The sequence below is a fragment of the Streptomyces sp. NPDC004732 genome (genome assembly GCF_040609235.1).
Lineage (GTDB): Bacteria > Actinomycetota > Actinomycetes > Streptomycetales > Streptomycetaceae > Streptomyces.
This window is the reverse complement of the sequence record NZ_JBEXJR010000008.1, coordinates 109,664-220,793: the sequence shown is the minus strand read 5'-3', so window position 1 is coordinate 220,793 and position 111,130 is coordinate 109,664. Positions and strand designations below refer to the sequence as shown.

At 70.7% G+C, this 111,130-nt stretch carries 107 protein-coding genes, 1 tRNA gene and 2 pseudogenes (1 of these 110 only partly in view); 56 read left to right on the top strand and 54 right to left on the bottom strand.

Annotation, left to right across the window (positions count from 1 at the left end; all coding sequences use genetic code 11):
• From ABZV77_RS24845 to ABZV77_RS24825, 5 genes are all read right to left on the bottom strand, one after another.
• On the bottom strand, nt 1-499 hold the start of the coding sequence (locus tag ABZV77_RS24845; RefSeq protein WP_356260797.1) for an FUSC family protein. The gene continues 1,508 nt to the left of window position 1, outside the view; 499 of the gene's 2,007 nt are visible here — the first part of the coding sequence; it begins with the start codon at nt 497-499; the stop codon falls past the left edge of the window.
• A 44-nt stretch (nt 500-543) separates the two neighbouring features.
• The gene (locus ABZV77_RS24840) at nt 544-1,611 is read right to left on the bottom strand and encodes an endonuclease/exonuclease/phosphatase family protein (protein ID WP_356260795.1); all 1,068 of its coding nucleotides are present in this window, start codon (nt 1,609-1,611) and stop codon (nt 544-546) included.
• Nucleotides 1,612-1,681: 70 nt separating this feature from the next.
• Nucleotides 1,682-2,539, bottom strand: coding sequence for a hypothetical protein (locus ABZV77_RS24835; protein WP_356260793.1), 858 nt, complete (start codon nt 2,537-2,539; stop codon nt 1,682-1,684).
• Between the two features lie 92 nt (nt 2,540-2,631).
• Complete coding sequence (locus ABZV77_RS24830) at nt 2,632-3,480, bottom strand: ABC transporter permease (RefSeq protein WP_356260790.1); 849 nt, start codon at nt 3,478-3,480, stop codon at nt 2,632-2,634.
• A complete protein-coding gene (locus ABZV77_RS24825; protein WP_356260788.1) occupies nt 3,477-4,529 on the bottom strand; it encodes an ATP-binding cassette domain-containing protein in 1,053 nt (350 codons plus the stop codon). Before ABZV77_RS24825 ends, ABZV77_RS24830 begins: the two co-directional genes overlap by 4 nt.
• 178 nt (nt 4,530-4,707) lie before the next feature.
• Between ABZV77_RS24825 and ABZV77_RS24820 the strand changes: the two genes are divergently transcribed.
• Together ABZV77_RS24820 and ABZV77_RS24815 are read left to right on the top strand one after the other, a co-directional pair.
• Nucleotides 4,708-5,115 carry an SH3 domain-containing protein gene (locus ABZV77_RS24820; RefSeq protein WP_356260786.1) on the top strand — a complete coding sequence of 136 codons (408 nt, stop codon included), beginning with the start codon at nt 4,708-4,710 and terminating at the stop codon, nt 5,113-5,115.
• Nucleotides 5,116-5,145: 30 nt separating this feature from the next.
• Complete coding sequence (locus ABZV77_RS24815; protein ID WP_356260783.1) at nt 5,146-5,559, top strand: hypothetical protein; 414 nt, start codon at nt 5,146-5,148, stop codon at nt 5,557-5,559.
• Here the strand turns inward: ABZV77_RS24815 and ABZV77_RS24810 are convergent.
• Both ABZV77_RS24810 and ABZV77_RS24805 read right to left on the bottom strand, forming a co-directional pair.
• The gene (locus ABZV77_RS24810) at nt 5,544-6,968 is read right to left on the bottom strand and encodes an MFS transporter (protein ID WP_356261593.1); all 1,425 of its coding nucleotides are present in this window, start codon (nt 6,966-6,968) and stop codon (nt 5,544-5,546) included. The two genes, ABZV77_RS24815 and ABZV77_RS24810, sit on opposite strands and share 16 nt — an antisense overlap.
• 17 nt (nt 6,969-6,985) lie before the next feature.
• Nucleotides 6,986-8,281 (bottom strand): SGNH/GDSL hydrolase family protein, encoded by a 1,296-nt coding sequence (locus tag ABZV77_RS24805; protein WP_356260781.1) that lies wholly within the window; start codon nt 8,279-8,281, stop codon nt 6,986-6,988.
• Between the two features lie 153 nt (nt 8,282-8,434).
• Between ABZV77_RS24805 and ABZV77_RS24800 the strand changes: the two genes are divergently transcribed.
• Nucleotides 8,435-9,343, top strand: coding sequence for a LysR substrate-binding domain-containing protein (locus ABZV77_RS24800; RefSeq protein ID WP_356260778.1), 909 nt, complete (start codon nt 8,435-8,437; stop codon nt 9,341-9,343).
• A gap of 33 nt (nt 9,344-9,376) precedes the next feature.
• Nucleotides 9,377-10,006 (top strand): MarC family protein, encoded by a 630-nt coding sequence (locus tag ABZV77_RS24795; RefSeq protein WP_356260776.1) that lies wholly within the window; start codon nt 9,377-9,379, stop codon nt 10,004-10,006.
• Here ABZV77_RS24795 and ABZV77_RS24790 read toward each other — a convergent pair.
• From ABZV77_RS24790 to ABZV77_RS24775, 4 genes are all read right to left on the bottom strand, one after another.
• Entirely contained in the window at nt 9,971-10,987 is a 1,017-nt protein-coding gene (locus ABZV77_RS24790; protein ID WP_356260773.1) for a hypothetical protein, read from the bottom strand. The two genes, ABZV77_RS24795 and ABZV77_RS24790, sit on opposite strands and share 36 nt — an antisense overlap.
• A complete protein-coding gene (locus ABZV77_RS24785; RefSeq protein ID WP_356260771.1) occupies nt 10,984-12,108 on the bottom strand; it encodes a hypothetical protein in 1,125 nt (374 codons plus the stop codon). Before ABZV77_RS24785 ends, ABZV77_RS24790 begins: the two co-directional genes overlap by 4 nt.
• Before the next feature lie 291 nt (nt 12,109-12,399).
• The gene (locus ABZV77_RS24780) at nt 12,400-13,662 is read right to left on the bottom strand and encodes an ion channel protein (protein ID WP_356260769.1); all 1,263 of its coding nucleotides are present in this window, start codon (nt 13,660-13,662) and stop codon (nt 12,400-12,402) included.
• A gap of 17 nt (nt 13,663-13,679) precedes the next feature.
• Nucleotides 13,680-14,120 (bottom strand): hypothetical protein, encoded by a 441-nt coding sequence (locus ABZV77_RS24775; RefSeq protein WP_356260766.1) that lies wholly within the window; start codon nt 14,118-14,120, stop codon nt 13,680-13,682.
• Nucleotides 14,121-14,264: 144 nt separating this feature from the next.
• Between ABZV77_RS24775 and ABZV77_RS24770 the strand changes: the two genes are divergently transcribed.
• Both ABZV77_RS24770 and ABZV77_RS24765 read left to right on the top strand, forming a co-directional pair.
• Nucleotides 14,265-15,113, top strand: a complete 849-nt coding sequence (locus tag ABZV77_RS24770; protein ID WP_356260765.1) for a helix-turn-helix transcriptional regulator — start codon at nt 14,265-14,267, stop codon at nt 15,111-15,113.
• The gene (locus tag ABZV77_RS24765) at nt 15,073-15,354 is read left to right on the top strand and encodes a DUF397 domain-containing protein (protein ID WP_356260763.1); all 282 of its coding nucleotides are present in this window, start codon (nt 15,073-15,075) and stop codon (nt 15,352-15,354) included. The genes ABZV77_RS24770 and ABZV77_RS24765 overlap by 41 nt, the downstream gene beginning before the upstream one ends.
• On the opposite strand, the gene ABZV77_RS24760 is transcribed toward ABZV77_RS24765, so the two are convergent.
• The 4 genes from ABZV77_RS24760 to ABZV77_RS24745 all read right to left on the bottom strand — a co-directional run bounded on the left by ABZV77_RS24760 (nt 15,338) and on the right by ABZV77_RS24745 (nt 21,515).
• A complete protein-coding gene (locus ABZV77_RS24760) occupies nt 15,338-16,270 on the bottom strand; it encodes an SGNH/GDSL hydrolase family protein (protein ID WP_356260760.1) in 933 nt (310 codons plus the stop codon). The two genes, ABZV77_RS24765 and ABZV77_RS24760, sit on opposite strands and share 17 nt — an antisense overlap.
• A gap of 88 nt (nt 16,271-16,358) precedes the next feature.
• Nucleotides 16,359-17,570, bottom strand: a complete 1,212-nt coding sequence (locus tag ABZV77_RS24755) for an abortive phage infection protein (RefSeq protein ID WP_356260757.1) — start codon at nt 17,568-17,570, stop codon at nt 16,359-16,361.
• Nucleotides 17,571-17,698: 128 nt separating this feature from the next.
• Nucleotides 17,699-18,064 (bottom strand): PH domain-containing protein, encoded by a 366-nt coding sequence (locus ABZV77_RS24750; RefSeq protein WP_283145703.1) that lies wholly within the window; start codon nt 18,062-18,064, stop codon nt 17,699-17,701.
• An 85-nt stretch (nt 18,065-18,149) separates the two neighbouring features.
• Nucleotides 18,150-21,515, bottom strand: coding sequence for a BTAD domain-containing putative transcriptional regulator (locus tag ABZV77_RS24745; RefSeq protein ID WP_356260753.1), 3,366 nt, complete (start codon nt 21,513-21,515; stop codon nt 18,150-18,152).
• Between the two features lie 139 nt (nt 21,516-21,654).
• Between ABZV77_RS24745 and ABZV77_RS24740 the strand changes: the two genes are divergently transcribed.
• Genes ABZV77_RS24740 through ABZV77_RS24730 form a run of 3 tightly spaced genes read left to right on the top strand, consistent with a single transcriptional unit; the run spans nt 21,655 to nt 23,708 of the window.
• Nucleotides 21,655-22,197: an SDR family NAD(P)-dependent oxidoreductase gene (locus ABZV77_RS24740; RefSeq protein ID WP_356260751.1), complete on the top strand. Its 543-nt coding sequence runs from the start codon at nt 21,655-21,657 to the stop codon at nt 22,195-22,197.
• Nucleotides 22,198-22,219: 22 nt separating this feature from the next.
• Nucleotides 22,220-23,467 (top strand): MFS transporter, encoded by a 1,248-nt coding sequence (locus tag ABZV77_RS24735; protein ID WP_356260748.1) that lies wholly within the window; start codon nt 22,220-22,222, stop codon nt 23,465-23,467.
• Between the two features lie 43 nt (nt 23,468-23,510).
• Entirely contained in the window at nt 23,511-23,708 is a 198-nt protein-coding gene (locus tag ABZV77_RS24730; RefSeq protein ID WP_356260745.1) for a hypothetical protein, read from the top strand.
• A gap of 180 nt (nt 23,709-23,888) precedes the next feature.
• On the opposite strand, the gene ABZV77_RS24725 is transcribed toward ABZV77_RS24730, so the two are convergent.
• The 6 genes from ABZV77_RS24725 to ABZV77_RS24700 all read right to left on the bottom strand — a co-directional run bounded on the left by ABZV77_RS24725 (nt 23,889) and on the right by ABZV77_RS24700 (nt 30,795).
• Nucleotides 23,889-24,572: a DUF4232 domain-containing protein gene (locus ABZV77_RS24725; RefSeq protein WP_356260742.1), complete on the bottom strand. Its 684-nt coding sequence runs from the start codon at nt 24,570-24,572 to the stop codon at nt 23,889-23,891.
• Between the two features lie 137 nt (nt 24,573-24,709).
• A complete protein-coding gene (locus ABZV77_RS24720; protein ID WP_356260739.1) occupies nt 24,710-25,447 on the bottom strand; it encodes an ANTAR domain-containing protein in 738 nt (245 codons plus the stop codon).
• Between the two features lie 18 nt (nt 25,448-25,465).
• A complete protein-coding gene (locus tag ABZV77_RS24715) occupies nt 25,466-26,320 on the bottom strand; it encodes a GAF domain-containing protein (RefSeq protein WP_356260736.1) in 855 nt (284 codons plus the stop codon).
• Between the two features lie 23 nt (nt 26,321-26,343).
• A complete protein-coding gene (locus ABZV77_RS24710; protein WP_356260734.1) occupies nt 26,344-28,245 on the bottom strand; it encodes a CheR family methyltransferase in 1,902 nt (633 codons plus the stop codon).
• Entirely contained in the window at nt 28,245-28,844 is a 600-nt protein-coding gene (locus ABZV77_RS24705) for a chemotaxis protein CheB (protein WP_356260731.1), read from the bottom strand. The genes ABZV77_RS24710 and ABZV77_RS24705 overlap by 1 nt, the downstream gene beginning before the upstream one ends.
• A gap of 148 nt (nt 28,845-28,992) precedes the next feature.
• On the bottom strand, nt 28,993-30,795 hold the full coding sequence (locus ABZV77_RS24700; RefSeq protein WP_356260728.1) for a bifunctional metallophosphatase/5'-nucleotidase: 1,803 nt from the start codon (nt 30,793-30,795) through the stop codon (nt 28,993-28,995).
• 257 nt (nt 30,796-31,052) lie between these two features.
• Between ABZV77_RS24700 and ABZV77_RS24695 the strand changes: the two genes are divergently transcribed.
• On the top strand, nt 31,053-33,233 hold the full coding sequence (locus ABZV77_RS24695) for a TerD family protein (RefSeq protein ID WP_356260725.1): 2,181 nt from the start codon (nt 31,053-31,055) through the stop codon (nt 33,231-33,233).
• An 85-nt stretch (nt 33,234-33,318) separates the two neighbouring features.
• On the opposite strand, the gene ABZV77_RS24690 is transcribed toward ABZV77_RS24695, so the two are convergent.
• The gene (locus tag ABZV77_RS24690) at nt 33,319-33,696 is read right to left on the bottom strand and encodes a hypothetical protein (RefSeq protein ID WP_356260723.1); all 378 of its coding nucleotides are present in this window, start codon (nt 33,694-33,696) and stop codon (nt 33,319-33,321) included.
• Nucleotides 33,697-33,767: 71 nt separating this feature from the next.
• Between ABZV77_RS24690 and ABZV77_RS24685 the strand changes: the two genes are divergently transcribed.
• The 3 genes from ABZV77_RS24685 to ABZV77_RS24675 are packed head-to-tail and all read left to right on the top strand — an operon-like array spanning nt 33,768 to nt 34,653.
• Nucleotides 33,768-34,112 (top strand): DUF6247 family protein, encoded by a 345-nt coding sequence (locus ABZV77_RS24685; RefSeq protein WP_356260720.1) that lies wholly within the window; start codon nt 33,768-33,770, stop codon nt 34,110-34,112.
• Nucleotides 34,109-34,435: a hypothetical protein gene (locus ABZV77_RS24680; RefSeq protein ID WP_356260718.1), complete on the top strand. Its 327-nt coding sequence runs from the start codon at nt 34,109-34,111 to the stop codon at nt 34,433-34,435. The genes ABZV77_RS24685 and ABZV77_RS24680 overlap by 4 nt, the downstream gene beginning before the upstream one ends.
• A complete protein-coding gene (locus ABZV77_RS24675) occupies nt 34,432-34,653 on the top strand; it encodes a hypothetical protein (protein ID WP_356260715.1) in 222 nt (73 codons plus the stop codon). Before ABZV77_RS24680 ends, ABZV77_RS24675 begins: the two co-directional genes overlap by 4 nt.
• Here the strand turns inward: ABZV77_RS24675 and ABZV77_RS24670 are convergent.
• On the bottom strand, nt 34,599-35,057 hold the full coding sequence (locus tag ABZV77_RS24670; RefSeq protein WP_356260712.1) for a hypothetical protein: 459 nt from the start codon (nt 35,055-35,057) through the stop codon (nt 34,599-34,601). The genes ABZV77_RS24675 and ABZV77_RS24670 overlap by 55 nt on opposite strands.
• A gap of 210 nt (nt 35,058-35,267) precedes the next feature.
• On the opposite strand from ABZV77_RS24670, the gene ABZV77_RS24665 reads away from it, so the two are divergent.
• Nucleotides 35,268-35,645, top strand: a complete 378-nt coding sequence (locus tag ABZV77_RS24665; protein ID WP_210928798.1) for a nuclear transport factor 2 family protein — start codon at nt 35,268-35,270, stop codon at nt 35,643-35,645.
• A 49-nt stretch (nt 35,646-35,694) separates the two neighbouring features.
• Here the strand turns inward: ABZV77_RS24665 and ABZV77_RS24660 are convergent, their stop codons facing one another.
• A complete protein-coding gene (locus ABZV77_RS24660) occupies nt 35,695-36,126 on the bottom strand; it encodes an NUDIX hydrolase (protein ID WP_356260709.1) in 432 nt (143 codons plus the stop codon).
• 387 nt (nt 36,127-36,513) lie between these two features.
• On the opposite strand from ABZV77_RS24660, the gene ABZV77_RS24655 reads away from it, so the two are divergent.
• The gene (locus tag ABZV77_RS24655) at nt 36,514-36,924 is read left to right on the top strand and encodes a hypothetical protein (RefSeq protein WP_356260706.1); all 411 of its coding nucleotides are present in this window, start codon (nt 36,514-36,516) and stop codon (nt 36,922-36,924) included.
• Nucleotides 36,925-37,556: 632 nt separating this feature from the next.
• On the opposite strand, the gene ABZV77_RS24650 is transcribed toward ABZV77_RS24655, so the two are convergent.
• A complete protein-coding gene (locus ABZV77_RS24650; RefSeq protein WP_356260703.1) occupies nt 37,557-37,748 on the bottom strand; it encodes a hypothetical protein in 192 nt (63 codons plus the stop codon).
• A 238-nt stretch (nt 37,749-37,986) separates the two neighbouring features.
• On the opposite strand from ABZV77_RS24650, the pseudogene ABZV77_RS24645 reads away from it, so the two are divergent.
• A pseudogene (locus tag ABZV77_RS24645) lies at nt 37,987-38,163 on the top strand (helix-turn-helix transcriptional regulator); the annotation flags it as partial.
• Nucleotides 38,164-38,556: 393 nt separating this feature from the next.
• Nucleotides 38,557-38,796: pseudogene (locus tag ABZV77_RS24640) on the top strand (helix-turn-helix transcriptional regulator); the annotation flags it as partial.
• 590 nt (nt 38,797-39,386) lie between these two features.
• On the opposite strand, the gene ABZV77_RS24635 reads toward ABZV77_RS24640, so the two are convergent.
• From ABZV77_RS24635 to ABZV77_RS24620, 4 genes are all read right to left on the bottom strand, one after another.
• Entirely contained in the window at nt 39,387-39,947 is a 561-nt protein-coding gene (locus ABZV77_RS24635) for an NUDIX domain-containing protein (protein WP_356260700.1), read from the bottom strand.
• Between the two features lie 5 nt (nt 39,948-39,952).
• The gene (locus ABZV77_RS24630; protein ID WP_356260697.1) at nt 39,953-41,074 is read right to left on the bottom strand and encodes an adenosylhomocysteinase; all 1,122 of its coding nucleotides are present in this window, start codon (nt 41,072-41,074) and stop codon (nt 39,953-39,955) included.
• Between the two features lie 142 nt (nt 41,075-41,216).
• On the bottom strand, nt 41,217-41,621 hold the full coding sequence (locus ABZV77_RS24625) for an ATP-binding protein (RefSeq protein WP_356260694.1): 405 nt from the start codon (nt 41,619-41,621) through the stop codon (nt 41,217-41,219).
• Nucleotides 41,618-42,058, bottom strand: coding sequence for a hypothetical protein (locus ABZV77_RS24620; protein WP_356260692.1), 441 nt, complete (start codon nt 42,056-42,058; stop codon nt 41,618-41,620). Before ABZV77_RS24620 ends, ABZV77_RS24625 begins: the two co-directional genes overlap by 4 nt.
• 154 nt (nt 42,059-42,212) lie before the next feature.
• Between ABZV77_RS24620 and ABZV77_RS24615 the strand changes: the two genes are divergently transcribed.
• The 3 genes from ABZV77_RS24615 to ABZV77_RS24605 are packed head-to-tail and all read left to right on the top strand — an operon-like array spanning nt 42,213 to nt 44,785.
• A complete protein-coding gene (locus ABZV77_RS24615) occupies nt 42,213-43,316 on the top strand; it encodes a hypothetical protein (RefSeq protein WP_356260689.1) in 1,104 nt (367 codons plus the stop codon).
• 16 nt (nt 43,317-43,332) lie between these two features.
• The gene (locus ABZV77_RS24610; protein WP_356260686.1) at nt 43,333-44,001 is read left to right on the top strand and encodes a YdcF family protein; all 669 of its coding nucleotides are present in this window, start codon (nt 43,333-43,335) and stop codon (nt 43,999-44,001) included.
• Entirely contained in the window at nt 43,943-44,785 is an 843-nt protein-coding gene (locus ABZV77_RS24605; protein WP_356260683.1) for a WbqC family protein, read from the top strand. Before ABZV77_RS24610 ends, ABZV77_RS24605 begins: the two co-directional genes overlap by 59 nt.
• 61 nt (nt 44,786-44,846) lie before the next feature.
• On the opposite strand, the gene ABZV77_RS24600 is transcribed toward ABZV77_RS24605, so the two are convergent.
• Nucleotides 44,847-44,920: transfer RNA gene (locus tag ABZV77_RS24600), tRNA-Gly, on the bottom strand.
• Between the two features lie 522 nt (nt 44,921-45,442).
• Between ABZV77_RS24600 and dcd the strand changes: the two genes are divergently transcribed.
• Both dcd and ABZV77_RS24590 read left to right on the top strand, forming a co-directional pair.
• Nucleotides 45,443-46,018, top strand: a complete 576-nt coding sequence (dcd, locus tag ABZV77_RS24595; protein ID WP_055565996.1) for a dCTP deaminase — start codon at nt 45,443-45,445, stop codon at nt 46,016-46,018.
• Nucleotides 46,019-46,026: 8 nt separating this feature from the next.
• A complete protein-coding gene (locus ABZV77_RS24590) occupies nt 46,027-46,524 on the top strand; it encodes a phosphoribosyltransferase (RefSeq protein WP_356260681.1) in 498 nt (165 codons plus the stop codon).
• Nucleotides 46,525-46,611: 87 nt separating this feature from the next.
• Here the strand turns inward: ABZV77_RS24590 and ABZV77_RS24585 are convergent, their stop codons facing one another.
• The 6 genes from ABZV77_RS24585 to ABZV77_RS24560 all read right to left on the bottom strand — a co-directional run bounded on the left by ABZV77_RS24585 (nt 46,612) and on the right by ABZV77_RS24560 (nt 55,587).
• The gene (locus tag ABZV77_RS24585; RefSeq protein WP_356260678.1) at nt 46,612-47,604 is read right to left on the bottom strand and encodes a Yip1 family protein; all 993 of its coding nucleotides are present in this window, start codon (nt 47,602-47,604) and stop codon (nt 46,612-46,614) included.
• A gap of 159 nt (nt 47,605-47,763) precedes the next feature.
• Nucleotides 47,764-49,230 carry an FG-GAP and VCBS repeat-containing protein gene (locus ABZV77_RS24580; protein WP_356260677.1) on the bottom strand — a complete coding sequence of 489 codons (1,467 nt, stop codon included), beginning with the start codon at nt 49,228-49,230 and terminating at the stop codon, nt 47,764-47,766.
• Nucleotides 49,231-49,332: 102 nt separating this feature from the next.
• A complete protein-coding gene (locus ABZV77_RS24575; protein ID WP_356260674.1) occupies nt 49,333-50,820 on the bottom strand; it encodes an FG-GAP repeat protein in 1,488 nt (495 codons plus the stop codon).
• Between the two features lie 286 nt (nt 50,821-51,106).
• Nucleotides 51,107-52,573 (bottom strand): FG-GAP repeat protein, encoded by a 1,467-nt coding sequence (locus ABZV77_RS24570; protein WP_356260672.1) that lies wholly within the window; start codon nt 52,571-52,573, stop codon nt 51,107-51,109.
• Between the two features lie 91 nt (nt 52,574-52,664).
• Nucleotides 52,665-54,059 carry a hypothetical protein gene (locus ABZV77_RS24565; RefSeq protein ID WP_356260670.1) on the bottom strand — a complete coding sequence of 465 codons (1,395 nt, stop codon included), beginning with the start codon at nt 54,057-54,059 and terminating at the stop codon, nt 52,665-52,667.
• A 139-nt stretch (nt 54,060-54,198) separates the two neighbouring features.
• Nucleotides 54,199-55,587, bottom strand: coding sequence for a VCBS repeat-containing protein (locus ABZV77_RS24560; protein ID WP_356260667.1), 1,389 nt, complete (start codon nt 55,585-55,587; stop codon nt 54,199-54,201).
• Between the two features lie 731 nt (nt 55,588-56,318).
• Between ABZV77_RS24560 and ABZV77_RS24555 the strand changes: the two genes are divergently transcribed.
• Entirely contained in the window at nt 56,319-56,762 is a 444-nt protein-coding gene (locus tag ABZV77_RS24555) for a hypothetical protein (protein ID WP_356260665.1), read from the top strand.
• A 102-nt stretch (nt 56,763-56,864) separates the two neighbouring features.
• Nucleotides 56,865-57,722, top strand: a complete 858-nt coding sequence (locus ABZV77_RS24550; protein ID WP_356260662.1) for a hypothetical protein — start codon at nt 56,865-56,867, stop codon at nt 57,720-57,722.
• Nucleotides 57,723-57,745: 23 nt separating this feature from the next.
• On the opposite strand, the gene ABZV77_RS24545 is transcribed toward ABZV77_RS24550, so the two are convergent.
• Genes ABZV77_RS24545 through ABZV77_RS24535 form a run of 3 tightly spaced genes read right to left on the bottom strand, consistent with a single transcriptional unit; the run spans nt 57,746 to nt 58,948 of the window.
• Nucleotides 57,746-57,919, bottom strand: a complete 174-nt coding sequence (locus ABZV77_RS24545; protein WP_356260659.1) for a DUF397 domain-containing protein — start codon at nt 57,917-57,919, stop codon at nt 57,746-57,748.
• Between the two features lie 3 nt (nt 57,920-57,922).
• Nucleotides 57,923-58,096: a DUF397 domain-containing protein gene (locus tag ABZV77_RS24540; RefSeq protein WP_356260656.1), complete on the bottom strand. Its 174-nt coding sequence runs from the start codon at nt 58,094-58,096 to the stop codon at nt 57,923-57,925.
• Nucleotides 58,097-58,099: 3 nt separating this feature from the next.
• On the bottom strand, nt 58,100-58,948 hold the full coding sequence (locus ABZV77_RS24535) for a helix-turn-helix transcriptional regulator (protein ID WP_356260653.1): 849 nt from the start codon (nt 58,946-58,948) through the stop codon (nt 58,100-58,102).
• Nucleotides 58,949-59,197: 249 nt separating this feature from the next.
• On the opposite strand from ABZV77_RS24535, the gene ABZV77_RS24530 reads away from it, so the two are divergent.
• A complete protein-coding gene (locus tag ABZV77_RS24530) occupies nt 59,198-59,614 on the top strand; it encodes an ATP-binding protein (protein WP_356260650.1) in 417 nt (138 codons plus the stop codon).
• Between the two features lie 57 nt (nt 59,615-59,671).
• Here ABZV77_RS24530 and ABZV77_RS24525 read toward each other — a convergent pair whose 3' ends face one another.
• Nucleotides 59,672-61,939: a (Fe-S)-binding protein gene (locus tag ABZV77_RS24525; RefSeq protein WP_356260647.1), complete on the bottom strand. Its 2,268-nt coding sequence runs from the start codon at nt 61,937-61,939 to the stop codon at nt 59,672-59,674.
• A 344-nt stretch (nt 61,940-62,283) separates the two neighbouring features.
• On the opposite strand from ABZV77_RS24525, the gene dnaK reads away from it, so the two are divergent.
• The 5 genes from dnaK to ABZV77_RS24500 all read left to right on the top strand — a co-directional run bounded on the left by dnaK (nt 62,284) and on the right by ABZV77_RS24500 (nt 67,197).
• A complete protein-coding gene (gene dnaK / locus ABZV77_RS24520) occupies nt 62,284-64,149 on the top strand; it encodes a molecular chaperone DnaK (RefSeq protein ID WP_356260644.1) in 1,866 nt (621 codons plus the stop codon).
• Nucleotides 64,149-64,859, top strand: coding sequence for a nucleotide exchange factor GrpE (gene grpE / locus ABZV77_RS24515; protein WP_356260642.1), 711 nt, complete (start codon nt 64,149-64,151; stop codon nt 64,857-64,859). Before dnaK ends, grpE begins: the two co-directional genes overlap by 1 nt.
• A gap of 33 nt (nt 64,860-64,892) precedes the next feature.
• On the top strand, nt 64,893-66,083 hold the full coding sequence (gene dnaJ / locus ABZV77_RS24510) for a molecular chaperone DnaJ (protein WP_356260639.1): 1,191 nt from the start codon (nt 64,893-64,895) through the stop codon (nt 66,081-66,083).
• Nucleotides 66,084-66,087: 4 nt separating this feature from the next.
• The gene (locus ABZV77_RS24505) at nt 66,088-66,543 is read left to right on the top strand and encodes a helix-turn-helix domain-containing protein (protein WP_268772458.1); all 456 of its coding nucleotides are present in this window, start codon (nt 66,088-66,090) and stop codon (nt 66,541-66,543) included.
• Nucleotides 66,544-66,621: 78 nt separating this feature from the next.
• The gene (locus ABZV77_RS24500) at nt 66,622-67,197 is read left to right on the top strand and encodes a hypothetical protein (protein WP_356260636.1); all 576 of its coding nucleotides are present in this window, start codon (nt 66,622-66,624) and stop codon (nt 67,195-67,197) included.
• Here ABZV77_RS24500 and ABZV77_RS24495 read toward each other — a convergent pair.
• From ABZV77_RS24495 to ABZV77_RS24480, 4 genes are all read right to left on the bottom strand, one after another.
• The gene (locus ABZV77_RS24495) at nt 67,163-68,137 is read right to left on the bottom strand and encodes a helix-turn-helix transcriptional regulator (protein ID WP_356260633.1); all 975 of its coding nucleotides are present in this window, start codon (nt 68,135-68,137) and stop codon (nt 67,163-67,165) included. The two genes, ABZV77_RS24500 and ABZV77_RS24495, sit on opposite strands and share 35 nt — an antisense overlap.
• Before the next feature lie 101 nt (nt 68,138-68,238).
• On the bottom strand, nt 68,239-69,213 hold the full coding sequence (locus ABZV77_RS24490) for a helix-turn-helix transcriptional regulator (protein WP_356260630.1): 975 nt from the start codon (nt 69,211-69,213) through the stop codon (nt 68,239-68,241).
• Between the two features lie 39 nt (nt 69,214-69,252).
• Nucleotides 69,253-70,233: a helix-turn-helix transcriptional regulator gene (locus ABZV77_RS24485; RefSeq protein ID WP_356260627.1), complete on the bottom strand. Its 981-nt coding sequence runs from the start codon at nt 70,231-70,233 to the stop codon at nt 69,253-69,255.
• Nucleotides 70,230-71,219 (bottom strand): helix-turn-helix transcriptional regulator, encoded by a 990-nt coding sequence (locus ABZV77_RS24480; RefSeq protein WP_356260624.1) that lies wholly within the window; start codon nt 71,217-71,219, stop codon nt 70,230-70,232. Before ABZV77_RS24480 ends, ABZV77_RS24485 begins: the two co-directional genes overlap by 4 nt.
• A 373-nt stretch (nt 71,220-71,592) precedes the next feature.
• Between ABZV77_RS24480 and ABZV77_RS24475 the strand changes: the two genes are divergently transcribed.
• A complete protein-coding gene (locus ABZV77_RS24475) occupies nt 71,593-71,949 on the top strand; it encodes a hypothetical protein (RefSeq protein WP_356260621.1) in 357 nt (118 codons plus the stop codon).
• 122 nt (nt 71,950-72,071) lie between these two features.
• On the opposite strand, the gene ABZV77_RS24470 is transcribed toward ABZV77_RS24475, so the two are convergent.
• The gene (locus tag ABZV77_RS24470; protein ID WP_356260618.1) at nt 72,072-72,518 is read right to left on the bottom strand and encodes a pyridoxamine 5'-phosphate oxidase family protein; all 447 of its coding nucleotides are present in this window, start codon (nt 72,516-72,518) and stop codon (nt 72,072-72,074) included.
• A 178-nt stretch (nt 72,519-72,696) separates the two neighbouring features.
• Between ABZV77_RS24470 and clpB the strand changes: the two genes are divergently transcribed.
• Complete coding sequence (clpB, locus tag ABZV77_RS24465) at nt 72,697-75,300, top strand: ATP-dependent chaperone ClpB (RefSeq protein WP_356260616.1); 2,604 nt, start codon at nt 72,697-72,699, stop codon at nt 75,298-75,300.
• 94 nt (nt 75,301-75,394) lie between these two features.
• On the top strand, nt 75,395-75,949 hold the full coding sequence (locus ABZV77_RS24460; RefSeq protein WP_356260613.1) for a YbjN domain-containing protein: 555 nt from the start codon (nt 75,395-75,397) through the stop codon (nt 75,947-75,949).
• A gap of 139 nt (nt 75,950-76,088) precedes the next feature.
• On the opposite strand, the gene ABZV77_RS24455 is transcribed toward ABZV77_RS24460, so the two are convergent.
• Nucleotides 76,089-77,288, bottom strand: a complete 1,200-nt coding sequence (locus tag ABZV77_RS24455) for a pyridoxal phosphate-dependent aminotransferase (RefSeq protein ID WP_356260610.1) — start codon at nt 77,286-77,288, stop codon at nt 76,089-76,091.
• 128 nt (nt 77,289-77,416) lie between these two features.
• Between ABZV77_RS24455 and ABZV77_RS24450 the strand changes: the two genes are divergently transcribed.
• The 8 genes from ABZV77_RS24450 (at nt 77,417) to ABZV77_RS24415 (ending at nt 84,358) form a co-directional block, all read left to right on the top strand.
• Nucleotides 77,417-77,686, top strand: a complete 270-nt coding sequence (locus ABZV77_RS24450; protein WP_356260608.1) for a hypothetical protein — start codon at nt 77,417-77,419, stop codon at nt 77,684-77,686.
• 345 nt (nt 77,687-78,031) lie between these two features.
• Complete coding sequence (locus ABZV77_RS24445; RefSeq protein ID WP_356260605.1) at nt 78,032-78,556, top strand: DUF2617 family protein; 525 nt, start codon at nt 78,032-78,034, stop codon at nt 78,554-78,556.
• A gap of 81 nt (nt 78,557-78,637) precedes the next feature.
• Nucleotides 78,638-80,206 (top strand): polyamine aminopropyltransferase, encoded by a 1,569-nt coding sequence (locus ABZV77_RS24440; RefSeq protein WP_356260603.1) that lies wholly within the window; start codon nt 78,638-78,640, stop codon nt 80,204-80,206.
• Between the two features lie 60 nt (nt 80,207-80,266).
• A complete protein-coding gene (locus ABZV77_RS24435) occupies nt 80,267-81,121 on the top strand; it encodes an SRPBCC family protein (protein ID WP_356260600.1) in 855 nt (284 codons plus the stop codon).
• A 25-nt stretch (nt 81,122-81,146) separates the two neighbouring features.
• Complete coding sequence (locus ABZV77_RS24430; protein ID WP_356260598.1) at nt 81,147-81,941, top strand: aldose 1-epimerase; 795 nt, start codon at nt 81,147-81,149, stop codon at nt 81,939-81,941.
• A gap of 199 nt (nt 81,942-82,140) precedes the next feature.
• The gene (gene pyrE, locus ABZV77_RS24425) at nt 82,141-82,692 is read left to right on the top strand and encodes an orotate phosphoribosyltransferase (protein WP_150185239.1); all 552 of its coding nucleotides are present in this window, start codon (nt 82,141-82,143) and stop codon (nt 82,690-82,692) included.
• Between the two features lie 115 nt (nt 82,693-82,807).
• Nucleotides 82,808-83,839 carry a class II fructose-bisphosphate aldolase gene (fbaA, locus tag ABZV77_RS24420; protein ID WP_356260596.1) on the top strand — a complete coding sequence of 344 codons (1,032 nt, stop codon included), beginning with the start codon at nt 82,808-82,810 and terminating at the stop codon, nt 83,837-83,839.
• A 105-nt stretch (nt 83,840-83,944) separates the two neighbouring features.
• Complete coding sequence (locus tag ABZV77_RS24415) at nt 83,945-84,358, top strand: DUF3151 domain-containing protein (RefSeq protein ID WP_356260594.1); 414 nt, start codon at nt 83,945-83,947, stop codon at nt 84,356-84,358.
• 108 nt (nt 84,359-84,466) lie between these two features.
• Here ABZV77_RS24415 and ABZV77_RS24410 read toward each other — a convergent pair whose 3' ends face one another.
• Nucleotides 84,467-85,597 carry an NADH:flavin oxidoreductase gene (locus ABZV77_RS24410; protein ID WP_356260591.1) on the bottom strand — a complete coding sequence of 377 codons (1,131 nt, stop codon included), beginning with the start codon at nt 85,595-85,597 and terminating at the stop codon, nt 84,467-84,469.
• Between the two features lie 75 nt (nt 85,598-85,672).
• Between ABZV77_RS24410 and ABZV77_RS24405 the strand changes: the two genes are divergently transcribed.
• The 11 genes from ABZV77_RS24405 to ABZV77_RS24355 all read left to right on the top strand — a co-directional run bounded on the left by ABZV77_RS24405 (nt 85,673) and on the right by ABZV77_RS24355 (nt 97,270).
• Nucleotides 85,673-86,287: a CGNR zinc finger domain-containing protein gene (locus ABZV77_RS24405; protein WP_356260589.1), complete on the top strand. Its 615-nt coding sequence runs from the start codon at nt 85,673-85,675 to the stop codon at nt 86,285-86,287.
• A 130-nt stretch (nt 86,288-86,417) separates the two neighbouring features.
• Nucleotides 86,418-87,290, top strand: a complete 873-nt coding sequence (locus ABZV77_RS24400; protein WP_356260586.1) for a tryptophan 2,3-dioxygenase family protein — start codon at nt 86,418-86,420, stop codon at nt 87,288-87,290.
• The gene (kynU, locus tag ABZV77_RS24395) at nt 87,283-88,527 is read left to right on the top strand and encodes a kynureninase (protein WP_356260583.1); all 1,245 of its coding nucleotides are present in this window, start codon (nt 87,283-87,285) and stop codon (nt 88,525-88,527) included. Before ABZV77_RS24400 ends, kynU begins: the two co-directional genes overlap by 8 nt.
• A 90-nt stretch (nt 88,528-88,617) precedes the next feature.
• Nucleotides 88,618-89,502: an alpha/beta hydrolase gene (locus ABZV77_RS24390; protein WP_356260580.1), complete on the top strand. Its 885-nt coding sequence runs from the start codon at nt 88,618-88,620 to the stop codon at nt 89,500-89,502.
• Between the two features lie 184 nt (nt 89,503-89,686).
• On the top strand, nt 89,687-90,658 hold the full coding sequence (locus ABZV77_RS24385) for an alpha/beta hydrolase (protein WP_356260577.1): 972 nt from the start codon (nt 89,687-89,689) through the stop codon (nt 90,656-90,658).
• Nucleotides 90,651-91,853, top strand: coding sequence for an acyltransferase (locus ABZV77_RS24380; protein WP_356260574.1), 1,203 nt, complete (start codon nt 90,651-90,653; stop codon nt 91,851-91,853). Before ABZV77_RS24385 ends, ABZV77_RS24380 begins: the two co-directional genes overlap by 8 nt.
• A 10-nt stretch (nt 91,854-91,863) precedes the next feature.
• Nucleotides 91,864-93,228, top strand: coding sequence for a sensor histidine kinase (locus ABZV77_RS24375; RefSeq protein ID WP_356260571.1), 1,365 nt, complete (start codon nt 91,864-91,866; stop codon nt 93,226-93,228).
• On the top strand, nt 93,225-93,902 hold the full coding sequence (locus ABZV77_RS24370; RefSeq protein WP_356260568.1) for a response regulator transcription factor: 678 nt from the start codon (nt 93,225-93,227) through the stop codon (nt 93,900-93,902). Before ABZV77_RS24375 ends, ABZV77_RS24370 begins: the two co-directional genes overlap by 4 nt.
• Nucleotides 93,903-94,006: 104 nt before the next feature.
• Nucleotides 94,007-95,350, top strand: coding sequence for a histidine kinase (locus ABZV77_RS24365; protein WP_356260565.1), 1,344 nt, complete (start codon nt 94,007-94,009; stop codon nt 95,348-95,350).
• Complete coding sequence (locus tag ABZV77_RS24360; protein WP_356260562.1) at nt 95,347-96,024, top strand: response regulator transcription factor; 678 nt, start codon at nt 95,347-95,349, stop codon at nt 96,022-96,024. Before ABZV77_RS24365 ends, ABZV77_RS24360 begins: the two co-directional genes overlap by 4 nt.
• A gap of 19 nt (nt 96,025-96,043) precedes the next feature.
• Nucleotides 96,044-97,270: a cytochrome P450 gene (locus ABZV77_RS24355; protein WP_356260559.1), complete on the top strand. Its 1,227-nt coding sequence runs from the start codon at nt 96,044-96,046 to the stop codon at nt 97,268-97,270.
• A 25-nt stretch (nt 97,271-97,295) separates the two neighbouring features.
• Here the strand turns inward: ABZV77_RS24355 and ABZV77_RS24350 are convergent, their stop codons facing one another.
• Both ABZV77_RS24350 and ABZV77_RS24345 read right to left on the bottom strand, forming a co-directional pair.
• The gene (locus ABZV77_RS24350) at nt 97,296-98,927 is read right to left on the bottom strand and encodes an ABC transporter permease (protein WP_356260556.1); all 1,632 of its coding nucleotides are present in this window, start codon (nt 98,925-98,927) and stop codon (nt 97,296-97,298) included.
• On the bottom strand, nt 98,924-99,838 hold the full coding sequence (locus tag ABZV77_RS24345) for an ABC transporter ATP-binding protein (RefSeq protein ID WP_356260554.1): 915 nt from the start codon (nt 99,836-99,838) through the stop codon (nt 98,924-98,926). The genes ABZV77_RS24350 and ABZV77_RS24345 overlap by 4 nt, the downstream gene beginning before the upstream one ends.
• Nucleotides 99,839-99,931: 93 nt before the next feature.
• Between ABZV77_RS24345 and ABZV77_RS24340 the strand changes: the two genes are divergently transcribed.
• Complete coding sequence (locus ABZV77_RS24340; RefSeq protein ID WP_356260551.1) at nt 99,932-100,456, top strand: helix-turn-helix domain-containing protein; 525 nt, start codon at nt 99,932-99,934, stop codon at nt 100,454-100,456.
• Between the two features lie 684 nt (nt 100,457-101,140).
• On the opposite strand, the gene ABZV77_RS24335 is transcribed toward ABZV77_RS24340, so the two are convergent.
• The gene (locus ABZV77_RS24335) at nt 101,141-102,064 is read right to left on the bottom strand and encodes a diacylglycerol kinase family protein (RefSeq protein WP_356260548.1); all 924 of its coding nucleotides are present in this window, start codon (nt 102,062-102,064) and stop codon (nt 101,141-101,143) included.
• 175 nt (nt 102,065-102,239) lie between these two features.
• On the opposite strand from ABZV77_RS24335, the gene ABZV77_RS24330 reads away from it, so the two are divergent.
• Nucleotides 102,240-103,523, top strand: a complete 1,284-nt coding sequence (locus ABZV77_RS24330) for an adenylosuccinate synthase (protein ID WP_356260545.1) — start codon at nt 102,240-102,242, stop codon at nt 103,521-103,523.
• Here the strand turns inward: ABZV77_RS24330 and ABZV77_RS24325 are convergent.
• The 3 genes from ABZV77_RS24325 to ABZV77_RS24315 form a co-directional block, all read right to left on the bottom strand.
• Nucleotides 103,507-105,132 (bottom strand): substrate-binding domain-containing protein, encoded by a 1,626-nt coding sequence (locus ABZV77_RS24325; protein WP_356260542.1) that lies wholly within the window; start codon nt 105,130-105,132, stop codon nt 103,507-103,509. The two genes, ABZV77_RS24330 and ABZV77_RS24325, sit on opposite strands and share 17 nt — an antisense overlap.
• 97 nt (nt 105,133-105,229) lie before the next feature.
• Entirely contained in the window at nt 105,230-107,098 is a 1,869-nt protein-coding gene (locus tag ABZV77_RS24320; protein WP_356260539.1) for a serine/threonine-protein kinase, read from the bottom strand.
• Nucleotides 107,099-107,238: 140 nt separating this feature from the next.
• Entirely contained in the window at nt 107,239-107,967 is a 729-nt protein-coding gene (locus ABZV77_RS24315; protein WP_356260537.1) for a DUF2625 domain-containing protein, read from the bottom strand.
• A 102-nt stretch (nt 107,968-108,069) separates the two neighbouring features.
• On the opposite strand from ABZV77_RS24315, the gene ABZV77_RS24310 reads away from it, so the two are divergent.
• Nucleotides 108,070-108,615 carry a dihydrofolate reductase family protein gene (locus tag ABZV77_RS24310; RefSeq protein WP_356260534.1) on the top strand — a complete coding sequence of 182 codons (546 nt, stop codon included), beginning with the start codon at nt 108,070-108,072 and terminating at the stop codon, nt 108,613-108,615.
• On the opposite strand, the gene ABZV77_RS24305 is transcribed toward ABZV77_RS24310, so the two are convergent.
• Nucleotides 108,606-110,045, bottom strand: coding sequence for a helix-turn-helix domain-containing protein (locus ABZV77_RS24305; protein WP_356260531.1), 1,440 nt, complete (start codon nt 110,043-110,045; stop codon nt 108,606-108,608). The two genes, ABZV77_RS24310 and ABZV77_RS24305, sit on opposite strands and share 10 nt — an antisense overlap.
• Before the next feature lie 234 nt (nt 110,046-110,279).
• Here ABZV77_RS24305 and ABZV77_RS24300 point away from each other — a divergent pair, with 234 nt between their 5' ends.
• Nucleotides 110,280-110,903 (top strand): hypothetical protein, encoded by a 624-nt coding sequence (locus tag ABZV77_RS24300; RefSeq protein ID WP_356260529.1) that lies wholly within the window; start codon nt 110,280-110,282, stop codon nt 110,901-110,903.
• Nucleotides 110,904-111,130: the final 227 nt, after the last annotated feature.

Sequence of the window (111,130 nt, the reverse complement as noted above, 5' to 3'; positions counted from 1 at the left end):
GCCCGCCGCCGGTCATCAGGACGGGCGCGAGCCACCACTCCCCGGGCATGGGGAGCCCGGCGCCGACCACGCAGTTGAGCAGCAGGAGGAGGCCCGACACCGAGGCGACGGCACCGATCGTCGACATCATCCCGGAGACGAGCGCGACGAAGGTGACGGCGCCGACCGCGACCCAGCCGTGCCCGAAGACGAGCGAGCCGAGGGTGACGCCGAGGGCGCCGAAGAGCTGCGGGACGGCGATGTTGAAGATCCGCATGCGGTAGGCGTCGGCGGTGTCGCCGATGACTCCGGAGAGGGCGCCCATGGAGGCGAGCGCGCCGTACGAGGGCTGTCCCGCGAGGATGCCGAGGGCGAGGGGGAGCGCCATTGCCACGGAGGCGCGGGCCACGGCCGCCCAGGGGATGGGCGCGGACTGCGGCTTGAGGGACCTGACCAGCCAGTCGGGTGGGGTGAGCGGGCTCGGTGAGACCGGACGGGCGGGGCGGGACTCTCGGGGCATGCGCCCATTATCGGCGCTTTACGTGACTTGCCCTGGCCGGAGGATCAACGCTCTGTTTCGGCTTTGTGCAGGGTCAGTGTGACGACGAGCGCCCGGTGGTCGGTGTGTCCGATGTCCAGGAAGCGGGCGTCGCGGGCCGAGAAGTCGGGCGTGGCGAGGACGTGGTCGATCTGGGCGCCGAGCGGGGCGGGCGCGGCGGCGGGCCAGCTCGGGGCGCGGGAGGACCCGGCGAGGCGGGCGGCGTCGCGCAGTTTCCCCTTGTCCAGGACCGAACGGAACGCCGCGTGGTCCTGCGTGGCGTTGAAGTCCCCGGCGATGATGGTGGGCTTGCCGTCCCCGGCGGCCGCGTACTCCCGGATCCTGCCGAGCTCGGACTGCCACAGGCCGACCCCGCGGGGCACCGGGGGCATGGGATGCGCGAGCTGCACCCGTACGGGATGTCCCTCCACGTCGGCGACGGCGCCGGGCATGCCGAGGGTGCCGTCGATGCCGTCCGCGCCCTTCAGCGGGACCTTGGCGAGGATGACGGAGCCCTCGGCGCCGGACGCCTCGACGGACTCGCGGTAGGGGTAGTCGGCGTGCGGCAGCTCCTTGCGCAGCAGCGCGGAGCAGGAGAAGTCGCACTCCTCGACGAAGAGCAGGTCGGGCCGCTCCTCGCGGACGGCGTCGACGAGCCCTTCCGTACCGCCCCCGAACTCGACGTTCGAGGTCAGCACGCGCAGCTCGGCGACGGCCGGTCCGCTCGGCGCGTCGGTGTTCCCGTAGGGCTCCATGTACCAGGCGACGACACCGAGCACCACGACGCCCCACAGCATGCCGACGCGCCACCGCGCGAGCACGGTCATCAGCAGTCCGGCGACGGCGGGCACGAGCAGCCAGGGCAGGAAGGCGAGGATCTGCGGCACGGGCGTGAACCCGTCGGAGTCGGCCACCCGGAACCCGAGGACGACGCTGACCCCGGCCAGCAGCACCCCGGCCCCCCACGCCGCGACCCGCCCCACCCGCCGCCGGGGCTCCCGCGCGTCGAACTCCTCCTCGACGCCGGGTCCTACGGTCACCCGGTCCGCGCTGTCCAAGAATCCGGCCCTCTCGTCGTCGCTGAACTGCCACATCCCGCCTGCTCGAATCCTCCCTCAAGGACGAGGCGGGGCGGACGGCGGTTGCCCGACGGCCACCGGAGGGTCAGGTACGGCGGCGCAGCCGCGGCAGGAGCCACACCGCAAGAGCGACGAGCAGCATCACCGCGATGATCACCCACGCCGTCACCCGGAGCGTCTCCGTCAGGGCGTCGAACACCGCGCCCGCGGCGTCGCCGGAGATGCCGGAGGGGAGGTCGTCGAGGGTGAGGGCGCGGCCGATGGCGACGGCGAGGACCAGGACCGCCGCGGCGAGTGCCATGCCGAGTGCCGTGCGGACGGCCGCCCTGCGGCGGCGGACGGCGAGCAGGATGCCCGCGGCGGCCAGGACGGCCGCCGCCACCGCGGGCCAGACGCCCGCCGCCTGCAGCGCGTGGAAGCTCTGCCAGAGCCAGCCGAGGTCCTTGGACTGGAGCACCGTGATCTCCGTGTGCTTCACCGGGATCTTCGACGCGAACGGCACGCCTTCGTCGACCAGTTGCCGTTTGACCTGCTCGGTGATGGGCGCGAGGTCGATGGTGACCTCGCCGTTCGAGTCGTCGTTGAGGGCCGACTGCAGGGCGTCGTGCGCCGCCCGGTTCGCCGCGTTCCAGGCCGTCTTGTAGGACCCCGTCTCGGTGAACGACCCCACCGCGTCACGTACGAACGACTCGACCGTGCCCTGCAGCGGGCCCACGTCGATCTCCTTCATCACGGAGCGGGTGACCTCGTCCGCGACCGCCGCGCGTACCGAGGGGTCGGCGGAGAGCGGTGCCATCGTGGCGACGTAACTGTCCCGGTCGCCGATCTCGTACTTCGCCCAGACGGAGAGCACGCCCAGCGGGACCAGCACGCAGGCGAGGACCAGGAGGACGGCGGAGAGGGCGGCTCTGCCCCGGGCGGTGCTGCGGACGAGTTTCGGCACGCCTCCAAGGCAAGGCCCCGGTCACGCGGGGCGCGACCGGGGCGACTGCATATGGGGCAACGGCGTCCGCCGCCGCAGGCGGGCAACAGCCTCTACTTCCGGTTGTACAGACGCATCGTCACCGGCCCGAACACCGCCACCAGGAGCAGCGCCCAGCCGAGCGTCCACGCCAGCTCCGTCGTCGGCGACGTGCCGTCCATCAGGGCGCGGACCGCCGACGAGCAGTGGGTGATGGGGTTGTTGTTGACGAAGGCCTGCAGCCAGCCCGGCATCGTCTCCGGCTTCACGAAGATGTCGCTGAGGAAGGTCAGCGGGAAGATCACCATCATGCTGACGCCCATCACCGACTTCTCGGTGCGCAGCAGCAGCCCGAACATCGTCCAGATCCACGAGAAGGCGAAGGAGAAGACGAGCAGCACCGCGATGCCGCCCACGACGCCGACGAAGCCGCCGTCCGGGCGGTAGCCCATGATGAGGCCGACGGTGAGGATGACGACCGACGCGATGGCGTAGCGCAGGGCGTCGCCGAGGAGGTAGCCGACCATCGTCGAGGGGCGCCAGATCGGCAGCGTACGGAAGCGGTCGAAGACGCCCTTCTCGATGTCGGTGTTGACCGAGACGCCCGTGTACATCGTGATCATCACGACGGACATCACGAGGATGCCGGGCAGCAGGTACTGGATGTACTCGCGCGGAGATCCCGCCAGCGCCCCTCCGAAGAGGTACGTGTACATCAGCACCATCATGATCGGGAACGCCGTGACGTCGAAGAGCTGCTCCGGCACGTGCTTGATCTTGAGGATGGCGCGCCAGCCGAACGTCAGACAGGCGGACAGCGCGGTGGGCCTGGGCGGCCGCTCGGTGGCGATGAGGAGCTCGGCGAGGGACTCGGTCCTGACGGGCGCGAGATCCTGGGCCTCGATGGGGGCTGCGGTGCTCATGCCGTGGCCTCTTCCTTGACGTCGTCCGTGCCGGTCGCGGGGGTTGCGGGGGGCTGGTGGGCGGCGTCCGTGCCGGTCAGGGCGAGGAAGACCTCGTCGAGGCTCGGCTGGCCCAGCGAGAAGTTGTCGACGGTGATCCCGGCGCGGGCCAGCTCGGCCAGCGCTCGCGAGGCCTGCTCGGCGGCTCCGCTGCCGTCCGCCCCGGTCGCCCCGCCCGTCCCGTCTGCTCCGTCCGCCCCGACCCGGGCCGTCAGCGCGACCGGGTCCGGCTCCAGCTGCACCTGGGCGTCGAGCACCGCGCCGAGCAGCCGCGCGGCTTCCTCGCGCTGCGCGGCCTCCCGCAGCCGCACATGCACCGAGCCCGCGCCGACCGACGCCTTGAGCTCGCCCTTGGTGCCCTCGGCGATGACCTTGCCCCGGTCGATGACGGCGATGCGCGCCGCCAACTGGTCGGCCTCGTCGAGGTACTGGGTGGTGAGGAGGACCGTCGTGCCGTGGCCGACGACCGCGCGCACGATGTCCCAGACCTGGTTGCGGCTGCGCGGGTCGAGGCCCGTCGTCGGCTCGTCCAGGAAGAGCAGGTCGGGTGTGTTCAGGATGGACGCGGCGATGTCGATGCGGCGCCGCATGCCGCCCGAGTAGTTCTTCACCTGCCGCGCCGCCGCCTCCGTCAGCCCGAAGGCCTCCAGGAGCTGCCCGGCACGGCCGCGCGCCGCCTGCTTGGAGTGGCCGGTGAGACGGCCGAGCAGGATCAGGTTCTCCAGGCCCGTCAGGTCCTCGTCGACCGACGCGTACTGCCCGGTGAGGCTCACCCTGCTGCGTACGGCATCCGCCTCGCGCACGACGTCGTGACCAAAGACGTGCGCCTCGCCCCCGTCGGGCCGCAGCAGGGTGGCGAGCATCTTGACCGCCGTGGTCTTGCCCGCCCCGTTCGGTCCGAGCACGCCGTAGACCGTGCCTGCCGGGACGGAGAGGTCGATGCCGTCGACCGCGCGGTTGTCGCCGAAGGTCTTCACCAGACCCGCGGTCTCGATGGCCATGCTGCTCATGTCCGCCCGCCTTCTCACAGGAGCAAGGAGTCAGGGATTCGTCTTCGTGTTCGTCGAATCCGTCATGAGGGCAGACCGGGGCCGCCCCGGAAACTCATCGATTTCAGCGTAGGGAAGCTTCCGGTGGAGCGCTCGGCCGAACGGGTGTTTCCTGGATGAGGGGGCGAGGAGGCCGATCATGCGAATCGCTCTGAGGGTGGGGGCGGTCTGCGCGGTGACCGTACTGAGTGCGGGAACCGCCGCCACAGCCGTCGCCCACAACGACGACAGCGTCATCTGGGGCACCGTCGTCTCGGGCCCTGACCTGAAGGTGCGGGACGAGCCCAGCACCCACGGCTCGATCCTGGCGAAGCTGCCGTACGGCAGCCAGGACCGCGTCAAATGCGCGGTACAGGGGACCACCATCCACGGCAACCCGCACTGGTACTGGCTGGAGGGCGTCCGCGGCTGGGTGAGCGCGGCGTACGTCGACACCGGCGGCCGCCACGTGCCGGCCTGCGCCTCGTCCGGGGACCCGTGCCCGCAGTGGCGCGACCGGGACCACCGGGACTGCGACCACGACCCGTGCGCGTACCGCGATCACTGATGTACGCCCGGAGCTGAGAAGGGAACCGTCATGGCACACGCCGCACCCGTCCGCTACGCGCCCGGCGCACGGACGACCCCGACCCCGACCTCCACCTCCACCTCCGCGTCCCGCTGGGCCGGGCTCGCCCTGCTCATGGGCGTCGTCTACGGCCTGTGGGCCTGCGCGATCCGACGCGACGGCGGGCCGATCACCACCGGGAACGTCATGTTCGGAGTGGTGACCGGCCTCGTCTTCGCCGCCCTGATGTTCGCCCTGCACCGGATCGCGCCGGCGCTTCCGCGCGAGCTGCGCGCGCTGTCCTGGACGGCGTTCGCGGGCGTCGCGTTCGGCTATCTCTACAGCCTGGCCGGGGCGAGCGTGCTGCGGTCCGTCGGGATGGCGCTGGTGGTCGCGGCGGGAGTCTTCGCGGTGACGTTCTACCGCTACTACACGACCGAGTGAGCGGGCGCCTCGTCCGTGGGCTTCGCTGCTGCCCCGCGCCCCAGCCGGTGCGCCACGAGCAGTGCGGCCCCGAGCACCAGGGCCGAGTTGACGGCCACCGCCACGCCCACCCCGGACAGGACCGCCTGCGGATCGGCCCCCGATCCCGCACCCGGCCCCGTCCGGGCCGCGACGATCGCGCTCATCACCGGGATGCCGAGGGTGATGCCGACCTGCTGGGTCATGGTCGCCAGACCGGTCGCCAGGCCCTGCTCGGAGTCGGCGACACCCGACGTGGCGGTCACCATGAAGCCCACGATGACCAGCATGTTGCCGACACCGCCGACGAACGTGGCGGCCAGCAGCAGATACAGCCAGCCGCCCGACGTCCCGAGCGCGACCAGTGACAGCGTGGCGGCGGCCTGCACCACGCCCCCGCCGAGGATCGCCGCCCGGCCGCCGAACCGGCTCACCGCCCGCCCGCCGAGCATCCCCCCGGCCACCGTGCCCGCACCGAGGACACCGAACGCGAGCCCCGTGGCGAGCGCCGAGTACCCGAGCACTTCCTGGAGATAGAGCGTCATGAGGAAGACCAGCGAGGTCTCGGTGGCGAAGGCGATCAGGCCCGCCGTGTTGCCCCAGACGACCGAGCGGCGCCGCATGATGCGGACGGGCACGAGCGGCGCGGGCGAGCGCTGTTCCACGAACCAGAAGGCGACGAGCAGTCCCGCTCCCGCGAGCAGCGCGCCGACCGCGACGGGCTCGGTCCAGCCGCTCTCACCCGCCCGCGTGAGCCCGTAGACGAGGGCCAGCAGCCCGCCCGTGACGGTGACCGCGCCCGGCAGGTCCAGACGGTGTCTGCAGACGATCCGCGAGTCGGTGAGGAGGGACGGCGCGAGGGCGACGACGGCGGCCGCGACGGGCACGTTGATGAAGAACGCCCAGCGCCAGGAGAGCAGTTCGGTGAGGAGCCCGCCGAGGATCGCGCCGGTGGTGAAGCCCGCCGACATCAGGGCGCCGTTGAGACCGAGCGCCCGGTCCCGCAGCGGCCCCTCGCGGAACGCGGTGGTGAGCAGGGCGAGCCCCGCCGGGGTGACGGCCGCCGTGGCAAGACCCTGCAGCACGCGCGCCGTGAGGAGCACCTCCGGCGAGGTGGCGAGGCCGCCGAGGGCCGAGGAGAGGCCGAGCAGTGCCATGCCGCCGATGAAGAGCCGCTTGCGCCCGAAGAGGTCGGCGATCCGGCCGAAGAGGAGCGTGAAACCGGCGGCGGCGAGCGCGAACGAGGTGGCGATCCACTGGAGGTCGGCGAGGGAGAAGCCGAGCCCTTCGCCGACCACGGGCAGGGCGACGTTCAGGATGGAGAAGTCCACGGCGATCATGAACTGGGAGCCGAGGAGCAGGGTCAGGACGAGCTTCTGACGCCCGGTCATGGGGGTGGTCCCGGTCATCACAGGGTCTCCAGGTCCACCGCGTGGGCCATGGCCCGGTAACCGGCGTCGTTCGGGTGCAGGTGGTCGCCGCTGTCGTACGCGGGGGCCAGCCGCTCCGGGTCCTTCGGGTCGGCGAGTGCCTTGTCGAAGTCGACGTACGCGTCGTACTCGCCGGAGGTCCGCACCCACCGGTTGAACGCGTCGCTCACGGCGGCCGCGCGCTTGCCGTAGTGGTCGGACCCGCCGAGGGGGAGCAGCGTGGCGCCGACGGCCCGCACGCCCTTCGCCCGCGCCTCGCGGATCAACTTACGGTGGCCGTTGATGAGTTCGCGGGCGGAGACGACGGGGGCGGGCTTGTAGGTGGGCTTGTCGGTCTCGCTGAAGCCGATGTCGTTCAGGCCTTCGAGGATGACGACGGTGCCGACGCCGGGCAGGTCGAGGGCGTCCCGCGAGAGGCGGTTGATGCCCTTCTCGCCGTACCAGGCCGAGTCGTTGAGGACGAGGTTGCCGCCGATTCCGGCGTTCAGGACCGGGCGCTGCTTCCCCGTCCTGTCGAGGCGTTCGGCGAGGGCGTCGGACCAGCGGCGGTTGCGGTCGGTGGAGGAGGCGAAGCCGTCGGTGGTGGAGTCGCCGAAGAGGACGACGCCGTCGCGCTTCGGGGCGCTACCGGAGCCGCTGACGTCCACGCCGGAGAGGTAGTACCAGGACTCCGTCGACTCGCCGAAGGCCCCGGCACCCGCGTCGGCGGTGTGGTCGCCCTGGGCGCGGTAGCTGGTCGCGAAGGACTGGGCGTGGAAGGTGGCGGGGCCCGTCGTGCCCGAGAGGTGCAGGGTGACGGTGACGGACTCGAAGGGGTCGAGGTCCAGGCCCGCGGCGTCGCTGGAGAGTTGGCCGTACGCGGGAACGGTGACCGCGGACTTCCCCCGGAAGGTGAGCCGCCGCACGGACCCCTCCTCGACCGCGGCCGAGGCCGGAGCCCCCTTCTTCGTCCGGGCGATCGTGGCGCTCTCGATCCGCAGCGGCGAGCTGCCGTACGCGTTGGAGAGCCGGATGCGGGCTCTGTCGCCGCCCTCGGTGACGCGGACGACCTGGCGCAGGGTCTGGCCGTCGAAGCCTGCCTCCGACCAGTTGGGCTTGAAGCCGGTGCTCGGCCGCTGCGGGGCGCTCGCCCAGGCGGCGCTCCACGAAGCCTCCTTCCCCTTGTCGTGGTGCCCGGAGGAGGCTTGGGCGCCGGTCACGGCGAGCCCCGCGGTCAGGGCGAGGGCGGTGGCGGTGGCGGTGACGGCGAGGGACGTGCGGGCACGCGAAATCATCGTGAGCTCCTGGTGGTTGAAGAGAGGGTGTCCGTCCGGCGGGCCGCCGTCCTGACTCCTCAAAGATCCGCCGAGCGCGTTCCCCCATCAATGGCGATCTGTGGAACGATCGACACGCTCAGGCTTATCGATGCAGGTCACAGGGGGTATGCGGTGGAGCGGCAAGAGCTGGAGACCTTCTTGACCCTGGCCGAGGAGCTGCATTTCGGCCGTACCGCGGAGCGTCTCCTGCTCTCGCAGGCCCGGGTCAGCCAGACGCTGAAGAAGCTGGAGCGCAAGATCGGCGCCCCGCTCTTCGAGCGCACCAGCCGCGTGGTGCGGATGTCTCCGCTGGGCCGTCAGCTGTACGAGGATCTGGCGCCGCTCCACAAGGAGATGGAGGCGGCGGTCGCCCGCGCCAAGGACTCCGCGCGGGGCGTCGGCGGCGAGCTGAACGTCGGCTTCCTCGGCGCGGGCGCGGGCACGCTGACGGGCCCCGTCCTGGCCCTCTTCCGGGAGCGCCGCCCGGGTGTCGAGGTGCGGATGCGGGAGACGCAGTTCCAGGATCCGCTGGGCGCGCTGCGCGGCGGCGAGGTCGACGTGCTCTTCACGTGTCTCCCCGTCGAGGAGCCGGACCTGACCGTCGGCCCGGTCGTCATCAACGAGCCGCGCCTGCTCGCGATGCCGCTGGGCCACCCGCTCGCCGGGCGCACCTCCGTGTCCCTGGAGGAGCTGGCGGGCGAGACCTTCTTCGGCGTGGTGAACGGCGCGCCCGCGTACTGGTGGGACTTCCACGTCCCGCCGCGCACGCCCAGCGGCCGCGAGATCCACCGGGGGCAGGCCGTCGCGTCCTTCCAGGAGCTGATGACCCTCGTCGCGGCGGGCCAGGGCATCTCCCCGGTCGTCGCGTCCGTGGAGAAGTACTACGCGCGCCCCGGCGTCACCTTCGTCCCCCTGGACGACGTGCCCCGCGCCGAGGTGGCGCTGATCCACCGCACGGAGGGGACGGACGCGCGCGTGGAGGCGTTCGTCCGGGCGGTCGGGGACACGGTCGAGGCGAACGGCGGCCCGGCGGCGTTCTAAGGCGTACGCGACTCAGGCGTGCAGGATGCCCCCATGACCGCTCTGAGCTATTCCGCCGCATTCATCACGTTCTTCTCCGTGGTCGGGCCGCCCAAGGTGCTGCTCGCCTTCGCCGGGCTCGCGCAGCACCACCCCACGGCCGAGCTGCGGCGGATCGCGCTGATCTCGTCGGCGGCCGCGGTCTTCGTCGGCCTGGTGACCGGCATCGCCTCCCCCTGGCTCCTCGACCTCTTCCACATCTCGACGCCCGCGCTGCAGCTCGCGGGCGGGGTCATCTTCTTCATCTACGCCGTCGGACTCGTCCTCGGCATCCACCTCGGCTCGGACGGCTCGGGCACCGATGCGCCCGACCTGGTGAGCGGGGTGCGGCAGTTGCTCATGCCGTACGTCGTGAGCCCGCTGGCGATGACGGCCGTACTCATCGAGGGGGCGGCGCGCGACTCCTGGACGTGGCGGTCCACGGTGGTCGGCGCGTACGTCACCGTGATCGCCATCGACCTGCTCTGCGTCATCGTCCTGGGCCGCGTCCTGCAGCGCACGCACCACGCCACCATCGAACTCCTGGGCCGCCTCCTCGGGTTGCTGCTCGCCGCGGTCGGCGTGGACCTGGTCCTGGACGGCCTGACGTCACTGGGGGTCGCGGTGGCCCGCGACGGCCACTGAGAGCAGCGCGTCGCGCTCAGGCTGCTCGAAGTGCTGCTCGATGGCTTCGCGGACCGCCTCCGGAGCGGCCTCGGCCATCTCCGCGAGAACCTTCCCTCTGAGCACGGCAGGGGCCCACGCCGAGGCGTAGACGAGTGTGTCGACCCACTCCGGGTTCGCGGCGGTCAGGGCACCGGCATGGGCCCAGAGCCAGCCCGGGTCGTAGTCGCGGAACGTCAGCGGGGTGTCGCCGGGGCCGGTACCGGCGAGCGCGAGCTCCTTGGTCAGGGTGAGAGCCGCCCCGTCCACAGGGGCGCCTGCGCCGTCCACCACCAGCAGCCTCTCGTGCAGCAGCAGGGCCGCGCCGTCGAGGAGGGAGGACGAGGAGCGGCGCGGGTCCGGGGTCGTGCCCAGCCACTCCCGGCGCTCGGCCACCGAGCCCGCAAGGAGTTCGGCTCCCGCGGCGTGCCGCTCGTTGGTGAAGAAGTCGTAGGCCGCCCGCACCAGGAGCGGGTCCTCGGAGCTCAGCAGACGGGCCACCGACCGGCTCAGCACCGTCTGTTCGGCGCCGAGCAGGCGGTACAGCCGGGTGAGCCACCGGACGTGCAGTTCGACACCGGGCGGATCGAACGGCGGGCGCAGGGCCGCCTCGACGACCAGAGCGTCCCAGTCGGTGGCCCCGTCCAGCCGCACCCCGTCGAGTACGGAGGGGAGCTCGAAGTCGGGATGCCCGCCGCACACCCAGTCCGTGAACGCCGGGTGCAGGTCGTCCGATTCGGACCCGATCCGGTAGCTCCAGACCGTGTCCCGCCGGTGGCATCCGCAGGCGTAGCGCCGACGCTCCCCATCGGGCAGCACCTCCGACAGCACCGGTTCACCACAGCTCGTGCAACGCAGCGCGTTGCAGCCCACGAGGGACGCCCAGCCGAACTCGAACGGCTCCGTCGGCAGCCAGAAGCGCGCGCCCACCAACTCGGGGTAGGGACCGCAGAATTTCGTCATGCCCTGGATCCCGTTCCCGTTCCTGTTCCCGCAGGCGCCGCTTCCCCGGGGAACCTGCCGTCCTTGCCGCAGGCCCGCAGCTCGTCCTCGGTGAGGGGCTTGATGTTCCGGTACAGCCCCTGCGTCGGATCGTACTCACAGCCGAACGGCTCGGCCGCGGCCATGATCTCGACGAGGGTGTGGTGACTGGCCCCGACGAGGAACGCGATGGACGCGAGCCGGGCGCCGTACTTGTCCGCCTGGAGCGCCTTGGCGGCGCTCATCATCGTGTTGGTCGTGCCGGACGGTCCGCCGCCGAGCGGCAGGCTGAGCTTGCGCTGTGCCTCCACCCAGGTGTTCTTCTCGTTGATCATCCAGACCTTCGCGCCCGCGAGCCACTTCAGGGCATCCTGCTGCACGTCCCAGCTCGGGTCGTCCTTCGTGTGCATGGCCTTCTGCCGGTCACTGAAATCAAGACCGGTATCCGCGACCGTGTGCCCGGTGCGCCCGGTATCGCCGGGGTCCTGGTCGGGGTGCTGGGCCTTCAGTACGTCGTTGCGCCGGACCCGCGCGTCTCCCTGGTGTTCCACCGCCGAGCCCTGCGGAACGGGCGCGATGTCACGGGTGACGACGCTCGCCGGAGTGCCACCGGCCTTCATCATCGCGCGACGACGGTCCTGCAAGAAGGGCATGTTCAGCTTGGCCTCCTTCATGCGCTGGTCGATCTCCTCCCGCTTCGCGGAACTGGCCAGGTCCCGGGCCAGTACCTCGGTGAAGAAGCGCACGATGTGGGTGTACTGCTCGCTCAGCGTGCCCGAGTCGAAGACGGCCATCACATCGGCGACCGCGGTACCGACGAAGCCCGACTTCTCGACGCCTTCCTGACCGACGGTGCTGAAGATCTCGGCCAGCTGCTGATCGGCGTGGTCCCAGGCGCCGCCCACCCCGCTCCGGATGTACGCCTTGGCCTTCGTCGCCATGTCGGCCATGGCGCCCTTGGCGGCGGCGTGCGAGGAGGCCTTGGCCGCGAGCTTGCGCTCGAAGGCCATCGCGTCCACTTCGAACGCCGGGTCGGCGGCCTTCGACTGCCCGCTGGTGTTGGCGCCGAGCGTCAGGCCGTCGTCCGTGCGCTGCACCGACAAGGAGGCCACCCCGCCTCCGCCCCGCTCCTGGCTCCCTAAGTGCCCGGAACCCTGGAGCATCCCCACCACGGCCCTGTTGCCCAAGCTGCGCTGCAGGGCCATCAGCCCCGGTTCGGGCCGACCGGCACGCTGCGCGTGTTCGTGAACCGATGGATGCCCTGCCCCGGCGCGGCCCGATCTCCCACTGTCCCGCTTGTAGCCCATGGTCCCTCTTCTCGCAGGCCTGCACCCGGTCACAGGGAGTCCATTCCCCCAACCAACCTATGTCCGGGCCATGGTTCGGGCTACGTATCAAAGGGCAGACTCGGGGGCTCCATCGGGCAGTTCCTCGATCAGCATCTCCGGGCGCCCGGTGACCAGGAGCCACGCGGGCAGCGCCGCCACGCACAGCACGGGCAGCAGGGCCATGTCCATCACGACCACGGCGGCCGTGAAGAGGCTGAGCCAGCCCTGGCGGGTGGTGGCGAGCAGGATGCCGAGAACGGCACAGGTGATGGCAAGGGAGACCGGCACGGCGGCCACGAGGGCGTGCGCGAGCATGCCGAGGGCGACGCCCACGAAGACCGCGGGGAAGATCCGCCCGCCCCGGAACCCGCAGGTCCCCGCGACGACCAGCGCCGCGAGCTTCACGAGGGCGAGGAGCAGCAGGTTCCCGGCGCCGTGCGCGTCGGCGTGCGCGGTCAGCTCCTTCATCTCGTCGAGGCCCTTGAAGAGCGTGAGGTGCCCGCCGAGAGCGCCGAGCGCCCCGAGGACGAGCCCGCCGACGGTCAGCATGACCACGGGGTGCCCGAGCTGCCGGAAGGCCCGGTGGAAGAGCGGGAACGCATACACGGCGGCGAGCCCGACGGCCGCGGCGGCCGAGCTGATCACCATCGCGGAGACCACGTCGACGAGCCGCGCCCCGGGGTAGGCCGGTACGTCGATACGGAACGTCGGATGCGCGACGAGCACGGTGGTCAGCGCCCCGGCCCCCGCCGCCACCAGCGGCGCGAACAGCCGGTCCCACAGCGGCCGCGGGTCGTCCCCCACGACGGTCTCGGAGAGGATCAGCGCCGCGGCGACGGGCGTGCCGAAGAGCGCGCCGACGGTGCCCGCCGCCGCGAGCCCGACCCAGTCCGCGGCGCGCGAGCGGGGCATGGCCCGCATCCCGAGCGCGTACGCGAGGGCGATGTTGATGGCCGTGATCGGGTTCTCCGGACCGAGGCTCACCCCGCCCGCGAGCCCGATGACCACGGCGAGCGCGATGCCCGGCAGCAGCCGCACCGGCAGCGGCGGATCGACGAGCCCCGTCGTCGCCGGATCGGGCCCCGCGTGCCCCGGCACCTTCCACACCACGAGCCCCACGACCACGCCCACCACGGTGAGCGTGCCGAAGATCCACCCTGCTGATGCCCCGTCGATCCCGAACGCGTCGGGCAGCCGCTCCCACAGCACGTCCTGCAGCCGTTCGGCGACCCAGCTGAGCCCGAGCAGCAGCAGACTCGCCCCCACCCCGACGAGCAGGGCGGGGACGATCAGCGGAACGAGCGCGCGGGCCGCGGGCGGCAGACCCACGGCCCGTACGGGCACGGTCAGGGCCCGGCGACGTCGTCGCGGTCGTTGCAGAGCGCCCAGATCACGAAGACGCCGATCGCGATCGAGATGAGCGCCCAGACGGGCGTGTACGGCAGCCACAGGAACTGCGCCACGATCGCCAGCGCCGCGAGGGCGACGCCGCTCGCCTTCGCCCAGCTCGCGCCCTTGAGGATCCCCCAGCCGACGACGGCCACGAGGATGCCGAGGACCAGGTGGATCCAGCCCCACGTGGTGAGGCTGAACTTGTAGACGTAGTCGCCGATCCGTTCGTAGACGTCGTCCTTGGCGATGCCTGCGATGCCCTCGAAGATGCCGAGGATGCCGTTCACCATCATCAGGACACCGGCGAACATCGTGCCGCCGGACGCCCAGAGAGCGGTGCTCTTCTCGTGGTCGTGGTCCGGCTTGTTGCTGTGGGGTGCAGTCGCGCTGCTCATGTGCGCCGCCCCTTCTCTTCGGTCGGGGACTCACAGCGTCGAACGGTGGGTGGGGCGGGGCGACCGGGCGTGGGCCGAACGGGTGACACGACGAGTTACGTGATTTCGGTCACCTCAGCGCAATCGGCTGATTACTCTGAGCACATGGTCAAACTGCGCGACCTCGATCCCAGTGCGTCCCCCCTTGACTACTACGGCTCGGAATTGCGCCGCCTGCGCGAGGCGGCGGGCCTCAGCCAGCCGCAGTTGGGCTCCTGCGTCTTCGTCACGGCCTCGCTGATCGGCCAGGTCGAGACGACGAGGAGGGTCCCGACGAGGGACTTCTCGGAGCGGGTGGACGCGGCGCTGGGGACGGATGGGTTGTTCTCGCGGTTGGTGGGCTTGGTGTTGCGGAGCCAGTTGCCCTCCTGGTTCCAGCCCTTCGCTGAGATGGAGGCGCAGGCGACCTTCATCTCCACGTATCAATGCCAGTTGGTGTACGGCTTGTTGCAGACGGAGGCGTACGCGCGGGCGGTGCTTGGAGTTGAGCACAAGGAACGGCTCGACGAGCTCGTGGCGGCACGGATGGACCGACAACGGATTCTGAGCCGAGGCAATCCACCCGCGCTCCTCGTCGTGTTGGACGAAGCGGCGCTGCATCGGGAGATTGGCGGCCCGGACGTCATGCGCGAACAACTTTCCCGATTGCTGGACCTCCACGACAACCCTTGGCTGAACCTTCAGGTGCTGCCGTTCTCAGTGGGCCAACACGCTGCCGTGATGGGGTCGTTTACCCTGCTTCGCTTCGGTGACGACCCCGACTTGTTCTACGCGGAGAGCTACGACACCCCGCACATGACTGCCAACCCGCAAGTGATCAGGGAGCGTTCGCTCGGCTACGCTCGACTGCAAGGCTCGGCCCTCTCGCGGGAGGACTCGGCCACGCTGATCGCTCGCGTGATGGAGGAACGGTATGGGGAGCAGCCAGAGCCTGACGGTCGTGCCGTGGCGTAAGTCGTCCTACAGCGGCAGCAGCGGCGGTGAGTGCATCGAGTGCGCCCCCCTCAGCGGCGCAACGTGGCGTAAGTCGACGTACAGCGGCAACACCGGCGGCGAATGCATAGAGCTAGCCCAAGCCCAGTGCAACGGCTCCGTTGGGATGCGGGACAGCAAGAACCCCAACGGCCCCACCTTCACCGTCACCCGAACCGCCTTCACCCACTTCGTGACCGCCGCCGCTAGCGGAGATCTGTAGCAACCCTCTCGGCGACCACCGAGGTCATCCGCCGGATGCCCGGCGAACGCACCGGGCACGGCCGGGACTTGGCCGTGGTCGGCGCCAGACAGAAGTGCAGGAAGTCGTCGTCGAGGTGGAGAGCCGTGCGACCGGCGCCCTGCTCCGTGCAGTACGCGGGATGCTGACGCTCGTACGCCGTGCAGGGCAGCTTCTCCACCCACGTGTAGCGATCCGCGCCCGGCGCCACCGCCTTGCCCGCGTCGGCGACGAGGCCGCCCGAGGCGCGGGCCTGCGCCTCGTAGATCGCGTTCACGCGCCGCACGCGGTCGGGCGTGATCGCGTCGGGCCCCTGGAGGACCCACACGACACGGGTCCGCTCACCGCCCGCGCCCCGGATCTGCGCGGCGAGCCGCCGCGCGTCGGCCGCGTACCGGTCGAAGTACTTGTCGCGCTGCTTGTCGTACGTGATCCCCTTCATGCAGGGCGTGTAGCCCCACGCGTTGCCCCAGAACTGGAGGACGACGTAGTCGGGCCGCTGCGCCCGCACCAGGGCGGCGGCCTTGTCCTTGTCGGGGACGAGGGAGTCCTCGCCCGTGCCGTCGAGGTAGTCGCAGAGGGTCGTGCCCGAGTACGGCGCGCTGCGGTACCGCGCGCCGAGGCGGTCCTTCAGCTGTGCGCCCAGGACGTCCTGGTTCTCCATGGCGAGGGAGTCGCCGAGGTAGAGAACCTTGGGGGCGGGCTTGTCCGGGGCGTTCCGGGCGGCGCGCTGCCGCGTCGTGGCGGACGACGACGCGGACGGCTCGGGAGGCGCCGCGCGATCCGTGGCGCCGGGGAGGTCGGCCGGTGCCGCGTCCCCGGAGCCGGGGTCCCCGCAGGCGCCCAGTAAGAGCAGCCCGGCCAGTACCCCCGCGCTCCAAAGATTCCGCTTCCGCATGCGGCAACTCCCGCCCCAGACAGCCGAAATGGCCACCAGGCAAACACACGAGCGACGGGGAGGGAAGTGCTCCGCGTGCCAAGTCCGCTCAGTGGGCGGCAGCCGCGCGTTCGGCCCGCTCGAAGCGGCGGGCCAGCGCGCGGAAGGACTCCTTCGGCTCCCAGTGCCAGGGGGATTCCGGGTCTTCGGGGTGCTTGCGGAGCGTCTTGACGAGGCTGTAGCTGGCGATGTCGAGGTCGTGGCGGGGGGAGTCGGGCCGGTGCGGAAGCTCGGGGCTGACGAACTGGTAGACCAGCGCGGCGTGCAGGTTCATGGACTCGAAGACGTCGAAGACGTCCGAGAGGTACCCGGCCTGGGTGCCTTCGCTGCGCTTGAGCCCGCCGTTGATCTCCGGGGGCTCCTTCGTGTAGTCGACGGCGTCGTGCCAGCCCATGCCGCCGTCCTGCGGGGCGCCTTCGTAGGTGCAGGATCCGCATTCGGTGATGGCCACGGGCTTGCCCCACCGCGTGTGCGGGTTCAGGTCCTTCACGTAGCCGTCCGCGCTCCCGTGGTACCCGTAATAGTTCACGCTGACGACGTCGAAGAGCGACCAGTCGACCTCGTCGTCGTGCGCGGCGCCGTAGGTCAGCGGCCCCCGGAAGACGGCACGGCCGGTTTTCGCGGCAAGACCGATGAAGCGCCGCAGCTTCCGGACCATCTGCTGCGGGTCGTAGTTCCCCTTGAGGATGTTCTCGACCCGCTCCACGGCATTGGCGCCGGGCACGATCCCGGGCACGAACAGCACGAACTCGCAGCCGACGCTGAGGTACACGCGGGCGCCCTGCCGTCGCATCCGCTCGGCGTGCCGCCCGGTCTCGGCGAGGTGGTCGAGGATGTCCCGCTCCGGCACGTCCGCGAGGCGCGGCTGCAGCCAGACGTGCAGGCCGCGCCCGGCGGCCTCGGAGGCGGTGGCGGCGAGCCGCTCGACCCCGGTCCCGTAGACGGAGACGGAGTTCGCGTGCAGCTCGTGGCGGATGCGGCGCAGGTCGCGGCGCATGCGCCCCGCGCTCCACGCGGTGGCGGGGCCTTCCCCGTCCCCGACCTCGTAACAGACCCCGCGGTAGGCCGGTCCCCGCCGTACCCCCGTCCCGGCGGGGACCGGCACGGGAGCGCCACGACGTTCCGTACCGACGGCGGCCCCGGCCTGCCCGGCCCCCGCCAGCGCTCCGGCGGCGACCGCGGCCCCCACCGTGGCGGCCCCCGCCAGGAACCGGACCCTGCTGATACCGGTGTCGTTCCGTACAGCATCGTCGTCCCGCACAGCGCCTCCCGTGATCCCGATCCGGCGGCGGCCCTGCCGCCGCCGTCCGGTGACCCCGAGCATGCCGATCGGCGCACGGCGCGCTCATCGCACTTTGGTCTATGCGTGAACGACGAAGGTCTCGACCGTCAGCGGGCCACGAACTGCGTGAGTATCGCCTGGACTTCGTAGATGTCGACGCCCTTCGTGAACGTCTTCTGCAGCGGCGTCGGGTTGCTGGAGATCCAGATCTTCAGCTCGGCGTCGAGGTCGAAGTGCCCGGCCGTCTCCACGGCGAAGTGGGTGATGCTGCGGTACGGGACCGAGTGGTACTCGACCTTCTTGCCGGTGATCCCCTGCTTGTCGACCATGATCAGCCGACGGTCGGTGAACAGCATGGTGTCGCGTATCAGCGTGTACGCGGCGTGCACCTGCTCGCCGTGCCCGAGCAGCCGCCCGTACTCGCTCTGCGCCTTCGCCGGGTCGACGGTGTGCGCGTTTCCGAACAGTGCCATGTCAGGCCCCCCACTCGATGGTTCCGTAGCCCCCGCACCCCGGGTGAAGTGGGAAATGCGGGAGCTTGCCACTGTATACGGGGCCTCAGACGTCGTACGGGAGTCGCTCCGGGTCCAGCTCGCCGCCCCGCGCGAACGCCTCCGCGTAGGCGCTCTCGCCGAGGGCCGTCCGCGCCGCCGCCGCGATCCGGTCGACGTCGCCGCGTTCGGCGGGCGGCAGCGGGGCGCCCACGCTCCTGCGGGCCGCGTCCGCCGCGCCGAGGAGCTCGGCGGCCCGCTCCGCCCCCGCCCCTGCCTCCGCCGTCCCGGACACGGCCGCCGCGCCCGCGAGGCCCTCCAGGGAGAGGGCGACGGCGCGCGGCTCGGCGAGGGCGCGGGCGGTCTTGAGGCCGAGGAGGTGGTGGGCCTCGGCGCCGGGCCCGTCCCCTCGGAGCTCCGCGATGAAGCCGAGCTCGGCGTGGTGCAGGTGGTCGCCCGCCGGGGAGGACACGTCGGCGTGGCGGTCCCGGATGCGCATCAGGTGCGCTTCGGCCGCGTCGAGGTCGCCGGAGCGGCGGGCGCCGAGCGCGAGGCCCATCTCCGCGTGGATCTGGCCGTAGCGGTATCCGTACCGCTCCGCCAACTGCCGTGCCTCCTCGTGCAGTTCACGCGCCCGCTCCCAGTCGTGCGTGAGCAGCGCGAGACGGCCGAGTCCGGAGAGGCGTGCCGCGACCTCCGCCTGAAGGCCGAGCTCGCGCGCGATGGCAAGCCCCTCCTCCTGCCGCCTCACGGCCTCCGCGTACTCGCCCCGGATCTCGGCGAGCACGGCGAGCGGCGTGACGGTCTGCAACTCGCCCCACCGGTCGCCCAGTTCGGCGAAGAGCACGGCCGCGCGCCGCCCGTCGCGGCCGATCGTGTCGAGGTCGCCGCGGATCAGCGCGTGCATCGCGCGCAGGGCGAGGGCGGCGGCGGTCGTCCACTGGTCGTCGGTGCGGGTGGCGAGGGCGAGGGCCTGTGCGTTGGCGTCCTCGCTGGCGGCCGGGTCGCCCGCGCTGAAGAGGGCGTAGGCGTGGAGCCAGAGGGTGCGGGGGTTCCGCGGGGTGGTGGTGGCGGTGGTGCTGGTGGGGGCGGGTGTGGGTTGCGGGTCACCCGTGAGCAGTCGGAACGCGGTGTGCAGGAGGGCGAGTTGGCTGTCACCGGGTGGGGTGGCGAGGGCGGCGGTGGGTGTGGTGCCGGGTGCGGTGTCGTGTGTGGCGCCGGGGGTGGCGCCGGGGGTGGTGTCGCCCGCTGCGCCGGGGGCCGTGGTGGGGGCGCTGCGGGGAGCGGCGCCGCGTACCGCCGCGAGGGCGTGCCGTGCCTCCGTGAGGCGGCCCCGCAGCAGCCACCACCACGTGAGCGCCGTGGCGAGCCGGGCCGCCTCGTCCCCCGAGGAGTGCCGGACCGTCTCGTCCAGCGCCGAGCGGAGGTTGGCCGCTTCCGCGTCCAGGCGGGCCAGCCAGACCCGCTGGCCGCCGTCGCGCAGCCGGGGCTCGGCGCGTTCGGCGAGGTCCAGGTAGTGGTGGAGATGGCGTTCGCGTACGCCGGTCAGGTCCTCCATCGCGTGCAGCCGCTCCATGGCGTACGCGGCCACGGACTCCAGGAGGCGGTAGCGCGGCGCCGTCCCGGCGGGCCCGGGTGCCATGACGACCAGGGAGCGGTCGACGAGGCGGGTCACGAGGTCGAGCACCTCGTCGCGGGTCACGCCGTCGCCTGCGCAGACGTCCTCCGCCGCGTCGAGCGTGCAGCCGTCGCGGTGCACGGCGAGGCGGCGCAGCACGATCCGCTCGGGCGCGGTGAGCAGCTCCCAGCTCCAGTCGATCATCGCCCGCAGCGTCTGCTGACGGGCCGGCGCGCCGCGCTGCCCCGAGGAGAGCAGCCGGAACCGGTCGCCGAGCCGGTCGGCCAACTCCCGCACGCCCAGGGCCCGTACGCGCGTGGCGGCGAGTTCGAGCGCGAGGGGGATGCCGTCGAGGCGGCGGCAGATCTCCGCCACGGCAGCCTCGTCGTCCCCGCCCTCGGCGAGCGAGAAGCCGGGGGCGGCGGCGGTCGCACGGGCCACGAACAGCCGGACGGCGTCCACTGCCGGTAGCGGCTCCACGAGGAACACGGTCTCGCCGGTCAGGCCCAGCGGTTCCTGGCTGGTGGCCAGGACGCGCAGGCCGGGGGCGGCGCGCAGCAGGGCGTCCGCGAGCGCGGCGGCCTCCTCGACGACCTGCTCGCAGTTGTCGAGGACGAGGAGCGTGCGGCGGTCGCGGAGGGCGGCGGTCAGGCGGTCGAGGGGAGTGGTGGGGCGTGCGGTGGTGGATGAGGCCGAGGGCATGTCGTCGCGGAGGCCGAGGGCCGTGGAGACGGATACGGCGAGGTCGGCGAGGGTGCTGTCGCCGCGCAGGGCGGCGAGCTCGACGAGCCGGACGTCGTCGGGGGAGGACGCGGCGGAACGGGCTGCGGCTTCCAGCGCGAGCCGCGTCTTGCCGACACCACCGGGGCCGGTGAGGGTCACGAGGCGTCCGGCGGCGAGGAGTTCGCCGACTTCCGCGACGGCTTGGGTGCGGCCTACGAGGGGGGTGAGGGGGGTGGGGAGTGCCTGGCGGCCCCCTTGTTCCACGGTGGGACCGGGGCCTGCGGCTGGACGAGTGCTCAGGTCCGGAGCCGGGCTCAGGTTCGGCTCGACGTTCGGCTCCGGAACCCGCCGCCCCAGCGACGGATCCTGGCGGAGGATCGCCTCGTGCAGGGCCGCAAGCTCCGGCCCGGGATCGAGCCCCAGCTCCTCCGACAACTGTCTCCGCAGCGCCGCGTACGAGGCGAGCGCCTCGCTCTGCCGCCCCGCCAGGTACAGCGCACGCAGCTGCGCCGCCCGCAACCGCTCCCGCAGGGGGTGCCGGGCCACCAGGTCCGCCAACTCCCCCGTGAGCAACGTATGGTCGCCCGCCGCGAGACGCGCCTCCGCCTGCTCCTCCACCACGGCGAGGCGCTGCTCCGCGAGCCGGTCCGCGGCCGCGCGTACGAACTCCTCGTCGGCCAGATCGGCGTACGCGGGCCCCCGCCACAACGCGAGCGCCTGCCCGAGCGCATGGGCCCGGGACCGCGGGTCCGGCGCCCGCCGCGCCTCCTCGACCAGGGCGCGGAAGCGGTCGGCGTCCACCTCGTCGCCCGCCGCCGGGTCGAGGCGCAGCCGGTAGCCGGGCGGCTGGTGCACCACGCGGTCGCGGCCGAGGGCGCGGCGCAGCTGGGAGACCTTGGACTGCAGGGCGTTGGCCGGATTGCCGGGCGGCGCGTCGCCCCACAGGTCGTCGATGAGCCGGTCCGCGGAGACGGGCCGCCCCTCGTGCACCAGAAGGTCGGCGAGGAGCGCCCTGACCTTCGCCTCGGGAACCTTGACCGGTTCCCCCTTGCCGTCCCGCACCGCCAGTGGACCGAGCACCCCGAAATGCATGCGGATCACCGTACACAGCGAGCCCCTGACCAGGCCCCGCCGGACCATCAGCGAACCGTCAGCGAACCGTCAGCGACCCCGATGCGCCCCCGAGCAGAGTCGTCCCCGTCAGCAGCCGACGGAGGACGGAGCAGGGCGGATGCCCAAGTACGCAGGCAGGAAAGCGGTGGTGGTCGGCGGGGCGACCGGGCTCGGCCTCGCCATCGCCAAGCGGCTCGTCGAGGGCGGCGCCGAGGTCCTGGTGACCGGCGGCCCCGGGGCGGACCTCGACGAGGCCGCCGTGGAGGTGGGCTCCTGCGCCCACGTCGTCCGCTGCGACCCGGCGGACCCCGCGGCCGTCGAGGCGCTGGCCCCCGCGGTCGGGGCGCGGCTCGGCCACGTCGACCTCCTCTTCGTCCACGGTAACGACGGCCTGCCCGCGCCGCCCGCGCCCGGCCTGCTCCGGCTCCTGGCGGACGACGGCTCGCTCGTCCTCACCGGCCCGTCGCCCGACGACCCGGCGGCGAACTCCCTCTCCCCGGTGATCTGTTGCCGGGGCCCCGCCGACGAGACGGCCGGGACCGCGCTCCGCCTGGCGGCGCTGACTCCTCGTACCCCGCAGACCTCTCGTACCCCGCGTACCCCACAGACCTCTCGTACCCCGCAGACCCCCAGCACCCCCGACCCCCTCGTACACCCGTGACGCACCGATAGGACGGCTCGCGATGCCCACCCTGCGCACCACCCCCACCACCACCAAAGAAGCCCCCCTCACCCAAAACCGTCAGCGACCCGAAGAGTCCCCCCAGAAACTCCCCCTCCTCGCCCTACTCGCCCTGGCCACCGCCGTCTTCATCACCAGCCTCACCGAGACCCTCCCCGCGGGCCTGCTCCCTGCGATGAGCGCCGACCTCGGCGTCGGCGAGTCGGCGACCGGGCAGACGATCACCGTCTACGCACTCGGCACCGCCCTCACCGCGATACCGCTGACCGCGGCCACCGCGGGCTGGCGCCGCAAGCGGCTGCTCCTCATGGCGATGGCGGGCTTCGCCGCCGCCAACACCGTGACCGCCCTCTCGCACGACTACACCCTGACGATGGCCGCCCGCTTCGTCGCCGGTGTCGCCGCGGGACTCGCGTGGGCCCTGCTCGCCGGGTACGCCCGCCGCATGGCGCCCGCCCACCTCCAGGGCAAGGCGATCGCCATCGCCATGGCGGGCATCCCGGTCGCCCTGTCGCTGGGCGTGCCCGCCGGGACGTTCCTCGGCAAGGTGCTCAGCTGGCAGGTGGCGTTCCTGGTCATGACCGGGCTCACCGTCGGCCTGCTGGCCTGGATCGCCGCGCTCGTCCCCGACTACCCCGGGCAGGAGCCCGGCGGCGCGCGGACCCCGATGCTGCGCACCCTGCGCGTGCCCGGCGTGACCCCGGTCCTCTTCGTCACCCTGGTCTTCGTCCTGGCCCACACCGTCCTCTACACCTACATCGCCACGTTCCTCGACGAGCTCGGCATGGGCGGCTCGACCGACCTCGTCCTCCTCGTCTTCGGCGCCGCGTCCCTGGCCAGCATCTGGATCGTGGGCGCGCTGATCCACCGCAAGCTGCGCGCGCTGACGCTCGCGAGCGTGCTCCTGGTCGGCGTGGCGGCGGCCGTGCTTGCCGTCTTCTCGGACACCCCGGCGCTCGTGTACGTCGCCGTGACGCTGTGGGGCCTCGGCTGGGGCGGCGCTCCCACGCTCCTGCAGACCGCCGCGGGCGACGCGGGCGACGCTGCCGGTGCGGCGGACGCCGCCCAGGCCATGCTCGTCACCCTGTGGAACGCCGCGATGGCGGGCGGCGGTGTCTTCGGCGGCATCCTGCTCGGCCTGGTCGGCACCTCGTCCTTCCCCTGGACGATCCTGCTGCTCCTGATCCCGGTCCTGCTGGTGGTGACCGCGGCCCGGAGGCACGCGTTCCCGTTGCGGAACCGGGTCTGAGAAACTCACGTCTTCGAACAGAGACGGAGAAAGGGGGAGGCCGATGATGATCGTGCTGCTCTACATCGTGATGGTGGTCGTGGCCCTGGGGCTCGCAGCGATGGTCTGGGCGTCGCGCGGCGGCCCCCGCTGGGTCCAGGGCGTGGCCAAGGCGACGCAGGTCTCCGCGGACCTGTTCTTCTCGGCGGCCAGGAGAAGCGGCCGGAGCAACAACAACTCGGGCAATTCCGGCGACTCATGAGGCCGACGCGGGGACACGGCAACTTCGGCCGGGTCCCCGCGCGGCACCGACTCCCAACGCGACGCCGAAGCCCGCTGGCTCGCGACCCAACGCCCGTCCCGCATCCGTGAGGTGCAGGCCGGGCGTCTCGCATGGACCCGGGTCGACCTGCTCGACGTCGAGGAGGTCGGCGCCAGGCTCTCAGAACTCGTCGGCGCCGTTGCGCAGTTCGTACGTCCAGTAGCCGGTCAGCGCCTTCGCCGGGTCGACGGCGATGCCGCCGCTGCCCGGGGCCCTGACGGCGGCCATGCCGCCGCCGCCCTGCAGCGTCACCGAGAAGGCGGAGACGGGCTCGTTGCTCTCGTCGACACCGCCGTCCGACACCTTGACCAGCGCGTAGGCGGGGGCACCGGCCTTCAGGACGACGGGGGCCGCGGGCTTGCTCTTGGCGACGGCGGGCACGTTCTGCTTGTGGCTCTCCAGGAACTGGATCTCCGGGAAGCCGGTCATCCTGCAGCTGTGGCCCGACGTGTTCTTCGCGGTCAGGACGATGTGGGTGGAGGGCGGCCCGCCGTGGCGCGCGGCGCTGATGGCGACGTCCTTGGTGGTGCAGACGGGAGCGGCCGAGGCGGCCTGCTTCCCACCGGGGGCGGAGGCCTTGGTGGCGTCGGACGAGCCGGACGAGCCGGACGAGCCCGCGGTCTTCGCGGCGTCGGTGTTGGCGTCGGTGCCGTGGGACGCGCCCACCGAGACCGTCGTCTCGGGCGTGTCCGCCCCGGCGGACTTCGTGTCGGAGCCGCCCCCGCCGCAGGCGGTGAGGGAGAGGGCGAACACGGCGGCGCCGGTGGCGGCGAGGACGGTGGAGCGGCTGCGGAACGTACGCATGGGAATTCCCCCGGGAGTGCTTGAGCGGTGACGCGCCCTGCTGACCTGCGGACTTGCTGACACGCATCACTCTGGGCGACACCGCTCACGTTCCGCTGCCGTGCCGCTCACGTCCCGCTGCCGTGCTGGGCCCGAGGTCAGTCCGAGGGATCCGTGAGCGTGGGATCGGCGGTCCCGTCGACCACCTCGCGTGCCACGTCGTGCAGCAGCCGCCGGTGGGACCGCGCGTACGAGCGCAGGGCCTCGAAGGCGCCCTCCATGGTCAGCGACCTGCGCGTGGCGATCACCCCCTTGGCCTGCTCGATGATCACGCGGCTGGTCAGGGCCCGCTCCAGCTGGCCCGCGAGCGCCCGGCCGTCCTCGGCCTCGCGCGCCCGCTGCAGCGTGACGGCCGTGAAGTCCGCGAGGGACCGGCCGAGCGCAAGGTCGGCCGGAGCGGGGACGTCCTCCTGGCCGGAGAACAGGACGAGCGCGCCGAGGGTGCGGCTGGGCACGCGGAGCGGGAGGGCGGCGACGTGGGTGTGGCCCAGCGCCAGGGCCCCCGGGGTGTAGCGCGGCCAGCGCTGCCGCGCCGCGGGGCTGTCGAGGGACGTGGGGGCCGCGAGGTGCGCGTCGGTGCGGTGCGGGCCGTGGCCGGGGCCCTCGTGCCAGGAGAGTGCCTCGCGCTCCAGGCGGGTCACGTCGGGGTCGGATCCGTTCGCCTGCGGGGCCTCGCCGCTGCCGGGGTCGTACACGACGGAAGCGGCGGACACACCCAGGAGTGACGGGCTGCGGCCGACGAGGACCGCGAGCGTCTGGGGTACGTCCAGTGAGCCTTCCGTCGAGCTGCCGGCCAGGGCGACGAACGTGTCGGCCAGCTGCTGTTGGGGGGTCATGCCGAGCTCCTCAAGGAGTCAGAGATAAGGGTCCCCGTCCAGGATCCGCCGGGCGATCGCCTCGGTCGTCGTCTCTTCGGCGAACGCGCGTGCCTTGATCAGTGCCAGTGCGTCGCTGATGCTGCAGTCGACCCGCACGGAGAGGACGCCCGACGCCTGCTGGACGGCTTCCCTGTGGTCCGTTCCGCCATAGAGCTCCGGGTCGGCGTCCGGGCCGAGCAGCACGATGCGGGTGAGGGCGTCGGTGACCTCGGCGAGACCCGCGGATCCCACGAGGCCGGGGCGCGGGTCGAACACCGCGAGCGCCCCGAAGCAGCCGGTCTGTGTCTCCAGCGGGACGGCGAGCACTGACGTGATGCCCAGGGAGGTGAGGCCGGGTCCGTAACCGGGCCAGCGCCGCTCGATCTCGTCGCCCGCCGAATGGACGGGGCGGCGCCGGTACGACGCTTCGCGGCACGGCCCCTCACCGAGCACGTACTCCAAGTCCTGGGCGGCCAGGGCCGGTTCGCCGGAGACCGCGACCGCCAGCTGGTTCTGCGTGGAGTCGACCAGGGTGATCGCGGCGCTCTCCGTGCCCAGCGCGTCCGCGACGCCCGTCATGAACCGGGGTCGGCTCCCTTTGCCCCGGGCCCACGCCACCGTACGGTCGGCGAAGGCGGCGTGGAGGGCGGCCGACGAGCGGTGGCAGGCGGCCGACCGCCGATGTGTCTCGGCGATGTGCGCGTGGAACTCGCCGCCCTCGGGGTCGGCCGCCAGCCGTTCGTGGCGCTCGGCCGCGGCCGCGGCCCGCTCCGCCCGTTCCAGCGCACGGGCGGCACGTCCTCGTGCGGTCGCCACCACGCCGAGGGCTTCGTCGTACCCCTGCGGCTCCATAGCGGAAGCGTACGCCCGCCCGGTCATTCGGCGGGAGGGATTCGGCTCTCTTCCATCATGAGGACGACACCGCCGTTGTGTCCGTCGAAGGGGGAGCAGAAGACGTCGCACGTGATCGGCCGCCCGATGCGGCTCAGGGCGTCCACGGGGATCGGGCCGGTGCGCTTGCGGGTCTTCAGGCACTCCTGCACCAGAGGCTTCAGCTCATCCGTCGGGAGCCCGAAGTCCAGGTCGAAGAAGCTCTCGCTGACGACTTCGTCGCTGCGCAGGCCCCACAGGTCGACGGCGCCCCGGTTCCAGCTCTTGACCTTCATCTTGTTGTCCAGCACGACGACGCCCGCCGCGATGCTGGTCAGTACGGCCTCCAGGAAGGCCCGGGCCTCGTCCAGCTCCTCCGTCCGGATGCGCATCTCGTCGTTCATGGTCTCCAGTTCCTCGTTGCCGGACTGGAGCTCTTCGTTGGTGGTCTCCAACTCCTCGTTCGTGGACTGGAGTTCTTCGTTCGTCGTCTCCAGCTCCTCGATGCTGGACTGGAGTTCCTCGTTGGTCGTCTCCAACTCTTCGTTGGTCGACTGGAGTTCCTCGTATGCCGTCTCCAAGTCCTCCCGTACGCGCTTGACCTCGGCCTTCAGCTGCGTGGCCACGGTGACGTCGGTGAAGGAGATCGTGGTCGCGACGTGCAGGCCGTTGGGCCCGGAGAGCGGCTGGATGAGGATGTCGAGGTACTGGGTCTCCTCGCCGACCCGCCGCTCCACCCTGTTGACCCGCAGCGTCCGGCGCTCGTGCGTGGCCTGGTCGATCAGGGAGCGCAGCTCGACCGGCCGGTAGGAGATCTCCAGGTCCTGGAAGGGGCGGCCCACGTCGCCGGCGCTCAGCCCGAACTGGATCCGCGCCTGACTGTTGATCACCACGACGGCGCCGTCGCCGTCGAGCGCGACCCATGGGATCGGCCCCGCGTCGAGGACCAGCTCGCGCAGCTGCCGGGTGCGGGCCACGGAGTGCAGTTCGAGCCCCGAACTGCTCCTGACCTTCAGGGGCGCGGGCTGGTAGGGCAGCCCGGCCTCGCCGGTGCGGCGGCGGAAGACCCGCTGCCGCATGTCGGCCACCTCGAACCGCTCGGCGTCGTTCAGCAGCATCTCGGCCTTGCCGAGGAAGAGGAAACCGCCCTGGCGCAGGGCGAAGTGGAAGCGGTCGACGATCTGCGTCTGGGCCTCGACGTTGAAGTACATCAGCGTGTTCCGGCAGATCAGCAGGTCGAGCCGGGAGATCGGGGCGTCCCGGGTGATGTCGTGTCGACCGAAGATCACCCGGCGCCGCAGGTCGGGGCGGAAGCTGAGCTGCGCGCCGTTCGGCTCGAAGTACTTGTCCCGCAGCTCCGTGGCGAGCGGCTCCAGCGCCTTCGTCGGGTACAGCCCAGACCGGGCCTCGCGCAGCGCCTCCTCGTCCACGTCCGTGGCGTAGATCTTGACGCGGCGCAGACACTCCTCGATGCCGAGCGCCTCCGCGAACATGATGGCCAGCGAGTACGCCTCCTCGCCGCTGGAGCAGCCCGCGCTCCACACCCGGATCTCCTGGTCGGGCGAGAGGTCCGCGATCAGCTCGGGGACGACCTCGTGCTGGAGGAAGGTCCAGGCGTCCGGATCCCGGAAGAAGGAGGTGACGTTGATCAGGATCGTGTTGAAGAGGGCGCCGAATTCCTCGGCGCTGGTCTCCAGGAGGTCCTGGTAGTCCTGATAGGACGCGATGCCGACGTCGGACATCCGCTTGTGGATGCGCCGCCCCAGGGTGGAACGCTTGTACCCGGTGAAGTCGAACCCGCGTGCCTCCCTGATGAAGAGCAGCAGCTCTTCAAGGGCCTCATTGGATTCCGCTTTCTGCGGCTCCTGCTTGGCATCCTGGCGAGGTTCTTTGCGAGGTTCGTTCATCACTGCCCCGTGGCGTCGAGAAGTCCGCGGACCACCGCCGCGATTTCCTCAAGAGGTAGCACGAAATCCACCGCGCCCGTGTTCACTGCGGCCTGGGGCATCCCGGAGAACTCCGCGGTCCGCGGATCCTCTGCGATCACGGTCCCGCCGCGCGAGTGCACGGCCTCCACACCCATCGCCCCGTCCACTCCGGTCCCGGTCAGCACGCAGGCGATGGCCCGCGCTCCGTAGGCCGCGGCGACCGATTCGAAGAGGAGGTCGGCGGAGGGGCGCACGAAGTGGACCAGCTCGGCGTCGGACAGCGTCAGGTCGCCGTCCGCCCCGATGAGCAGGTGCCGCCCGGGTGGCGCGATGTGGACGGTGCCGGGGATCGGTTTCTCCCCGGCCTCCGCGAGTACGACAGGTAGGTCCGTACGCCGGGTGAGGACGTCGGCGATCACGGTCCGGTGCCGGGGATCGAGGTGCTGGACCACGAGTACCGGCACCGGAAGCTCTGGCCCCAGCGCTCCCAGGAGTTCGCTCAGCCCTTGGATGCCACCGGCGGACGAGGCGACAGCGACGATGGCGAAGGGGCCCGCGGCGGGCTGGTCGGCCGTCACGGTCCGAGCTTAGCGGAGCTCTGTCCGTCGGGTGAGGGGGAAAGTGGCCGACGAATATGCCAAGAGCCCCCTTTGGCCGCCCACGTACCCGGCGCACCCGGCGTACCCGGCGTACGCACTTCCTCCCGTCCTACTCGCCTTACTCGGCTTACTCGGCGAGGAACGTGATCCGGCCGGGGGCGGGCGGGTCGAGGGGAGAGTCCGGAGCGGAGTTGTTCTCCAGGTAGTGCACCAGCGCGTCGAGGTCGGTGATCGAGCCGCCGTCGCGCTCCGTCCCCTTGGTGAACGTGGTGAAGCCGTTGCCCCCGTTGGCGAGGAAGTCGTTGACGGTCACGCGGTACTTCCCGGTGGGCCGCACGCGCTCGCCCTTCACCTGCACGGTCTCGGTCAGCAGCCGCTCGGCACCGGACCGTCCCATGTCCACGGAGTACTTGAGCGCGGAGGACAGCTGCAGGAACCGCGGTTCCTGGGCATTGGCGCCGGAGAACTGCTCCCGCAGCGCGGTGAGGAGCTGGTCCCCGGTGAGCGTCATGGTCACGAGGGGAGTCCCGAAGGGTTGCGTACGAAACGCGTCGGCGTAGGTAACGGACCCGTCCCCCTTACGGACGAGGTCGGCGCGCATGCCGCCCGGGTTGAGGAGGGCCAGCTCGGCGCGCTCGCCGAGGGTGGCCTCCGTCTGCGCGTCGGCGAGCAGGCTGCCGAGTGGGGTCTCCTTCTCCTTGGAGCCGCGGCCCGGCATGTCGGCGGAGATGTGCCCGACGGTCCGGTCGGCGACCTTGGCGGACCGCGCACGCCACGTCTCGATGAGCTTGCGCATCGCAGCCTGCTTGGCCCCGTCGGCAGGCACGACCCGGTTCCGCGCTTTCACGGACGCCCGCACGACATCACCACTGTCGCCATCCACCCGGAACCGCAGATCGGTGAAGGACCGCCCGAAGGAATCGGCCTGGGTCACGGAGCGGGGCGCACCGGCGGGATCGGTGACCGTGCACTCGTACGAGTCGTGCGAATGCCCGCTGACAATCACATCCACCGCACTGGGCGTCCGCTCGGCGATCTCCTTGATCCGCCCCCGGAGCCGCGCCCCGGGCCCGCCGTCATCACAGTCCCCGCGCCCGGCGACCCCGTTCGCGGCCTCCCCTTCATGCACGAGCAACACCTGAGCCGCGACGCCGAGCCGCGCCAACTCCGCGGAGTACCGCTTCACCACAGGAACTTCCTCATGAAACTCCACATCACGAACCTGCGAGGCATTGATCGCCTGAGGCGCATCCTTCGTAACGACCCCGATGAACCCGACCCGCTGCCCACCGGGCAAGGTCTTGACGGCATACGGCTTGAGCAGCGGCTCGCTGCTCCCCGCGCGAGTCACATTGGCGGCGAGATAAGGAAAGTCGGCCCCGTCGTACTTCCCCCCGGGCGCACACCCGTCCTCCGGATGACACCCACCCCCGACCATCCGCGCCAACTCCCCCGCCCCTTCGTCGAACTCATGATTCCCGACGGAACTGACATCGAGCCCGAGCCGCTCCAGTGCCTGAACGGTCGGCTCATCATGAAACAACGCGGACAACAGCGGACTCCCCCCGATCATGTCCCCCGCTCCCACGGTCAAAGAATTCCGCTGCCCACGCCGCGCCTCCCCAACCAACTTGGCCACTTGCGCAAGCCCACCGGCCTGCACGCCACTGTCCTTGCCTTCGCCGTCCTTGCCTTCGCCGCGCTGCACGCGTCCGGCGGGGCCCTCGACGGGGTCGAGATTCCCGTGGAGGTCGTTCAGTGCGAGGAGCTGGACGGGGACGTCACCGCGGGGCGCGGGCGCGGGCGCAGCGACAGCGCTCGCCGCCCCGGAGGCGCCGGGAACGCCGAGGGCGACTCCTGCGGCAGCTGCGGCCGCGACGCAGGAGAGGGCGGTGCGCTTGAGCACGGTGTGCTTGGGGGATCGATTCACGCCCCGAAGCTACGAACCCCCGAATCGAACACATGCGGGACACGCCAGGGGTTACGGGTTGTCCCCCGTACGCCTGGCGAGAGGGCGGTGGAGAGGCGGATTCCCGGCGGGGTGCGGAGAACGCTGCGATGGACCACCGCGAAGAAACGTCCAGTACTAAAGTTCCGCCGTACGGCGAATGTGCCGGAACACGCAGGATTCAGGGGGCGCGTGGTCTGGGGGCGATGCGCGTCTGCTGTGCCATTGGGGGTGGGGACATGTACGAGTTATCCAAGGGCGCCAACATCGGGCTGGCGACCCTGAGCGCGAACACCGATGCCGTGATCGTGAGTCTGGACTGGACGAGCCCGACGGGTGAAGGCGACGCGGACGTATCCGTTCTGCTGCTGGACACCGGCGGCAAGGTCCGCAGTGACGCCGACTTCTACTTCTACAACAACCCGGTCGCTCCGGACGGGAGCGTGCAGCTCCTGGGCAAGACGCCAACCGGGAGCGGCAACAGGGACCGGATCAGCTTCGACCTGACCGCGGTGCCGGAAGACATCGACCGGATCGTGGTCGCGGCGAGCCGGTACGACGGAGCGCACTTCGGGGAGCTGGACGACCTTCAGCTGACGTTGGCGGACAGCTCCGGTGACGACTTGCTCCGGTTCGCGATCGGCGACACCGGCTCGGTGAGCGCATTCATCTTCGGAGAGCTCTACCGCCGTGGCGGGGAGTGGAAGCTCAGGGCGGTCGGGCAGGGATACGAGGCGGGTCTGGCAGGTCTGGCCACCGACTTCGGTGTGGACATCGAGGACGACGCGGCCACCGAGGGGTCGCCCGCGGAGCAGATGCTCGACGAGGCGCCCACCGAGCAGATGCCGGACGGCGCGGCCGCCGAGCAGGCGGCGGTCGACACGCCCGCCGAGCAGGTGCCCGCCGAGGAGTCCACCGTTCCGACACCGGCCGACGGCGTGGCAGCCGAAGGCGACGCGGCAGCCGTCACTGCCCCGGCTCCGACGGTGGCCCCGGCGGGGGAGACGCCCCCACCCGAGCGCAAGAAGGCTCCGGCCCGCCCCCGCACCGCCAAGAAGAAGGTCACCCTGCCGAAGGTGGTCAAGAAGTCCTTGGCGGAGAACGAGGCCTGGAAGGGCGCCAGGCTCTTCCCCGTCTCCGCACTCAAGAGCGACCGGGACCGGGAAATGCGGGCCACCTCGGTGCTGTTGTCGGTGATGGCACAGATCCCTGAGTTCGGCAGGAGGCTGACCGCCGGGTTCGGAGCACCGGCAGGCCGAATGGAGACGTTCACCGAGGTGTCCCTGCCGAACGGCGATTCGCCCCGTCGTCCCGATGGCGTGATCCGCGTCGAGCGAGCCGGGAAACTGTGGACCGCGCTCGTGGAGACCAAGACCAACGGGAACGCCCTCAAGGCCGATCAGGTGCAGGCGTACACGGACATAGCCGCCCGCCGCGGCTATGAGGCGGTGATCACGCTGTCGAACGACGTGGCCCTGGAGGGGAGCCCGCTCGTCGACGTGAGGATCGACAGGCGACGCAAGCACAAGGTGGCGCTGTGGCACCTGTCATGGGCCGAAGTGGCCTACCAGGCGCAGATGTTGATCCGGCACGAGGGCGTCGGCAATGCGGCCCACGCCTGGTTGCTCCAAGAGCTGCTGCACTATCTCCAGCACGAGAATTCCGGATGCCACGGTTTCCAGAACATGGGCTCGGCCTGGGTCCCCGTACGCAACGGCATCGATGACGAAACTCTGTGCCAGGGGGACCAGCGCGCCTTGGAGGTGGTGGAGAGCTGGGAGCGGCTCATCCGCCAGATCTGTCTCAGGCTGGGTGGTGAACTCGGCCAGAAGGTACTTCCCGTGCAGCGCTCCAAGCGGGGAACCGACCCCGAAGCCCGCCGCGCCGCCCTCGCGGATCAGCTCTGCCTCGACGGGAAGCTGCAGGCGGAGCTGCGAGCGGAGGGCGCCCCCGGCGTACTGGCTGTGGCCGCGGACCTGCGAACGAGCAAGCTCCGCACCTCCATCGAGATCCCCGCACCCGACCAGGGCTACCCCCTGACGTGGGTCAAACGCCTGGTCCGCCGCCTCGCCGACGCACCGGCCGACCTCCACATCGAGACGCTGGTTGAGGGCGAGTCCGGGGGCCCACGGGGGACGCTGGAGCGGCTGCGTCCCGAACCGGCGGACTTGCTGCCGAAGAACGGCGCGCAGATCACCGGTTTCCGACTCTCCCTGTTCAAGGGCATGGGCAGCGGCCGCGGCAACGCCGAGTCCGGCTTCATCCGCAGCGTGGACGACGCGGTGCACCGCTTCTACGCGACGGTGGCGGTCCAACTGGACCGTCCGACGACGCGACGGTCCCCGAACCCCCCGGAACGCCCGTCCGACGCAGCATCGACTCCGGAGGCAGGCCTCCCACGACAGACCGCCCCGGCCTGAGAGGGAGGGGCCCGAGCAGCCGGCTCGGGCCCCTCAGCCCTGCCCGTTCTCCGGAATGGACCCGAGCCGCCGGAGCATCACTCCGTCACTCCGGAGGGTCCTCGTGCAGCCGACCGGTATGAGCGTCCACGAAGTAGTCCGTCGGGTCGGCCTCGTCCCCGTCCTCCACACCCTTCACGACGGTCTGGACGATGTACTCCGGGTTCCACCGGCCGTCGCGGCGAGCCGCCTTGAGGACGTTCGCACGAAATTCCAGCCCGTCCGGCCGACTGACGGCCTCCTCGGCCGCACCGATCGCCTCGCTGCGGCTGACGTCGACCGACGGCAGGTCGTCGAAGTGCGACGGCCCCCGTGACACGTTGACCTGACTGATGCGGCCCACCGTGTTGATCTGCACATCGAGCATGGCGGGCATCAGCACGCGGTCACCGGCTGGTGTCGGGCCCTGGTGCGGGTCCGGCATGAATCTCTGCGTGGCCCAGCCCACGGCTGTAGGCTCCGGAACCGACAGCGAGGGCCGATGGAGGACAGAGTATGAGCACCGCTGCTACCGACTCACCCGGCATCCCTCCCATGCCGGAGAGAACCCCCAAGGCGCTCCGCGAAGCCATCGTTCAGCACGCTCCACAGCTGCTCTCTGACTTCGACGCGCATTGGAAGCGGGCGATTGCCGACACGTTCGACCTCGGTCCGGTACCGGCGTTCACGGCTCGCTGGTGGGGCGAGTACGCCATCGCCCGCGACCCGCACCTCGACGCTCACCTGACGGACCTCGAAGCGCGTGTCACCGAGGCCACCGACCTCGTCGAAGCCAGGAAGCTCCTGGAGGAGGCGTCCAACATCCGCCACATGGCTGCCCGCACGGAGCCGGGCCGGTGAGCGACGGCGCGTTCATGGGGCCGCCCTGGCAGATGGACTGGGCCCTCAAAGCCCAAGCCGCTCGGGACGCCCTGCCCGAGCACGTACGGAAGATCGTCGACGCGGCCCGCGCCGAACTGGTGACAGCGAAGGACCCGTACTTTCGCGGCATCGAAGCCGACGCCGAGCTGCCCGGCACCATACGAGTCGAGCCGGCGCGGTCCACCAGCCCCCGGGGCCCTCGTGTCCTGTACTTCGACAACTACCGCGGTTGGCTCCGGTACATCTTCATGCACCGTGTGGACGATCCTCAGATCGTCGTCGAAGAGATCTTCTGGCAGTGACGAGGGCATGGCTGGTGGAGCTCTCACCGCTGCGCCAGGGCGCCCTGCAGGCGCACGCCATCGCCGAAACCCTGCCCCTCGCCGACCGGACCACCCGCGAGCCGACGACGCGCGGGCGGGCTCGGCGGACGCGGTGGTCCTGCGGTGCGGCCCTGCGGCCGGATCAGCAGGTGGAGCTGCGGACCTTGGCGAAGGCGTGGTTCTCGACCTTGACGTAGATGGTCTTCTTGTTCTTGCGGTTGTACTTCTTCGAGAAGTCGCGGCCCGGCGGGGTGAGCTCGAAGTCGACCTTGAAGCAGCGTCCCTTCTTCACCTGGAAGACGTCCCAGTCTCGATTGCCGTTGGTCCGCTCCCCGGGGGAGAGCCAGGTCTCCTTCTGGTTGTTGCAGGTCGGCTCCTTGGTGGTGTAACTGCCCGTTTTCCCAGTGTCCTTGCACCAGTTCTTCCGAGCGTAGAAGCCCTTCCCGCTGTCGTTCCAGGTCTGAGAGCACCAGCCCGGATTGCACGAACCGCCCGCGCTCGCATCGGGCGCCGGGCCCGCCAGGGTGGCGGCGGTCGCGATGGCCACCACAGCGGCCGCAGTCCTGACGTGCTTGAGTACGGGCTTTGTGGACACGGTCACGTTCTTCCCCCTTGTACGGTGGCCGGTCCTCATGGACCGGCAGGCCCGACGTTAAGACGGTCGCGGAGGCCGTCACCAGGGCTTTCGGGCAGGGCCGAAACTCGGTCGGCCGCGGGGCCCGGCTGGTGCTGTGACCGGGATGGTTCACCGTGGTCGGGAGACGGCTCACGGGACGAGCGCGGTCCGCAAGGCGACTGGTATTACTGGTGCATGCAGGAAGAGACCGCGCGGTCCGCGATCGACACGTTCATCTCCGCGTTCAACGCCTCGGACGACAGCTATGTGACGGCGCTGCTCTCCCAGGCCCTGACCTCGGACGTGGTCTTCTGGGGACCGTTGGGCCGCAGTGAGGGGATCGAGGCGGTCGAGCGGTTCGTGCTGGACATCCGGCGCCACCCCGCGGGGACCGGCACGATGGTGCGCTGTTCGGCGGTGGACATGCCGGACGAGTGGGCCCGGTACCAGTGGGTCTTCACGACGCCGGACGGAGGCCCCCGCCTGGCGGGAACGGACGTCGTCCACCTGCGGCGGAGCCTCATCGACCAGGTCATCGTCTTCGCGGGGGAGATCGAGCCGTCCGCCCCCTGAGGCGTCATCCTCTGGCGCCGTCCTTCGGCGAACTCATGCGCTCACAGCACTAGACGAGCGGAACGCCGTCGTGGGCGCGGATGGCCGGTGGGGATGCCGCGTCGAGTGCGTCGAGGACGCGGATCGCGTAGGCCTCGTCGGCGAGTGCGGTGACTTCGGCGCGGGTGGCCCAGCGGAGGGCGCGGGTCTCGTCGCCGGGCGTGGGTGTGCCGTCGGTGGCCTCGCAGCGGAAGACCAGGGAGACGACCAGGCCGGTCATGTTCTTGTAGATGCCGGTGAGGGTCGCGGGGAGTGCGATCGAGATGCCGGTCTCTTCGAGGACTTCGCGGCGCAGTGCCTCGGGGATGGTTTCCTCGCGTTCGAGGATGCCGCCCGGGGGTTCCCAGTGGCCGTTGTCGCGGCGCTGGATCAGGAGGGCCCGGTTCTGGGCGTCGACGATGACTCCGGCGACGCTCACGGAGTGCGGGCGGTCAGTGCTCATGGTTCTCGCCCCTCCCCGGAGTATCCAGGCAGCACCCCCCCGGCCAATGACCTGGGGGCCTGAGACAAGAGCGGGTGACGAGAATCGAACTCGCACTCTCAGCTTGGGAAGCTGAGGTGATCTATGCCCGGTTGTTGGGCTGACCTGCGGTGACGCCGTCTCGGTCGCCTGCTTGGCCACTGGGCTGGTCCCCGGTGTTCCCCGTGGTTCCCCGCGTGATCTGGCACGAATATGGCACGCTCCTCCGCCCTAACCCCGGGTTGTCGTCCGAGCCGCCCAGGGTGTGCGGCTATCAGTAACCACCAGCGACACACGTGAAGTGCCGCGCAGCATGCTGGAGTTGCTCGCTAGGATCGGTTCACTGGGCCCAAACGGGGAAGGAAGATCGTGGAGTCGACGCTCATAGCCTTGGCCAGCGCAGGCGGTACGGCCGTCGTATCGGCCATGGCAACAGATGGCTGGCAGACACTGCGATCAGGCGTCGTTGATCTGTGGCGCCGGTTCCGCCCAGACTCCGCTGCCGAGTTGGAACGAGACCTTGAGACGTCGCGTTCTGCACTGCTCGCCGCTCCTGACGCGGAGATCCATTCCATACGCCAGGTTCTTCAGTCAGCCTGGCAGGGGCGCATGCTGACGCTTTTCCTGGAGGACCGAGCCGCTGCGGCAGAGTTCGAAGGCTTGCTGTCCAGACTCACGGAAGCCGGTGCACACAGGACGAACGTCACCTTCAACGCCGAGGCCCGTGATCACGGCCGGGTGTACCAGGCAGGCGGGAACCAGTTCATCAGCGAGCGGTGAGCGCCAAGGGGGACGATGACGATGGCCCCTGGCCAGAGTGACGAGGAAGGCTCTCAGCGGCAGATGTATGGCCATGCCGAGGGCGACGGGCGTGTGTACCAGGCTGGGCGTGATCAGCATCTGACAGTGCACGTGCATGGGGAGCAACCACAGCCTCAGTCGTATGGCGGTGTCCGCAACGCACTTGCATCGCTCTACGTTCTGCTTCAGCTCGTGGGCACACTCGCGCTTGTAGTGGGCGGCCTCATAGTGGCTATGACCCTCCGGAAGGCACTATTCAGCACCCTGTTCTTTCAGGGCTGCGGCATCGTGGGCGCGAGCTTGGTACTGATAATGACCGTTGAGCGGCTCTTCACAGGCCGCTGGCACAGGTGGTCACGCCCACGCAAGCGAGCATCGCGAACATAGGAAACCCTGCACACATCAGGTCCCTCTTCTGCAGGGATGCCGGTAGACAGCGGAGTCTGATCCACTCGGGGCACTTCTTCTTGCGTGCGCCTGTCGGTCATCCTCGGCCACTGCCGAGTGGCCTTGGGCGGCCCAGGGGCGGCCCAGCGCCTTACCTTGCAAGCCCTCTCACTCGGGCTCTGACGCCGATACAGCCCCAGCCCCCAGCACTACCGCCATCGTGTTCACGCTCTGGTTGCTTTGGTCCAGTCGATCAGCTTCTGCATGACGTCAATGACGCGCAGTTGCCTGGATTCGGGAAGGAAGATCCAAGACAGCCAAGCCGGGGCAAGTAGCACCACCACGAGGATCAAGGGAACGATCCGAAGCGCCACTAGCAGATGGCGCGGGCTGATGAGATCGAGTAGTGGCACCACAGGGCAGAAACCCCTTCGAGTAGGAGGCAAGCATTGCTGTTGCGCCGGATCTGCCGTCGTGGCGAGCCGCTTCCAGACGACGGAACCCTTCTACGGTGTTGGCATCGAACACCATGAGTATGTACTCCACTCCGGTGTTTCGCAACGACAACATTCTGATGTAGCCTCGGTTGTGTGAAGGGTGCTGATCGTGGTGGAGAGTGAGGAACTGGTTCAGGCTGGGCAGACCGCCGAGGACATGTTCGTGCGCCAGATGAAGCGACGACGTGCGGACCTGGGGATTTCTCAGACCGAACTGGCTGAGAAGATCGTTTCGCTGGGCGGCAGCATGTACCAACAGACGATCGCGAAGCTTGAGTCGGGCCAACGTGCGTTGCGGCTCGCTGAAGCCGATGTCATCGCAACGGCACTAGGCTCGACGGTCCAAGACATGCTCGCATCGAGCTTCGGAACGTACGGCAATCCAACCGTGCGTAAGCCTCCGAGCTTGGATGAGCTGTGGGCGCAGCAGGCTGCCATCTACCGGCGTCTACGCCAGATTTCACAGGAGGCTGCCGACGCTCAGGAAGTTCTGACGCGGGCCGAGAGCGAGCTGCTTCGGGCGCGAGAGACGGCATTGGCCGCCAGAAACCACGCCGCTCACGCACGAGCACGACAGGCCGAACTGGCGGAGCAATACCAGAACCTGGAAAAGCTCATCATTGAAGCCCAGCGCCCCCCTAGCGGAGGTGTCGATACAACAGAACCCGAAGTGTCCCCCGTCAATGAGGTCTCCGGAGGGAAGGGGGCAACCCGCTCTTCAGATGCGGTGGAGGGACACAGCGAGCTGGAGGCGATCGGCCACTCGCTCCAAAGTGCCCGCACCCGTGTTGGGATGACAGTGGACGAGATGAGTGCCGTGACTCGGGTGAGAGTTGCTGTCATCCATGCAATTGAGCAAGGTGACTTCTCACGATGTGGTGGACCGGTATACGCGCGCGGGCACATTCGAGTGATGGCTCGTGCGGTTGGTCTGGATCCGGTTGACCTCTTGACACGCTACGACGACGTGGAGGGCGAGAGCTCGGCAGACGGTCAAGCAGAGCGCCGCCCTCGTCGACATCGACAGAAGAAGGGCCCGGTCGACTAGCTTCGCGAGATCAAGGCTTGACGCCCCGCCGCAGGCACCAGAGGAAAAAGCCCTTGGTCGGCTGTGAGGACTGATGTGGGCTTCCTCGTCTAGCGCATGGAGATCTCGAAGGGCGGCGGAGCGGCTTTGGGCTGGAGCTGCTTTGGGGCGAGTGATCATGGCCCCGTAAGCTCATCGCGAGTCGGGCAGTCTGTGGACCTGCCCGTTAAAGCACGACGTTGGGGCCATGATCTTAGAGGCTCGCCCCAAAGTGGCTGCCTAAAGCCGTGGAGCCGACCGCCCCAGCCACGATGTGCCCCTTCTCTGAGGTCAGTTGGCCGCTAGATTCTGCCGCGCGGCCTGGTGGACCGGGCCGGAGCGGGGCGGAGACAGGAGCGGCGGCCCGGGGAGCGGAGCGAGCCGCCTTGAACCAGTAGAGAAAGTTGTAACTCGGCCGTGGTTGGAGCTGCCCCCCCCACGCGTGGATGAAGAGTGTGGAGGTGAGTGCCCCCCCCTGCTGAGGCAGGGAGTCAGCTGAGTGCGGCCGTGATGCGTTGCCTGAGCCGGGAGTCGGCGATCTGTGTGATGTCGTGCCATGCCGCGTCGGAGACTTCTTCGGTCTGGAGGTGGCCCGCGGTTTGGAGCTTGCCGGTATCCGCCGCGGTGCGGAAGAGGAAGCGGAAGTCGTAGTGCTGGTGGGCCGGTTCGTCCTTGGCGGGGTTCGCGGCGATGGGGTGGACGTCGACGTGGAGCGGGGTCTCGCTGTGTGGAGTGATCAGGTGGGGTGGGATGCCGGTCTCTTCTGTGAGCTCGCGTCCGGCGGCCTGCAGAAGGGTGCCGTCGCCGGGTTCCAGGTGGCCGCCGGGCAGGAGCCATTTTCCGGTGGCGATGTGTTGGATGCGCAGGACGCGTTGGGCGGGGTCGACGAGGATCGCGCCAGCCGTGGCGTGGCCGGGCAGAGTCGCACGGTGGGTGAGGTCGTCGCCGTCGTCGATGAGGCAGCGTACGGCGTCGAGAGCGGGCCGGTCGTCGGGATGCCGTGCGAGGTAGGAGGCCAAGGTGGTGCGGATGTGGTCTGCCGTGATGGCCATGGTGATCACCTGTTGAAGTAGGAGAGCCAGGTCGCCGCGATGGCTTCGCGGTCGGGGGCGGGGACCTCGTGGATCCCGGGAGGGAGGTCGTTGCCCGTGAGCATCCTGATCGCGGCGAGGATCTCGGCCTGGACCAGGAAGATGAAAGGCCCAACGCTGGCGCCGTGGAGGAAGTTGACGGCGTTGCCGCCGTTCGCCAGATAGAAGTAGTGGCCGGTGGTCTGGTAGCGGGTGACGTGATCGCCGACCTGTGTGCGGGTGTACACGTGGGGCAGGCCGGCGAGATCGAGTTCGTCTTCGCTGGAGGTGACGGTGGCGACGTAGGCACCATTGCGCAGGTGGCTGAAGTCCTCGCCCCGCAGTGACACCGATCCGGTCGCGCAGAGAACCAGGCCCGCACCGGTCAGGGCGGCTTCGCGGTCACGGGCGACGGCGAATCCCTGGGAGAGAGCCTGGGTCCGGCGTACGGCGTCGATGTCGAAGACGGTGACCTGAACGCCCTTGGCATGCAGGAGGCGGGCGATGGACGAGCCGAGTTTGCCGAAGCCGATCACCAGGGCGGGACGGCCGTGGAGGATGTCGCCCCGGTCCCGCATGACGGCCTCGGTGGAAAAGACGACGGACTGACCGACGAGGAAGTCCTCGGGATCCTTCAGCGGGGAACGAGCCACGGAGATGACGGGGCAGGGCAGCTTCTCGAGGTCTTCGTAGCGTCGATGGCCGTTCTCGGTGTCCTCGACGACTCCCATGAGCCGACCGGTGAACCCGTTGTGCACGTCCGCGAGGGTCGGGGCGAAGTAGCCGCCGACGTCCAGCAGACTCACCGTCTCGCCCGCGGCCCGGGATTCGAAGTAGTCCAGGGCGGAGTCGACGTCGGTGAACCGCTCGCGGGAGAGCGGATCGACCGGGTGAGTTTGCTCCACCTCTCGGCGAGCTGCTGCGTCGACGGACTTCGGTTTGGGCAGCACCGCAGTGAGCCGGGTCATGGTGGCGACAGCGCGGACGAAGGCGGGGCGTTCGGGCAGCAGATGCGTGACTAGGAACGATGCCATCTGCTCGACGGGGGTGAACTGGGCCGCGATCCGGGCGAAGTAGGCGTCAAGACGTGCGCGTTCGAAACTCTCCATGGCAGTTCCCTCGATCCATGTGGCCATACCGATAGGGGCCGATTGAGGCCGTACGGGGCCGTACAGGGCCGTACGGGGCCGTACGGGGAAGATTCAGGGGCTCAGCGGCTGTGGGCGTGACAGGGCTCGGTGGGAGAGGAGCTCAACACGGCGTCGTCGCTCCTGCGCCTTTGAAGCAGGACCAGACGATCTTTCCGTCCGGGGCATGCTCCTCCACTCCCCACTCGTCGGAGAGCGCGGCCACCAGTCTCAGGCCCCGACCGGAGGTTTCGGTGGCAGCCGGTTCGCGCACGGCGGGCCGTCGGCGATGGCTGTCGTGCACTTCCAGACGTACGACGTCGTCACCGGCATCGAGCCTGACGAGGAAGCTGTGTCCCGGGCCGGTGCCGTGGACCACGGAGTTCGTGGCGAGCTCGGACAGGCAAAGACGAATGTCATCGGCGCGGGCAAGCAGACCCCAGCCGTTCAACACCATCGCCGCGAACTCTCGTGCTTGACGCACTGATTCAGGTAGTGCGGGGAAGAACTGTTGTGTCGAGGCGATCATCCCGTGCCCCACCTTTCGGCGGCCCGGATGCGGGCCGCCTTCCGGAGTCGTCGGCGAGCGGTCTCGCGACGGGAAGCGGGCAGCGGCGCTGAAGGAGTTCTGCGGGCCAGTACCAATCGGGCCCCGGTGTCGGCAATGTGGAGGGCCCGCTCGGCTGCTATGGCTTTCGGCCCCAGGTGGGAGAGCGACGGAGCGATGACACCGTAGGTGTCCGCAAGAGCCAGCACGTCCAGTAGCCCCGTGAATGCCGCCGAGGTGGGTCCGGTGGTTGCGTCCCGGTCGGTGAATAGGCCGACGAGCTGCAGTTCGTGGAATCGGCAGTACTCGATCAGCGATGCTCGCAGGGCGTCCTGTCGGTCCGCTGAGACCCGCACCAGGCGCAGAAAGCCATACACGACGGGGCCGTTGACCGGGTGATGCTCCGTGAGGGATTCCATGCTTCCGACCGTCCGTGGACTCGACGAAGTGGTGACCCCTTGAGCGTCCCGGACTACCAACATCCCGGGAATGAGCGGTTGTTCCACTTACGCTCCACTTCGGTCCCACCGGCGGCCCGCCTCTGCTTCGATGGCCGGTGGAAGGGAGGGACGCGTGGCGACCGTGCACCACTGGACCGGCCTGGAAGCCAGAGCCCTGCGGCTGGCCCTGCGCATGAGCGTGCGGGGCTTCGCCCAACGCCTCGGACTCGCGGTCGCGACCGTGTCGAAGTGGGAGAAGCTCCGGGCCGCGACACAGCCACGGCCGGATACTCAGGCCATCCTCGACACCGCGCTCGCGCGCGCAGATGCCTCCGTGCACCTGCGCTTCGAAACGATCCTGTCGGAGGTCAGTGGTTGCGCGCGGGCGGCGTCCGGACGCCGGGTGACTGCCGCGGGCCCCCGGGCCTGGGAGTACGAGACGTGGACCGACGACCTGGACCGTACTGTCGTAGCCCTGTCCCGACAGAACTTCACCTTCGCCGACAGCCTGCTGACCAGGTGGCTGAACCACTTCAGGGCCGCCGAGCTGGATGACAAGGGCCTGTATCTCTATGCCCGCTCCACCGCGCTCCTCGGGGACCTCAAGCGTGACCAGGGCTGCGTACTCGGACCGCTGTCCGCCCACCCTGCGTATGTGGACGCACGCTCGATCTTCACGCAGCTCGACATCCCCCGCCGCGTTGCTCAGCTCGACCTGTCCCTCGCCGTCGTCGCAGAGATGTCCGGCAAGCTGGACACCGCCGCTCACGCCTACCAGACCCTCGCCGTCGACGACCGGCTTTCCCGCCGGGACCGGGCCAGAGCCCGGCTCTGGGTGGGAACCGCGCTGAGCAAGGACGGCAATCACGACTACGCGACCCGTGTCATGCGAGCCGCGACCCGAGAGTTCGAGGACCTGACCGAACCGGACGACTGGTCGGTGGCACACCAGAAGCTTGCCCTCGCCCGTCGAGGCGTCGGGGACCTCACCCAAGCCCTGCACTTCATCGACATCGCCCGCCGGAGCGGGTGCACCGATTCACCGATGCAACGCGTACGAATGGACACCGCTCACGGCCACATCCTGCTCTCCGACAGGGCGACACTGGATGATGGGCTTCACGTCCTCGACCAGGCCGCTGGGACAGCCGCGCAGTACGGACTCGTACACCAACTGCGCAGTATCGAGAGCGTCAAGGCCAGCAGTGAGAGGCCGATAGGGCCCCGGCAACGGTGATCAGGGAGACCAACGCGTGAGCGACAACCACAAGGCCATCGCCGAAGACCAGTGGCACCAGGCGAAGTTGATCTGGGACCACCACCAGATGCACCACGAGGCCCGCGCCGTCGACGTGGCGATCGGCCTGGGCAGTCACGATCTCGGCGTAGCCACCCGTACGGCCGAGCTGTACCGCGCGGGGCTCTTCCCGCTCCTGGTCTTCACCGGTGGGAACAGCCCCACCACTCGGTCCCGCTTCCCGCGCGGCGAGGCCGTGCACTACCGCGAGCACGCCATCGACCTCGGCGTCCCCGCCTCCGCGATCCTGCTGGAGCCCAACGCCGCAAACACCGGGCAGAACATCACCCTCTCCCGCGACGTCCTCGCCGCCGCCAACGTCACCCCGACCACCGTGCTGCTGGTCTCCAAGCCCTACATGGAACGACGCTCCTTCGCGACCGCCCGCAAGCTGTGGCCCGACGTCGAGATCGTGTGCGCCTCCGAGCCGCTGGAGTTCGACGACTACCTCAAGAGCATCGGTGACGAGAAGCTGGTGGTGGACATGCTCGTCGGCGACCTCCAGCGGGTGATCGAGTATCCGAAGCTCGGGTTCGCCATCGAGCAGGAGGTCCCGGAGGACGTGCATGCCGCGTACGAATCCCTCATCCGCGACGGCTTCACCAGCCGTCTCATCGTTTCCTGAACCCACCGCCCCGGGCGGGCTCTGCGCCATCCACCAGCCCAACCTTCTGCCCCGGCTGACCACACTGGCCAAGCTGTTCGCGGCGGACTACTGGATCGTCCTGGACGACGTGCAGTTCGCCCGCCGCGACTACCAGCACCGGGCGCGCATCGCCGCCCTCGACGACGTCGACCGATACCGCTGGCTGACCGTCCCCACCCACCTTCCCCACGGCCGCCGCACGCTCATCAGGGACGCGCTGATTGCCGACCGGGCTGCCAGTCGGCGCCGTACGTCGTCGATCCTGCGCCAGGACTACGGGGCCTCGACCCATTGGCCCACCCTCGACCGAGCCCTTCTGCCGGTCTGGGAGGCGTTCAGCACCGGACGCACCGCGGCGGTCGCTGCCGCATCGACGCGCGCCCTGCTCGACACGCTCGGCTGGCGGGGGCAGATCCTCGCCAGCAGCGCCCTGACCGCACGTCGCGGCCGCTCCGAGAGACTCGCCGACTTGGCCGCCGCCACCGGCGCACACGGGTACCTCTGCGGAACCGGCGGCATGACCTACCTCGACCATGCCCCGTTCGCCGACCAGGGCGTGGCCGTCTTCCCGTTCCTGCCGCCGGCCTCCGGGATCTGGGCGTCAGGCCGACGGATCAGTGCACTGTGGGCGATCGCGACCCGAGGCCCGGATGCCGTTGCGGCTCGGCTCCGGACCCTCGCGCTTGCGCACGGCGCACTGAGGTCTGCGGCCTGGTCGGCGGGCGCTCAAGGTTCTGGCACAGAGCAGGCACGCGGTGAGTGATCGGGCGGGTGATCAGTGCGGACAGCAAAAAGGCCCCGGTCAATGACCTGGGCCTTCTTCGTGGAGCGGGTGACGAGAATCGAACTCGCACTCTCAGCTTGGGAAGCTGATGTTCTACCACTAAACTACACCCGCGAAAGACGCCGTAGGAACCGGTGTCGAACGTCGCACACTCTACCTCATCCCGGGCCCCCGGCGCTCTTGCCGCGGGGCCCGAGCGCTGTGCGGGAGGTGGATGCGCCGTGCGTCCGCAGGGAGTTGGGGCGTACCGTGGATCGCAGTCGTGCCGCTTGGATGGACGCCCCTTTCGTACCGTAATGTGGCCTTTCGTCGTCGGCTCGGAGACGAGCGAGAGACGAGTTGGTACGGGTATGTACGAGCTCACCTACGACTGGGGAAGGGACTCAAGGACTTGATGGAGCGCACCGTCGTCCGATGTGCCGAAGGGCACGTGTTCAGCACCGCTTCGTTTCCGATGCAGCAGGCGGACCGGCTCGGTCCCGGTCGGCTCATCCGCTGCCCGCGGTGTGCCAGGCTCCGGCACGCCGTGCCGGTGACCTTGCAGAGGCGGTAGCGAACGGAAGCTGACGGAAGCAGTTCGGCGCGCGGGTCCTGTCCGATTGGGGAGGGCCCGCGCGCTCTGCGTATCCTCGGTGCGTGCTTCTCTCAGACAAGGACATCCGGGCCGAGATCGACTCCGGACGGGTGCGGATCGACCCGTACGACGAATCCATGGTGCAGCCCTCGAGCATCGACGTGCGGCTGGACCGCTACTTCCGGGTGTTCGAGAACCACCGCTACCCCCACATCGACCCCTCCGTCGAGCAGGCCGACCTGACGCGGCTCGTGGAGCCCGAGGGCGACGAGCCGTTCATCCTCCACCCCGGGGAGTTCGTGCTCGCGTCGACGTACGAGGTCATCAGCCTGCCGGACGACCTCGCCAGTCGGCTGGAGGGCAAGTCCAGCCTCGGGCGGCTCGGGCTCGTCACGCACTCCACCGCCGGGTTCATCGACCCGGGGTTCAGCGGACACGTGACCCTCGAGCTGTCGAACCTCGCCACGCTGCCGATCAAGCTCTGGCCGGGCATGAAGATCGGGCAGCTCTGCATGTTCCGGCTCACCTCGCCCGCCGAGGCCCCCTACGGGTCGGAGCGGTACGGGTCGCGTTATCAGGGACAGCGGGGGCCCACCGCCTCCCGGTCCTTCCTCAATTTCCATCGGACACAGGTGTGACATCCAGCATGAGTGACGTGCGCGAGAACCTTACGTACGAGAAGTTCGGCCATGCGGTGCGGGAGCTCGCGCAGGCCGTCGCCGACGACGGGTACCAGCCCGACGTGATCATCTCCATCGCCCGCGGTGGTGTCTTCGTCGCGGGCGGGCTCGCCTACGCACTCGACTGCAAGAACATCCACCTGGTGAACGTGGAGTTCTACACCGGGGTCGGCACGACCCTGGAGATGCCCGTCATGCTCGCGCCCGTGCCCAACGTCATCGACTTCACCGACAAGAAGGTGCTGATCGCCGACGACGTCGCCGACACCGGGAAGACGCTGAAGCTCGTCCACGACTTCTGCCTCGACCACGTCGCCGAGGTGCGGTCCGCCGTCATCTATGAGAAGTCGCACTCCCTCGTGAAGTGCGAGTACGTGTGGAAGCGCACCGACGAGTGGATCAACTTCCCTTGGAGTGTCGAGCCGCCGGTAGTGAAGCGCGCGGGCCAGGTTCTCGACGCCTGAGTAGTAGTCGTACGACGCCTGAGCAGTAGTCGTACGGAGAAGGGCCCGGCGGACGACCTGTCCGTCGGGCCCTTCCACCTGTGCGTACTAGAACGTGCCCAGCTTGATGATCGACAGGATCGCCAGCAGCTGGATCGTCGACGCGCCCAGCGCCTTCGGCCACGGCAGGTCGTGGGACTTGCTGACCATCGTCGTGAGCAGCGCGCCCGCCGCGATCCAGGTCGCCCAGCCGAGCAACTGCACGAAGGGCTGGCCGCCGCCCAGGAACATCGCCACGACCACGCGGGGCGCGTCCGTCAGCGACATGATCAGCATGGAGAGGCCGACCGTCGGCTGCCAGGCGCCGTCGCCGCCGAGCTGGCGGGCGAGGGTGTGCGTGACCACGCCCAGGATGAACGCGCTGATGGTGATCGCGATGCCGGTGGTGAGGACGAAGGGGACCGCCGACGACAGCGTCGCGTTGATCGCGTCCTCGCGGGCGTCGTCGAAGCCGAAGATCGCGAGCGCGCCGTAGAGGAACGTGACGATGAGGGCGGGGCCCCACATCGCGTAGTCCCGCATCTGGAAGAAGGTGGGACCGGGACGCAGTACGACGCCGCGGAGCAGGTCCTTCCAGTGCAGGCGCGGGCCCATGGGGGCGGCGCTCGCCTGGCCTGCGCGGTAGGTGTCGCCCTGGTTGTACGGGTCCTCGCCGATGGAGAAGGCCTGAGTGCTCCCGGGGTTGTTGGCCGCGTACGGGTCATAGCCGCCCTGCGGACCGCCCTGCGGACCACCGTGGCCGTGGCCGCGGTCGTCGGGGCCGCCGAAGTACTCCGGCTCGCCGTGGTTGCCGCCGCCGCCCGCCTGGGGCCACTGCTGGTTGCCGCCGCCTCCCCCGCCGTACTGCCGCGCGCCGCCCCCGCCGTACTGTTGCGGGTGTTGCGGATGTTGCGGGTTTTGGGGGGTCGACGGCGCAGGCGGGTAGCCGTACGGCTGCTGCCCTCCCTGGGGGGCCTGCTGTCCGTACGGCTGCTGCCGCGCTTGTTGTTGCGGTCGCGGGGCGCGGTTGTCCCGGCCGCGTCCGATCCTGAATCCAGCCACGAATCGAACGTACCTGGTCTTCAGGGGTGGGGTCGTCCCTCCTCGGGAGGAGACGCGCTTTGCGGCCGACCTGTGACAACCCTTAGGGGTACCCGGAAGGGTCCTCCCGGATACCCGTCCTACCGGATACCCGTACGGGTTCGGATACCCGTACGGGTTCTAGCGGGCCAGCGACGCTCCGTACGTCAGCGGGCCCGAAGACGTCGGCAGACCCAGCGAGTTCGGGGTGACGACTGACGCGCCCGTCGTGCCGGTCGCGAGGTGCGGGAGGTTCCACACGCCGCCCGCCGACGCGTTCTCGCCGGGCGCGGCGGCCGAGAGGTCCGGGCTGCCGTCGCCGTTGTGGTCCGCGAAGCCGAGCGCCGCGCCGAACAGGTCGCCCGCCTCGGCGCCGCCCGGGATGCCGGGGGAGTTCTGCTGGTACGAGACCGCGCCCACCGCCTTCCCGTCCTCGGTGAGGATGCCCTTCGCGCCGCCCTTCAGGACCGTGACGGCACCCGCGCGTGCCGCGCTGCCGATGGCCTCACCCGGGGCGCCCGCGATCAGGTCGTCCTTGCCGTCGCCGTCGACGTCCGCGGCCGCGAGCGCGTTGCCGAAGTCGTCACCCTTCTCGGCGACACCCGGGACACCCGGGGTGTCCTGGTTGAGGGTCTGGCCCTTCCACACGAGGCCGTTGACGCTCCCGTAGTGGATGTGGATGCCGCCGCCCTTGGCGCGCTCCTCGGGGCCGCACGGGTCGTCGATGTTCTCGTCGGCGATCTCACGGCAGTTGCCGAGGGCGAGGTCGTCGTGGCCGTCGCCGTTGAAGTCGCCCGCGGCGAGGGCGTTGGCGGCGCTGTTGTCGCTGCTCCAGTCCAGGGCGAACCGGGTCTCGTCCTTCAGGTAGCGGAAGAGCTGGATGTGGGACTGGGTGTAGGGCTGGTTCTGCGTGTAGAAGGCGACGGCCAGCTCGGGGCGGCCGTCGGAGTTGAAGTCGCCGGTCGTCATGACGGGTGCGCGGCCGCCCATCCGGTCGCCCATGAGGGGGTCGGTCCGCGCGGCGAGGGGGTTGTAGTTGACGACGACCTGGTCCTTGCCGCCGATCGCCAGGTCGACGTCCGTGTCGCCGGTGAAGTCGGCCGCGGTCAGGGCGTTCCCGTACGCGTCGCCCGCCTTCGCGCCGCGGGCCGCCGTGTTGGCCAGCGCGAAGCCGTCGCCCGTGCCGTACAGGACGGTGACGGAACCCGCGTCCGCCTTGGCGTCGATGTCCTCGCCGGGAGCGCCGATGACCAGGTCGGCGTACTTGTCGTCGTCGATGTACGCCGTGGTGACCGCCGCGCCGAAGCGGTCGCCCGCCTCCGGCGTGCCGGGCACCTCGACCGTGGCCTGCGTGATGCGCCGTACGTTGCTCGACCCCGGGCCGCCCTCGCCGCCGAAGACGACGCTCACGTAGCCCGCCTTGGCCTTGCCGTCCACGGTGCCGCCGGGCACGCCGACGGCGAGGTCCGCGTATCCGTTGCCGTCGAAGTCGGCCTTCAGCGGGGCGGCCGGGGCTGCGGTGGCAGAGCTCGAGAAGGGGAGGGTCAGGCCGGTCGCGGCCAGGACGGTCGCCGCGGCCAACGCCAGGGTGTGGGTACGTGCGCGCATGAGGGCTCCGGGGGGAGGAGGAGGGAGAGAGCGGAGAGGCTGGGACGGGCCCGCACCGATGGTGCGGGCCCGGTGTTCAGGGGGCAGGGTGACCCGTAGGGGTCAGTCCGAGAAGTTCGCGCCGAGCCGCGGCGTCCCCGTCGCCGAGATCCCCACCGTCGACGTGTAGACGCCCGACGAACCGGTGAGGGTGCCGTTCTCCTTGCTGGTCAGGGGATAGAACGCGCCGTTCGTGCCGTTCTCGCCGTACGCGCCCACCGTGACGTCGCCCCGCCCGTCGCCGTTCAGGTCGTCGACGTGGACGTCCGAGCCGAAGAAGTCGTACTTCTCGTTGGAGTTGGGGACGCCCGGCGTGTTCTGGTCCAGGAAGACCGCGCCGGTCGTGGAGAGGCCCGAGCCGTCCGCCTTGCCGTAGATGACGGTGACCGAGCCCGCGTCCTTGACGCCGTCGAGGTCCTCGCCCGCCGCGCCCACGACCAGGTCGAGGTGGCCGTCGCCGTTGATGTCGCCGAGGTCGAGCTCGTTGCCGAAGGAGTCGCCCTTCTCACCCGTACCCGGCACGCCCGCGCTGTCCTGGGTGAAGACCTGCGTGTCGCCGTACGGGCCGTTCGCCGCGCCGTGCACGACGTGCACCGAGCCGCCCTTGTGCGCGCCCGCGATCTCGTCGTCCCACTCCAGGCCGATGACGATGTCGCCGTAGCCGTCGCCGTCCGTGTCGCCGACGTCGGTGATGGTGCCGCCGGGCAGCCGCTGCTGGTGGGTGGTCTTGAGGCCGCTGGAGGTGCCGGGGACCCAGAGGTTGGCGTTGTAGTTGTCGGCGGTGGAGTAGCCGTCGACGATGAGGTCTTCCCTCTTGTCGCCGTTCACGTCGCCGGAGTGCAGGTTGAAGGGGCCCGCGCCCTCCCCGCTGTGGATGGCGGGCTTGACCGTGTAGCGGCTGCTGCCGGTGCCGCTGGTACGGGAGATCTTGCCGTTCAGGACGTCGATGGTCGCCGCGCCGGAGCGGGCGCCGATGGCGAGGTCGGTGTCGCCGTCGCCGTCGAAGTCACCGGCCTCGATGGGCCCGCCGAAGAAGTCGTGGCTGCCGGGGCGCGGGTCCTTCACCGTCGTACCGCCGGAGAGCCCGTTCGCGGAGCCCCACAGGATCTGCGCGGTGCCGCCGTCCTTGTCGCTGCCGACGTCCTCGCCGGGTGCGGCGACCGCGAGGTCGTCGAAGCCGTCACGGTCGAAGTCGCCGTACGCGGTGTCGAAGCCGAAGGTGTCGCCCGTCTCGGCGGAGCCGGGGACGCCCGGGCTGTTCTGGCTGAAGGTCTTGTGGCGCAGGGTGCTTCCGCCGTACGTGACGACGACCTGGCCCGCCCCGCTCTTGCCGCCGACGGTGGCGCCGGCCGCGGAGGTGGCGAGGTCGGCGACGCCGTCGCCGTTGAAGTCGGCCTCGTGCGAGGGCAGCGGCTCGGCGGGTGCGGCGGATGCGGTGGCGCCGGTGACGGCGAGCAGTCCACCGGTCAGCGCGGCCGTGGCGGCCGTCGCGGCGGCGAGCCGCGAGCGTCTGGAGCGGGCGGGGGCGGAGGTGCGCTTGTGCTTGGCCATGCGGTTCTCCTGCAGCGTGCGGGGATGCCTGGCGGGCATCCGCAGTCGATGGGGTGCGACGGGCGTGTTCACCGGGCATTGGCCCGGGCGTCACGCCGCGGTCGGCTAAGGAGAGACCGATGGTGGGGGGTAAGGGTTGTATGGCAGCGCTGAGTTGGTGAGTCCATCGCCCGCCGGACGGGATTCCAGCCCGTCCGGCGGGCTGGAATTCAGCCCGTCCGGCGTTTGAGGACGAACTCGGCGAAGCCGGTGATTCAACGGTGCGGGATGGCCGACGGCGCCCGACCTACCGCCCCAGAACCATCCCGTACTCCCGCGCCCCCGCGAGACCGAGCTTGCCCGGCGTCACGGACGTGACCTCAGGGCGCGGGCCGCCGTCCTTCGGGGACGGGGCGTACCAGACGCCGCCCTTCTGGCCGTCCTCGCCGGGCGCGCCCACCGCGGCGTCCGGGTAGGAGTCGCCGTTGTAGTCGCCGGTCGCGACGGACGCGCCGAGGTGGTCGTCCGCCTCCGCCGTGCCCGCGACGCCCGCGGTGTTCTGGCTGAAGGCGGGGCCAGTGAGGGGCTTGCCCGCCCCGGCCGATGCGAGGGTCCAGTACGTGCCCGCGTTCTGGACCGTACCGACGGCCTCCGCGTCCGCGCCGACGACCAGCTCGTCGCCGCCGTTCCGGTCGAGGTTGCCGACGGCGAGCTGCGCGCCGAAGTTGTCGTCGGCCTCGGCGGTGCCGCCGACCTCCGGGGAGGCCTGGGTGGTGCAGGACTTGCCACCGTCGCCGAGTGCTCCCTCCTTCTTGCCGTAGACGGTGAGGATCGCGCCGCCGAGCCGGTCCTCGCAGTTGGTCTCCTCGGTCTCGGGGTTGGGCCGTACGTTGCCGACGGCGAGGTCGGTCGTGCCGTCCCCGTCGAAGTCCCCGGCGGCGAGCGCGCTGTCCGTGCGGTCGGACGTGTGCCACGTCTCCTTCCACTCGCCCGTCGCACGGCTCAGCACGGTCGTGCCGCTGATCTCCATGCCGTTGTACGAGACGGCGAGGTCGTCCTGGCCGTCGCCGTCGAAGTCACCGTTGGCCAGCGCGGTGGGTCCGCCGAAGTGCCAGCCGGTGACCCGGGAGACCTTGGCGGGCGAGCCCGCGGTGAACGGTCCCGGCCGCGTCACGACCGAACTGGTCTCGTCGAAGTGGGCGTTGAAGGCGATGTCTTTGTTGCCGTCCTTGTCGAAGTCGCCGGTGGAGAGCAGCGCTCCGTACCTGGCGCTGTCGATGCCGCCGTTCGCGGCGGTGAAGCCGCCCTTGAAGCCGTTGGCGCCGCCCCAGACGACCGCGACGGTTCCGGCGCTCAGGCCGACGGAGGTGTCCTCCTCGGGCGCGCCGACGATCAGGTCGCTGTAGCCGTCGCCGTTCATGTCGTCCGATGCGACGGCGAAGCCGAACGCGTCGCCCGCCTCGGCGGTGCCGGGCACCCCGGCCGTGGACTGGCTGACCGTGGTCGACCCGTGCTTGCCGAGGCCCGACGCGCCGCCCCAGACGACGTTGACGTATCCGGCCTTGGCCTTGCCGTCGACGGTCGCGCTCGGCACGCCGACCGCGAGGTCCACATAGCCGTCGCCGTTGTAGTCGCCGCGGATCTTCGAGGGGGCGTCGGCGCGGGCGGGGGCGGCGGCGGAGGCGTTGGCCGCGGTGAGGCCGGTGACGCCGAGGGCGGTGGCGGCGCAGAGGGCGCCTGCCGCGAGGAGCTTGTTGCGTGCGTACGTGGACATAGAGACGCCTCCAACGAGGTGCGGTAGTGCGGTAGTTGCTGGGGAAAAGTAGGAGAGTGGGAGGGCGGGAGAGTGGGAGACCGGCCTCGGGTCAGCGCAGTGCGCGACCGAAGCCCGCCCCCGTGCCGCCGACCCCGAAGTCCGTGCCGTTGAACGAGGCCGCGTAGGACGCCGTCAGACCCGTCGACGTGCCGCGCAGGACCCACACGGCGCCGACGTCCCGCGTCGTGCCGATGTCCTCGCCGAGCGCGCCCGCGGCCAGGTCGGCCTTGCCGTTCTTGTTGATGTCCTTGAGGCGTACGGACGTACCGAAGTGGTCGTCCTGCTCGGCGACGCCGGGTACGCCCGAGGTCTCCTGGTGCCAGGCACGGCCCGAAGTGAAGGCGCCGCGCACCGACTTGAGCAGCGTCACGCTGCCGCTGCCGGACACCCCGTCGACCGTCTCGCCGGGTGCGCCCACCGCGAGGTCCACGAGGCCGTCGCCGGTGACGTCGCCCGCGGAGACGGCCGCGCCGAAGCCGTCGCCCGCCTCGTCGGCGCCGGGCACGCCCGCGCTGTCCTGGCTGTACGTCACCGGGGCACCGAACTTCCCGTCGCCGCCGCGCCGCACGGTGACCGAGCCGCCCTTGCCGCCTGCCGCGTCGCGGGAGTTGCCGGTGATCAGGTCGTCGTAGCCGTCGCCGTCGACGTCGCCCGCGGTGGCCGCGTCGCGCGTCGCCGTCGCGTCGCCGCCCTCGGCGATGACCTCGGCCTCGTAGCCGTAGTCGCCGACGCCGCCGTTCATGTGGGCGGTGTAGGCGCCGCCGTCCGCGCGCTCGCCGTACAGGACGAAGCCGACGCCGTCCTTGTACTTGAAGTTGCCGGAGATCATGCCGTCCAGGCGGACGCCCTCGGGCAGGAAGTCGACCTCCAGGCCGAGTGCGCGGCCGTCCTCGCCCGAGCCGGAGTAGTAGTACCAGTTGTCGCCGCTGATGACGGCCAGCTGGGGCGAGCCGTCGTAGTCCAGGTCGGTCCAGACGGCGGCCTCGCCGAAGCGGCCCGAGGTGTTGGCCGGGGAGTTCAGGGCGCGGCCGCCGGAGGTGAAGGCCCGCTTGCCGCCGTAGACGATGGAGACGGACCCGGACGGCTTGCCCGTCACCTTCTCGCCGGGGGCGCCGACGATCAGGTCGGCGAAGCCGTCGCTGTTCACGTCACCGCTGATCACGTTCTCGCCGAACTCGTCCTCCGGCTCGGTGACGCCGGGCACTCCGGAGGTCTCCTGGGTGACGGTGACGGAGCGTCCCTCCGACACCCCGCTCGCCGAACCGAACGTCACCGTCACGGAGTTGGAGTCGGGCGAACCGATCGCGAGGTCGCGGTAGCCGTCCCCGTTGAAGTCGTCCTTCAGGGCGGAGGCGGCGCTCGCCGAACCGGCCATGGGCAGCGTCAGCCCCGCGGCCGCGAGGGCCGCGACGGTGGCGGTGACGGCCAGGTTTCTTACGCGCACGTGGTCTCCCGGAGGTGGGGGGCGGAGCGCAGCGCCGAGGCGACTGCGGGGTACTGCTTCCGGGGGGTGTGACTCGTGAGGCGTACGAAGGGTTGTGTGCCGGGAGTGGGGCGGTAGCCGTCAGGTGAACGGCAGTTGGTCACTCCCCGCTCAGGGTCAGGAACTCCGCCGTGGAGAACGTGATCCGCGGCTCGCGCGCGACGAGGTCTCCCTTGCGGCCCGGGTACACGGCCACGATGTCCTGGCTGTCCCCCCGGTACGTCCGCACGATCAGGTCGGCCCGTTTGTCGCCGTCGAAGTCCGCGACCTTGAGGACCTGAGTCGTGCCCTTGCCCCGGGGCCGGATCAGAGCGGTGGCGTTGGGCGCCAATTCCGACGTACGGCCACGGAAGACCCGCACGTCCCCCGCGCCGCCCCCGGACCCGCTGCCCGCGCCGCTCACCACCAGCTCGTCCAGCCCGTCCCCGTCGAGGTCGCCCGCGTCCACGGCCACGTCCTTCGCCTCCAGGGAGCCGCGCAGGGTGCCCGGCACGTCGTAGCGCAGGGCGATGCCCTTCGGCGAGGTGATGGCCGCGTCCATGCCCTTCCCCTCGCCGAAGCGGCCGAAGGCGATGTCCTTGCCCGCGGGGAAGAGCACGCCCGTCTCGTCGGGGCCCTGCGGGCCGCCCATGACGAGGGCACCCGTGGCGGCGCCCGTCGCGTTCGCGGCCTTGCGGACGAGTACGTCGTCGTACCCGTCGCCGTCGACGTCCGTGGCACGGCCGGTCACGAGGGTGTTGCCGGGCGCGGTCACGGGCTTGCCCGCCGCGCGCGGGGCGCCGCTCCGCTTGAACGGGCCGCGCAGGAACGTGAGCCGGGCGCCGCTCGCGTGCAGTACGAGGTCGTTGGCGCCGTCCCCGTCGAAGTCGCCGCAGACCGGCTGGTCCGGCCAGTCGTTGCCGAAACGTGCCTGCGTGGGCACCTTCAGCTGCACGGCCTTGCCGACCAGGCCCTTCGGCGAGCCGAAGAGGATCTGCAGCGGCACGGGGGGCTGTCCTTGCCCGTCGTACGGCGGGTCCGTCGACACGAGCAGATCGCTGAAGCCGTCCTCGTCGAGGTCGCAGGAGGCCTCGGAGTCGAAGGCTGCGGGCAGCTGACCCTTCGTACGGGCGCCGTTGGCGTGGGCGCTCACGAGTTGCCGGGCGCCGGGGGTGAGGCCGTCCTTGCCTCCGTAGACGATGCCTATGCCCGCGTCGTCGCCGTGGTCGGGGTGTACGAGGTCGTCTAGTACGAGGTCACGGGCGCCGTCACCGTTGAAGTCGTCGTCGGCCTTGTTGCCCTTGCCGCCCTTGCCTTGTGGGACGGGCTGCTGGGCGGCGCCCTTGCCTGCCATGCTCACGGGCTTGTGCGAGGCGTTGCCGGGCCCGGTGTCGTTGTTGTGGCCGCCGCAGGCCGAGAGGAGAAGTGCGCAGCTCACGGCGGTGGCCACCCCGGTGGACGCGCCGCGCCACGTGCTCCGTCCCGCGCCCCGTACCTCGGCACTCCGCATGCCTCTCACCCACCCCGAACGCCACGGTCGACAACAACCAGCCCATGATGCTCCTGCTCCCCTCGTGGGAGGAGTCCGAGGTGGTCCCGTTTTCATCACGCCGGGGCGTGGGCGGGTGGCAGGGTTGGGCGGTGACTTTGGTGGGCCTGCGCCGGATGGTTGCCGGGGCCGCCCGGTGTTTTGCGGAGTGTGGCGGTTCCGGGCCGGGAGTAAAGGGCGCTCCTGCGTCGCGTCGGCTGCGCCGATTCCGCTGCGCTCCACCCTTGACTCCCGTCCCTCCACCGCACGTTAACTTTGACCCGGACGGCCAGGGGTGGGGGCTTCGGGTCCGCCGGTCGGGTGATTACCTTTCACTGCCGGGTGCGGACCGGCCCAACGTGGGTGGGCGTGATGGTCGATGTGCTGTGTGGGGTCGGGGGCCGCCCCCCTCCGGCACCCCGGCACCTACTTTTGGAAAGTTGCGAATGGGTTCGCCGCGCGCCCCCAGTCGAGCCCGATGCGCTCCCCCCTCTGGCGCCCGACTGGCGAGGTACCTCGGTGGTTGCAGCAGTCTTCGGCTGTACCGCGAGAGTTGACGCCGATACTCAACCGCCTGGTTGACGCTCCTTGGCTATGAACGTCCTAAGTTGCTAACCGCACCGGGGCAGAACCGCCCGCAGCACGACGAAGTGGGTGACCTGCGCAAATCAGGTGTCCGGCCCCAGACCAAGAGCCACGAAGGAAGTCAGTCCATGAATCCACGCAAGAGTCTCTCTCTGGCCACCGCCGCGGTAGCCCTGGGCACCGGCCTGGCCTTGGCCGCGCCCGCCGCACAGGCCAACACCACGCCGAGAGCCCCGCAGCCCGCGGCCGTTGCGGACAGTGCCGCGGGATCGAGCGCGGCGGCCTGCCCGAATCCGCTGCACACGTACGAGTCCGGGCGCTACACAGGCGGGTACAAGGCGTTCTGCAAGTCGGACATGAAGCTGTCCGACAACAAGTACAACAACGGGCACAAAGTCAACGACAACCTGCGCTCGGTGAAGAACCTCACCCGCGGCTGTTACTGGACGCTGTGGACGAATTACTACAACCGCGGATCCAATTGGACCTTCCACCCCTGGACATGGTCGAGCGACCTGAAGGACACCCGCGTGAAGTACAAGACGAGCTCGCTGTACAAGTCGTGCCCCTGACCCCAGCGCCGCATCGCGCGAGGTGAACCCACACGTTCGCCGGGGGTACGGCACCCTCTGCCGCCCCCGCCTTACCGGGAGCTGATGACCATGCATAGGCGTATGGCGACCGCAGCTGTCTTCACGCTGTTGGTCGCCGTGGGCTGTGCGGGCCCCCCGGCGAGCGACGGCGCCCGCCCACCGGGTCCGCCGCCCGCCCCCAGCCGGGAGGTCCGCAGCCTCGTCCTGCCCCTTGACGCCTACGAGTTGGACGGCCGCAATGGCGCCGTCATCGCCACGGCGCAGGAGAAGTTGACGACGTCGTGTATGGCGCGTCAGGGACTCGACTGGCCTGAGATCCGGCACCCGGCAACGAAGACATGGCCGAACCGCGGCCGATACGGCCTGGCTGAACCTGCAGTGGCGGCACGTTACGGCTACCGCCCCATCCCCGACCCGGCTTCCGCGGCCGCGGAGAAGCTGATGGGACGACGGGACGCGGGCCTCACCACACGGCAGCGTAAGGCTGCCTACGGTGCCGACGGCCAATCGGGTTGCGCGGCGCGCGCCCAGCAAGAGTTGATGCGTGATGTGCCGAAGGTGAACTCCGATCCGGTCAACGAAGCATCCCTGACCGCATACAAGAAGTCCCAGCAAGCGCCCGCCGTACAGAAGGTGTTCGCCGCATGGCGGGCCTGCATGCGGAGCCGCGGCCATGACTACCGCGATCCGATGGCTCCGAACGAGGATCCCCGGTGGACGGGGGAACACCCCACCCGCGCAGAGACCGCGACGGCGCAGGACGACGTCGAGTGCAAGCTCAAGACACACGTCCTACCCGTGTGGTGGCGTGCTGACGCCGCCCTGCAACACCGGACGATCAAGGATCACCCGGAACGTTTCCAGCGGATCGGCGAGGCCCGGGACCGCTATCTGGAGAATGCACGGCGCCACAGCAGGACCGACTCCCGCGATTCCTGACCCCGCCCCCCGTCAGCCATGAGTCACGCCTTCCGTATCTGGCCCAGGAGAGCGGAGAGGACGTCGGGGGTGAGGGTGAGTATGTGGTCGGGGTCGTCGCTCTCGCGGAGGAGCAGGTTGGTTTCGTCGCGGGCGACCTCGATGCACTGGCTTCCGTCGGCCGGACCGGAGGAGGACGACTTCTGCCACTGGGGCACGGCTCACGGCTCTTGTAGCAGGTGCAGGAGAGCGGTGAGGTTGCCAGAAGTCAGAGTCAGTACGCGGTCGGGCTCGTCGCTTTCGCGGAGCAGCAACGAACCCGGCTGGCGGGCGAGTTCGAGGCAATCTGCGCCGTCGGTTCCATTGGAGTACGAGGATTTCTGCCACTGCGGCATGGCTTACAGCTCCTTGACCAATCGCAGGATGAGCTCTCGTGCCTTGGCCGCGTCAAGGGACAGGGACTCGGCTTTGCTGAAGATCCTCCGAAGCCTACGAAGTTGAGCATCCTCGTGTACGAAGAATGGCCCGCTGGGAGTGTCCATCTGAACCGTGTCCAATGCGGCGACCGGGCCCGCTGCGTACAGCATCCCCGCGCCGCCGCCTCCGAAGCCGTCCACGTCCAGGGGAATCGTCCGCACGGTGACGTGTGGGAGTTCCGACAGACGGAGGATGTGGTCGAGTTGGGCGCGGGCGACGCGTCTGTCCGCGACGCGGGTGCGTAGGACCGCCTCGTGCATGATCGCGGTGTACGGCACCGCTTCCGCTCGGGTGAGTACGGTCGCACGTCGAATGCGGTGTTCCGCCCTCAGCTGCACTTCGCCCTCGTCGAGGTCAGGACGCCAGTACGTGAAGATTGCTCGCGCATATTCCTCGGTTTGGAACAGCCCCGGCACGTGAGAGGTGCCGATCACTGTCATGCGGTGCGCGTGATGATCGAGCTCGGCCAGGTTGGCGAAGGCGGGCCCCAGGACTTCCCGGTACTCCTCCCACCACCCCCGTGTCCGATCCGTCGCCACTTTTACCAGCGCGTCGATCAACTCCCCGTCTCTGCAGCCGTAGTTCGCTGCCATCCTCCGCAATCGCGCCTCGCTCACGCCAGTGACCCCGGACTCGATCTGGCTCATCGTCACGGGCACGGCACCCAGTAGCCGGGCCGCCTCGCGCGCTGTTAGTCCGGCTGCTTCGCGCATCTTGCGCAACTCGCAACCGAGCCGCTCCTGCCGCGCCGTGGGCTGCTTCCGTGGCACTCGTACCTCACCCTTCCCGCAACACACGTCACGGATCCGGCAGTTGGTCACTCCGTTGGGTGACCAGATTACGACAACCAGTTGCGCGAGACTAACCTTAGTCTCTACCGTCAGTGACGCGTCGCACACGCTGAGGTCCCGGACCAACGGAAGCGCACCGCACCGCCATGCCATGGCGGCCGCGCCACAGCCACCGCCAGGAGAGCTCCGCGGCAATCCAACTCCCGCCCTGAACAACGGAGTTCACCGATGCCGGAAACCGAGACCTGGACCTACACCCTCACCATCCCCAACGACCCCCTCGCCATCCCCGTGAGCCGCCACACCCTCCGCCTCATCCTGAAGGCATATGGCCTGCCCCATCTGGCAGAGGCCGCCGAGCTCGTCGCCACGGAGCTGATCGCCAACGCCGTGCAGCACACCAAAGGCCCCGCAGCCCTGCGCATGCAGTGGGCGGGGGCGGTGCTCCGCATCGGGGTGTGGGACTCGGACCCCACGCCCCCGTCCCCGGCCAGGGGGGCCACCGGGTGGGACGAGACGGCGGGGAGAGGGCTCGGGCTCGTACGGGAATGTGCCGACGGGTGGGGGTGGTGCGCACGGGAGCGGCAGGGGGAGGGGCGGGGCAAGCTCGTGTGGTGCGAGCTGACGGCGGTCGCGGCCGCCTGAACGACGAAGACCCCGCCCCCTCCGCAAGGAGGGAACGGGGTCGGGCCACCTCAGTGGCTACTTCACCGGCTCGGGCTCCGGCTCGTCCGCGGACTCTGTCTCACCCGCCGGGTCGACCGGCGTCTTGACCGAGTCGAGCAGGAGCTGAGCGACGTCCACGACCTGGAGGGACTCCTTGGCCTGGCCGTCGTTCTTCTTGCCGTTGACCGAGTCGGTCAGCATGACGAGGCAGAACGGGCAGGCGGTGGAGACGATGTCGGGGTTGAGGGACAGCGCCTCGTCGACCCGCTCCGTGTTGATGCGCTTGCCGATCCGCTCCTCCATCCACATGCGCGCACCACCGGCACCGCAGCAGAAGCCGCGCTCCTTGTGGCGGTGCATTTCCTGCTGGCGCAGGCCGGGGACGGCGGACATGATCTCGCGCGGGGGCGTGTAGACCTTGTTGTGGCGGCCCAGGTAGCAGGGGTCGTGGTAGGTGATGAGGCCCTCGACGGGCGTCACCGGGATCAGCTTGCCCTCGTCGATGAGGTGCTGGAGCAACTGCGTGTGGTGGATGACTTCGTAGTCACCGCCGAGCTGCGGGTACTCGTTGGCGATGGTGTTGAAGCAGTGCGGGCAGGTCGAGACGATCTTCTTCGCCGTCTTCGGCTTCTTCGTCGACTCGTCCTCGTCATCCTCGCCGAACGCCATGTTCAGCGTGGCGACGTTCTCCTGGCCGAGCTGCTGGAACAGCGGCTCGTTGCCCAGGCGCCGGGCCGAGTCACCCGTGCACTTCTCGTCGCCGCCCATGATCGCGAACTTCACGCCCGCGATGTGGAGGAGCTCGGCGAACGCCTTCGTCGTCTTCTTGGCGCGGTCTTCGAGGGCACCCGCACAGCCGACCCAGTAGAGGTACTCGACCTCGGTGAGGTCCTCGATGTCCTTGCCGACGACCGGCACCTCGAAGTCGACTTCCTTCGTCCACTCCAGGCGCTGCTTCTTGGCAAGGCCCCAGGGGTTGCCCTTCTTCTCCAGGTTCTTGAGCATCGTGCCCGCCTCGGAGGGGAAGGCCGACTCGATCATCACCTGGTAGCGGCGCATGTCGACGATGTGGTCGATGTGCTCGATGTCGACCGGGCACTGCTCGACACAGGCGCCGCAGGTGGTGCAGGACCACAGGACGTCGGGGTCGATGACGCCGTTCTCTTCGACCGTGCCGATGAGGGGGCGCTCGGCCTCCGCGAGGGCGGCCGCGGGGACGTCCTTCAGCTGCTCCTCGGTCGCCTTCTCCTCGCCCTCCATGGTCTTGCCGCCGCCCGCGAGCAGGTACGGCGCCTTGGCGTGCGCGTGGTCCCGGAGGGACATGATGAGGAGCTTCGGGGAGAGCGGCTTGCCCGTGTTCCAGGCGGGGCACTGCGACTGGCAGCGGCCGCACTCGGTGCAGGTGGAGAAGTCGAGGATGCCCTTCCAGCTGAACTGCTCGACCTGGGAGACGCCGAAGACGTCGTCCTCGCCCGGGTCCTCCCAGTCGATCGGCTTGCCGCCGGACGTCATGGGCTGCAGCTCGCCGAGCGCCGTGCCGCCGTCCGCCTCGCGCTTGAACCAGATGTTCGGGAAGGCCAGGAAGCGGTGCCAGGCCACGCCCATGTTGGTGTTCAGGCCGACCACGATCATCCAGATGAAGGAGGTCGCGATCTTCAGGCCCGCAAAGAAGTACGTGAGGTTCTGGAGGGTGGAGAGGTCCATCCCGCCGAACCAGGAGACGAACGGGTACGAGATGAAGAACGACGCCTCGTAGCTGTCGACATGATGCTGGGCACCCTCAAGGGCGTGCAGCGTGAAGATGCAGACGCCGACGATGAGGATGACGGTCTCGACGAAGTACGCCTGACCGGTCTTGGAGCCCGCGAAGCGGGACTTGCGGCCCGGCTTGTCGGGGCGGTTCAGCTGCCGGATGACGATCAGCGTGAGGATGCCGAGCACGGTCATGGTGCCGATGAACTCGACGAACATGTTGTACGGCGCCCAGTCACCGATGATCGGCAGCATCCAGTCGGCCTTGAAGAGCTGGCCGATGGCGTTGACGATCGTCAGCAGCAGCGAGAAGAAGCCCACCGCCACGAACCAGTGCGCGAAGCCGACGATGCCCCACCTGTTCATGCGCGTGTGGCCGAGGAACTCCTTGGCCACGGTGACGGTGCGCTGGAAGGGGTTGTCGGTCCTCAGTCCCGCGGGCACGGGCTGACCGAGCCGCACGAACTTGTAGATCTGCACGATGGCACGGCCGAACAGCGCGACGCCGACCGCGATTAGGACCAGCGACACGATGATCGCGGCGAGTTGCATTTGGGGGCTCCTCGGGCCTGCGAGGCGAACTATTACTAAGCGGTAACTTATGCAGTCCGTCTGAGACTACCCACTTACTCCGCCGCACTGTAGCCAGCAAGGCGGTGATCTGCGTCGCTCAGGCAACCCTTTGCGGTGAGGAGTGCCCCGTAAGGGGCGCGGGGAACTGCGCGACCAGCCACGACGTGCCCGCAGTCAAGCATCGACCCCCGGTAGGGGCCCCTACCTGCGCGTAAGAGCGGGATAAGAGTTGAGCCCCCTCGACTCACTTCTGTTGACGCCAGCGCAGCGACAATGCATCCTTGAGTCAGATCCACTCAAGAAGTACATCTGGAGGAACCGAAATGGCACGTGCGGTCGGCATCGACCTGGGCACGACTAACTCCGTCGTCAGCGTTCTCGAAGGCGGCGAGCCCACCGTCATCACCAACGCCGAAGGCGCCAGGACCACGCCGTCCGTCGTCGCTTTCGCGAAGAACGGCGAGGTGCTCGTCGGCGAGGTCGCCAAGCGCCAGGCGGTCACGAACGTCGACAGGACCATCCGGTCGGTCAAGCGCCACATGGGCACCGACTGGAAGGTGGACATCGACGACAAGGGGTTCAACCCCCAGCAGATCTCGGCGTTCATCCTGCAGAAGCTGAAGCGCGACGCCGAGTCGTACCTGGGCGAGAAGGTGGCCGACGCGGTCATCACCGTCCCGGCGTACTTCAACGACTCCGAGCGCCAGGCCACCAAGGAGGCCGGTGAGATCGCGGGTCTGAACGTCCTGCGCATCGTCAACGAGCCCACCGCCGCCGCCCTGGCGTACGGCCTCGACAAGGACGACCAGACGATCCTCGTCTTCGACCTCGGTGGCGGCACCTTCGACGTGTCCCTCCTGGAGATCGGCGACGGCGTCGTCGAGGTGAAGGCCACGAACGGCGACAACCACCTCGGTGGTGACGACTGGGACCAGCGCGTCGTCGACTACCTGGTCAAGCAGTTCAACAACGGCCACGGCGTGGACCTGGGCAAGGACAAGATGGCGCTCCAGCGCCTGCGCGAGGCGGCCGAGAAGGCCAAGATCGAGCTGTCCTCCTCCACGGAGACCACGATCAACCTGCCGTACATCACGGCGTCCGCCGAGGGCCCGCTGCACCTGGACGAGAAGCTCACGCGCGCCCAGTTCCAGCAGCTCACGTCCGACCTGCTCGAGCGGTGCAAGAACCCGTTCAACAACGTCATCAAGGACGCGGGCATCCAGCTCTCCGAGATCGACCACGTCGTTCTCGTCGGTGGCTCCACCCGCATGCCCGCCGTCGCCGAGCTCGTCAAGGAGCTCACCGGCGGCAAGGACGCCAACAAGGGTGTGAACCCGGACGAGGTCGTCGCCATCGGCGCCTCGCTCCAGGCCGGTGTCCTCAAGGGTGAGGTCAAGGACGTCCTGCTCCTCGACGTGACCCCGCTGTCCCTCGGCATCGAGACCAAGGGAGGGATCATGACCAAGCTCATCGAGCGCAACACCACGATCCCGACCAAGCGCTCGGAGATCTTCACGACGGCCGAGGACAACCAGCCGTCCGTCCAGATCCAGGTCTACCAGGGCGAGCGCGAGATCGCGGCGTACAACAAGAAGCTCGGCATGTTCGAGCTGACCGGTCTGCCCCCGGCGCCCCGCGGCGTCCCGCAGATCGAGGTCTCCTTCGACATCGACGCCAACGGCATCATGCACGTGACCGCGAAGGACCTGGGCACGGGCAAGGAGCAGAAGATGACCGTCACCGGTGGCTCCTCGCTGCCGAAGGACGAGGTCAACCGGATGCGCGAAGAGGCCGAGAAGTACGCGGACGAGGACCACGCCCGCCGCGAGGCCGCCGAGTCCCGCAACCAGGGCGAGCAGCTCGTCTACCAGACCGAGAAGTTCCTCAAGGACAACGAGGACAAGGTCCCCGGTGACGTGAAGACCGAGGTCGAGGAAGCCGTCGGCGAGCTGAAGGAGAAGCTCAAGGGCGAGGACTCGGCCGAGATCCGCACCGCCACCGAGAAGGTCGCCGCCGTCTCGCAGAAGCTGGGCCAGGCCATGTACGCCGACGCCCAGGGCGCCCAGGCCGCCGGCGGTCCCGAGGGTGCTGCCCCGGGTGCCGAGCAGCCCAAGGAGGACGACGGCGTCGTCGACGCCGAGATCGTCGACGACGAGAAGCCCGGTGACGCGAAGGGCGGCGCCGCCTGATGACCGAGGAGACCCCGGGCTTCGGCGAGAACGCCGAGAAGCCTGACGTCCCCTCCGGCGCCACCCCTGATGACGCGGCGCCGCAGGCCGCCGAGCCCTCCACCGAGGAGGGCCCGGCGGCCCCGGCCGGGGACGCAGCAGCGAGCAAGACGTCCGCACAGGACGTCGGCCTGACGGCTCAGCTGGACCAGGTGCGCACCGCGCTCAACGAGCGCACCGCGGACCTCCAGCGGCTGCAGGCCGAGTACCAGAACTACCGCCGTCGGGTGGAGCGGGACAAGGTGACGGTGAAGGAGATCGCCGCGGCGAACCTCCTCTCCGAGCTCCTCCCGACCCTCGACGACATCGGCCGCGCCCGCGAGCACGGCGAGCTGGTCGGCGGCTTCAAGTCGGTCGCCGAGTCGATGGAGACGGTCGTCGCCAAGCTGGGCCTGCAGCAGTTCGGCAAGGAGGGCGAGCCCTTCGACCCGACGATCCACGAAGCCCTGATGCACAGCTACGCACCGGACGTCACCGAGACGACCTGCGTCGCGATCCTGCAGCCCGGGTATCGCATCGGCGAGCGCACCATCCGCCCCGCGCGGGTGGCCGTCGCCGAGCCGCAGCCCGGCGCGCAGACGGTCAAGGGCGAGGGTGCCGCAGAAGGCGCCGACTCCGCTCCGGACGCGGCCGCGGACGAGAAGGAGACCGGTGGCCCTGACGAGGGCTGACGGTCACGACATGAGTGAGGAGGGACGTCGGGGATGAGCACCAAGGACTTCATCGAGAAGGACTACTACAAGGTCCTCGGCGTCCCCAAGGACGCCACCGAAGCCGAGATCAAGAAGGCGTACCGGAAGCTCGCACGCGAGAACCACCCGGACGCCAACACCGGCAACACCAAGGCGGAGGAGCGCTTCAAGGAGATCTCCGAGGCGAACGACATCCTCGGCGACCCCAAGAAGCGCAAGGAGTACGACGAAGCGCGTGCTCTCTTCGGCAACGGCGGATTCCGGCAGGGCCCCGGAGGCGGCGGCGGTTCGTTCAACTTCGACCTGGGCGACCTCTTCGGAGGCAACGCGCCGGGTGGCGGTGGAGCGGCCGGCGGCGGCTTCGGGGGCGGCATCGGTGACGTCTTCGGGGGCCTGTTCAACCGGGGCGGCGGCCCCGGCGGGGGTACGCGTACCCAGCCCAGGCGCGGCCAGGACATCGAGTCCGAGGTCACGCTGAGCTTCACGGAGGCGGTGGACGGCGCGACGGTGCCGCTCCGCATGTCCTCCCAGGCGCCCTGCAAGGCGTGCTCCGGCACCGGCGACAAGAACGGCACACCGCGCGTGTGCCCGACCTGCGTCGGCACGGGCCAGGTCTCGCGGGGCGGCGGCGGAGGGTTCTCCCTCACCGACCCGTGCATGGACTGCAAGGGGCGTGGGCTGATCGCCCAGAACCCCTGCGACGTCTGCAAGGGCTCGGGCCGCGCCAAGTCGTCGCGCACGATGCAGGTGCGGATTCCGGCGGGCGTCAGCGACGGCCAGCGGATCAGGCTGCGCGGCAAGGGAAGCCCTGGTGAACAGGGCGGCCCGGCCGGCGATCTGTACGTGGTGGTGCACGTCGACACCCACCCGGTCTTCGGCCGCAAGGGCGACAACCTCACGGTCACCGTCCCGGTGACGTATCCGGAGGCGACGCTCGGCGGCGAGGTGAAGGTGCCCACCCTGGGCGGCCCGCCCGTCACCCTGAAACTGCCCGCAGGCACGCCGAACGGCCGTACCATGCGGGCCCGGGGCAAGGGCGCGGTCCGCAAGGACGGCACCCGGGGCGATCTGCTCGTGACGGTGGAGGTGTCGGTTCCGACCTCCCTGTCGGAGTCGGCGAAGGAAGCCCTGGAGTCCTACCGCAAGGCGACTGCGGGCGACGATCCGCGGGCAGAACTGTTCCAGGCCGCGAAGGGAGCGTGACCCCATGGACAGGGTCGGCCGTCGTCGTAATCCGTACCAGCTGACCGACGAGACGCCGGTGTACGTCATCTCGGTGGCAGCCCAGCTGAGTGGTCTCCATCCGCAGACCCTGCGGCAGTACGACCGCCTCGGCCTGGTCTCCCCGGACCGCACCGCGGGCCGCGGCCGACGCTATTCCGCCCGCGACATCGAGCTGCTGCGCACCGTGCAGCAGTTGTCGCAGGAAGAGGGCATCAACCTCGCCGGCATCAAACGCATCATCGAGCTGGAGAACCAGGTCACCGCGTTGCAGGCCCGGGTCGCTGAGCTCTCCACGGCCGTGGAGGGCGCCGCGGCGGCCATGCAGCAGCGCGAAGCGGCGGTGCACGCCTCGTACCGCCGCGACCTCGTCCCCTACCAGGACGTGCAGCAGGCCAGCGCGCTGGTGGTGTGGCGGCCGAAGAGGTCGACGGAGCAGTAGGCAATAGGTTTCGTACCCTGATACAGGGCCGGGAGGTGTCAACCTCCCGGCCCTGTATCGCTGTATAGGGATGGGCCGGTGGCCCAGCGGGGAGGGGAGCCGTTCATGGCCATGGTGGGGCTGTTCTGGATCGCCGAGGGCGATGTGTACGTGGGCGCGAAGCCGGCCGGCCTGGCCCCCGGGGTGCGGCTGACCCCGGAGGGCGTACTGGCCCTCGGCGACAAGCAGTCCGGCATGTGGTCCTGGGAGGACGTGCACGGGCTGACGATCGACAACGTGCCGGTGAAGACCCTGAAGCGGCACGTGGGCGCGGCGGTCGACATGGTGCTCTCGGTGGGCCTCGGCGGCGGCGAGGAGGCGCCGACGATGACGGTCCGCCTGGCGGACGCGGAGGGCGACGACACGGAGCTGACGGCATACACCGCGGCGGCGGTCGGCTACTCCCAGACGGAGTACGACCTCTCCCGCGACCTCCTGGCCCGCCTCACGGAGGGCGCGGGCTCGCTCCTCACCACGCTGACCGCGATGTCGGAGTGGGGCCGCCGCCACGAGGGCGGGTCGCCGCGGGCGGCGGAGCGGGAGGCGTTGCTGCGGGAGTGGGTGGCGGCGGCGGGGCCGGTCAGGGGCGATCGAGAATCCCCGACTGACCGATGAGGTAGCCGAGCTGGGCGCGGCTGCCGCTGCCGAGGGTGGCGGCGAGCTTGGCGATGTGGACGCGTGCGGTGCGTACGTTCATGCCGAGGCGGTCGGCGATCTCCGCGTCGGTGAGGCCCTCGACGAGAAGGCCCGCGATGGCGTGCTGGCGCGTGGTGATGCCGTTCTCGGACGGCTGGGGCGCCGCCTGCGGCCACATGGGCGTGGCAAGCCGCCACAGCCGCCAGAAGGTGGTCGCGAAGTACTCGACGAGGGCGGGATGGCGGAGCTCAAGGGCGATGCTGCGGTCCTTGCTCGCGGGGATGAAGGCCACGGTCCTGTCGAAGACGAAGAGGCGCTCGGTGACCTCGTCGAGGGTGCGCGCCTCGGTGTCGCCGTCGAGCTGTTCGAAGTAGGCGAGCACCGGCAGAGAATGGCGCGTTGTGTGCTGGTAAAGCGTCCGCATGCGGCAGCCCCGGGTCAGGATCGCCTGGTCCCGGGGGAAGACTTCGGCCAACGTCTCGGGCGGCCGGGTGCCGCCGGGCTGGACGGCGAGGAACTCCTCGGTGGCCTCGTTCATGGCGCGGTCGATGGCCGAGTTGATGCGGGCGATGCCGTCCAGGACGGTGATGGACGGGGCGTCGTCGGCACCGGAGCCGATGCGCAGGTCGAGCGAGGCGAACGGCTCGAAAGCGGCGCTGAGCCGCAGCTCACGGCGGCGCGACGGCTCGGTGCGGTCCTCCATGGACCGGAGCAGACGGGGCAGTGCGAGCGCGGAAGCGGTGGGGTGCAGCCACTGCGGGTCGTCGCGTCCTGGCTGAAGAAGGCCCAGGTCGACGAGGCAGGGAGCCGGTTCCGCGGCACTGTTGTCGATCCGGCCTTCGCGCAGGGCGCGGGCGTAGACGGACAGCCCTGTCTCACAGAGTTCTTCTACGGTGTGCGGTAAGTGCTTCGTGGCCATGCGAGCCCCCTCCTGCCTGGTTGAAGCGTCGCGATTCTATGCAGGCTGAGAGTGACCGGGCCGGATGCCGTAGGTGAGAGTGACTGCTTCTGGACGGGGGGTCAGCGTCCCTGATCGAGGATTCCGGACTGTCCGATGAGGTAGCCGAGTTGGGCGCGGCTGTTGCTGCCGAGGGTGGCGGCGAGCTTGGCGATGTGGACGCGTGCGGTGCGTACGTTCATGCCGAGGCGGTCGGCTATTTCGGCGTCGGTGAGGCCTTCGACGAGGAGTTCCGCGATGGCGTGCTGGCGCGTGGTGATGCCCGTGTCCGTCGGCTGGGGTGCGGTCCGGGGCCACATGGGGGTGGCCAGGCGCCACAGTCGCCAGAAGGTGGTGGCGAAGTACTCGACGAGTGCGGGGTGGCGGAGTTCCAGGGCGATGGTGGCGTCCTGGCTCGCGGGGATGAAGGCCACGGTCCTGTCGAAGACGAAGAGGCTCTCGGTGACCTCGTCCAGGGTGCGGGCCTGGATGTCGCCGTCGAGCCGCTCGTAGTGGGCGAGCGTGGGCAGGGAGTTGCGGGTCGTGTGCACGCGGAGCTTCCGCAGCCGGGCGCCGCGGGACAGGATCTCCTGCTCGCGGGCGTCGATACGTTCCTGCGTCGCCGCCGGTTGGACCCCGCCCGGCTGGATGACGAGCACTTCGTGCCCGGCCTCGGTGATGGCCTGCTCGATGGCCGCCTCGATCCGGGGCATGCCCTGCAGGACGCTGATGGCGGAGGGCTCCCCGTCGGGCACGGCGACACCGTCGAGCCCGAGGAAGGACTCGAACACCGCGGTGAGGTTCTCTTCGCGGCGGCGGTGCCGGGCGACCCGGTTCTCGATGGTGCGCAGCAGCCGGGGCAGGGCCACGGCAGGGGCGGTCGGGTGCAGCCACCGCATGTCGTCGGGGCCGGGGTGGAGAAGCCCGAAGTCGATGAGGCAGGGGGCCTCTTCGGCGTCGCTGCTGCGGATCCCGCCCTCGCGCAGCGCGCGTGCGTAGACGGCCGCACCCGGCTCGCAGAGGTTCTCCACCCCGTGCGGTATGTGCTCCTCGGACACGCTGCGCTCCCTACCGGTTTGGTTGAAGGGCCGGTGAGTCTATGCGCAGTCGTCCCGGATCAGCATGCCGGACTGCCCGATGAGATAGCCGAGTTGAGCGCGGCTGTGGCTGCCGAGGGTGGCGGCGAGCTTGGCGATGTGGACGCGTGCGGTGCGGATGTTCATGCCGAGGCGGTCGGCTATGTCGGCGTCGGTGAGGCCTTCGACGAGGAGGCCCGCGATGGCGTGCTGGCGGGTGGTGATGCCGTTGTCCGAGGGGAGCAGGGCCGTCTGCGGGAACATGGGGGTGGCCAGGCGCCAGAGGCGCTCGAAGATCGTGACGAGGTACTCGATGAGGGCCGGGTGGCGGAGTTCCAGGGCCATGCTGCGGTCCTTGTTCGCCGGGATGAACGCCACGGTCCGGTCGAAGATGAAGAGCCGCTCGGTCACCTCGTCCAGGGTGCGGACCTCCGTGTCCCCTCGCAGTTGTTCGTAGTAGGCGAGAACGGGCAGCGAGTGGCGGCTCGTGTGCTGGTAGAGCGTCCGCATGCGGCCGCCGCGGGAGAGCAGGCCCTGCGCGTGCGCGTGCGACTGGGCCAGCGCCTCGGCGAGCCGGACTCCGCCCGGCTGGATGGCGAGCGACTCCCTGCTGGAGGCGTCCAGCGCGTCGGCGACGGCCTGCTGGATGCGGGGGAATCCGTTCAGGACGGTGACGGAGGGGTCCTTGGCCGGTGTCCTGCCGCCGCGCGCGATCGCCATCAGCGGTTCGAACTGCGCGGCCAGCCGGACCTCGCGGCTCAGTTCGTCGGCGATGTGCTCCTGGATGGCCTCGCGGAGGCGGGGGAGCGCGACGGCGGGCGGGGTGGGGCGGAGCCGGTCGGGGTGGTCGGTGCCGGGGCGCAGCAGCCCGAACCCGAGCAGGCAGGGCGCCCGTTCGGCGTCCGCACGCGATATGCGCCCCTCCCGCAGGGCACGCGCATACAGCTCCGAACCCGCCTCGCACAGCTCGTCGGGGCCGTGGGAGTGGGGTTCGGGGGTCACTTCGGGCGGTCCTGGTCGAGGATTCCCGACTGGGCGATCAGATACCCGAGCTGGGCGCGGCTGCCGCTGCCGAGGGCGGCGGCGATCTTGGCGATGTGGGCGCGGCAGGTCCGGACGTTCATGCCCAGGCGCCGGGCTATCGCCTCGTCGACGTGGCCCTCTACGAGGAGTTTGGCTATGGAGCGTTGGACGCCGGTGATCCCGTCGGTCGAGGGGGCGTACGGCGCCTCCTCTAGCAACGGTGCCGCCCGCTGCCAGAGTTGCTCGAAGACGTTGACCAGGTACTGGACGAGCGCCGGGTGGCGGAGCTCCAGGGCTGCCTGGCGGTCTTCGCGGGCCGGGATGAAGGCGACGGTTCTGTCGAAGATCATCAGCCGCTCGATGAGCTCCTCGAGCGTGCGCACCTCGACCTTCCCCCGGCGCATGTGCTCGGCGTAGGCGATGGTGGCCTGGCTGTGCCGGGCGGTGTGCTGGTAGAGCGTCCTCATCCTGATGCCCCGGTCGAGGATGCTCTGGCTCTGCTTCACGGCTTCGGTGACGATCTCCTCGCTGCGGCCCCCGCCGGGCTGCACCGTGATGACCTCCGACTGGCACTCGGCTATCGCTACTTGTATGGCCGCATTGATGCGGCTCCCGCCCTCCAGGACCGTGATCGAATGCACGGCTGGACGGTCCTGGGCGCTGATGGCCATAAATGGCTCGAAAGTGACGGAGAGTTCGTTCGCGAGGCTCCTCCGCTCCTGGATCTCCCGCTCGATGGGGCGAAGCCGTTGTGCAAGAGCGGAGGTCGGCGGAACGGGACGGAGCCACTCGGCGTCGTCCGGATCGGGATCCAGAAGAGCGAACTCCATCAGGCAGGGAGCGCCTTCCGCTTCTGCTCGACGGACGCGTCCGGTGCGCAGCGCCGTGGCGTAGAGCCGCTTTCCCTCATCACATAGTTCGGCCATGGCGTGTGGATGTGCCCTAATTGGGCTGTTTGTTGTCATAGCTCCACCCCCCAGGGTCCTGAACGTGCAGGAACATGATGCATCGGTCCTGTGGTGTTCGCATGGCTGAATGAGCCATCGTCTTGGAAGGCCGGGGGAGAGTCGCTATGAAAGTGAGGACGAAGCCCGCTATGCGTAAGGGAATGCTTCGCTCGGTACTTGTCTGTGCCTTCTCCGTCGGGTTGGCTGCCATTGCCTTCAGTGGTCTCGACGCGTTCTCGGACGCCGATGCCGCTGCAACGCGTGCGTCGGTGCCGGAGGTGACCACCCAGGATGTCATCTGGAGTGCCTCCGCGAAGGGGGACGTCGTATGGGCGTCCGCCGCCGGCAAGGGCGATGTCATTTGGACGTCCGCCCCGGCAGGGGGCTCGGCATGAGCACCCCTCCTGACGACCGGACCTTCCGCCGGGAAATGGCCACCGCCTACCGATCCGGATGGCACTTCATCGACCTTGTGACCGCGATCCCCCACCGCGGCGACTCGTTGATGGTGACCTTGCTCGGTGAGCCGATCGTCGTCACGCGTGACGACGAGGAAGAGATAAGGGCCTACCGGTGCCTGCGAAGGCCCAGAGGAGCTCCGCAGCCCGTGCGGTGCGCGATCCGGTACGGGATGGTCTTCGTCAATCTCGACCGGCGCGACCACCAGATGGTCGGGCAGCAGGAACAGCAGGACCCGGACGCCGTGGGCGTCCCGGACAACATCACAGCCACCCCCCGCAGTGCCTGACGCGATTCCCCCGTCGTTGTAAATCGCGCAGGTACTTCCCCCAGCAGCGGCGTCACCGTGGACCTGAACACGGTGGCGCCGCTGTGGTGTGTGCGGGTGCGCCGCGTGCGGGCGTGCCGCGCTCAGGTCTTGCCCAGCGCTCGCGTCAGCCTGATCTCGATCAGGACCCGGTCCGGGTTCGGGGACGGGCGGCGCTCGTAGCGCTCCTCGTAGCGGCGTTCCGCTTCCGCTATCTCCGCCGGATCCGTCCGTATCTCCGCGAGACCCTCCAGCGTCGCCCAGCGCCGCCCCTCGAACTGGCAGACCGCCACCCGCGCCCCGGAGCCCTCCGCGGCCGCCGCCGCCAGGATGTGCACGACCTTCCGGCTCGTCCTGCGCGCGAGGATCCGCGCGACCTTCGCCTCCGGGTCGTACGTCACGCCGACCGGCACCACGTGCGGGGTGCCGTCCGGGCGCAGCGTCGTCAACGTGCAGACGCGCCGTTCGCGCCAGAAGCTGAGGTAGGGCTCGGGAGGATCGGACAGGTCGATGGTCCGGCTCGGAGGTGCCGTGGGTGCCGTGGGTGCCATGGGTACGGAACATAGCCGCCCGGACTTCCCGCTCCTCCCTTGAGTGGAATAGACTCAACTTTGTGCACGTTGAGTAAGTCAGTGTTGGCGGGGACCCGTGGTGGGGACCCGCCGGACCAGGACCTCATGACAGCTACCTCATGACAGTGGTTGGACCCCGTAAGGAGGAGAAACGCCCGTGGACGCCGAGCTGACCAACAGGAGCCGGGACGCGATCAACGCGGCCACCAGCCGTGCCGTCAAGGACGGTCACGCCGATCTGACCCCCGCGCATCTGCTGCTCGCGCTGCTGGAGGGACAGGACAACGAGAACATCGTGGACCTGCTCGCAGCGGTCGACGCCGACCAGGCCGCCGTGCGCGCGGCCACCGAGCGCGCGCTGGCCGCGCTGCCCAGCGTGACGGGGTCCACCGTCGCGCCGCCGCAGCCCGACCGCGAGCTGCTGGCCGTCGTCGCGGACGCCGGGAAGCGCGCCAAGGAGCTCGGGGACGACTATCTGTCGACCGAGCACCTGCTCATCGGCATCGCGGCCAAGGGCGGCAAGGCGGGTGACGTACTCACCGAGCACGGAGCGAGCAGCAGGAAGCTGCTTGACGCATTCGAGAAGACCAGGGGAGGGCGCCGGGTGACGACACCCGACCCCGAGGGCCAGTACAAGGCCTTGGAGAAGTTCGGCACCGATTTCACCGCCGCGGCCCGCGAGGGCAGGCTCGACCCCGTCATCGGGCGGGATCAGGAGATCCGGCGCGTGGTGCAGGTGCTGTCGCGGCGTACGAAGAACAACCCCGTGCTCATCGGCGAGCCCGGCGTCGGCAAGACCGCCGTCGTCGAGGGCCTGGCCCAGCGCATCGTGAAGGGGGACGTCCCCGAGTCGCTGAAGAACAAGCGGCTCGTCTCGCTCGACCTGGGCGCCATGGTCGCCGGTGCGAAGTACCGCGGCGAGTTCGAGGAGCGGCTCAAGACCGTCCTCTCCGAGATCAAGGAGAGCGACGGACAGGTCATCACCTTCATCGACGAGCTGCACACCGTCGTGGGAGCGGGCGCCGGAGGCGACTCCGCCATGGACGCGGGCAACATGCTCAAGCCCATGCTCGCCCGCGGTGAGCTGCGGATGGTCGGCGCGACCACCCTCGACGAGTACCGCGAGCGGATCGAGAAGGACCCGGCCCTGGAGCGCCGCTTCCAGCAGGTGCTCGTCGCCGAGCCGAGCGTCGAGGACTCCATCGCGATCCTCCGCGGGCTCAAGGGGCGGTACGAGGCCCACCACAAGGTCCAGATCGCCGACAGCGCGCTCGTCGCGGCCGCCACGCTCTCCGACCGGTACATCACCTCCCGCTTCCTGCCCGACAAGGCCATCGACCTCGTCGACGAGGCCGCGTCCCGGCTCCGCATGGAGATCGACTCCTCGCCCGTCGAGATCGACGAGCTCCAGCGCGCCGTCGACCGCCTGCGGATGGAGGAGCTGGCCCTCAGCAAGGAGACGGACCCCGCGAGCAAGCAGCGTCTGGAGAAGCTGCGGCGCGACCTGGCCGACAAGGACGAGGAGCTGCGCGGCCTCACCGCCCGCTGGGAGAAGGAGAAGCAGTCCCTCAACCGCGTCGGTGAGCTGAAGGAGAAGCTCGACGAGCTGCGCGGCCAGGCCGAGCGCGCCCAGCGCGACGGCGACTTCGACACCGCCAGCAAGCTGCTGTACGGCGAGATCCCCGACCTGGAGCGCGACCTCGAAGCCGCCTCCGAGGCCGAGGAGGAGGCCGCCCAGGCCAAGGACACCATGGTGAAGGAGGAGGTCGGTCCTGACGACATCGCCGATGTGGTCGGCGCCTGGACCGGGATCCCCGCCGGGCGGCTCCTCGAGGGCGAGACGCAGAAGCTGCTGCGCATGGAGGACGAGCTCGGCAAGCGGCTCATCGGGCAGGGCGAGGCCGTGCGGGCCGTGTCCGACGCGGTGCGGCGCACCCGCGCCGGGATCGCCGACCCCGACCGCCCCACGGGTTCCTTCCTCTTCCTCGGCCCCACCGGTGTCGGCAAGACCGAGCTCGCCAAGGCCCTCGCGGACTTCCTCTTCGACGACGAGCGGGCCATGATCCGCATCGACATGAGCGAGTACGGCGAGAAGCACAGCGTCGCCCGGCTGGTCGGCGCCCCTCCCGGGTACGTCGGGTACGAGGAGGGCGGCCAGCTCACCGAGGCGGTCCGGCGGCGGCCGTACAGCGTCGTGCTGCTCGACGAGGTCGAGAAGGCGCACCCGGAGGTCTTCGACGTCCTGCTCCAGGTGCTCGACGACGGGCGGCTGACCGACGGACAGGGCCGGACGGTCGACTTCCGCAACACCATCCTGATCCTCACCTCCAACCTCGGCAGCCAGTACCTCGTGGAGCCGCTGACGAGCGAGGAGGAGAAGAAGCAGCAGGTCCTGGAGGTCGTACGGGCATCCTTCAAGCCCGAGTTCCTCAACCGGCTCGACGATCTCGTCGTCTTCTCGGCGCTCACCGGCGACGAGCTCGCGCACATCGCCGAGCTGCAGATCGGCCGCCTCGCCAAGCGGCTCGCCGACCGGCGGCTCACGCTGGACGTCACGCCCGAGGCGCTGGCCTGGCTGGCGGCCGAGGGCAACGACCCGGCGTACGGCGCGCGGCCGCTGCGCCGCCTCATCCAGACGTCGATCGGCGACCGGCTCGCGAAGGAGATCCTCGCGGGCGAGGTGAAGGACGGTGACACGGTTCGCGTCGACCGCTTCGAGGACGGTCTGATCGTGGGCCCCGTGACCGGGAAAACCCTGTGATCACGGCGTGCGGCAAGCCCGCGAGGAGCCGGGCTTGCCCTCGGGGGCCCATCCTGGGAGAGGATGGGCCCATCCATACGAAGGGACAACGCACGTGAGCATCGACCCGTCCTCGATTCCGAATTTCGGGGGCCAGCCCGAACCGCAGCAGGGCGCAGAACCGGCGGGCCCCGTCGTCCCCGACCAGGACCTGGTCAAGCAGCTCCTGGACCAGATGGAGCTCAAGCACGTCGTCGACGACGAGGGTGACCTCGCGGCGCCGTGGGAGGAGTTCCGCACCTACTTCATGTTCCGTGGCGAGGGCGACCAGCAGGTCTTCTCGGTGCGGACGTTCTACGACCGGCCGCACCAGATCGAAGAGAAGCAGCAGCTTCTCGAGTCGATCGACGACTGGAACCGCCGGACGCTGTGGCCCAAGGTCTACAGCCACACGCACGACGACGGCACGGTCCGCCTCATCGGCGAGGCCCAGATGCTGATCGGCACCGGCGTCTCGCTGGAGCACTTCGTCTCCTCGACCGTCAGCTGGGTGCGCGCCGCGATCGAGTTCGACCGCTGGCTCGTCGAGCAGCTCGGTCTGGAGTCCGAGGTCGACTCCGCCGAGGGCGAGGGCGAGACCAACGAGAAGCCCGGCGACGCCGAGGCCTGAGGGGTCTGAGGGTCCTGAGAGTCCTGAGGGTCCTGAGAGTCCTGAGGGGCCCTGAGGGTCCGTACCGCGCACGAGAGCCCGGCGGAGGTGGCAGCAGCCACCTCCGCCGGGCTCTCGGCGTGCCGGGTCCCCGGCGGCGTCAGCCCGCCAGCGACTTGAGGCGGGTCACCGCCTCCTCGAGCACGGACGTCCGCTTGCAGAACGCGAACCGCACGAAGGGCGCGCCCGCGTCCCGGTGGTCGTAGAAGACGGCGTTCGGGATGGCGACGACACCGGCCCGCTCCGGCAGGGCGCGGCAGAAGGCGAAGCCGTCGCTCTCCCCGAGCGGGGTGATGTCGGTCGTGACGAAGTACGTGCCCGCCGGGCGGTAGACGTCGAAGCCCGCCGCCGTCAGGCCCTCGCTCAGCAGGTCCCGCTTGGCCCGCAGGTCCGCGCGGAAGTCGTCGAAGTAGGAGGCGGGCAGGGCGAGCGCCTCGGCCACCGCGTACTGGAAGGGGCCCGAGGAGACGTACGTGAGGAACTGCTTCGCCGAGCGGACCGCGGAGACCAGCTCCGGCGACGCCGTGACCCAGCCGACCTTCCACCCCGTGAACGAGAACGTCTTGCCCGCCGAGCCGATGCTGACCGTGCGCTCGCGCATGCCGGGGAAGGAGGCGAGCGGGATGTGCTCCGCGTCGTCGAAGACGAGGTGTTCGTAGACCTCGTCGGTGACGACCAGCAGGTCGCGCTCGACCGCGAGCTTCGCGATCTCCGTGAGCTCGGCGCGGGTGAGGACGGTGCCGGTCGGGTTGTGCGGGGTGTTCAGGAGGAGCAGCCGGGTGCGGTCGGTGACCGCGTCGCGCAGCTCGTCCAGGTCGAGGCGGAAGCGGCCCTCGGCGGGGCGCAGGGTGACCGGGACGCGGGTGCCGCCCGCCAGGGCGATCGAGGCGGCGTACGAGTCGTAGTAGGGCTCCAGCGCGATGACCTCGTCGCCCGGCTCGACGAGGGCGAGCAGCGACGCCGCGATGGCCTCGGTCGCGCCCGCCGTCACGAGGACCTCGCGGTCGGGGTCGTACGAAAGGGCGTAGCGGGCGAGCTGGTGCTCGGCGATCGCCGTGCGGAGCTCCGGGACGCCGGGGCCCGGCGGGTACTGGTTGCCGCGGCCGTCGCGCAGCGCCCGCACCGCGGCCTCCCGCACGGCCTCGGGTCCGTCCGTGTCGGGGAAGCCCTGCCCGAGGTTGATGGCACCCGTTTTCACCGCGAGGGCGGACATCTCGGCGAAAATCGTGGTGCCGAACTCGGCGAGGCGGCGGTTGAGCAGCGGGCGCTCGCGCCCGGAGGTGGACGTCATGGCCGCCATCCTGCGCCGAACCTCTGGAGTTCCTCAACTCTGCTTTGGGTCGGCCCGGGCAGGGGCATCCCCCTGTCACGCACGAAGCACGGCCCACGGGGGACCTGCTTCGGGGGAACGGAAGGAGTGTGAGGGCCATGATCGTGGCTTTCGTCTTCGTGGCGGTACTCGTGTTCGCCCTGGCCGCGGCGATCAGTTACGGGGGGAGCGGGCGGCGCAAGCGCCGCTCGCGGTGGGGCGGCTCGGGTGCCGCGTCCGGTTCGGCGGCGGGCGGCAGCTGGTGGGCCGGTGGTGGTGGCGACGGCGGTTCTTCGTGCGGGGGCGGTTCCTCGTGCGGTGGTGGCTCCTCCTGCGGGGGCGGTTCCTCGTGCGGAGGCGGCGGGGGCGGATGCGGTGGAGGCAGCTGACACGGGGCAGCTGGTCCACCGGATCCACAGAAGCGCCCGGCGGGGTGGTCAACCCCGCCGGGCGCTTCTGTGCGGTGCGGTGTGGCTGTACTGAACAATTGAACTGTGTAGCCCTCATGGGGATGGAAACCAGACGAAGTTGGGTAAAAACGCAGTGGCAGCGTCGCCGACCATGATTCCCTCTTAAACGTCAGCACCGCCCTCGGACGTCCGGCACAGGTTTCGCAGACCGCGATCCGGTTATCCGTAAGACGTTCTCGTGGGCACGAGCCGGCATACCGACCTCCCGGACCCCTTTCCGGGTGCGCCGGCCCCACCTCCATTGCGTGTTAGCGGAGCCGACCCATGCTCACGACCCTGAAGACTGGCTATACCGACACGCGCGCCGCGGACCTCGCCTGGGCCCTGGGGCGCGAGCCGTTGCCCGCGCTCGCCATCCTCGATCTGGAACTGGCCGACGCCAAAATGCAGTTGAGACTGCTCGGGGCCTCACATCAGGTACTCCTCGAGGAGGAGCGCGGCGGTTGCTCCGAGACCGTGGCCTGCATCCCCGGCAGCAGCACGCCGCTGCCGCTCGGCGTCTCCAAGCGCGTCGGAGAATGGGAGTACGAGTTCGCGGCGCGCGTAGAAAACCTGTCGCACGGTCAGTTCGGCGGCCGCGCGCAGGAATTGCTCGCACTCGTCGCCGAACACCCGCACGGCCTGGCGGGCGTGTTCCCCGGCAGCCCGCACGCCTTCACCGCGATGCTGGCGCAGCGGCACGAGGGATCCCTGATGTGGCGTACGTGGCACGCGTACCCCCAAGAGGGTCAACTCGTCGCGACACGCACGCGGGTGGGGGTGCGCATGCCGCTTCCGGCGACACTCTGACTGCTCGGGAGCGGTGCGGGCCAAGGAGTTGCACCCATGTGGGGGACCCGGTGTGAGCCTGCGGTGACGTAGCGTGCCAGGGTGATCGAGTCGTCGGTGCGCCTGCCGGTCTCGCCCCGGGCAGGACGGTTCCTCGTCCTTGCGGGCGTGTTCGTCTGCGCTGCCTGCGGCCTGGTCTACGAACTGGAACTCGTGGCCCTCGCCGCGTACTTGATCGGTGACTCGGTCACCCAGGCCTCCGTCGTGCTCTCCGTGATGGTCTTCGCCATGGGCATCGGCTCGCTGCTCGCCAAGCGCCTGCGGCACCACGCCTCCGCCTGGTTCGGCCTCCTGGAGTCGGCGCTCGCGCTGGTCGGCGGCTGCAGCGCCATGGTGCTGTACGCGGCGTTCGCGTGGTCCGGCGGCAGGGGCGAGATGTGGGCGGGCAGCTCGCGCTATCTGCTCGTCGCGTTCTCCCTGGCCATCGGCGTCCTCATCGGCGCCGAGGTGCCGCTCCTCATGGTGCTCATCCAGCGCATCCGCAGACAGGACGCGGGCGGCGCGGTCGCCGACCTGTTCGCCGCGGACTACGTGGGCGCGCTGGTGGGCGGGCTCGCCTTCCCCTTCCTGCTCCTGCCGGTGTTCGGGCAGCTGACGGGCGCCCTGTTCACCGGCTCGGTCAATGCGCTCGCGGGCGCCGCACTCGTGTTCGGCCTGTTCCGGCAGGACCTGAGCGTGCGCGCCCGCTGGGTGCTCCTCACCGTGAACGTCGTCGTCCTCTCGCTGCTCGCCTCCGCCGCCGTGCTCGTCGACGACTTCGAGCGGGCCGCCCGGCGCGCGGTGTACGGCAAGGACGTGCGGGTCGCCGTGCAGACCGACATCCAGGAAGTCGTCCTCACCGGCGGGCGGCACGGCTCCCTCGACCTCTTCCTCGACGGCCGCCTGCGCATCAGCGGCCGCGACGAACAGCGCTACCACCGGGGTCTCGTCGCACCCGCGATGCGCGGCCCCCACGCGCGCGTGCTGATCCTCGGCGGCGGCGACGGCCTCGCGGCCCGCGAGGTCCTGCGCCACCCGGGCGTGCGCCGCGTCGACGTCGTCGAGCTGGACGCGGGCGTCGTCGACCTCGCGCGGCACGACCCGGCGCTGAGCGAGCTCAACGGCCACGCGTACCGCGACCCGCGCGTGCGCGTGGTGCACGCCGACGCGTTCCGCTGGCTGCGCCTCGCCCGCACGCGGTACGACGTGGTGATCTCCGACCTGCCCGACCCCGGCATCACGGCCAGCACGAAGCTCTACTCCCAGGAGTTCTACGGCCTGGCCACCCGCGTCCTCACCGACGGCGGCCGCCTCGCCGTGCACGCGGGGCCCCTGTCGACCAGGGCGCGCGTCTTCTGGACGGTCGAGGCGACGCTGCGCGCGGCGGGGCTGCGGACCGTGGCGTACCGCGTGGGCGGCAGGCAGTCCGGGTTCGCGGCCGGGCCCGACCGCACGGCGGAGGGGGACACGGCGCCCCGCGACTGGGGCTTCGTGCTCGCCTCGCGGACCCGGCCGGTCCTGCTCCGGGCGGCCCGTTCGGAGGTGGTGCGCGCCGGGGCCCGCGCGGCCGAGCTGACGCGGCAGCCGGGGCTCGCGCCGTCCACCCTGGTGCATCCGCGTTACGCGAACTGACGTACATGGTGCGACGAACTGTCGTACATGGTGACGGCCACGTGGGTAGGCTCGGCTGCCATGGAGCATGAGGTGTTCGTTCCGGTCTCTGCAGAGCGGCTCCGGCAGGTCCTGGCCGACCCCGAGCGGGTCGCCGGGGCGGTGCCCGGGCTCCAGCGCGCCGTGGGGGACGAGGGGGAGGCGGCCGGGCCGATCTCCGGGCGCCTCAAGGTGCGGGTCCAGGGGCACGCCATCACGTACCGCGGCTCCGCGCGGGCCGACGCCCGCGCGGACGGGACGTACGCGTTCGAGGCCGAGGGCGCGGAGGTGCGCGGCTCCGGGTCCGTACGGCTGTCGCTGACCGTGCGGCTGGTGCCCGCCGTCGAGGGGACGACCCTCGTGTTCGGCGGGAGCGCGGGGGCCGACGGGCGGATCGCGGAGGGTTCTCCACAGGCTGTGGAGACCGCGGTGCACAAGCTTCTGGAACGTTTCGCTGAGGGACTCGCGGCGGGGGCGCCCCCCGACACCGCGCCCACGGTGTTCGAGACGGAGGTCCCGCCGCCGTCGCTGGACCCGTTGATGGACGACGTCGATGACGTCGATGACGTTGACGACGCCGACATCAATCTCGACGACACCAACGTCCTGGACGACGCGGACGACATCGAGGACCTCGAGACCATCGAGGACATCGAGACCATCGAGGATATGGAGAGCATCGGCGTGCCGCCCGCCGAGGCCGCGCACGCCCGCCGCACGATGATCGGCCGCAGCGCGGAGGAGGTGGACCACGCCCCGCCCCGCGGCCGGTACGCTCCCGCGCCCGCCCCCGAGTCCCTCGCCGCCAACGCCACGCTCCGCTGGGCCGCACCCGCCGCCGCCATCGCGCTGGCCTCGGCCATCGTCGTCGGCAGGGCCCTGCGCCGCCGCCGTTGACCACCCACGTCATAGGGTCGGCCCCGTGAGTACCGAAGACGTGACCCTCACCGCGGGCGACGCGGAAGTGACGGTGCAGCCGGGCAACGGCTGCCGTATCGGAAGCCTGCGCATCGGCGGCGTCGAGCTGCTGCGGCAGGGGAAGAAGTACGGCTGCTTCCCGATGGTGCCCTGGTGCGGCCGCATCGGGGACGGACGGTTCCGCGACGGCGCCGAAGTCCACCAGATGCCGCTGAACTCCCCGCCGCACGCCATCCACGGCTTCGCGCGGGACGCCGCGTGGCGCACGGCGCGGACCTCGGGGACCGAGGCGGTCTTCACGTACGACCTGGCGGACCCGTGGCCCTACCCGGGCCGCGTCACCCAGATCGTGGAGCTCACCGAGGACGCGCTGACGCTGCGTATGGGCATCGAGACGTACGGCGGCTCCTTCCCCGCGCAGGCAGGCTGGCACCCCTGGTTCAACCGGGTCCTGGAGGATGGCGGCGAGCCCGTCCGCATCGACTTCGCACCGGCCTGGCAGGAGGAGCGCGGCGACGACCACCTCCCCACGGGCCGCCGCACCGACGTGCGCCCCGGCCCCTGGGACGACTGCTTCGGCATGCCCGACGGCGTCGACGTGACGCTCACCTGGCCCGAGCGGCTCGAAGTCAACGTCAAGAGCCGCGAGCAGTGGGTCGTCGTCTACGACGAGCAGGAGGCCGCGGTCTGCGTGGAGCCCCAGACGGGCCCGCCCAACGGCCTGAACACCGACCCGCGCCTGATCACCCCCATCGAGCCCCTGGAGACGTCGACCACCTGGACCTGGCAGCGGCTGTAGGGCCTGCCCGGCGGGTCATGCCTGGGACGCGGCGGTCTGGCACGCACATCTGCGGCGTTGTCGTCAGTTGCCGACGCTCCGCGTCGCCGCCTTCCTCCGCCTTGCAGCTGCACGCACCAGACCGCCGCTCACCGGCACGAAGAGGCGACGGCCCACCGATGGCGGCCTGACCCGCCGGACAGACCCTAAGCTCATAGGCATGACTGACGTACGCGGCGAGCTGCTGCAGCAGATCAAGGACAAGGCCGTCGTGCACGGCAAGGTGACGCTCTCCTCCGGTCTGGAGGCCGATTACTACATCGACCTCCGCCGGATCACTCTCGACGGCGAGGCCGCGCCGCTGGTCGGGCAGGTCCTGCTGGACCTGACCAAGGACCTCGACTTCGACGCCGTGGGCGGTCTGACCATGGGCGCCGACCCGGTGGCCGGTGCGATGCTGCACGCGTCCGCCGCCCGCGGCAAGCGCCTGGACGCCTTCGTCGTCCGCAAGGCCGCCAAGGCGCACGGCATGCAGCGCCGCGTCGAGGGCCCGGACATCAAGGGCCGCCGCGTCCTGGTCGTCGAGGACACCTCCACCACCGGCGGCTCGCCGCTGACCGCCGTCGAGGCCGTCCGCGAGGCGGGCGCCGAGGTCGTCGGCGTCGCCACGATCGTGGACCGGGCCACCGGCGCGGGCGAGAAGATCACCGAGGGCGCGGGCGTGCCGTACCTCTTCGCGTACTCGAAGGACGACCTCGGCCTCACGGACTGAGGACTTCCGACCGGCTGGAGCCGCCCGGCAAGTCTGGAAGGATGGGGGCGACGATGACGTCGCCCCCCTTAGGTCAGGGCCAAGCACACACCCGCACATCACAAGGAGCGGACACATGCCCATCGCAACCCCCGAGGTCTACGCCGAGATGCTCGACCGGGCGAAGGCAGGCAAGTTCGCCTACCCGGCGATCAACGTGACGTCCTCGCAGACCCTGCACGCGGCGCTGCGTGGCTTCGCCGAGGCCGAGAGCGACGGCATCATCCAGATCTCCACCGGTGGTGCGGAGTTCCTGGGCGGCCAGCACAACAAGGACATGGTGACGGGCGCCGTGGCCCTCGCCGAGTTCGCGCACATCGTCGCCGCGAAGTACGACATCACCGTCGCACTGCACACCGACCACTGCCCCAAGGACAAGCTGGACACGTACGTCCGTCCGCTGATCGACGTCTCCGCCGAGCGCGTCAAGGCCGGTCGCAACCCGCTCTTCCAGTCGCACATGTGGGACGGCTCCGCCGAGACCCTCGCCGACAACCTGGCCATCGGCCAGGAGCTGCTCGCGAAGGCCGCCGCCGCGAAGATCATCCTTGAGGTGGAGATCACCCCCACCGGTGGCGAGGAGGACGGCGTCACGCACGAGATCAACGACGAGCTGTACACGACCGTCGACGACGCGCTGCGTACGGCGGAGGCCCTCGGCCTCGGCGAGAAGGGGCGCTACCTGCTCGCCGCGTCCTTCGGCAACGTCCACGGCGTCTACAAGCCGGGCAACGTCGTCCTGCGCCCGGAGCTCCTCAAGGACCTCCAGGAGGGCGTCGCCGCCAAGCACGGCAAGGCCGCGGGCGCGCAGCCCTTCGACTTCGTCTTCCACGGCGGCTCCGGCTCGACCGCCGAGGAGATCGCGACCGCGCTGGAGAACGGCGTCGTCAAGATGAACCTGGACACGGACACGCAGTACGCCTTCACGCGTCCCGTCGCCGACCACATGTTCAAGAACTACGACGGCGTCCTGAAGGTCGACGGCGAGGTCGGCTCGAAGAAGACGTACGACCCGCGCACCTGGGGCAAGTCCGCCGAGGCGGGCATGGCCAAGCGCGTCACCGAGGCCTGCGCGAACCTGCGCTCCACGGGCACGAAGCTGAAGTAACCCCCCGGCGCTTCGCGCGTACGAAGGCACTACGAAGGCACTACGAAGGCCCCGGGTCGGTGACCCGGGGCCTTCGCCGTGACGGCATACCGCAGACTTGGTCCCATGGCCATTCACAAGGATCTCCTCGGGGGACCGCCCCCGACCCACCTGCCCGACGACCCGGAGCCGCGCGAGCTCCTCGCGAACGGCACGGCACCCGCCGACGTCGCCGCGAAGTACCCGACGTCCTCGCTCGCCTGGGCCCAGCTCGCCGACGAGGCGTACGAGCGGGGCAGCGTCGTCGAGTCGTACGCGTACGCCCGTACCGGCTACCACCGCGGCCTGGACTCCCTGCGCCGCGCGGGCTGGAAGGGCCACGGCCCGGTGCCGTGGGAGCACGAGCCCAACCGCGGCTTCCTGCGCGCGCTGCACGCCCTGGCGCGGGCCGCACAGTCGATCGGCGAGCAGGAGGAGCACGAGCGCTGCGCGGGCTTCCTGCGGGACTCTTCCGAGACCGCGGCGAAGACGCTCGGCTGAGAGAAGATTCCCCCGCGACCCGTACGGGTCGCGGGGGAATCTTCTAGGGGCGCGGGGAACTGCGCGACCGGCCACAGCGCTCCCGCAGTCGAAATCGGACAGCCGAACTCAGACCAGCCTGCGCAGCATCCCCGCGTCGTACGGGACCGCCTCCGACAGGCGGCCGGTCAGCGCCTTGTCCGCCCACTCCGGGTCCGCGATCAGCGAGCGGCCCACCGCGATGACGTCGAACTCGTCGCGCTCCATGCGCTCCAGGAGCAGGTCGATGCCGGCGGTCGACGTGGTCTCCGTGGAGAACGTCTCCGCGGCCGTGAACTGCTTGTCGAGGCCGACCGAGCCGACGGACAGCGCGGCCTTGCCGGTGAGCTTCTTGACCCAGCCCGCGAGGTTCAGGTCGTCGCCGTCGAACTCGGGGAGCCAGTAGCGGCGCGTCGAGGCGTGGAAGGCGTCGACGCCCGCGGCCGCCAGCGGGGCGAGCAGTGCGTCCAGTTCGCTCGGGTCCGCGGCCAGCTTCTCGCCGTAGGCGTTCGACTTCCACTGGGAGAACCGGAAGATCACGGGGAACGTCGGCGAGACCGCCGCGCGCACCGCCTCGACGATCTCGGCCGCGAAACGGGCGCGGGAGGCGAGGCCGCCGCCGTAGCCGTCGGTGCGGCGGTTGGTGCGGTTCCAGAAGAACTGGTCGATCAGGTAGCCGTGCGCGCCGTGCAGTTCGACACCGTCGAAGCCGTTCCGCTCGGCGTCGGCCGCCGCGCGCGCGAAGGCCGCGACGACCTCGTCGATGTCGGCGGACGACAGCGCGTGGCCCTTCGCGTCGCCGTTCAGGTCCAGGCCCGAGGGGCCGGCCGGGGGCGCGTCAGGGAAGGGCCCGTCGCCCTCGTTGCGGGTCGCGCCCACGTGCCACAGCTGCGGGACGATCTTGCCGCCCGCCGCGTGCACGGCCTCGGCGACGCGCTGCCAGCCCGCGAGCGGGGCCTCGCCGTGGAAGCGCGGGACGCGGTGGCTGCTGCCCGCCGATGCGTGGTCGACGTACGTGCCCTCGGTGATGATCAGACCGACGCCGCCCGCGGCGCGGCGTGCGTAGTACTCCGCCACGTCCGCGCCCGGCACGCCGTCCGGGGAGAAATTACGGGTCATGGGGGCCATGGCGATGCGGTTGCGCAGGCTGAGGCCGTTGATGTCGAAGGGGCGGTCGAGGAGTCGGGCCGCGCGTGAGGTGGTGGTTTCCGTGGCATCCATACGGGCATCGTACGCCCATGACAGCACTGTAAGTCTTTTACTCATGTCTCTCCGGAGGCGGGTAACGTGAAGGACATGAACTGGCCCGCGACCGAGCGCCACTGTCTGACCGCCGCGCCCGGCGGCCTCGCCCTTGTCCAGGACCTCCTGAACACCGCGCCCGCCGCCCCCGCCGACCTGCCCGACCTGCTGGCGGACGGCTCGCTCGGCGCCGTCCAGGAGTGGGCCGACCAGGCGGTGCGCGGCTGGTCGCGGGAGACCGGCAGGGGTGACGTACACCTCGTGCTCACCGACGACGACCTGCCCAAGCTGCGCTGTCTGCGCGACCAGGTGCGGCGCGCGCTCACCGCGGGCGACTGCGGGGGCGACGCGGTGCGGTTCACCTCCGCGCCGGTCGTCGTCGGGCTCGCGGGGGACGGCACCCTCACCCTGGAGCCGGAGGGCGCGGGCGCGCGCTGGCTGGCGTCCGCGGTGCTCGCCGAGGGGCTGCTCGCCCAGGCGGCGGGCAACTGGCGTCGCCTGAAGATCTGCCGCAACGCGGCCTGTTCCGCCGCGTTCTACGACCGCTCGCGCAACAACAGCGGTGTCTGGCATTCGGTCCGCGGCTGCGGGAACGCCGCCCATCTGCGCGCCTGCCGGGAGCGGCGCCGCGAGCACTCCGATGCAGAGGAAAGTGGCGTAAGGGCTTAGCTGCTGTCCCGTACGGGCGTGTCTTGCCGATTCCGGGAAAGTTGCAGAAGATTCCGGTGGGGACCGGGGCCCCCGTGTCGGTAACGGCAGGGGCGGACCGCTACCCGGAGTACGTATCGAGGAGACAGTGATGTCCCCAGAGACGCATGAGGCATCCCCCGAGGAGCGCGCGGCGTCCACCGAGGTCAACGAGGCGGAGAGCCCGAACCTCGACTTCGCAGGCACCACCCCGTACGAGGACTACGTCCAGGCGGACGTCCTCACCCACCTGCAGCACCTGCGCTCGGACGACCCCGGCGAGATGGTCTTCCTGGTCACCACCCAGGTCATGGAGCTGTGGTTCACGGTGATCGTCCACGAGTGGGAGACCGCGGCACACGCCCTGCGCCGCGACGACGTCCCCGTGGCGGTGGCCGCGCTCAAGCGCAGCCTGCGCGAGCTGGAGGCCCTGAACGCCTCCTGGCGCCCGCTCGCCCAGCTGACCCCCGGCCAGTTCAACTCCTACCGCAGCGCGCTCGGCGAGGGCTCCGGCTTCCAGTCCGCGATGTACCGCCGCATGGAGTTCCTGCTCGGCGACAAGTCCGCGTCGATGCTCGTCCCGCACCGGGGCGCCCCGCGCGTCCACGCGGAGCTGGAGAAGGCCCTCCAGGAGCCGAGCCTGTACGACGAGGTGCTCGGCCTCCTCGCGCGGCGCGGCCACGCGATACCGGCGTCCGTCCTGGAGCGCGACCTCGCCAAGCGCTACGAGCCGTCGCCCGAGGTCGAGGCCGTCTGGACCGAGCTCTACTCCGGTGACGAGAGCGGCGACCTGGCCCGCCTCGGCGAGACGCTGACGGACGTCGGCGAGCTGGTCTGGCGCTGGCGCAACGACCACCTGGTCGCCACCCGCCGTGCCATGGGCTCCAAGACCGGCACGGGCGGCTCCGCGGGCGTGGCCTGGCTGGAGAAGCGTGCTACGAAGAACGTGTTTCCCGAGCTGTGGACTGCGAGGAGCCATGTCTGACCTGCGGGACGACCTGCGGACCGAGGCCGAGGTCCTGGACGCCGCCGATGAACTCCGGGCCAAGCGGAAGGAGTTCGTCCTCGACGAGACGGTGTATCTGGACGGCAACTCCCTGGGCGCCCTGCCCGCGAACGTGCCGGGCCGCCTCGCCGAAGTGATGACCCACGAGTGGGGCAAGCTCCGCATCCGCTCCTGGGACGAGAGCGGCTGGTGGACCGCCCCCGAGCGCATCGGCGACCGCATCGCCCCGCTCGTCGGCGCCGCCCCCGGCCAGATCGTGGTCGGCGACTCCACCAGCGTCAACGTCTTCAAGGCGCTGGTGGCCGCGGTCCGCATCGCACGGGATGCCGACAGCGACGCCGACAGCACCGGGACCCCGGGCAACCCTTCCGGGGGGCGCGACGAGATCGTCGTTGACGCCACGACGTTCCCCACGGACGGGTACATCGCGGAGTCGGCGGCCCGCCTCACCGGCTGCCGTCTGGTGCCGGTCGCGCCGGGTGACGTCCCCGGCGTCCTCGGCGACCGCACCGCCGCCGTCCTGCTCAACCACGCCGACTACCGCACCGGGCGCCTGCACGACCTGCCGGGGCTGACGGCGGCGATCCACGCGGCGGGCGCGCTCGCCGTCTGGGACCTGTGCCACACGGCGGGCGCCCTGCCGGTCGGCCTGGACGAGCACGGCGTGGACCTCGCGGTGGGCTGCACCTACAAGTACCTCAACGGCGGCCCGGGTGCGCCCGCCTACATCTACGTACGCGAAAGCCTGCAGTCCCGCTTCGACTCCCCGCTGCCCGGCTGGAACTCGCACGCCGAACCCTTCGGGATGCGGCCCGAGTTCGAGGCGGCCGACGGGGCGCTGCGCGGTCGCGTCGGCACGCCGGACATCCTGTCGATGCTCGCTCTTGAGGCGTCGCTCGACGCCTGGGACGGCGTCTCCATCGACGCCGTGCGCACCAAGTCCCTCGCCCTGACGGACTTCTTCCTGCGGTGCGTCGAGGCGTACGTGCCCACGGGCCTTGTCGAGTCCCTCACCCCGGCCGCGCACACCGAGCGCGGCAGTCAGGTCGCGCTGCGCTGCGAGGGGGCGGGCGACGTGATGAAGCGGCTCGTCGAGCAGGGCGTGGTCGGCGACTTCCGCGCGCCGGACGTGCTGCGGTTCGGATTCACGCCGCTGTACGTCTCCTTCGGCGATGCCGAGCGGGCGGCTCGTGTCCTCGCGCGCACGCTGGCCTGATAGCGTCCGGCGGATCTTGCCCCCGCTTTTCCGCACCCCGGAAGAGCGGGGGCCCGCCCGCAAGCCGCACTGCTGTTGAGAGGTTGCCGCATGCCGGACGACGCCGCCGTGGCCCGCGATGCCGCCGAGGCCGAAGCCGCCTTCTCGCATCCCGCCGTGAAGCCGGACACCACCGTCGCGTACGGCGAGCACCCCGACCAGGTCGTGGACCTCTACGCCCCCAGGGGTGACGCCCACGGCGCCGGTTCCGCGCCCCTCGTCGTCGTCCTGCACGGCGGCGCGTGGCGGGCGCCCTACGACCGGCAGCACGTCACACCGTTCGCCGACTTCCTCGCGCGCCGCGGCTTCGCGGTGGCCAACGTCGAGTACCGCAGGGGCAGTCCGATCCCCGCGCAGGGCGGCACGAGCCCGGTGGCCGGGCGCTGGCCGGAGACCTTCGACGACGTGGCCGCCGCCTTCGACGCCCTGCCCGCGCTCGTACGGGACGCGCTGCCGTCGGCCGATCCGCGCCGCACCGTCGTGACCGGGCACTCCGCGGGCGGCCACCTCGCGCTGTGGGCGGCCGCACGCCACCTCCTGCCCGCCGACGCGCCCTGGCGCACCGGCCGCCCCGCTCTGCTGCGCGGCGTCGTCGCGCTCGCGCCCATCGCGGACTTCCGGACCGCAGAGGCGCTGGAGGTCTGCGGCGGCGCGGCCGCGCAACTCCTCGGCGGCACGGACCGGTTCGAGGAGCGCCTGCCGTACGCCGACCCGGCGGCGCTGCTCCCGTCGGGCATCGCCACGACCGTGGTGCAGGGGCGCACCGACATCGTCGTGCCGCAGGAGGTGTCCGAGGCGTACGCCGACGCGGCCGCCAAGGCGGGCGAGGTGGTGGGTCTGACGCTCCTGGAGGACGTGGGGCACTTCCCGCTGATCGACCCGGCGGCGGACGCGTGCGCGGTGGTCGCCGAGGAGATCGCGCAACTGGCGTTCTGACCTGCGCCGGTTGAGGCCCTGGGCCATCCCTGGGGCCAACGCCTGGGGATACCCGTAATACCTGAGAGCTACCCGCGGCTGTATACCCCAGTGTGATGTGAGCGACAGCGTCCCATCCATAACTTCCTTTCCGTGAGCACGAGTCGGAGCACCGGCCCGTGCGGAATCGGAAAGGCAGCACGTGATGAAGTTCCGGGCCGGGCGGCTGCGCCGCACCTTGTTGGCCGTCGGTGTCGCCGCCGCCGTGGTGATCCCGGTGTCGGGCGCCGCGCGCCCGGAGATCCCGGCCCCCGCCCCCGCCGCCCTCGGCCGCGTCACGGCAGCGACGCTCGCCGACGCCTATGAGGCGAACAGGACGAACGCCACGGAGGCAGCAGCCCTGGCCGAGGGGTACGGCGCGGCGGAGCGGGCCGCGACCCTGCGCGCCATGGCCTCCCCCGACCGGCAGTTCCTCGCCTTCGACGGGCGCGGCACGGGCCGCACCGCCGAGGTGTTCGGCGACCTGGCGGGCGCGGACCGCGTCGCCGTCCTGGTCCCGGGCTCGGACACGTCCCTCGATGCGTACGGCAGGCTGCGCTCCGGCGCCCTCGCCCTGCACGCGGAGCTCGCCCGGCACGCGGAGCCGGGCCATCGCACGGCCGTCGTGGCCTGGTTGGGGTACGAGACGCCGGGCACGGTCAGCCCCGCCGTCCTGACCACGGGCCGCGCGGACGGCGCGGCGCCCGCCCTGCGCTCCTTCGTCGCAGGGCTCCACGGGATCAACGACCACGCGCGCGTGTCCCTGCTCTGCCATTCGTACGGCTCGGTGGTGTGCGGCAGCGCCGCAGCGGGCCCGCGCGGCCTGGACGTCGCCGACATCGTGCTCTACGGCAGCCCGGGGACCGGCGTCGACAAGGCCGCCGACCTGCACACGCGGGCCCGGGTCTGGGCGGGCCGCGGAGCCGACGACTGGATCGCCGACGTGCCGCACACCAGCGCCGACGTCTTCGGCACGACCGTCGGCTTCGGCACCGATCCGGTCTCCGCCGGTTTCGGCGCCCGGGTCTTCGCGGCGGGCGACGGCGGCCACAGCGACTATCTGAAGCCGGGCTCGGTCCCGCTCGGCAACCTCGCACGGATCGTGTGCGGGGACGCACCGGAGGTCAGTCATGCGTGAGCACCGTCTGTCCGTTCTCGTCCGCCGTGTCGACGCCGCCACGCCTCCGGGCAGGGACCGCGCGGTCGACGCCCTGCGGGCCTTCGCCATCCTCGGTGTGGTGGGCGGGCACTGGCTGGTCACCGCCCTGGTGTCGGACGGCGGCGTGCTGCGCGCCGCGAGCCCCCTGGGCGCCATGCCGTGGCTCGCGCCGATCTCCTGGGTCTTCCAGACGCTGGCGGTGTTCTTCCTGGTGGGCGGGCATGTGGCGACGAAGAGTTATGCGTCGGCGCGCGAGCGGGGCATGGGCTACCGCGCGTGGCTCGCCGCCCGGCTCGGCCGCCTCTTCAGACCGGTGGCTGCCGTGCTCGCGCTGTGGACCGCCGTCGCCGTGGGCCTGCTCCTGTCGGGCGCGGACCTGGACACCGTCCACACGCTGGTCAAGCTGGCGCTGTCGCCCCTGTGGTTCCTGCTGGTCTTCGCCGCCCTCACGGCGGCCACCCCGCTGGTGCGGCGGCTCAACCCGCTGTGGCCGCTGGCCGTCGTTCTCCACGTGGATCTCGCGCGGTTCGGCTTCGGCGGCCCGGCCTGGCTCGGCTGGGTGAACGTGGCGGCGGGCTGGCTCGTGCCGTACACGCTGGGCGCGGCCTGGGCGCGGGGCGAGCTGACGCGGAGGTCGGGGCGGGTGCTCCTGGCGGGCGGCGCGGCGGCCACCGCGGGTCTTGTCCTGTGGGCCGGATATCCGGCGTCGATGGTCGGCGTCCCGGGCGAGACGGTGTCGAACCTGGATCCGCCGACCCTCGCGGTCGTCGCCTTCGGCCTGGCTCAGTGCGGTCTGGCCCTGCTCCTCAAGGAGCCCTTGGCCCGGTGGCTGCGCAGGCCCGCGGCCTGGGCGGCGGTGGCCCTGGTGAACGTCTCGGCGATGACGATATTTCTCTGGCACCAGACGGCTCTGATGGCGGTCACCGCGCTCGGTCTGCTCTCCGGGGGCCCGCTGCCCGGTCTGCACACGGTGCCGGACGGGCCGGGCTGGGTGCTGGCCCGCGTCGCGTGGCTGCCGGTGTTCGGGCTGGGGCTCGCGGTGTGCTGGTCGGCGTTCCGGGCGTACGAGCGGGGCGGTCGGGGCGGTCGGGCCGGGCGGCGGGCGGGGGCGTCCGTGGTGCGGGCCCGGCACCGGCCCGGGGCAGCGGGAGCGGAGGGGATGCGGCGTGTCTAGGGTTGATCTTGTGGACGGAGCGGACCGCGGGAGCGGCGACGGGGAGAGATCCGGCGGATCGGTCGTGGCGGGCCTGACCGGTCTGCGCAAGGAGCTGGTGACGGGGGCGCGGATGCCGCTGCCGCCGCTCCGGCAGCCCCGGCTGCTGCGCTGGGCCGTGCACGCCGTGGTCGTGGCCCTCACCGTCAGCACGACCGTCGGCAACCTCGACCAGTTCTCGCAGCGCTACCACCTCGGGCACTCGGGCGGCACGCTGATGGCGCTGCTGCTGGGGGCGGCGATGCTGCTCGCGCTGGTGCGCCCGGTGCCCGCGTGGTGGCTGTCCCTCGGTGTGAACACGGCCGCCGCCAGCATGGCGACGGTGCCGTTCGGCCAGGGCGCGGAACCCTGGCCGTGGGGTCCCCCGGCACTGGCAGCGCACGCGACGGTGTCCCTGCTGCTCGCGCTGCGGGTGCCACCCAGGGCCGCCTGGGCCGCGTGCGTCCTGAGTGTCGGCGTCCCGCTCCTGCTGCAACAGACGAGCAGGCCCGGCCCGTACGACACGACGGTGCCCCTCGCGGCGCTCCTGTTCGGCGCCGTCACCCTCTTCGGCACGCTGCTGCGCGGCCGCCGCGAGACCCGTGACCAGCTGGTCGAGCAGGAGACGATCACCGCCGAGGAGCGGGCCAGGCGCACCCTCCTGGAGGAGCGCAGCCGCATCGCCCGCGAGCTGCACGACGTGGTCGCCCACCACATGTCCGTGATCTCCATCCAGGCGCAGGTCGCCCCGCACCTGGTGAAGGACCCGCCCGAGGAGCTCAGGGAGAACCTCGCGGGCATCAGGGAGAACGCGCTCGAAGCCCTCACCGAGCTGCGCCGCGTCCTCGGCGTCCTGCGCTCGGAGAACCCCGGGGACCCGGAGCTCGCCCCGCAGACCCCGCTGCCCACCCTGGAGCGCCTGGACGCCCTCGTCGACAACGCGCGCGCGGCCGGACTGACCGTCCGCAACGAGAGCGCGGGGGAGTGCCGCCCGCTGCCGCCGGGCGTCGACCTGTCGGCGTACCGCATCGTGCAGGAGGCGCTCAGCAACGCGATCCGGCACGCGCCGGGCGCGACGGTGCGGATCGACCTCGCGTACGCACGGGCCGGGCTGCACCTCCGGGTCACCGACTCCGGCGGGCGCACCGAGGCGCCGCCCTCGCCCGGCACGGGCCACGGTCTGCTCGGCATGCGGGAGCGGGTGGCCATGCTGGGCGGCGACCTCGCGACGGGCCCCACCCAGGACGGAGGCTTCGAGGTATCGGCCTTCCTCCCGGCCCCCCTGCCCAAGGACGTGACACCGACCGGCGTGACACCGACCGACGCCCCGCCGACCGACGGAGAGACCAAGCCATGACGATCAAGGTGCTGATCGCCGACGACCAGATCATGGTCAGGCAGGGCTTCTCCGTCCTGCTGAACGCGGAGCCGGACATCGAGGTGATCGGCCAGGCCGTCGACGGCGCGGATGCGGTCGCCAAGGTCGCCGAGCTCGCGCCGGACGTGGTGCTCATGGACATCCGCATGCCCGAGCTGAGCGGCATCGAGGCCACCCGCCGCATCACGGGGGAGCTGCCCGGCGTCCCGGACGTCAGGGTCCTGGTCCTGACCACCTTCGACCTCGACGAGTACGTGTACGAGGCGCTGCGCGCGGGCGCCTCCGGCTTCCTGCTCAAGGACGCGTCGGCGGACCAGCTCGCCGAGGCCGTCCGCGTGGTGGCGGCCGGGGACGCACTGCTCGCGCCCGGGATCACCCGGCGCCTCATCGCGGAGTTCGCCCGCATGGACAACGGGACGCGCGGCCCCCTCAAGCCCCGCGTCGGCGAGCTGACCGAGCGCGAGACGGAGGTCCTCGCCCTGATCGCACAGGGCCTGTCGAACGCGGAGATAGCGGTGCGGCTCGTGGTCGCCGAGCAGACCGTGAAGACGCACGTCGGCCGCATCCTGGTGAAGCTCGGCCTGCGCGACCGGACCCAGGCGGCGGTGTTCGCGTACGAGACGGGGGTGGTGCGCCCTTCGGGCAGGCAGTAGGGCTTCCCGCCGAGGCCACCCCGCGAGTAGTACCTGCGACGGACCCCGCGGAACCCGTCTCGCTGTGGACGACCGGGTTGTCTCCGGCCCGTACCTTCGTAGACGTGACCGAAACGACTGAGCAGCTCAAGGCCAGCGGCCAGAAGAGCCCCGAGTACCACCTCGTGCGGGAGGCCCTCGGCGGCCTGCGCGAGACGCTTTTCCGCGACCCCTTCGCCTACCGGCTGCTGCCCCCCAGGACGGCGGAGGGGCGGATGGCCCGCCTCCTGCCGCAGCGGATACGCGCGTACGCCGTGTGGACCCCGCACGCCCTGGTGATCGGCGCGGCCCTGATCGCCCTCTTCATCGCCTCCCAGGTGGGCCTGGGGTCCGGCGGGATCGCGCACCTGCTCACCGGCTTCATCCCGGCGGCCGCCATCCTGATGACCCTGGTCAGGCCGGTCGGCGCGTTCTGGGTCTCGCTCGTCACGACCCCGTTCACCGCGCTGCTCGGCAACACCTGGGACGGGTGGCCGTGGACGCCCCCCGCGTTCTTCGGGCACATCGTGGTGATGGTCGTCGTCGCGGCCAGGACCGGTCCGCGCACCGCGGTGTGGATGTGGCTCGGCACGGCGGGGTACGCGCTGGTCACCGAGGTCGGCCTCGGCAGCCCCAGTGGCGCGTCCGACGGCCCGATGATGCTGTTCCTCTCCGCACTCGGACTGCTGGTCACCACCGTGGTGCACGTGCGCCGCGAGGCGCAGCGCGAGGTCACCGTGCAGCGCACCGTCACCGCCATCGAGCGCGACAAGCGCACCCTCCTGGAGGAGCGCACCAACATCGCCCGCGAGCTGCACGACGTGGTCGCCCACCACATGTCGGTGGTCGCCATCCAGGCCGAGGCCGCGCCCTACCGCGTGGAGAACCCGCCGCCCGAGCTGGAGCAGGCCTTCGTCACGATCCGCGAGAACGCGGTGTCCGCGCTCACCGAACTGCGCCGCGTCCTCGGCGTCGTACGGGCGGAGGACTACGAGGCGCCGGACGCCCCGCAGCCCACGCTCGCCGACCTCGACCGGCTCCTGGCCAACGTCCGCGACGCGGGCCTGACCGTCGACAAGGTGATCACCGGAGCAGCCCGCGAGCTGCCGCAGGGCGTGGAGCTCTCGGCGTACCGCATCGTGCAGGAGGCGCTCAGCAACAGCCTGCGCCACGCGCCCGGCGCCGCCGCCCGTGTCGAGGTCGGCTATGTCCTCGGCGGCCTCGGCCTGCGCATCGTGAACGGCCCCGCGACCGGCCTGGTCAAGCCGTCCCCGGGCGCGGGACACGGCATCACCGGCATGCGGGAGCGCGTCACGATGCTGAACGGCGAGATGACGGCTGAACCGGCCGCGGACGGCGGCTATGAGGTCACGGTCTTCCTGCCGGTGCCGCTCGCGGACCGCCTGGACCCGGCGGGAGAAGACGCATGACGATCAAGGTCCTGATCGCCGACGATCAGATGATGGTGCGGGAGGGCTTCTCCGTCCTCCTGAACGCGATGCCCGACATCGAGGTCATCGGGGAGGCCGTGAACGGCCGGGAGGCGGTCCAACGAGTCCGCGAACTCGCCCCCGACGTCGTCCTCATGGACATCCGCATGCCCGAGCTGAACGGCATCGAGGCGACCCGCGAGATCATCGCGTCCGAGGGCGACACTGATGGTTGCAAGGTGCTCGTCCTGACCACCTTCGACCTCGACGAGTACGTCTACCAGGCACTCCGTGCGGGCGCCTCCGGCTTCCTCCTCAAGGACGCCTCGGCGCGCCAACTGGCGGACGGCGTACGGGTGGTGGCCTCCGGTGAGGCGCTGCTCGCGCCGACCGTGACCCGCCGTCTGATCACGGAGTTCTCGAAGCTCGCGGAGACGCCGCGGCTCTCGGCGACCGTCCAGGCGCAGCAGTACGGCGAGCTCACCGAGCGCGAGACGGAGGTCCTCGTCCTCATCGCGCAGGGCCTGTCGAACTCGGAGATCGCCTCGCGGCTCGTGGTCGCCGAGTCCACCATCAAGACGCACGTCAGCCGGGTCCTGGTGAAGCTGGGGCTGCGGGACCGCACGCAGGCGGCCGTGTTCGCGTACGAAGCGAGGCTGGTCACGCCGGGGTGAGCGGCACTAGCGTCCCTCCATGGATGCAGCGTCCGAAGCGGCAGAGGTCTTCGCCCCCTCGTCACCGGAGTTCGTCGCCGACCCCTATCCGGCGTACGCGCGACTGCGCGAGGCGGGCCGCGCCCACTACAGCGCGCCCACCGACCAGTGGCTGATCCCGCACCACGCGGACGTCTCGGCCCTGCTGCGCGACCGGCGCCTGGGCCGCACCTATCTGCACCGCTTCACGCACGAGGAGTTCGGCCGCAGGCCCCCGCCGCCCGAGCACGAGCCGTTCCACGTCCTCAACGACAACGGCATGCTGGACCTGGAGCCACCCACCCACCCCCGCATCCGCCGCCTCGTCTCGAAGGCGTTCACGCCGCGGACCGTCGAGCAGCTCCGGCCGTACGTCGAGGAGCTGGCGGACGAGCTCGCGCGCGACCTGGTGGCGGACGGCGGCGGTGACCTGGTGGCGCGCGTCGCCGAACCGCTGCCGGTGGCGGTCATCGCCGAAATGCTGGGCATCCCGGAGAGCGACCGCGCACTGCTGCGCCCCTGGTCGGCGGCGATCTGCGGCATGTACGAACTGAACCCGCCCGCGGCGACGGCGGCGCGCGCGGTCCACGCCTCCCTCGAATTCTCTTCGTACCTCCGGGAATTGATCGCTGCCCGCCGGGAGAAGCCGGGCGAGGACCTGATCTCGGGCCTGATCGCGGCGTACGAGGACGGGGAGTCGCTCAGCGAGCAGGAGATGATCTCGACGTGCGTGCTCCTCCTGAACGCGGGGCACGAGGCGACGGTGAACGCCACGGTCAACGGCTGGCACGCACTGTTCCGCAACCCGGCCCAACTGGCCGCCCTGCGCGCGGACCCGGCCGCCCTCGTCCCCACGGCGGTCGAGGAGCTGATGCGGTACGACACCCCGCTGCAGCTCTTCGAGCGCTGGGTCCTCGACGACATCGAGATCGACGGGGTGACGATCCCGCGCGGCGCGGAGCTGGCACTCCTCTTCGGCTCCGCCAACCACGACCCCGCGGCCTTCGACCGCCCCGCCGACCTGGACCTGACCCGCCGCGACAACCCGCACATCTCCTTCAGCGCGGGCATCCACTACTGCATCGGCGCGCCGCTGGCCCGCATCGAACTGACGGCGTCCCTGCGCGCGTTGCTCCGCAGGGCACCGTCCCTCCGCCTCGCCGCGGACCCGCCCCGCACACCGAACTTCGTCATCCGCGGCTTCAAGGAGCTGCTGGTAAAGCCATAAACCGATGCGCCACCCCCTCCCCCCCTCAACCGGTCATGTCCCGCCGCCGCAGCCCCGCAAGCCCGGCCGTCACCAGGGCCGCCGCGAGCACGGTGAGCAGCACGAGCGGTGGCCAGGACATCGCGGAGCCCGGCAGCTTCGGCAGGTGGCCGAAGGGGGAGAGGTCCATGACCGCCCCGGGCAGTTCGAGCACCGGGCCGATCCAGCCGATGGCCAGGCAGACCCCGACCACGCCCCAGGCCGCCGGGGCCGCCTTCGGGAACGCCCCGGCGAGCAGCACGGCGACACCGCCGACGACCCAGACCGCGGGCAGTTGCGCGAGGCAGGCGCCCAGGACGGCGCCCGCGTCCTCGCCGTGGCCGACGGCCAGGCCGAGTCCGGCGGCCGCCATCAGGAGCACCGAGCCGCCGAAGGCGACGACGAGGTGCCCGGCCGCCCACCGCAGCCGCCCCACCGCGCCCGCGAGGACCGGTTCGGCGCGCTGTGAGGTCTCCTCGCCGTGCAGCCGCAGCACGGACGCCACCACGAACAGCGCGGCGATCATGCCGAACAGCCCGGTCATCGTGGCGAGGAAGGCGTCCGTGAGCCCGGACTGCCCGCCCAGCCGCTCGACGACGTTGCGGGCGTTCTCGTTGTCGCCGACGATGTCGGCGGCGCCGGACGCCATCCCGCCGAACACGACACCGGCGACCAGGAATCCGGCCGTCCATGCGCCCAGGGTGCCGCGCTGCAGCCGCCAGGCCAGCCCGCCCGCCGTGGCGAGGGTGCCCCGGGCGGGCCCTGGCCGGGTCGGCAGGAAGCCCATGCCGACGTCCCGCCGCCCCGCGAGGCCGTACGCGACGCACGCCTGCACCACGATCGCGGCGCCGAGGACGAGCAGCACCCACCACCGCTCACCGGCGTACGCCCGCAGGTTCTCCTGCCAGCCGAGCGGCGAGACCCAGGTCAGCGCGGACGACCCGCCCGCCGTCCCCGCGTCGCCCGCGGCCCGCAGCACGAACGCGGCGCCGAGCGCCCCCGCCGTGATCCCCTTGGCGAGCCGCGCGCTCTCCGCGCACTGCGCGACGACGGCCGCGAGCCCGGCGAACAGCATGCCGACCCCGCCGACCCCGAGCCCGAGCGCCAGCGCGCCGCCCGCCCCGCGCCCGGCCAGCCCGACGGCGATCAGCAGACCCACGGCGGCGTTGGCCACACACGCGGCCAGCAGCGCGGCGGTGAGCGGCGCCCGCCGCCCGACCACGGCCGCGGAGAGCATCTCCTGACGCCCGGTCTCCTCCTCCTCACGGGTGTGCCGTACGACGATGACGAGGCTCATGACGGCGGCGAGGACGCCCGCGTAGCAGCCGATGCGCCAAGCGGCGAGGGCGCCGATGGAGTCACCGAAGACCGGCCCGTACAGGGCGCGCATGGAGGAGTTGGAGTTCATGGAGGCCATGGCGTCGGCGCGCTCGGCGGCGGTGCCGTAGAACCCCTCCAGGGAGCCCGGCATGGCCAGCACGATGCCCGCCACGACGACGACCCAGACCGGCAGCAGCACGCGATCCCGCCGCAGCGCGAGCCGCAGCAGCCCACCGGTCCCCGCCAGCTGACCCCGGCCCGCACGAGGCGCGTACCCGCCCCGCCGCACCGGGCGCACGCTGTCCGCCACGCTGCTCATCGCGCGCCCACCGCCTCGCGTACGCCGTCCTCCTCCTGGTAGTGCCGCAGGAACAGCTCTTCCAGGGTGGGCGGGGTGCTGGTCAGGGAGCGGATGCCGGAGCCGGTGAGGGACTTGAGCACGGCGTCCAGCTTGTCCGTGTCGACCTGGAGGCTCACCCGGCGCCCCCGGACGTGCAGATCGTGGACACCGGCGAGAGCGGCCAGCCCGTTCGGCTCGCCCGCGAGTTCGGCGGTGACGCTGGTCCGGGTCAGATGGCGGAGCTCGGCCAGCGCGCCGGTCTCGACGGTCTGCCCCCTGCGGACGATGCTGACGCGGTCGCAGAGCGCCTCGACCTCGCTGAGGATGTGCGACGAGAGCAGAACGGTCCGCCCCCGCTCGCGCGCCTCCTCCACACAGCTCTGGAAGACCTCCTCCATGAGCGGATCGAGCCCGGACGTCGGCTCGTCGAGGACCAGCAGGTCGACGTCGGAGGCGAAGGCGGCGACGAGGGCGACCTTCTGCCGATTGCCCTTGGAGTACGTACGCCCCTTCTTCGTGGGGTCGAGCTCGAACCGCTCGACGAGCCGGTCGCGCCGCTCCCGGTCGAGCCCGCCGCGCAGCTTCCCGTACAGATCGATGACCTCGCCCCCGCTGAGGTTGCGCCACAGGGTCACGTCCCCGGGGACGTACGCGATACGGCTGTGCAGCTCGACCGCGTCGTGCCACGGGTCCCTGCCGAGGAGCTGGGCCGCGCCGGAGTCCGCGCGGAGCAGTCCGAGGAGGACTCGGATGGTGGTGGATTTCCCGGCCCCGTTCGGCCCGAGGAAGCCGTGCACCTCGCCGGTCTCGACGTCCAGGTCGAGGCCGTCCAGCGCACGCGTCCTGCCGAACGACTTGTGCAGTCCGGAGACGGTGATTGCTCTGGTCATGATTTTGAACGTACGCTACTTTCACAAACTTGTGAAGTTAAGGAACCGTATAAACTTCTCTCTGCCGCGGTGACCAGGGGAGATGATCGACGCATGACCAAGGACGAGACGCAGACGCCCGACGGGCCGGACCGCGACCCGGAGGCCGTCTCCCGCTTCGTGGAACAGTTCGCCGCGCAGCTCGTCGAGGCGGGCATGCCGCGGATGCCCGCCCGGATCTTCGTCGCCCTGCTCTCGTCCGACGCGGGCGCGCTCACTTCCGCGGAGCTCGGCGAACAGCTCCGGGTCAGCCCGGCGGCCGTCTCCGGCGCGGTGCGCTACCTCACCCAGCAGCACATGGTCACCCGCGAGCGGGAGCCCGGCACGCGGCGCGACATCTTCCGCGTGCACAGCAACCAGTGGTACGAGGCGCTGGGCTCCCGGGACTCCGTCCTGAAGCGGTGGGAGAACGCGATGCGGGATGGCGTCGCCAACCTTGGCGAGGACACTCCTGCGGGGCGGCGCCTGCTGGAGACGCTGGCGTTCTTCGAGTTCATCCAGGGCGAGCTCGCAGGAATGATGGACCGCTGGCGAGCCCACCGCGAATCCCTGTTCGGCCCCCCGCGGAACGGCTCCTGACCGGCGCCCCTGCGTGCCCCTGCGCCGTCCGGCGGAGGCAGGACCCCCAAGCCCGCCGCTTCGCGGCGGATGTCTCCCACCCACCCACCCGTTTGCCCTGCGACGTCCAGCGGGGGTAGGGGCCGGGGCTGCCCCCTCACGCCAGGGGCAGGGCGTGGGTGGGGGGTGGGGGGACCTCAGCGACCCAAAGGGGGCGGGTGGGAAACCCCGCAGCGGCCAGGGCAAACGGGCGGGGCGGGTGGGAAACCACCGCGACCGCCCGGGCGAGGGGGCCTGGGGAGGTCCTCCGACCCCTGCCGGGCTGCGGCCGCGGGCGGGTGGGAGACCACTGCGACTGCCCAGGCGAGTGGGCCCGGGGAGGCCGTCCGGCCCCGTCGGGTCGCGGCCGTGGGTGGGTGGGGTACCACCGTGGCCGTCCAGGGGATTGGGCCCGGGGGAGGCCGCCCGACCCCGTCGGGCCGCAGGCGCGTACGAGACGGGAGGGGACGTGGGGGTATGTGCGCACGGAGCACCGAGCACACCCTGACGGGCAGAAGGTCTTCAGGCGTGGCGTAGGGATAGCGAGTACGTACATACCCCCGCGGCCCCGCACCCACAGACGGGCCACAGGCGCAGACGCCCACTGGGCCGCACCCGCGAAGGGCCCCGCACCCACAGACGAACCCCAGGCGCAGCCCCCCCCGCCTACCGCGGCAGCGTCAAGCCCCAAGCCATGGGCCTGACCGTCCACGTCCTGGTTCGTACCGGCCCCGCCACCACCGCATCCGCCCGATACCGGAAATCCGCCCCCGAAACCGTCACCGTCCGCGCCCGCACCCGCGTCAGCCCCGCATCCGCATCCGCATCCGTACCTCCACCCGCCCCCACCGAAGCCCGCCGCACCTCCACCTGCGCGAGGCCGCCGCCCCCCGCCGTGACGCGCACCCCCTCCACCGGCTGGTCCAGGCCCACGAGGGTGACCCCGTCGACCTCGATCCGGAGCCGGGTGGGTGGTGTGGGACGGGCGGGGCGCGTGGGACGTGTGGCGAGGGTGCGGACGAAGGACTGGCACGAGCGCAGCCACGCATGACCCTCCGCCGCGACTCCCGCGACCCCCGCAATCGCCCGAGACGACCCCCCGGTGGCCACCTCCGAGGAGGAGGAGGAGACATCACCCTCCCCCAGGGATTCCTCAGCCACCCCCACCGGCGGAATCCGAAGATCCCCGAGCACGACCCCGTCACTGTCGTCCACCAGTAGATCGAGCCGACGCTCGGCCCCCTCCAGAACCGCCCGAGCCGCCGCCACCGCCCCCGCAGGCACCCCGAGCCCCCGAGTGAGCGTCTGCGCGGCCCCCACGGGGACGACCGAAAGCCCGCATCCGGCGAGGTCCCGCTCCCGGTGGAGCACGGCGACCGCCCGCAGCAGCGCCCGATCGTCACCGACCACCACGAGCCGTCGCGCACCCCTCCTGGCCAGCGCTTTCGCGAAGTCCTCGGGGCCGTCGGGGAGGCAGACCCGGACCGCCGCGCCCGCACCGAGCACATCCTTCGCGATCCGTACCGACTCACCGTCCGTGCGCCGGGCGACCGGGTCGATGACGACTAGGAGCTGGTCGCGAGCCGACAACGTGCTCCCTTTCTTTTAGCCGTTCTTTGAGACCTCGGGTAGCATCTTTGTGCAAGAGCCCCTTGCGCTATTGCGCCAGGGGCTTCGTCTATTCCGGGGCAGCATCCAAGGCACACCCATCGGCGGCTACGGCCCCAGACCTTGGACATGCCCCGCCCGGAAGGGGTGTACGCCTGTGCCCGCACTTGTGCTGCTCGGTGCTCAGTGGGGTGACGAAGGCAAGGGAAAGGCCACTGACCTGCTCGGTGGCTCCGTGGACTATGTAGTGCGCTACCAGGGCGGCAACAACGCCGGCCACACGGTCGTCGTAGGCGACCAGAAGTACGCGCTGCATCTCCTCCCTTCCGGGATTCTCTCCCCGGACTGCGTGCCCGTCATCGGCAACGGAGTCGTCGTCGACCCGTCGGTCCTGCTCTCCGAGCTGAGCGGTCTGAACGAGCGCGGCGTCGACACGTCGAAGCTGCTGATCAGCGGCAACGCGCACATCATCACGCCGTACAACGTGACCGTCGACAAGGTGACGGAACGCTTCCTCGGCAAGCGCAAGATCGGCACGACGGGCCGCGGCATCGGCCCGACCTACGCCGACAAGATCAACCGCACCGGCATCCGCGTGCAGGACCTCTACGACGAGTCGATCCTGCAGCAGAAGGTCGAAGCGGCGCTGGAGATCAAGAACCAGCTCCTCACCAAGCTCTACAACCGCCGCGCGATCGAGGCGGAGCAGATCGTGGAGCAGCTCCTGGAGCACGGCGAGAACATCAAGCAGTACGTCGCCGACACCACCCTGATCCTCAACAACGCGCTCGACGAGGACAAGGTCGTCCTGTTCGAGGGCGGCCAGGGCACGCTCCTGGACGTGGACCACGGCACGTACCCCTTCGTCACCTCCTCGAACCCGACCGCGGGCGGCGCCTGCACGGGTACGGGCGTGGGCCCGACGAAGATCAGCCGGGTCATCGGCATCCTGAAGGCGTACACGACCCGCGTCGGCGCGGGCCCGTTCCCGACGGAGCTGTTCGACGCTGACGGCGAGGCGCTGCGCACCATCGGCGGCGAGCGCGGTGTGACCACCGGCCGTGACCGTCGCTGCGGCTGGTTCGACGCCCCGATCGCCCGGTACGCGACGCGCGTCAACGGCCTGACGGACTTCTTCCTCACGAAGCTCGACGTCCTCACCGGCTGGGAGCAGATCCCGGTCTGCGTGGCGTACGAGATCGACGGAAAGCGCGTCGAGGAGCTCCCGTACAACCAGACCGACTTCCACCACGCGAAGCCGATCTACGAGATGCTGCCGGGCTGGTCCGAGGACATCACCAAGGCCCAGACCTTCGCCGACCTGCCGAAGAACGCGCAGGGTTACGTGAAGGCGCTGGAGGAGATGTCCGGCGCGCCGATCTCCGCGATCGGCGTGGGCCCGGGCCGTACGGAGACGATCGAGATCAATTCGTTCGTGTAATCCGCTCGTCCGAGCTCTGTTTTTCTGAGCTCTGTGAGAGGGGCGCCCCGGCACCACTGCCGAGGCGCCCCTCTCCGCATACCCGAAGCCCCTCCGGCGTGGCGCACGGCAGATGGCCGTGGGTGCGGATGACGTCGAGGCCGGTGCCGCGGGCGTAGGCGAGGAACCCCGCGGCGAGGGAGTCGGCGGGCGGCAGGCCGTACGTGTAGGCGTACTCGATCTCGCGGTAGGGGTAGCCGCTCTTCTCCAGCTGTTCGGCCGAGGGGGCGTGGCCCTCCAGGTTGAGCCGGTGCAGGCCCTTGAGACCGGCGGCGGCGCGGAGTTCGCTGTAGCCGATGGCGCCGGGGATGCGGCCGACGGCGTCGATGACCTGGTCGGTGGAGTCGAGTTCGCAGCGGGTGACGGGGACGGACGGGTCGTCCTTGCCCAGGCAGTCGTTGGAGGACGCCTTGATCTCGAAGGCGCCGCCGAGGATGCGGCGCTGGAGCGTGTCGCGGGTGCCGGAGCTGGAGCCGCGGCTGACCAGGACGACGGGCAGGTCGGGCCCGCCGAGCTCCTTCCAGTTGCGTACGTCGCCGCGGTAGAGGCGGCGCACCTGGGGCAGCGTCAGATTCCGCAATGGCACACGGTCGTTGAGGACGAGCGCGAAGACGGAGACCGCCACGCGCGTCTCGGCGAGCCGCGGAAATCCGTCGGACTTGGCCCCGTCGGAGAAGGCGAGAAGAGGCGGCGCCCCCTTCCCTCCTCCTCCGGAGCGGCCGAACTTCCGCCCCGAGTCGTCCAGTTCACGCACGCCCGCCGCGCTGCCGTGCGCGCTGACCGTGATGTCGGAGCCCGGACAGTCCTCCTCGTACTTCTCGGCGAGCTCCTCGGCGACCGGTGCGAACGCGGTCGAGCCGAGCACCGTCAGCTCGCCCGTCGCGCACTCGATGGGCGGCGGATCGTCCTCCCGCAGCACGATGATCGAGGCCAGCGTGACCACGGAGAGGGTGAGCAGCACGGTCAGGAGCTGCGCGGGCCTGGACAGCAGCGGCGGCTTGCCGTCGAGGGTGGTGGAGCGGTTGGGCTGTACGTCACCGGCCTGGATGCCGCCGGACAGGGTGACGTCGCCGCCGACGGGCCCGCCGGTGAGCAGGACCAGGAGCTTGTAGTGCTGTCCCCTGTTGAGCGGGACGCGCGGGATGTGCAGGGTGCTGCCCTCGTACCGCAGGCCCGCCGCAGGGGTGAAGTGCTCCATCAGGTGGTCGTCGCCGGACGGCGCGGTGACGGCGAGGCCGCGGACGGTGCGTCCGGTGAAGACCGCGGTGAGGCCGTGCAGCGCGCGCCCGCTGTAGTCGGCGTCGGACACGGCCTGCGAGCCGTCGTTCTCGACGCGCAGCAGGACGAGCGTGGCGTCGGACATCTCGGGGGTCTCGTCGAAGAGCCCGAGGCGGGCGTTGGCGCCGCCCGTCCGCACGTTGTCGCCTATTGCAGTGTCCAGCTGAACGCGATATCCGATGCGTTTGCGCCGCGGCACCCGCCGCTCGTACCAGAGCGCGCCGACGGTGGCGGCGAGCCCGAGCACAGCCGTGAGCACGGCGATGGTGTTCTCGGTGCTCAACCAGTCCATGGGCGGTGACGGTAGGCGGCGCGGCGCCGCCCGGGGCCCGCTTTCCCGTTCCGTCGGCCGCTGTTCGCCGCCGGTTCAGCTCTTGCCGTACGTCTTCTCAGCTCTTGTCGTACGTCAACTCGCCGCTGCCGTCCGTGTTGGCGCGCCGCAGCTTGCCGTTGCCGAGGATGGTGACGACGCTCGAGTCGCCGGGCGTGCAGGACGTCATGGGTTCGCCGACGGTGACCTCGGTGGGCCCGATGCGCAGGCGGTCGCCGGACGCGGACACCAGCTTGCCCTGGAAGACGCAGTGATAGGTGCCGCCGCCGTCGGCGGGTCCGTCCGCCGTCACCGAGAGAACGGTGTCTCCCACCTCGCCCTGCTGGACGGTGAGTTCGCGGGTGCTGTGGCCGTCGTCGGTGTCGAGGCCGCCGGACCAGGTGCCCAGGTACTTGTCGGGGACCGTGCCGTCGTCCGCGCCGGACGCGGAGGGCTCCGGACTGCTCGCTCCGGGGGACGGCGAGGTGGCCCCCGGCGTCTTCTTCGGCGCGCTGCCGGCACTGTTTCCTGCCGCGTCGGCGCTCTGCTTGTCCTCGGTGCTGTCGCCGTTCATGACGGCGTAGACGGTGCCGCCCGCTCCGACGGCCACTATCAAGGCGACGACGATCAGCGCGGCGGTCGAACGCCCGCTGCGCCGCGGCGGCTCGGGCGGCGGGACGGGACCGTACGGGGGAGTGGGCCCGAAGCCGGGGGGAGCCTGGTGGGGGTGGGGGTAGCCGTAGGCGGCGTGCTGGTGGGCCTGTTGCGGGAGTTGCTGCGGCGGATAGCCATAAACGGGGGTACTGGGCGCGGGCGCAGGCGTGTGCGCGGGCGTGGGCGGAGGAGTGGGCGGCGCCTGCCCGGACACCATGGTGGGCAGGTGGTCGAGGGGCGCGGCACCGGGCTTGCCGGGCGGCGGCGGAGTGGCTTCGTCTCCGTCACCCACAGCCTCCGGAGGCCCCCCGGCAGGGGCAGCGCCCCTGCCACGGGCAACGGGTTCCTCCCCCGGCGTCTCCCCCGACGTCTCCTCCGGATCCTCCGCGTCCAGCAACTGCACCGCATGGCGCCCCAGTTGCGCGACCAGGGCACCCGGCAGCCAGGGGTCGAGAGTGTGACCGTCCCCCAGCGCGTCCGCGGCCCCGGTGCGCTCCAGCACCTCGTCCAAGGAGGGCCGGTCCGCCGGATCCTTGCGCAGGCAGGCGCCGATCAGCTCGGCGAGCTCCTCGGGGAGCCCCTCCAGGTCGGGCTCCTCCTGCGCGATGCGGAACATCAGCGCGTGCACGCCGCTGTTGGCCGTCCCGAAGGGCAGCGCTCCCGAGGCGGCGTAGGCGAGCACCGAGCCGAGGCAGAACACGTCGCACGCCGGGGTGATCCGATCCCCCCGCACCTGCTCGGGGGCCATGAACCCGGGCGAGCCGACGAGCGCGCCGGTACGGGTGAGGCCGCCGTCGGTGACCGTCTCCAGGGCGCGTGCGATGCCGAAGTCGATGACGCGCGGGCCGTCGATGGTGATCAGGACGTTGGACGGCTTCAGGTCGCGGTGGACCATGCCCGCCGCGTGGATGTCCTTGAGCGCGCCGGAGAGCCCGGCCGCGAGGATGTTCACGGAGCGCTCGGGCAGCGGCCCGTGGTCGTGCGAGACGACGCTCTGCAGCGAGGGCCCCGCGACGTACCCGGTGGCGAGCCACGGGATCGCCGCCTCGGTGTCCGCGTCGAGGACCGGCGCCGTCCACGCGCCGCCCACCTGCCGCGCGGCCTGCACTTCCTGCCGGAACCGGTTCCTGAACTCGTCCTGCTCGGCGAGCTCTTGGCGCACCAGCTTCACCGCGACCGTACGCCCACGATCGGACCGCGCGAGATACACCTGCCCCATGCCACCGGCCCCGAGCCGCGCCAACAGCCGATACGCGCCGATCCGCTGCGGATCCCCGGGCACGAGCTTCTCCATCGCCGCACCGACCTCCCCCATTGGTGTGCAACAGAGTGAGGAGTGTACTGACCGTTGACACGCTCCGGGCAGGCACTGCGCCCTTCACGGGCACCCCGCCACGCTTATCTGTTACCGGCGGGCCGGGCGAGCAAGCCGGTTCATGCGACTCCGAGGAATCCCGGGTCGGCGCCGTCGAACTGCAGGCGCGAGTCGCGGCTCAGGCCCAGGAGCTCCGCCATGGGTACGGCACGACGGCTGGTCGCCGACAGGTCCTGGCGGGCCTCGGCCGACCACAGCGGCGGGGAGAACGACAACCCCTGCCGACCGTTGAGTACGGAGACCTCGCTGCGCCAGCCGTCCCACCGCAGGCCCCCGTAGAACTTCTGAAGCCCTCCGGAGAGAATCCAGGACAACCAGGCCGAGTGCCCGGCCCCCAGCGCCTCCCAACCGAGGGTGTCGGGGGCGAAGTAGACGATCTCGCCCGGCCCACCGGGCCGACCGATCGCACGGGGGTCGCCCCCGTTGACGGCGAACACACCGCCCAGCACATCGTGCGCAACCACGAGCCCCGCCTCCGGCTGCCAGGCCGGGTCGAACGTCGAGGGCATCGCGTTGATCCCGGCCAGGCCCGGCAGCCCCACGCCGTCGGGGCCGTGCGGGCTGCCGAAGATCCGCAGCCATCCGCCGTCCACGAGCAGACCGCCGCAGTTCAGCGCGATCCCGCCCAGGTTCGACCGGGCCGAGACCTGCAGCTGCAGCAGGGCTGCGCGGCCCGTCTCGACATCGCCGGGCAGCACTTCGACTGCCATGTCGGCGTCGGACAGCTCCTTGAGGAGGAGCGGCCAGGCTGGATCATCGACGTTGATTAGTTCATTGACCTCGCGCATCCCCGCATCGTCGCACCGGCACCGAAGCGTCAGCCCGCCAGGGCACCGGGCCGGGCCCCTCTACGATGCGATCCCGGCCCTCCACCTGCTTGGAGAAGACGCATGACGGATGCGAGCACCGGCAAAGTGGTCGTGAACAGGGTGATGTCCCTGGACGGGTTCATCGCGGGTCCCGGCCACACGATGGACTGGATCTTCGAGCACATGACGTCGGCGACGTTCCCGGAGGTCATGGCGGCCACGGGCGCCATGCTCATCGGCCGGGGCACGTACGAGGTCGGCAAGCGCATGTCCGACGAGAACCCCGACTACGACGGCGGGGCGCGGTTCGTCCTCACCCACCGCCCGCCCGACGAGCCGGACCCCCACGTCACCTTCCTCAGCTGCAACATCGAGGAGGCCGTGGCCACGGCCCGCCGCGCCGCCGGTGACAAGAGCCTGGAGATCCTCGGCGCGGACGTGGCCGCCCAGTGCCTGCGGCGCGGCCTCGTCGACGAGATCCTGGTGTACGTCCTGCCGGTGCTGCTCGGCGACGGCGTCCGCTTCGCACCGCCGGGCCTCGACCGGATCGACCTGGAGCCCATCGGCAACATCCAGTCGGGCGGCGTCACCATGCTGCGCTTCCGCGTGCGCCGTCCTCAGCCGTAGGTCCCCCATCGGCGTCCGAGGGGGTCGTACGCGTAATGGGGCAGGCCCTTGATGGAGCTGGTCCGGAACGGGCGGCCGTCGTCGTCGATGCGCACGCTGCCGGTGCGGCCCTGGGAGGACCAGTCCAGCTCCAGGTACCAGCGGCAGTCGCACGCGCTGGTCTCGGCCGAGATCAGCAGCACCTCGGGGTCCTTCGCCGAGACGCGGTAGGGCATGTGCACGGCCGGGATCGGCGTGCCGGTGTCGCTCCCGGGGACCGCGCGGGCGATGGGGCGGTCCTTGTCCAGGTCCACGGCGAAGGACCGGGGAGTGACCGCGCCGCCGCAGCCCCGGTCCATGGCGTAGTTGGTGCCCTTGACCGGTGCCGCACGGCCGACCACGCGCACGCGCAGTGCCTCCAGTACGACGGCCGTGTCGCTGCGCCCCTGCACCGACAGCCGTACGAGTGTCTCGCCGCCGTGCACCGCGCCTTGCGTCGCCGCCCAGGGCGCCGCGTCCTGCGGGGCAGGGGGCGGGGGGACCTGGCTCGGCGGCTTGGCGATGACGTAGTCGTGATCGCAGCCGAGCTGCCAGGCCTGGGAGTCGGCGGACCAGGTGAGCGGCAGCCCGTCGGGCTTTCCGTCGCGGGGCGGGGTGGATGTCGCGCCGGGCGGGCGCGAGGTGTCCGGCTTCTTCTTCGGGGTGGCGGAGTCGGAAGGGTGCTTGGGGGTCGGGGTACCGCTCGGGGTGGGTGAGGTGCCCCGGCGCTGCGGCGCTCCGGCCTCCGTCTGTGCCTGGTCGGCGACCCGGTCAGGGCGGGCGGCGGACGTCTGTCGCCCGTCCGGCAGCAAGGAGAAGGCCCCGAGCGTCGCGAGTACGGCACAGGCGGAGGCCAGTCCGACGGTGAGATGTCTTCGGCGGGACCAGGGGCGGTGTGGGGGCGGGGGCGGGGGCGGGGGAGAGGGTGCGCCGGGCGGTTCGGGCGCGGGGTCCGATTCGGCTGCCGGGTCTGCCAGGTCTGCCGGGCCTGCCGGGTCGCCATCGGTCTTCGGCGCCGGGTCCGGGTCCGGGTCCGGGTCCGGTTCGGTGCTGCCCTCCACCGCTGCGGCCTGCACGGCTTCCGTCGCCCTCGCCTCCCCCGCACGAGGCCGACGGCGGGCCGCCACGGCCAAGAGCCAGCGGCGGTGCAGTTCCAGGCGTTGCTCCGGGGTCGCCCCGCACAGGGCCGCGAAGCGTTCCACGGGGGCGAAGTCGAGCGGCACCGCGTCGCCCGCGCAGTAGCGGTGCAGCGTCGAGGTGTTCATGCCCAGACGGCGGGCCAGCGAGCCGTAGCTCCGGTCCGTGCGCTCCTTCAGCGCCGTCAGCAGCGCCGCGAACTCCGCCACCTCGTCGATGCCGTCGCCGATGCCGTCGCCGTCGCCGCTGCCGCCGCCGTCGTCCTGTGCCGACACAGGGTCCCCCGTCCTCGTACGACCCCAACCGGCCCGGGACGGTATCCCAGGCACCCGTGTACCTGCACGTCAGAAGGGCTGGGATGGTTCCACCGTGCCCGATCGGGCGTCGGTCGTTGCGCAGCGCCGCCGGGACCGCTGATGCTCTTGGTGTCGCACCGACCAGGCCCGGGCCGACCAGCGGGCCTCGCCGCGGCATCCACGTCAACGCACTCCTCCACGGGGGTAACAGCCATGTCCATGCGCATCCGAACGAGCGCATTCACCGCACTCACCGTCGCCGCCCTCGCGGCGGGCACGGTCCTCACCGCACCGGCCGCCGGGGCCGCGCCGAAGGCCGCCGCACCCAAGCTCCTGTCGGCGTCCCAGCTGCCGCCGCACCCGACGTCGTCCTGGACCGCGGGGCGGACCACCGAAGGGTTCCCCGAGGCACTCGGCCTCTGCGTGAGCACGGAGGGCGTGCCCTCCTACGACTACCGGCACCGGGAGTTCCGCACCGACGTGGACGCCAGTGCCGTGCAGTTGACGGTCGTGGCGGACACGGCCGCCCTGGCCAAGGGTCTGGCGAAGCACTACGACGACCTGATCCGCACCTGCGCCGACCGCATCGAGAAGGCTTCGCCCGACGTCGCGGCCGAGGTCCGGGACTACGGCAAGCTGCCGGTCGAGGAGGGCGCCCGCGTCCGCGGCCTGCACACCGAGACGTCCCAGGGCGCCAACGACGTCGCCCTGATGTCGGTCGGGCGGGACGGCAGGACCGTCACCGTCGTGAAGTGGGGCCAGTTGGGCGACTTCGGGGACGCGCCCGTGGCCGCCTTCAAGAAGACCACGACCACGGCCGTCAACAAGCTGTACTGACCGGGCGCCACCGCAACACCGCAACACGCAACACCGCAACACGCAACACCCGAAAGACCAGGGGCCGTCCTCCCGCCACGGGGGTCGGAAGGACGGCCCCGACTACCGGTCGTGCCTCGGCGCGGCACGCCGACACGACGAAGCCGCCCGCCTGGTTCCCCCGTGGCGGACGGCTCGCGTCGAGTGTTCAGAGATCGAGACCGGCGGCGGCGACGTAGCGTCCTGGG

Coding starts and splice junctions, on each gene's coding strand:
- ABZV77_RS24840 (WP_356260795.1), bottom strand. CDS start 1,611: ATGTGGCAGTTCAGCGACGACGAGAGGGCCGGATTCTTGGACAGCGCG.
- ABZV77_RS24830 (WP_356260790.1), bottom strand. CDS start 3,480: ATGAGCACCGCAGCCCCCATCGAGGCCCAGGATCTCGCGCCCGTCAGG.
- ABZV77_RS24825 (WP_356260788.1), bottom strand. CDS start 4,529: ATGAGCAGCATGGCCATCGAGACCGCGGGTCTGGTGAAGACCTTCGGC.
- ABZV77_RS24820 (WP_356260786.1), top strand. CDS start 4,708: ATGCGAATCGCTCTGAGGGTGGGGGCGGTCTGCGCGGTGACCGTACTG.
- ABZV77_RS24815 (WP_356260783.1), top strand. CDS start 5,146: ATGGCACACGCCGCACCCGTCCGCTACGCGCCCGGCGCACGGACGACC.
- ABZV77_RS24810 (WP_356261593.1), bottom strand. CDS start 6,968: ATGACCGGGCGTCAGAAGCTCGTCCTGACCCTGCTCCTCGGCTCCCAG.
- ABZV77_RS24805 (WP_356260781.1), bottom strand. CDS start 8,281: ATGATTTCGCGTGCCCGCACGTCCCTCGCCGTCACCGCCACCGCCACC.
- ABZV77_RS24795 (WP_356260776.1), top strand. CDS start 9,377: ATGACCGCTCTGAGCTATTCCGCCGCATTCATCACGTTCTTCTCCGTG.
- ABZV77_RS24790 (WP_356260773.1), bottom strand. CDS start 10,987: ATGACGAAATTCTGCGGTCCCTACCCCGAGTTGGTGGGCGCGCGCTTC.
- ABZV77_RS24775 (WP_356260766.1), bottom strand. CDS start 14,120: ATGAGCAGCGCGACTGCACCCCACAGCAACAAGCCGGACCACGACCAC.
- ABZV77_RS24770 (WP_356260765.1), top strand. CDS start 14,265: ATGGTCAAACTGCGCGACCTCGATCCCAGTGCGTCCCCCCTTGACTAC.
- ABZV77_RS24765 (WP_356260763.1), top strand. CDS start 15,073: ATGGGGAGCAGCCAGAGCCTGACGGTCGTGCCGTGGCGTAAGTCGTCC.
- ABZV77_RS24760 (WP_356260760.1), bottom strand. CDS start 16,270: ATGCGGAAGCGGAATCTTTGGAGCGCGGGGGTACTGGCCGGGCTGCTC.
- ABZV77_RS24750 (WP_283145703.1), bottom strand. CDS start 18,064: ATGGCACTGTTCGGAAACGCGCACACCGTCGACCCGGCGAAGGCGCAG.
- ABZV77_RS24745 (WP_356260753.1), bottom strand. CDS start 21,515: ATGCATTTCGGGGTGCTCGGTCCACTGGCGGTGCGGGACGGCAAGGGG.
- ABZV77_RS24740 (WP_356260751.1), top strand. CDS start 21,655: ATGCCCAAGTACGCAGGCAGGAAAGCGGTGGTGGTCGGCGGGGCGACC.
- ABZV77_RS24735 (WP_356260748.1), top strand. CDS start 22,220: ATGCCCACCCTGCGCACCACCCCCACCACCACCAAAGAAGCCCCCCTC.
- ABZV77_RS24730 (WP_356260745.1), top strand. CDS start 23,511: ATGATGATCGTGCTGCTCTACATCGTGATGGTGGTCGTGGCCCTGGGG.
- ABZV77_RS24725 (WP_356260742.1), bottom strand. CDS start 24,572: ATGCGTACGTTCCGCAGCCGCTCCACCGTCCTCGCCGCCACCGGCGCC.
- ABZV77_RS24720 (WP_356260739.1), bottom strand. CDS start 25,447: ATGACCCCCCAACAGCAGCTGGCCGACACGTTCGTCGCCCTGGCCGGC.
- ABZV77_RS24715 (WP_356260736.1), bottom strand. CDS start 26,320: ATGGAGCCGCAGGGGTACGACGAAGCCCTCGGCGTGGTGGCGACCGCA.
- ABZV77_RS24710 (WP_356260734.1), bottom strand. CDS start 28,245: ATGAACGAACCTCGCAAAGAACCTCGCCAGGATGCCAAGCAGGAGCCG.
- ABZV77_RS24695 (WP_356260725.1), top strand. CDS start 31,053: ATGTACGAGTTATCCAAGGGCGCCAACATCGGGCTGGCGACCCTGAGC.
- ABZV77_RS24690 (WP_356260723.1), bottom strand. CDS start 33,696: ATGCCGGACCCGCACCAGGGCCCGACACCAGCCGGTGACCGCGTGCTG.
- ABZV77_RS24685 (WP_356260720.1), top strand. CDS start 33,768: ATGAGCACCGCTGCTACCGACTCACCCGGCATCCCTCCCATGCCGGAG.
- ABZV77_RS24665 (WP_210928798.1), top strand. CDS start 35,268: ATGCAGGAAGAGACCGCGCGGTCCGCGATCGACACGTTCATCTCCGCG.
- ABZV77_RS24660 (WP_356260709.1), bottom strand. CDS start 36,126: ATGAGCACTGACCGCCCGCACTCCGTGAGCGTCGCCGGAGTCATCGTC.
- ABZV77_RS24635 (WP_356260700.1), bottom strand. CDS start 39,947: ATGGCCATCACGGCAGACCACATCCGCACCACCTTGGCCTCCTACCTC.
- ABZV77_RS24630 (WP_356260697.1), bottom strand. CDS start 41,074: ATGGAGAGTTTCGAACGCGCACGTCTTGACGCCTACTTCGCCCGGATC.
- ABZV77_RS24625 (WP_356260694.1), bottom strand. CDS start 41,621: ATGATCGCCTCGACACAACAGTTCTTCCCCGCACTACCTGAATCAGTG.
- ABZV77_RS24620 (WP_356260692.1), bottom strand. CDS start 42,058: ATGGAATCCCTCACGGAGCATCACCCGGTCAACGGCCCCGTCGTGTAT.
- ABZV77_RS24605 (WP_356260683.1), top strand. CDS start 43,943: ATGCCGCGTACGAATCCCTCATCCGCGACGGCTTCACCAGCCGTCTCA.
- ABZV77_RS24590 (WP_356260681.1), top strand. CDS start 46,027: ATGAGTGACGTGCGCGAGAACCTTACGTACGAGAAGTTCGGCCATGCG.
- ABZV77_RS24580 (WP_356260677.1), bottom strand. CDS start 49,230: ATGCGCGCACGTACCCACACCCTGGCGTTGGCCGCGGCGACCGTCCTG.
- ABZV77_RS24575 (WP_356260674.1), bottom strand. CDS start 50,820: ATGGCCAAGCACAAGCGCACCTCCGCCCCCGCCCGCTCCAGACGCTCG.
- ABZV77_RS24570 (WP_356260672.1), bottom strand. CDS start 52,573: ATGTCCACGTACGCACGCAACAAGCTCCTCGCGGCAGGCGCCCTCTGC.
- ABZV77_RS24560 (WP_356260667.1), bottom strand. CDS start 55,587: ATGCGGAGTGCCGAGGTACGGGGCGCGGGACGGAGCACGTGGCGCGGC.
- ABZV77_RS24555 (WP_356260665.1), top strand. CDS start 56,319: ATGAATCCACGCAAGAGTCTCTCTCTGGCCACCGCCGCGGTAGCCCTG.
- ABZV77_RS24550 (WP_356260662.1), top strand. CDS start 56,865: ATGGCGACCGCAGCTGTCTTCACGCTGTTGGTCGCCGTGGGCTGTGCG.
- ABZV77_RS24540 (WP_356260656.1), bottom strand. CDS start 58,096: ATGCCGCAGTGGCAGAAATCCTCGTACTCCAATGGAACCGACGGCGCA.
- ABZV77_RS24530 (WP_356260650.1), top strand. CDS start 59,198: ATGCCGGAAACCGAGACCTGGACCTACACCCTCACCATCCCCAACGAC.
- ABZV77_RS24525 (WP_356260647.1), bottom strand. CDS start 61,939: ATGCAACTCGCCGCGATCATCGTGTCGCTGGTCCTAATCGCGGTCGGC.
- dnaK (WP_356260644.1), top strand. CDS start 62,284: ATGGCACGTGCGGTCGGCATCGACCTGGGCACGACTAACTCCGTCGTC.
- grpE (WP_356260642.1), top strand. CDS start 64,149: ATGACCGAGGAGACCCCGGGCTTCGGCGAGAACGCCGAGAAGCCTGAC.
- dnaJ (WP_356260639.1), top strand. CDS start 64,893: ATGAGCACCAAGGACTTCATCGAGAAGGACTACTACAAGGTCCTCGGC.
- ABZV77_RS24505 (WP_268772458.1), top strand. CDS start 66,088: ATGGACAGGGTCGGCCGTCGTCGTAATCCGTACCAGCTGACCGACGAG.
- ABZV77_RS24495 (WP_356260633.1), bottom strand. CDS start 68,137: ATGGCCACGAAGCACTTACCGCACACCGTAGAAGAACTCTGTGAGACA.
- ABZV77_RS24480 (WP_356260624.1), bottom strand. CDS start 71,219: ATGACAACAAACAGCCCAATTAGGGCACATCCACACGCCATGGCCGAA.
- ABZV77_RS24475 (WP_356260621.1), top strand. CDS start 71,593: ATGAGCACCCCTCCTGACGACCGGACCTTCCGCCGGGAAATGGCCACC.
- ABZV77_RS24470 (WP_356260618.1), bottom strand. CDS start 72,518: ATGGCACCCACGGCACCCACGGCACCTCCGAGCCGGACCATCGACCTG.
- ABZV77_RS24455 (WP_356260610.1), bottom strand. CDS start 77,288: ATGGCGGCCATGACGTCCACCTCCGGGCGCGAGCGCCCGCTGCTCAAC.
- ABZV77_RS24450 (WP_356260608.1), top strand. CDS start 77,417: ATGATCGTGGCTTTCGTCTTCGTGGCGGTACTCGTGTTCGCCCTGGCC.
- ABZV77_RS24445 (WP_356260605.1), top strand. CDS start 78,032: ATGCTCACGACCCTGAAGACTGGCTATACCGACACGCGCGCCGCGGAC.
- ABZV77_RS24435 (WP_356260600.1), top strand. CDS start 80,267: ATGGAGCATGAGGTGTTCGTTCCGGTCTCTGCAGAGCGGCTCCGGCAG.
- pyrE (WP_150185239.1), top strand. CDS start 82,141: ATGACTGACGTACGCGGCGAGCTGCTGCAGCAGATCAAGGACAAGGCC.
- fbaA (WP_356260596.1), top strand. CDS start 82,808: ATGCCCATCGCAACCCCCGAGGTCTACGCCGAGATGCTCGACCGGGCG.
- ABZV77_RS24415 (WP_356260594.1), top strand. CDS start 83,945: ATGGCCATTCACAAGGATCTCCTCGGGGGACCGCCCCCGACCCACCTG.
- ABZV77_RS24410 (WP_356260591.1), bottom strand. CDS start 85,597: ATGGATGCCACGGAAACCACCACCTCACGCGCGGCCCGACTCCTCGAC.
- ABZV77_RS24405 (WP_356260589.1), top strand. CDS start 85,673: ATGAACTGGCCCGCGACCGAGCGCCACTGTCTGACCGCCGCGCCCGGC.
- ABZV77_RS24400 (WP_356260586.1), top strand. CDS start 86,418: ATGTCCCCAGAGACGCATGAGGCATCCCCCGAGGAGCGCGCGGCGTCC.
- kynU (WP_356260583.1), top strand. CDS start 87,283: ATGTCTGACCTGCGGGACGACCTGCGGACCGAGGCCGAGGTCCTGGAC.
- ABZV77_RS24390 (WP_356260580.1), top strand. CDS start 88,618: ATGCCGGACGACGCCGCCGTGGCCCGCGATGCCGCCGAGGCCGAAGCC.
- ABZV77_RS24385 (WP_356260577.1), top strand. CDS start 89,687: ATGAAGTTCCGGGCCGGGCGGCTGCGCCGCACCTTGTTGGCCGTCGGT.
- ABZV77_RS24380 (WP_356260574.1), top strand. CDS start 90,651: ATGCGTGAGCACCGTCTGTCCGTTCTCGTCCGCCGTGTCGACGCCGCC.
- ABZV77_RS24370 (WP_356260568.1), top strand. CDS start 93,225: ATGACGATCAAGGTGCTGATCGCCGACGACCAGATCATGGTCAGGCAG.
- ABZV77_RS24360 (WP_356260562.1), top strand. CDS start 95,347: ATGACGATCAAGGTCCTGATCGCCGACGATCAGATGATGGTGCGGGAG.
- ABZV77_RS24355 (WP_356260559.1), top strand. CDS start 96,044: ATGGATGCAGCGTCCGAAGCGGCAGAGGTCTTCGCCCCCTCGTCACCG.
- ABZV77_RS24350 (WP_356260556.1), bottom strand. CDS start 98,927: ATGAGCAGCGTGGCGGACAGCGTGCGCCCGGTGCGGCGGGGCGGGTAC.
- ABZV77_RS24345 (WP_356260554.1), bottom strand. CDS start 99,838: ATGACCAGAGCAATCACCGTCTCCGGACTGCACAAGTCGTTCGGCAGG.
- ABZV77_RS24340 (WP_356260551.1), top strand. CDS start 99,932: ATGACCAAGGACGAGACGCAGACGCCCGACGGGCCGGACCGCGACCCG.
- ABZV77_RS24325 (WP_356260542.1), bottom strand. CDS start 105,132: ATGGACTGGTTGAGCACCGAGAACACCATCGCCGTGCTCACGGCTGTG.
- ABZV77_RS24320 (WP_356260539.1), bottom strand. CDS start 107,098: ATGGAGAAGCTCGTGCCCGGGGATCCGCAGCGGATCGGCGCGTATCGG.
- ABZV77_RS24315 (WP_356260537.1), bottom strand. CDS start 107,967: ATGCGCGAGGTCAATGAACTAATCAACGTCGATGATCCAGCCTGGCCG.
- ABZV77_RS24310 (WP_356260534.1), top strand. CDS start 108,070: ATGACGGATGCGAGCACCGGCAAAGTGGTCGTGAACAGGGTGATGTCC.
- ABZV77_RS24300 (WP_356260529.1), top strand. CDS start 110,280: ATGTCCATGCGCATCCGAACGAGCGCATTCACCGCACTCACCGTCGCC.